This window comes from Companilactobacillus futsaii JCM 17355 (assembly GCF_001435505.1).
GTDB lineage: Bacteria > Bacillota > Bacilli > Lactobacillales > Lactobacillaceae > Companilactobacillus > Companilactobacillus futsaii.
In genome coordinates, this window is sequence record NZ_AZDO01000080.1 from 1 (window position 1) to 110,961 (window position 110,961).

At 35.7% G+C, this 110,961-nt stretch carries 100 protein-coding genes, 1 tRNA gene and 1 pseudogene; 83 read left to right on the forward strand and 19 right to left on the reverse strand.

Annotated features, from left to right (window positions below; genetic code table 11):
* The first annotated feature begins 107 nt into the window (after positions 1 to 107).
* Positions 108 to 2,156: a heavy metal translocating P-type ATPase gene (locus FC88_RS06390; RefSeq protein ID WP_057813928.1), complete on the forward strand. Its 2,049-nt coding sequence runs from the start codon at positions 108 to 110 to the stop codon at positions 2,154 to 2,156.
* Between the two features lie 265 nt (positions 2,157 to 2,421).
* Positions 2,422 to 2,649, forward strand: a complete 228-nt coding sequence (gene relB, locus FC88_RS06395; RefSeq protein WP_057813930.1) for a type II toxin-antitoxin system RelB family antitoxin — start codon at positions 2,422 to 2,424, stop codon at positions 2,647 to 2,649.
* 56 nt (positions 2,650 to 2,705) lie between these two features.
* Here relB and FC88_RS06400 read toward each other — a convergent pair whose 3' ends face one another.
* Complete coding sequence (locus tag FC88_RS06400) at positions 2,706 to 3,698, reverse strand: sensor histidine kinase (protein WP_057813932.1); 993 nt, start codon at positions 3,696 to 3,698, stop codon at positions 2,706 to 2,708.
* Between the two features lie 12 nt (positions 3,699 to 3,710).
* Positions 3,711 to 4,385, reverse strand: a complete 675-nt coding sequence (locus FC88_RS06405) for a response regulator transcription factor (RefSeq protein WP_057813934.1) — start codon at positions 4,383 to 4,385, stop codon at positions 3,711 to 3,713.
* A gap of 78 nt (positions 4,386 to 4,463) precedes the next feature.
* Here FC88_RS06405 and FC88_RS06410 point away from each other — a divergent pair, with 78 nt between their 5' ends.
* Together FC88_RS06410 and FC88_RS06415 are read left to right on the forward strand one after the other, a co-directional pair.
* On the forward strand, positions 4,464 to 5,234 hold the full coding sequence (locus tag FC88_RS06410) for an ABC transporter ATP-binding protein (protein ID WP_057813936.1): 771 nt from the start codon (positions 4,464 to 4,466) through the stop codon (positions 5,232 to 5,234).
* Positions 5,215 to 7,221: a hypothetical protein gene (locus FC88_RS06415; protein ID WP_057813938.1), complete on the forward strand. Its 2,007-nt coding sequence runs from the start codon at positions 5,215 to 5,217 to the stop codon at positions 7,219 to 7,221. The genes FC88_RS06410 and FC88_RS06415 overlap by 20 nt, the downstream gene beginning before the upstream one ends.
* On the opposite strand, the gene FC88_RS06420 is transcribed toward FC88_RS06415, so the two are convergent.
* Positions 7,199 to 7,663, reverse strand: a complete 465-nt coding sequence (locus tag FC88_RS06420) for a hypothetical protein (RefSeq protein WP_149029817.1) — start codon at positions 7,661 to 7,663, stop codon at positions 7,199 to 7,201. The genes FC88_RS06415 and FC88_RS06420 overlap by 23 nt on opposite strands.
* A 45-nt stretch (positions 7,664 to 7,708) precedes the next feature.
* On the opposite strand from FC88_RS06420, the gene FC88_RS06425 reads away from it, so the two are divergent.
* The 6 genes from FC88_RS06425 to FC88_RS06450 all read left to right on the forward strand — a co-directional run bounded on the left by FC88_RS06425 (position 7,709) and on the right by FC88_RS06450 (position 13,642).
* Entirely contained in the window at positions 7,709 to 8,434 is a 726-nt protein-coding gene (locus FC88_RS06425; RefSeq protein WP_057813942.1) for an MBL fold metallo-hydrolase, read from the forward strand.
* A gap of 257 nt (positions 8,435 to 8,691) precedes the next feature.
* Complete coding sequence (spxA, locus tag FC88_RS06430) at positions 8,692 to 9,090, forward strand: transcriptional regulator SpxA (RefSeq protein WP_057813944.1); 399 nt, start codon at positions 8,692 to 8,694, stop codon at positions 9,088 to 9,090.
* 188 nt (positions 9,091 to 9,278) lie between these two features.
* Positions 9,279 to 10,391 (forward strand): BspA family leucine-rich repeat surface protein, encoded by a 1,113-nt coding sequence (locus tag FC88_RS06435; protein ID WP_057813947.1) that lies wholly within the window; start codon positions 9,279 to 9,281, stop codon positions 10,389 to 10,391.
* Complete coding sequence (locus tag FC88_RS06440; protein WP_057813949.1) at positions 10,369 to 11,913, forward strand: BspA family leucine-rich repeat surface protein; 1,545 nt, start codon at positions 10,369 to 10,371, stop codon at positions 11,911 to 11,913. The genes FC88_RS06435 and FC88_RS06440 overlap by 23 nt, the downstream gene beginning before the upstream one ends.
* A 131-nt stretch (positions 11,914 to 12,044) precedes the next feature.
* A complete protein-coding gene (locus FC88_RS06445) occupies positions 12,045 to 12,713 on the forward strand; it encodes an adaptor protein MecA (RefSeq protein WP_057813951.1) in 669 nt (222 codons plus the stop codon).
* A gap of 56 nt (positions 12,714 to 12,769) precedes the next feature.
* A complete protein-coding gene (locus FC88_RS06450) occupies positions 12,770 to 13,642 on the forward strand; it encodes a competence protein CoiA (protein ID WP_057813953.1) in 873 nt (290 codons plus the stop codon).
* 5 nt (positions 13,643 to 13,647) lie between these two features.
* Here the strand turns inward: FC88_RS06450 and FC88_RS06455 are convergent, their stop codons facing one another.
* On the reverse strand, positions 13,648 to 15,576 hold the full coding sequence (locus FC88_RS06455) for a hypothetical protein (RefSeq protein WP_057813955.1): 1,929 nt from the start codon (positions 15,574 to 15,576) through the stop codon (positions 13,648 to 13,650).
* A gap of 206 nt (positions 15,577 to 15,782) precedes the next feature.
* Positions 15,783 to 16,445, reverse strand: a complete 663-nt coding sequence (locus tag FC88_RS06460) for a DsbA family protein (protein ID WP_338078568.1) — start codon at positions 16,443 to 16,445, stop codon at positions 15,783 to 15,785.
* A 131-nt stretch (positions 16,446 to 16,576) separates the two neighbouring features.
* Between FC88_RS06460 and yjbM the strand changes: the two genes are divergently transcribed.
* The 4 genes from yjbM to mgtE are packed head-to-tail and all read left to right on the forward strand — an operon-like array spanning position 16,577 to position 20,315.
* Positions 16,577 to 17,230: a GTP diphosphokinase gene (yjbM, locus tag FC88_RS06465; protein WP_057813959.1), complete on the forward strand. Its 654-nt coding sequence runs from the start codon at positions 16,577 to 16,579 to the stop codon at positions 17,228 to 17,230.
* Positions 17,230 to 18,042, forward strand: coding sequence for an NAD kinase (locus FC88_RS06470; RefSeq protein WP_057813961.1), 813 nt, complete (start codon positions 17,230 to 17,232; stop codon positions 18,040 to 18,042). The genes yjbM and FC88_RS06470 overlap by 1 nt, the downstream gene beginning before the upstream one ends.
* Complete coding sequence (locus FC88_RS06475) at positions 18,029 to 18,949, forward strand: RluA family pseudouridine synthase (RefSeq protein WP_057813964.1); 921 nt, start codon at positions 18,029 to 18,031, stop codon at positions 18,947 to 18,949. The genes FC88_RS06470 and FC88_RS06475 overlap by 14 nt, the downstream gene beginning before the upstream one ends.
* Entirely contained in the window at positions 18,942 to 20,315 is a 1,374-nt protein-coding gene (gene mgtE / locus FC88_RS06480; RefSeq protein ID WP_057813966.1) for a magnesium transporter, read from the forward strand. The genes FC88_RS06475 and mgtE overlap by 8 nt, the downstream gene beginning before the upstream one ends.
* 42 nt (positions 20,316 to 20,357) lie before the next feature.
* Here the strand turns inward: mgtE and FC88_RS06485 are convergent, their stop codons facing one another.
* From FC88_RS06485 to FC88_RS06495, 3 genes are all read right to left on the reverse strand, one after another.
* Positions 20,358 to 20,996, reverse strand: coding sequence for a copper homeostasis protein CutC (locus FC88_RS06485; RefSeq protein ID WP_057814144.1), 639 nt, complete (start codon positions 20,994 to 20,996; stop codon positions 20,358 to 20,360).
* 80 nt (positions 20,997 to 21,076) lie between these two features.
* Positions 21,077 to 21,913 (reverse strand): undecaprenyl-diphosphate phosphatase, encoded by an 837-nt coding sequence (locus FC88_RS06490; RefSeq protein WP_057813968.1) that lies wholly within the window; start codon positions 21,911 to 21,913, stop codon positions 21,077 to 21,079.
* 33 nt (positions 21,914 to 21,946) lie between these two features.
* Positions 21,947 to 22,963, reverse strand: a complete 1,017-nt coding sequence (locus tag FC88_RS06495; protein ID WP_057813970.1) for a lactonase family protein — start codon at positions 22,961 to 22,963, stop codon at positions 21,947 to 21,949.
* A 75-nt stretch (positions 22,964 to 23,038) separates the two neighbouring features.
* On the opposite strand from FC88_RS06495, the gene FC88_RS06500 reads away from it, so the two are divergent.
* From FC88_RS06500 to FC88_RS06565, 14 genes are all read left to right on the forward strand, one after another.
* Positions 23,039 to 24,247 carry an AI-2E family transporter gene (locus FC88_RS06500; protein ID WP_057813972.1) on the forward strand — a complete coding sequence of 403 codons (1,209 nt, stop codon included), beginning with the start codon at positions 23,039 to 23,041 and terminating at the stop codon, positions 24,245 to 24,247.
* 184 nt (positions 24,248 to 24,431) lie between these two features.
* Positions 24,432 to 24,941 (forward strand): tRNA (uridine(34)/cytosine(34)/5-carboxymethylaminomethyluridine(34)-2'-O)-methyltransferase TrmL, encoded by a 510-nt coding sequence (gene trmL / locus FC88_RS06505; RefSeq protein WP_057813974.1) that lies wholly within the window; start codon positions 24,432 to 24,434, stop codon positions 24,939 to 24,941.
* A gap of 10 nt (positions 24,942 to 24,951) precedes the next feature.
* Positions 24,952 to 25,374 carry a DUF1149 family protein gene (locus FC88_RS06510; RefSeq protein ID WP_057813977.1) on the forward strand — a complete coding sequence of 141 codons (423 nt, stop codon included), beginning with the start codon at positions 24,952 to 24,954 and terminating at the stop codon, positions 25,372 to 25,374.
* 83 nt (positions 25,375 to 25,457) lie between these two features.
* A complete protein-coding gene (locus FC88_RS06515; protein ID WP_057813979.1) occupies positions 25,458 to 27,836 on the forward strand; it encodes a DNA translocase FtsK in 2,379 nt (792 codons plus the stop codon).
* Positions 27,833 to 29,116, forward strand: coding sequence for an EF-P 5-aminopentanol modification-associated protein YfmF (gene yfmF, locus FC88_RS06520; RefSeq protein WP_057813981.1), 1,284 nt, complete (start codon positions 27,833 to 27,835; stop codon positions 29,114 to 29,116). The genes FC88_RS06515 and yfmF overlap by 4 nt, the downstream gene beginning before the upstream one ends.
* Positions 29,109 to 30,347 (forward strand): EF-P 5-aminopentanol modification-associated protein YfmH, encoded by a 1,239-nt coding sequence (gene yfmH, locus FC88_RS06525; RefSeq protein WP_057813983.1) that lies wholly within the window; start codon positions 29,109 to 29,111, stop codon positions 30,345 to 30,347. Before yfmF ends, yfmH begins: the two co-directional genes overlap by 8 nt.
* On the forward strand, positions 30,348 to 31,073 hold the full coding sequence (ymfI, locus tag FC88_RS06530) for an elongation factor P 5-aminopentanone reductase (RefSeq protein WP_057813984.1): 726 nt from the start codon (positions 30,348 to 30,350) through the stop codon (positions 31,071 to 31,073). It abuts the gene before it with no gap.
* Between the two features lie 65 nt (positions 31,074 to 31,138).
* Complete coding sequence (locus FC88_RS06535) at positions 31,139 to 31,987, forward strand: helix-turn-helix domain-containing protein (RefSeq protein WP_057813986.1); 849 nt, start codon at positions 31,139 to 31,141, stop codon at positions 31,985 to 31,987.
* Between the two features lie 72 nt (positions 31,988 to 32,059).
* Complete coding sequence (gene pgsA / locus FC88_RS06540) at positions 32,060 to 32,644, forward strand: CDP-diacylglycerol--glycerol-3-phosphate 3-phosphatidyltransferase (RefSeq protein ID WP_057813988.1); 585 nt, start codon at positions 32,060 to 32,062, stop codon at positions 32,642 to 32,644.
* A 44-nt stretch (positions 32,645 to 32,688) separates the two neighbouring features.
* On the forward strand, positions 32,689 to 33,207 hold the full coding sequence (locus FC88_RS06545; RefSeq protein WP_235526917.1) for a CinA family protein: 519 nt from the start codon (positions 32,689 to 32,691) through the stop codon (positions 33,205 to 33,207).
* A gap of 88 nt (positions 33,208 to 33,295) precedes the next feature.
* Positions 33,296 to 34,420, forward strand: coding sequence for a recombinase RecA (recA, locus tag FC88_RS06550; RefSeq protein WP_057813992.1), 1,125 nt, complete (start codon positions 33,296 to 33,298; stop codon positions 34,418 to 34,420).
* A 146-nt stretch (positions 34,421 to 34,566) separates the two neighbouring features.
* Positions 34,567 to 36,132, forward strand: a complete 1,566-nt coding sequence (gene rny / locus FC88_RS06555; RefSeq protein ID WP_057813994.1) for a ribonuclease Y — start codon at positions 34,567 to 34,569, stop codon at positions 36,130 to 36,132.
* A 121-nt stretch (positions 36,133 to 36,253) separates the two neighbouring features.
* Complete coding sequence (locus tag FC88_RS06560) at positions 36,254 to 37,339, forward strand: glycosyltransferase family 4 protein (protein ID WP_057814146.1); 1,086 nt, start codon at positions 36,254 to 36,256, stop codon at positions 37,337 to 37,339.
* 140 nt (positions 37,340 to 37,479) lie between these two features.
* A complete protein-coding gene (locus FC88_RS06565) occupies positions 37,480 to 38,238 on the forward strand; it encodes a helix-turn-helix domain-containing protein (protein ID WP_083484585.1) in 759 nt (252 codons plus the stop codon).
* A 35-nt stretch (positions 38,239 to 38,273) separates the two neighbouring features.
* Here FC88_RS06565 and FC88_RS06570 read toward each other — a convergent pair whose 3' ends face one another.
* Positions 38,274 to 38,912 (reverse strand): YigZ family protein, encoded by a 639-nt coding sequence (locus FC88_RS06570; RefSeq protein ID WP_057813996.1) that lies wholly within the window; start codon positions 38,910 to 38,912, stop codon positions 38,274 to 38,276.
* 180 nt (positions 38,913 to 39,092) lie between these two features.
* Here FC88_RS06570 and FC88_RS06575 point away from each other — a divergent pair, with 180 nt between their 5' ends.
* The 28 genes and pseudogenes from FC88_RS06575 (at position 39,093) to FC88_RS06710 (ending at position 69,954) form a co-directional block, all read left to right on the forward strand.
* Positions 39,093 to 40,253 carry a DEAD/DEAH box helicase family protein gene (locus FC88_RS06575; RefSeq protein WP_162256538.1) on the forward strand — a complete coding sequence of 387 codons (1,161 nt, stop codon included), beginning with the start codon at positions 39,093 to 39,095 and terminating at the stop codon, positions 40,251 to 40,253.
* On the forward strand, positions 40,250 to 40,930 hold the full coding sequence (locus FC88_RS06580) for a ComF family protein (protein ID WP_057813998.1): 681 nt from the start codon (positions 40,250 to 40,252) through the stop codon (positions 40,928 to 40,930). Before FC88_RS06575 ends, FC88_RS06580 begins: the two co-directional genes overlap by 4 nt.
* Positions 40,931 to 41,026: 96 nt before the next feature.
* A complete protein-coding gene (hpf, locus tag FC88_RS06585; protein WP_057814000.1) occupies positions 41,027 to 41,575 on the forward strand; it encodes a ribosome hibernation-promoting factor, HPF/YfiA family in 549 nt (182 codons plus the stop codon).
* A gap of 208 nt (positions 41,576 to 41,783) precedes the next feature.
* Entirely contained in the window at positions 41,784 to 44,144 is a 2,361-nt protein-coding gene (gene secA / locus FC88_RS06590) for a preprotein translocase subunit SecA (protein WP_057814003.1), read from the forward strand.
* A gap of 39 nt (positions 44,145 to 44,183) precedes the next feature.
* Positions 44,184 to 45,294, forward strand: a protein-coding gene (gene prfB / locus FC88_RS06595) for a peptide chain release factor 2 (RefSeq protein ID WP_229239918.1) whose coding sequence is annotated in 2 segments (ribosomal slippage) — positions 44,184 to 44,255 and positions 44,257 to 45,294 — 1,110 coding nt in all. Because the reading frame shifts where the segments join, the coding sequence is not laid out codon by codon here.
* Positions 45,295 to 45,296: 2 nt separating this feature from the next.
* Positions 45,297 to 45,962: a response regulator transcription factor gene (locus FC88_RS06600; RefSeq protein ID WP_057814007.1), complete on the forward strand. Its 666-nt coding sequence runs from the start codon at positions 45,297 to 45,299 to the stop codon at positions 45,960 to 45,962.
* A 6-nt stretch (positions 45,963 to 45,968) separates the two neighbouring features.
* Positions 45,969 to 47,618: a sensor histidine kinase gene (locus FC88_RS06605; protein ID WP_057814009.1), complete on the forward strand. Its 1,650-nt coding sequence runs from the start codon at positions 45,969 to 45,971 to the stop codon at positions 47,616 to 47,618.
* Positions 47,619 to 47,716: 98 nt separating this feature from the next.
* On the forward strand, positions 47,717 to 48,592 hold the full coding sequence (locus FC88_RS06610) for a phosphate ABC transporter substrate-binding protein PstS family protein (protein ID WP_057814012.1): 876 nt from the start codon (positions 47,717 to 47,719) through the stop codon (positions 48,590 to 48,592).
* Position 48,593: 1 nt separating this feature from the next.
* Positions 48,594 to 49,514: a phosphate ABC transporter permease subunit PstC gene (pstC, locus tag FC88_RS06615; protein WP_057814013.1), complete on the forward strand. Its 921-nt coding sequence runs from the start codon at positions 48,594 to 48,596 to the stop codon at positions 49,512 to 49,514.
* Positions 49,514 to 50,401, forward strand: coding sequence for a phosphate ABC transporter permease PstA (gene pstA, locus FC88_RS06620; RefSeq protein WP_083484587.1), 888 nt, complete (start codon positions 49,514 to 49,516; stop codon positions 50,399 to 50,401). Before pstC ends, pstA begins: the two co-directional genes overlap by 1 nt.
* Before the next feature lie 3 nt (positions 50,402 to 50,404).
* The gene (gene pstB / locus FC88_RS06625; protein WP_057814014.1) at positions 50,405 to 51,211 is read left to right on the forward strand and encodes a phosphate ABC transporter ATP-binding protein PstB; all 807 of its coding nucleotides are present in this window, start codon (positions 50,405 to 50,407) and stop codon (positions 51,209 to 51,211) included.
* An 11-nt stretch (positions 51,212 to 51,222) separates the two neighbouring features.
* Positions 51,223 to 51,981: a phosphate ABC transporter ATP-binding protein PstB gene (gene pstB / locus FC88_RS06630; protein WP_010020535.1), complete on the forward strand. Its 759-nt coding sequence runs from the start codon at positions 51,223 to 51,225 to the stop codon at positions 51,979 to 51,981.
* 11 nt (positions 51,982 to 51,992) lie between these two features.
* Positions 51,993 to 52,664 carry a phosphate signaling complex protein PhoU gene (gene phoU / locus FC88_RS06635; protein ID WP_057814016.1) on the forward strand — a complete coding sequence of 224 codons (672 nt, stop codon included), beginning with the start codon at positions 51,993 to 51,995 and terminating at the stop codon, positions 52,662 to 52,664.
* A 42-nt stretch (positions 52,665 to 52,706) separates the two neighbouring features.
* A complete protein-coding gene (locus FC88_RS06640) occupies positions 52,707 to 52,958 on the forward strand; it encodes a PspC domain-containing protein (RefSeq protein ID WP_057814017.1) in 252 nt (83 codons plus the stop codon).
* Positions 52,959 to 52,987: 29 nt separating this feature from the next.
* Positions 52,988 to 53,353, forward strand: coding sequence for a phage holin family protein (locus FC88_RS06645; RefSeq protein ID WP_057814026.1), 366 nt, complete (start codon positions 52,988 to 52,990; stop codon positions 53,351 to 53,353).
* Between the two features lie 66 nt (positions 53,354 to 53,419).
* Positions 53,420 to 54,379, forward strand: a complete 960-nt coding sequence (gene hprK, locus FC88_RS06650) for an HPr(Ser) kinase/phosphatase (protein WP_057814028.1) — start codon at positions 53,420 to 53,422, stop codon at positions 54,377 to 54,379.
* Positions 54,379 to 55,194: a prolipoprotein diacylglyceryl transferase gene (gene lgt, locus FC88_RS06655; RefSeq protein WP_057814030.1), complete on the forward strand. Its 816-nt coding sequence runs from the start codon at positions 54,379 to 54,381 to the stop codon at positions 55,192 to 55,194. The genes hprK and lgt overlap by 1 nt, the downstream gene beginning before the upstream one ends.
* A 65-nt stretch (positions 55,195 to 55,259) precedes the next feature.
* On the forward strand, positions 55,260 to 56,201 hold the full coding sequence (trxB, locus tag FC88_RS06660) for a thioredoxin-disulfide reductase (protein WP_057814032.1): 942 nt from the start codon (positions 55,260 to 55,262) through the stop codon (positions 56,199 to 56,201).
* 191 nt (positions 56,202 to 56,392) lie between these two features.
* On the forward strand, positions 56,393 to 56,647 hold the full coding sequence (locus FC88_RS06665; protein ID WP_057814034.1) for a helix-turn-helix domain-containing protein: 255 nt from the start codon (positions 56,393 to 56,395) through the stop codon (positions 56,645 to 56,647).
* Positions 56,648 to 56,779: 132 nt separating this feature from the next.
* Positions 56,780 to 58,498, forward strand: a complete 1,719-nt coding sequence (locus FC88_RS06670) for a phospho-sugar mutase (protein ID WP_057814036.1) — start codon at positions 56,780 to 56,782, stop codon at positions 58,496 to 58,498.
* 125 nt (positions 58,499 to 58,623) lie between these two features.
* Positions 58,624 to 59,915, forward strand: a pseudogene (locus FC88_RS06675) (alkaline phosphatase family protein).
* Positions 59,916 to 59,929: 14 nt separating this feature from the next.
* Positions 59,930 to 61,171 carry an MFS transporter gene (locus FC88_RS06680; RefSeq protein WP_057814039.1) on the forward strand — a complete coding sequence of 414 codons (1,242 nt, stop codon included), beginning with the start codon at positions 59,930 to 59,932 and terminating at the stop codon, positions 61,169 to 61,171.
* 125 nt (positions 61,172 to 61,296) lie between these two features.
* A complete protein-coding gene (gene uvrB, locus FC88_RS06685) occupies positions 61,297 to 63,303 on the forward strand; it encodes an excinuclease ABC subunit UvrB (RefSeq protein ID WP_057814041.1) in 2,007 nt (668 codons plus the stop codon).
* Between the two features lie 5 nt (positions 63,304 to 63,308).
* A complete protein-coding gene (gene uvrA, locus FC88_RS06690) occupies positions 63,309 to 66,158 on the forward strand; it encodes an excinuclease ABC subunit UvrA (RefSeq protein WP_057814044.1) in 2,850 nt (949 codons plus the stop codon).
* A gap of 135 nt (positions 66,159 to 66,293) precedes the next feature.
* Entirely contained in the window at positions 66,294 to 67,211 is a 918-nt protein-coding gene (rapZ, locus tag FC88_RS06695) for an RNase adapter RapZ (protein WP_057814046.1), read from the forward strand.
* Positions 67,198 to 68,232 carry a gluconeogenesis factor YvcK family protein gene (locus tag FC88_RS06700; RefSeq protein WP_057814048.1) on the forward strand — a complete coding sequence of 345 codons (1,035 nt, stop codon included), beginning with the start codon at positions 67,198 to 67,200 and terminating at the stop codon, positions 68,230 to 68,232. The genes rapZ and FC88_RS06700 overlap by 14 nt, the downstream gene beginning before the upstream one ends.
* Positions 68,232 to 69,167: a DNA-binding protein WhiA gene (whiA, locus tag FC88_RS06705; RefSeq protein ID WP_057814050.1), complete on the forward strand. Its 936-nt coding sequence runs from the start codon at positions 68,232 to 68,234 to the stop codon at positions 69,165 to 69,167. Before FC88_RS06700 ends, whiA begins: the two co-directional genes overlap by 1 nt.
* A 286-nt stretch (positions 69,168 to 69,453) precedes the next feature.
* Positions 69,454 to 69,954, forward strand: coding sequence for a hypothetical protein (locus tag FC88_RS06710; protein ID WP_057814052.1), 501 nt, complete (start codon positions 69,454 to 69,456; stop codon positions 69,952 to 69,954).
* A 230-nt stretch (positions 69,955 to 70,184) separates the two neighbouring features.
* On the opposite strand, the gene FC88_RS06715 is transcribed toward FC88_RS06710, so the two are convergent.
* Entirely contained in the window at positions 70,185 to 70,586 is a 402-nt protein-coding gene (locus tag FC88_RS06715; protein WP_057814055.1) for a helix-turn-helix transcriptional regulator, read from the reverse strand.
* A 134-nt stretch (positions 70,587 to 70,720) separates the two neighbouring features.
* Entirely contained in the window at positions 70,721 to 71,734 is a 1,014-nt protein-coding gene (locus tag FC88_RS06720) for a zinc-binding alcohol dehydrogenase family protein (RefSeq protein ID WP_057814057.1), read from the reverse strand.
* Positions 71,735 to 71,869: 135 nt separating this feature from the next.
* Here FC88_RS06720 and FC88_RS06725 point away from each other — a divergent pair, with 135 nt between their 5' ends.
* On the forward strand, positions 71,870 to 72,202 hold the full coding sequence (locus tag FC88_RS06725) for a winged helix-turn-helix transcriptional regulator (protein WP_057814059.1): 333 nt from the start codon (positions 71,870 to 71,872) through the stop codon (positions 72,200 to 72,202).
* Positions 72,203 to 72,210: 8 nt separating this feature from the next.
* Here the strand turns inward: FC88_RS06725 and FC88_RS06730 are convergent, their stop codons facing one another.
* The 6 genes from FC88_RS06730 to FC88_RS06755 form a co-directional block, all read right to left on the reverse strand.
* Complete coding sequence (locus FC88_RS06730) at positions 72,211 to 73,938, reverse strand: glycosyltransferase family protein (RefSeq protein ID WP_057814061.1); 1,728 nt, start codon at positions 73,936 to 73,938, stop codon at positions 72,211 to 72,213.
* 96 nt (positions 73,939 to 74,034) lie between these two features.
* Positions 74,035 to 75,426: a DHA2 family efflux MFS transporter permease subunit gene (locus tag FC88_RS06735; protein ID WP_057814062.1), complete on the reverse strand. Its 1,392-nt coding sequence runs from the start codon at positions 75,424 to 75,426 to the stop codon at positions 74,035 to 74,037.
* A 24-nt stretch (positions 75,427 to 75,450) separates the two neighbouring features.
* The gene (locus FC88_RS06740; protein ID WP_083484588.1) at positions 75,451 to 76,176 is read right to left on the reverse strand and encodes a DNA-3-methyladenine glycosylase family protein; all 726 of its coding nucleotides are present in this window, start codon (positions 76,174 to 76,176) and stop codon (positions 75,451 to 75,453) included.
* Between the two features lie 90 nt (positions 76,177 to 76,266).
* A complete protein-coding gene (gene clpP / locus FC88_RS06745; RefSeq protein ID WP_057814064.1) occupies positions 76,267 to 76,854 on the reverse strand; it encodes an ATP-dependent Clp endopeptidase proteolytic subunit ClpP in 588 nt (195 codons plus the stop codon).
* Positions 76,855 to 76,955: 101 nt separating this feature from the next.
* Positions 76,956 to 78,080 carry an acyltransferase family protein gene (locus FC88_RS06750; protein ID WP_057814066.1) on the reverse strand — a complete coding sequence of 375 codons (1,125 nt, stop codon included), beginning with the start codon at positions 78,078 to 78,080 and terminating at the stop codon, positions 76,956 to 76,958.
* A gap of 82 nt (positions 78,081 to 78,162) precedes the next feature.
* On the reverse strand, positions 78,163 to 79,038 hold the full coding sequence (locus FC88_RS06755) for a LysR family transcriptional regulator (protein WP_057814068.1): 876 nt from the start codon (positions 79,036 to 79,038) through the stop codon (positions 78,163 to 78,165).
* 140 nt (positions 79,039 to 79,178) lie between these two features.
* Here FC88_RS06755 and FC88_RS06760 point away from each other — a divergent pair, with 140 nt between their 5' ends.
* From FC88_RS06760 to FC88_RS06790, 7 genes are read left to right on the forward strand one after another with little or no spacing between them, the layout of a single operon-like run.
* A complete protein-coding gene (locus FC88_RS06760; RefSeq protein ID WP_267490155.1) occupies positions 79,179 to 80,072 on the forward strand; it encodes an ACP S-malonyltransferase in 894 nt (297 codons plus the stop codon).
* 3 nt (positions 80,073 to 80,075) lie between these two features.
* Positions 80,076 to 81,716 (forward strand): malonate decarboxylase subunit alpha, encoded by a 1,641-nt coding sequence (mdcA, locus tag FC88_RS06765; protein WP_057814072.1) that lies wholly within the window; start codon positions 80,076 to 80,078, stop codon positions 81,714 to 81,716.
* A gap of 3 nt (positions 81,717 to 81,719) precedes the next feature.
* Positions 81,720 to 82,511, forward strand: a complete 792-nt coding sequence (locus FC88_RS06770) for a triphosphoribosyl-dephospho-CoA synthase (RefSeq protein ID WP_057814074.1) — start codon at positions 81,720 to 81,722, stop codon at positions 82,509 to 82,511.
* Between the two features lie 14 nt (positions 82,512 to 82,525).
* The gene (locus FC88_RS06775) at positions 82,526 to 82,822 is read left to right on the forward strand and encodes a malonate decarboxylase subunit delta (protein WP_010020492.1); all 297 of its coding nucleotides are present in this window, start codon (positions 82,526 to 82,528) and stop codon (positions 82,820 to 82,822) included.
* Positions 82,812 to 84,476: a biotin-independent malonate decarboxylase subunit beta gene (gene mdcD, locus FC88_RS06780; RefSeq protein WP_057814076.1), complete on the forward strand. Its 1,665-nt coding sequence runs from the start codon at positions 82,812 to 82,814 to the stop codon at positions 84,474 to 84,476. Before FC88_RS06775 ends, mdcD begins: the two co-directional genes overlap by 11 nt.
* Entirely contained in the window at positions 84,464 to 85,084 is a 621-nt protein-coding gene (locus FC88_RS06785) for a malonate decarboxylase holo-ACP synthase (RefSeq protein WP_057814079.1), read from the forward strand. Before mdcD ends, FC88_RS06785 begins: the two co-directional genes overlap by 13 nt.
* Before the next feature lie 44 nt (positions 85,085 to 85,128).
* Positions 85,129 to 85,914, forward strand: a complete 786-nt coding sequence (locus FC88_RS06790) for an alpha/beta fold hydrolase (protein WP_057814081.1) — start codon at positions 85,129 to 85,131, stop codon at positions 85,912 to 85,914.
* Positions 85,915 to 86,040: 126 nt separating this feature from the next.
* Here the strand turns inward: FC88_RS06790 and FC88_RS06795 are convergent.
* Positions 86,041 to 86,112: transfer RNA gene (locus tag FC88_RS06795), tRNA-Arg, on the reverse strand.
* A 222-nt stretch (positions 86,113 to 86,334) separates the two neighbouring features.
* On the opposite strand from FC88_RS06795, the gene FC88_RS06800 reads away from it, so the two are divergent.
* The 13 genes from FC88_RS06800 to FC88_RS06860 all read left to right on the forward strand — a co-directional run bounded on the left by FC88_RS06800 (position 86,335) and on the right by FC88_RS06860 (position 101,451).
* Entirely contained in the window at positions 86,335 to 87,381 is a 1,047-nt protein-coding gene (locus tag FC88_RS06800) for a sugar-binding transcriptional regulator (RefSeq protein ID WP_057814083.1), read from the forward strand.
* A gap of 34 nt (positions 87,382 to 87,415) precedes the next feature.
* Complete coding sequence (gene gap, locus FC88_RS06805; RefSeq protein ID WP_057814084.1) at positions 87,416 to 88,444, forward strand: type I glyceraldehyde-3-phosphate dehydrogenase; 1,029 nt, start codon at positions 87,416 to 87,418, stop codon at positions 88,442 to 88,444.
* A gap of 108 nt (positions 88,445 to 88,552) precedes the next feature.
* Positions 88,553 to 89,767 (forward strand): phosphoglycerate kinase, encoded by a 1,215-nt coding sequence (locus FC88_RS06810; protein WP_057814085.1) that lies wholly within the window; start codon positions 88,553 to 88,555, stop codon positions 89,765 to 89,767.
* 27 nt (positions 89,768 to 89,794) lie between these two features.
* Complete coding sequence (gene tpiA / locus FC88_RS06815; protein WP_057814086.1) at positions 89,795 to 90,547, forward strand: triose-phosphate isomerase; 753 nt, start codon at positions 89,795 to 89,797, stop codon at positions 90,545 to 90,547.
* An 83-nt stretch (positions 90,548 to 90,630) separates the two neighbouring features.
* Positions 90,631 to 91,932, forward strand: a complete 1,302-nt coding sequence (gene eno, locus FC88_RS06820; RefSeq protein WP_057814088.1) for a phosphopyruvate hydratase — start codon at positions 90,631 to 90,633, stop codon at positions 91,930 to 91,932.
* A gap of 80 nt (positions 91,933 to 92,012) precedes the next feature.
* Positions 92,013 to 93,077 (forward strand): oxidoreductase, encoded by a 1,065-nt coding sequence (locus FC88_RS06825; protein WP_057814090.1) that lies wholly within the window; start codon positions 92,013 to 92,015, stop codon positions 93,075 to 93,077.
* Positions 93,078 to 93,086: 9 nt separating this feature from the next.
* Positions 93,087 to 94,628 carry a ClC family H(+)/Cl(-) exchange transporter gene (locus tag FC88_RS06830; RefSeq protein ID WP_057814096.1) on the forward strand — a complete coding sequence of 514 codons (1,542 nt, stop codon included), beginning with the start codon at positions 93,087 to 93,089 and terminating at the stop codon, positions 94,626 to 94,628.
* A gap of 73 nt (positions 94,629 to 94,701) precedes the next feature.
* Positions 94,702 to 94,938: a preprotein translocase subunit SecG gene (gene secG, locus FC88_RS06835; protein ID WP_010020475.1), complete on the forward strand. Its 237-nt coding sequence runs from the start codon at positions 94,702 to 94,704 to the stop codon at positions 94,936 to 94,938.
* A gap of 55 nt (positions 94,939 to 94,993) precedes the next feature.
* The gene (locus FC88_RS06840) at positions 94,994 to 95,731 is read left to right on the forward strand and encodes an alpha/beta hydrolase (protein ID WP_057814098.1); all 738 of its coding nucleotides are present in this window, start codon (positions 94,994 to 94,996) and stop codon (positions 95,729 to 95,731) included.
* 8 nt (positions 95,732 to 95,739) lie between these two features.
* Complete coding sequence (gene rnr, locus FC88_RS06845) at positions 95,740 to 98,097, forward strand: ribonuclease R (RefSeq protein WP_057814099.1); 2,358 nt, start codon at positions 95,740 to 95,742, stop codon at positions 98,095 to 98,097.
* A 2-nt stretch (positions 98,098 to 98,099) separates the two neighbouring features.
* Positions 98,100 to 98,573 (forward strand): SsrA-binding protein SmpB, encoded by a 474-nt coding sequence (gene smpB / locus FC88_RS06850; RefSeq protein WP_057814153.1) that lies wholly within the window; start codon positions 98,100 to 98,102, stop codon positions 98,571 to 98,573.
* Positions 98,574 to 98,640: 67 nt separating this feature from the next.
* Positions 98,641 to 99,597 carry a S66 family peptidase gene (locus tag FC88_RS06855; RefSeq protein WP_057814107.1) on the forward strand — a complete coding sequence of 319 codons (957 nt, stop codon included), beginning with the start codon at positions 98,641 to 98,643 and terminating at the stop codon, positions 99,595 to 99,597.
* Between the two features lie 39 nt (positions 99,598 to 99,636).
* Positions 99,637 to 101,451 carry a DUF2207 domain-containing protein gene (locus FC88_RS06860; protein ID WP_057814116.1) on the forward strand — a complete coding sequence of 605 codons (1,815 nt, stop codon included), beginning with the start codon at positions 99,637 to 99,639 and terminating at the stop codon, positions 101,449 to 101,451.
* A gap of 52 nt (positions 101,452 to 101,503) precedes the next feature.
* Here the strand turns inward: FC88_RS06860 and FC88_RS06865 are convergent, their stop codons facing one another.
* The gene (locus FC88_RS06865; RefSeq protein ID WP_057814125.1) at positions 101,504 to 103,684 is read right to left on the reverse strand and encodes an LPXTG cell wall anchor domain-containing protein; all 2,181 of its coding nucleotides are present in this window, start codon (positions 103,682 to 103,684) and stop codon (positions 101,504 to 101,506) included.
* A gap of 262 nt (positions 103,685 to 103,946) precedes the next feature.
* On the opposite strand from FC88_RS06865, the gene FC88_RS06870 reads away from it, so the two are divergent.
* From FC88_RS06870 to FC88_RS06895, 6 genes are all read left to right on the forward strand, one after another.
* Positions 103,947 to 104,591 (forward strand): deoxynucleoside kinase, encoded by a 645-nt coding sequence (locus FC88_RS06870; RefSeq protein WP_057814156.1) that lies wholly within the window; start codon positions 103,947 to 103,949, stop codon positions 104,589 to 104,591.
* A 128-nt stretch (positions 104,592 to 104,719) separates the two neighbouring features.
* Entirely contained in the window at positions 104,720 to 105,214 is a 495-nt protein-coding gene (locus tag FC88_RS06875; RefSeq protein ID WP_057814127.1) for a QueT transporter family protein, read from the forward strand.
* Between the two features lie 78 nt (positions 105,215 to 105,292).
* Positions 105,293 to 106,492, forward strand: coding sequence for a glycosyltransferase family 4 protein (locus tag FC88_RS06880; protein WP_057814132.1), 1,200 nt, complete (start codon positions 105,293 to 105,295; stop codon positions 106,490 to 106,492).
* Positions 106,485 to 107,519 (forward strand): glycosyltransferase family 4 protein, encoded by a 1,035-nt coding sequence (locus FC88_RS06885; RefSeq protein WP_057814139.1) that lies wholly within the window; start codon positions 106,485 to 106,487, stop codon positions 107,517 to 107,519. The genes FC88_RS06880 and FC88_RS06885 overlap by 8 nt, the downstream gene beginning before the upstream one ends.
* Complete coding sequence (locus tag FC88_RS06890) at positions 107,519 to 108,562, forward strand: lysylphosphatidylglycerol synthase transmembrane domain-containing protein (RefSeq protein ID WP_057814140.1); 1,044 nt, start codon at positions 107,519 to 107,521, stop codon at positions 108,560 to 108,562. The genes FC88_RS06885 and FC88_RS06890 overlap by 1 nt, the downstream gene beginning before the upstream one ends.
* On the forward strand, positions 108,562 to 110,628 hold the full coding sequence (locus tag FC88_RS06895; protein WP_057814142.1) for an LTA synthase family protein: 2,067 nt from the start codon (positions 108,562 to 108,564) through the stop codon (positions 110,626 to 110,628). Before FC88_RS06890 ends, FC88_RS06895 begins: the two co-directional genes overlap by 1 nt.
* The last annotated feature ends 333 nt before the right edge of the window (positions 110,629 to 110,961 follow it).

A 110,961-nucleotide genomic window follows, 5' to 3' on the forward strand; every position in this document is an offset into this window, starting at 1 on the left:
TTTTTTATTTATTTTTTCTTAAGGTGGCTAACTTGATTATAAAATTCGCCAAAAAAAGAAATCCGCTCCAGAAGTTGTTGAGTGTGATTGTTTGGAGAGTGATTTGAATGAATAACGAAGAAATGCACGATATGAAGGATATGGACATGAACCATTCAACTATGGATATGTCGGGAAGTCATATGATGATGCACGGCGGTCATATGATGGATATGGGGGACTTGAGACAGAAATTTTGGATCTCACTTGTTTTAGCAATACCAGTATTTATCCTTTCACCATTTATGGGTTTGAATCTGCCATTTCAAGTTCAATTTCCTGGTTCTGATTGGATAGTTTTAGTACTAGCGACAATTCTTTTCTTCTATGGCGGTAAACCATTTATTAGTGGTGCTAAGGGAGAATTGATGTCCAAACAGCCAGCAATGATGACTTTGATCACCATAGGTATCAGTGTTGCCTACATTTACAGTATATATGCTTTTGTCGAGAATAATTTATTGCATTCTACAACGCATATCATGGATTTTTTCTGGGAATTAGCTTCATTGATCGTTATCATGCTTTTGGGGCACTGGATTGAAATGAAATCGACCATGAGTGCCGGTAATGCATTGCAAAAGATTGCATCACTAGTGCCAAGCGAGGTACATATGGTTCATAATGATCAAACTATGGATCACGATATTTCAATGGTTAAAGCTGACGATATCATTGAAGTTCGTGCTGGTGAATCAGTACCACTGGATGGACACATTATTAGTGGTTCAAGTTATATCAATGAGTCTTTGATTACTGGTGAATCAAAAGCTATCAAAAAAGAGATCGGTAGTAAAGTAGTTGGAGGATCTATCAACGGTGAAGGTACGATTCGTGTAAAAGTTGATAAATCTGCTGGTGAGGGCTACTTGTCACAGATCAGTAAACTAGTATCTGATGCCCAAAATAATCGCTCTAAGACGCAAATGTTAGCTGATAAAGTATCAAGTTGGTTGTTCTATGCAGCCTTGACAGTCGGAATCATTGCCTTTGTTTATTGGTTGATTTTTGGCGATATGAATACAGCTTTGAACAGATTAGTGGCCGTTTTAGTTATTGCATGCCCGCACGCCTTAGGTTTAGCAATTCCTTTAGTTATGTCACGTAGTACCTCAATTGCTGCCACAAATGGTTTAATTATCCGTGACAATCAAGCAATGGAAAATAGTCGTAAAATCGACTATATAGCAATGGATAAAACTGGAACGCTAACAGAAGGTAAATTTACCGTTAACGGTTTGCAAAGTTTGGATAAGTCAATCGACAATAAGAACTTGTTATCTATTATTGCCGGTATCGAAGGCGGTTCTAGTCATCCAATCGCAAGTAGTATTGTCAGTTATGCTAAAGAACAAACAATTCAACCGGCAGCAATCGATAATATCCAAGCACTAAAGGGTTACGGGATGAGTGCTAGTTTTGACAATCGTCAATATTACTTAGTTAATATGAAATATTTGAATGAAAAAGGAATTTCACTTGATAAGAAATTAGTACAAACTTATTTAGATAAAGGAAATACGATCAGTTACTTAGTAGCTGATAAAAAAGTACTCGGATTCGTAGCTCTAGGTGATCGAATCAAGAAAAATACCATTGAATTTATCAAAGAACTAAAGGCAAGAAATATTACTCCTATCATGCTAACCGGTGATAATAAAGAAGCCGCAGCTATTATGGCAAAACAAATGGGAATTGATGAATTCAAGGCTGAATTATTACCAGAAGACAAGCACCAAGTTATTAAACAACTAGAACTCGCTGGTCACCACGTTATGATGGTCGGTGATGGTATCAATGATGCACCTAGTTTGGCTTCAGCTACAATCGGTGTTGCTATTGGAGCCGGAACTGATGTTGCAATTGATTCAGCGGACGTTGTTTTGTATAATAGCGATCCTAGTGATATTATCAAATTCTTGAAGTTGTCACATAATACTTACAAGAAAACCGTCGAAAACCTCTGGTGGGGTGCTGGTTACAATATCATCGCGATTCCATTAGCTGCTGGTATTTTAGCAGGAATTGGTTTTGTTCTGAGTCCAGCTGTCGGTGCCGTAGTAATGTCACTTTCAACCGTTGTTGTTGCTTTGAATGCTTTGACTTTAAAAATGTAAATGAACGTTTAAATTTTTATAATTAATACAAAAGAACCAACTCATTGATTTGAGTTGGTTCTTTGTTGTGAAATTGGTCTGGAATATAAAACTGTTATACATCAATGCCACAGCAATTTTGTATATTTTTAAAGCATTTTTTTAATATAGTATGTAATCAAATAATAGAATATTTTTTATATAATATTAAGTTGTGAATAGCATAACTATTGAAAAATTTGTTCGAACAATATACACTAAAGTCGACATAGGGGTGGTGACGAAAATGGCAACTATTTCAGTATACATAGACGGACGTGACGAACGAATGATCAAGAATTACGCTAAATCTAAAAATATGAGCGTTTCAGCCTTTCTTCGTTCTGCTGCAGTCGAAAAAATTGAAGACGAAATCGACAGGGAACTCTATGAGAAAGCTGAACGAGAATTCAAGGACAATCCTCAAGATGTTTCCTTAGATGCTCTAGAAAAAGAGATGAGCAGCTATTGTTAAGTCCAAGAAATAATGATAAAGAATAAATGCGTGTAAGTTTAATAGCTTACACGCATTTATTTGTAATATGGCAAATCCAAGAAGGTAATGATAGTTTCGGTACCTTGATTTTCTTGTGATTTGATTTGAATCGTGTGACCGAGTTTATCAATCATTTTTTTGACTAAATAAAGCCCCATACCGGTCGACTTACTACCGTTTTGACGACCATTAGTACCAGTAAACCCTTTATTGAAAACACGACTGATATCTTGGTCTTTGATACCAATACCATTGTCTGTGAGATGTAATTCAATATTATTATTATGAGTAGTTGTGAAAATTTCGATTTTGCCACCGGATTCAGTATATTTTAAACTGTTGGAAAGAATTTGATTAATAATGAAACTCAACCACTTTTCATCAGTTAAGACCTTTTTATCAGTAATATCGAAATGGATAGCAATTCGTTTACTTATAAAGAGACGTTTGTTGGTTCTAATGCAAGATTTGACGATATCATTTAAGTCCTGTTCTTGAATCAAATAATCATTGGAGAAATTATTTAGACGGGCAAAATACAAGGCTTGATCAACCAAATAGTCGATTTGTTCTAATTCTTCAGCAATCAAATCTTGATCTAAATTATTATCTTGTGACAATTTTAAAGCTGCCAAAGGAACTTTAATATCGTGAACCCAAGATTCGGTATATTCTCGTTGATCTTTTTGGTTCCGATATAACTCAGTCAATTCATTTCGATACTGGAGAGAAATATTGTTGATTTTGTCTTGGATGAATTGTTGTTCATTATTTCTAGCGCCAAATAATTCTTTTGAAAGGTCATCTTGATAATTTGAAAGTTGATCATACCAATTTTTTTTATGTAAATAAGAAAGAGATAAATTAACGACCAAAAAAATAACGGCTAAGACCCAAGTATAAACGAGAGTACCCATGTGGAAGTTAACTCTGGGGTCTAGAAACAAGACTAATTCAACGAAGGTCATCCCCACTAAGACAATCAAGATTGAATAAATATGATCGCGCAAATATTTAAAGAATGTCATCTGCTAACCTCACTAAGGAATAATGTATCCTTGTCCGACTTTAGTAACGATATAATTTTTTAAACCGAATTTTTCGATTTTTCCACGTAGACGATTGATATTGACAGTTAAGGTATTATCGTCAACGAATCTTTCATCATCCCACATGAAATTAAGCAATTGTTCACGAGTAACGATTTTTCCTTGATCTTTTAGTAAACGTTGTAATAACTTGTACTCGTTTTTTGAAAGATCAATTTTTTCATCGCCAATTTCAACTGTTCCACTCGATAAATTGAGCTTTAAACCGTTATGTTCAATCGTATCGCTAGAATTTTTTGAGAAATCATAAGTCCGACGTAATAAAGCATTGATTTTGGCAACTAGGATATCGACTGAAAAAGGCTTTTCGACGAAATCATCAGCTCCCATATTCATTGCCATGATCTGGTCCATGTTGGAATTACGTGAAGAAATAATAATAATTGGTAATTTAGAAATTTTTCTTATTTCTTGGTTCCAATAATAACCGTCATAGACAGGTAAGTTAATATCTAATAGCACTAAATCGGGCTGATAATCTTTGAATTGTTCGATAATATTGTCGAAATCTTTAGTAATATAGGAGTCCATTTGCCACTTTGCCAGATTCTCGCTGATCAACTTGGCAATAGAGAAATCATCCTCAATAATCATAATTTTAACCATTTAAAAAAATCCTCCGTGCTAGAATAAAGACACTATATAGTATGATAACAATAAATAATTAATTTTGGAGAGTTTACTGTGCAAATTGCTGTAAAGAATATTTCAAAAGATTTTGGAAAAAAGAAAAATGCTGTTCATGCTATTAAGGATATCACCTTGGAAGTTGAACATGGAGAGTTATTAGGAATAATGGGACCCTCTGGAGCGGGCAAAACGACTTTGTTAAATATGATTTCAACCAATGAGCGTCCTGATCACGGACAAATTATTATTGATGGCCTTGATTTAACGCAGTTGCATGATCGTGATCTAGCAAAGTATCGGCGTAATAAGATGGGATTCATTTATCAGAGTTTCGAATTACTGGATTCTTTGAATGTTAAAGAAAATGTCATTTTGCCGTTGGCTTTGAGTCGAGCCAATAAAAAAGTGATTGAAGAGAGATTTCAATATATGATGAATTTACTAAATATTGAAAAATTGGCTCAACGTGAAGTTGATGAATTGTCCCTTGGTCAACGACAAATGGTGGCAGCAGCTAGAGCTTTGATCAATAAACCAGAAATTCTGTTTGCTGATGAACCAACTGGTAGTTTGGATTCTAAGTCAGCGACTATTTTGTTGAATTACATGCAGTTGATCAATCAAAAAGAGAAAACGACGATTTTAATGGCAACTCACGATGCCTTCACAGCAAGCTATTGTACTCGAGTCGTATTTATTAAAGATGGCGTGGTTTTTTCAGAGATAATCAATCCAGGAAATCGAGATAAATTTTTCGAACAAATAATCAATATGCAACGAACAATTGGCGGAGGAAATTATTTCAATGTATCGCAAAATTATTAAACGTAGTCTCTCGAATATGCGTGATAGCTATTTGATCTATATCTTAGCCTGCAGTTTTGCCATTGGTGTTTTTGGTATATTGCTATCAATGGGAGGCAATCCATCACTCCACGAAGCTATGGGGTGGTGGGACAATTTTATTTATGAACTTTCCAGCATCATGAGTGGATTATTTGCCTTCTTTGCCTTTATTTACATGATTTATGTTGGTGGTTTTTTCATCCAAAGACAAAAAAATGAGTTCTTGACCTTTGAAAAATTAGGGATGCCCAGTTGGGTTATAGTAACGATCAGTTTTTTTCAAACAGCTATCGTTCAGATCATTGCCTGGGGTAGTGGTCTCCTATTGATGGTGATTTTTCAAAAATTCATGGGAATGCTGTTGCTTTACTTAATGAGGATTCGGATCAATTTCACTACTAGTTTTGATGGTTATACATTACTCACATTATTTAAGACTTTTTTCTTTTCTACAGTCATTTTGAGTTTAGTCAATGCATTCAAAACAGTTCGAATTTTGAAAAAGAAGCGGCGTAAAGTCAATGTCAAAACTCGTTGGTGGTTACGTATACCAGCCGGAATTTTTGGAATTATTCTCTTGTTCAGTGCTCAAGTTTTTACCTGGGCTTTATTTACTGACATAAGGATGATCAGCTATTCATCCCGACCGATCAATGAAATTCTTTTTATTTTGTTAGCTGATATTTTTGGAACTTATTTAGTTTATTATGGCTTTTTACCAACTATTTTAAATTTGTTACAGAAAATTCATGCGATTTCTTACTCAGGTCTGAATTTATTTTCATTCAAATACTTAAAAGAACGCCTATTCCAAAATATTTCTATTTTATGGTTCGTGACCGAATTATCGGCTTTGGCTTTAGCCTTGTTGACGTTTTGTTATTTTGGATATCAAGCTGTTCATGAAAGCTATAATAGTTCTTATCCCTTTGAACTAGCAGCCAATAAAGATACGGTCCAGTTTATCAAAAAAGAGCTCAAACAGACCGATGCCAAAGTAAAGGGTAGCTATAAGACTGACGTTAAGATAAATTTAACTTCTTACTATAATAAAAATAGTTCAACTTACACTAAGCAACCGATGACCTTTATGTCTTATTCAGCCTACAAATCTTTACCTAAACGAATGCATAAAGGCAACAGTAAGATCAAAGCTAACGAATTTCTGAAAATAGATACACCAACTGGGCTTATGTATCGTGATCAAGAATCAGAGTCAAACTACAATATTGAGGTAAAAGGTGCGCCGATGATTGCTAAAGCTAAGAGTGGCCATGCCTTTCCATACGGTGGATCAATGCATTTTGGTCCAATGATGATCGTGCCAGACAAGTATTATCAAAAAATGCCAGCCGAAGTCAACGATGCCTTTTATGGTTGGGACTTTAAGAAGGGTGATCGTTTACAAAAATCTCAGATTGAACGTTTGAAACATTATCGAGATGCCTATTACATGAAGGTGAATTTTAAATCATCGTTAAAAGATTCGACAGTTGAAGTTATCAAAAAAGCCCCCAAACAATATGATGCCTCTGTATATACACAGGTCGGATATTTGCGTGAGGGTAATGTCAAAAAACGTTTTAAGCAAGGCGGCGGTTTTTACTTATATATCGTAGCTTTATTCAGCGTAGCCTTATTGATAGCTTTAGGTAGTGTTTTGACTTTGAGAATTTTATTGCGAGATGATTATCAATCCCGACAATTACGGACTTTACAAAAAATTGGTATTGAAGAAAAAGAAATCAAACGAATTATCTTACGAGAAAATACGTGGACATTTTTGATCCCAATTGTTTTTGCCTTGATACAGTCATATACAGCCATAGCGATGTTTGATAGTGGGCGACACATTTCTAAAAATATTATTTTGATTTTTGCCGGCTATATCGTTTTGTATGGATTGTTTGGGATTATCAGTTATCAAGTTTCTTGGCGTAGTATTAAGCAGAAGTTTCGTCTGTGACCACATAAGCTTTAGAAAAGAATCCGAAATCTTCTTCGTTTGAACCTTGAATTTGATTTTGAATTTCTTTTTGTAGTAGTGTTTGCCAAACTTTGATTTGGGAAGTCGTTTCAAAAGTTTTAATAATTAAGTATTCTCTTGGACTTTCCCTTTTTTGCAAGACGGCGGTTGATGTAGAATTAAAAGAGTATGAGTGGATGCTAAACAATTTATCTTCGAATAATTTGGCTTGATCAGGATTTAATTTTAAATAAGTCAAGGAATATAGATTATTCAAATGGTCATAGACTCCACTGATACCACGATATTGTGCAAATGTTGATAAATTTTTTATCAAAAGATGGTCTGCATTGGCATGAAATAAGGGTTTTAATAAAGTATCGGATGGTGACATCTGACTCTTCAAAAAGAGATATGTGCCTAGCTTTAATGTTATGTTCATAGTTATTGAAATCCTTTCAATTATAAAATTTTTTGGAGGTTTTCTATGTTAGTTACAGTTTTAGGTTTTTATGGTGGTTATCCTTATAAGGGAATCGGAACATCCGGTTACTTACTAAGGGATAGCGATAAGAGCTACTTGATCGATTGCGGTAGTGGCGTTTTGAACTCACTAGCAAGTTATATGAAACCAACTGATCTAGATGGTGTTATCTTATCACATTATCACCACGATCATACCGCAGATGTTGGTGTATTGCAGTACGAATGGCTTGCAGCTAAAAAAGAGAATCTACTACCTATTTATGGTCATACTCAAGATTTTGTCAACTTTGCGCAACTTTCATTCGATAATGCTACTAAAGGAATTGCCTATAACGATTATGAACCAACTCAAATCGATAATTTGAAATTTGAGTTTATGAAAACCGTTCATCCAGTTCCAGCATATGCAATGCGTATTACTGATAAGAATGGCAAAGTGATCGTTTATACAGCTGATACAACTTACTTTGATGGCTTGGTTGATTTTGCTAAAGATGCTGATTTATTGATTGCGGATACTAACTTTCCAGAAGACGTTACAGGTCGTAAAGCCCATCTTAATACAAAGGAAGCCGGAACGTTAGCTAAAGAAAGTAATGTTAAACGTTTAATGATCAGTCACTTACCACAAACGGTTGATGCTGACACTATGTTAAGTCAATCACAAAAATATGCAGAAAATGTTCCAGTTATTCATGCATTCCAGGGATTGGAAATTGAAGTATAAGGCTTTGCAATAGGTTTTAGACTTTCAATGAAAATGACATTAATTAAAACTAATGGAATAAATAAACTAATATCTATATAATTTGTGAAAGGATTATATAGATGGCTATTTGTCGGGTACATGTTTTCACAAACAAATAATTTAAGAACAAATATTCGTAATTTTTTCGTGAAAACCATAGATTTTATTATACGTTTAAGTTACAATATTAATGTGTTTAAAGAGTTTGATACTACACAGGAAAGGAGAGATTATATATGGTTACCATTTATACATCTCCAAGTTGCACCTCATGTCGTAAAGCCAAGGCTTGGCTCGAACAACATGATATTCCTTACAAAGAAAGAAACATTTACTCAGAACCTTTAAATAAGCAAGAAATCAAACAAGTACTTCAAATGACTGAAAACGGGACAGAAGAAATTATTTCTACTCGTTCAAAGGCATTCCAAAACCTTAAGGTAAATTTGGATGATTTAACAATTGATCAATTGTTGGATCTAGTTCAAACAAACCCAGGTCTCTTGAAGCGCTCTATCATCATGGATGACAAACGTCTTCAAGTTGGTTTCAATGAAGATGAAATCAGAAGATTCTTGCCTAGAAGTGTCAGAACTATGGAACTTCAAAAGGCTCAACTTATGGCTGGCTTATAAAAAAATTACCAGATCACTTTCCATTTTTGGAGGGTGGTCTTTTTTTACTCTCTCTTTGCGGCTGTGCCGCTTAGAGAGAGTTATGGGAACGGTTACAAAAAATAGCACATTTGGTAAAAATTTCTTATATGATTTAATTTATAAATCCCTGTTTAATCATATATAATTATTTAATTAGGAGAATAATTATGACGACGAATGCTGATAGGAATTGGACGGGGAAAAAGAAATTTAATTTCGTATTTTTATTTTTAGTAAATATCATTATTTTTTTAAAAATTTGTTTCACTGATGCGAATATTGTTAGAGCAGAAACAAATGATAGTGGTATCCAGGTGCTGTTAAATGATAATTCTAGGTTATTAAAAAATGGGCAATCCGTAAGCACGGGCTTTTTAGCAGCGACTCAAGCTACTAATGGTACTTTTGGAACATGTGATTGGGATATTGACGATAATGGTCAGTTGACGATACACGCTGGGACTTTAGCAACTGGACAAGGTAATTGGATAAATTCAGTTGATCTGATTAAAAGTGTTTATGTTGAACCAGGTGTAGTTGGTGAAACTGATTCAAATAATTTGTTTGCTAATTTAGTGAATGCTCAAACGATTGATGTTAGTAATTTGGATGTAAGCAATGTAAAAAATTTTAACTCTATGTTTTCTTTTCAGGTAAAAAAATCTTCTATGCCAGATACATCGAATCTTACTGAAATAATTGGGTTAAATAATTGGCATACGAATAAAGCAATTGATATGAGTAATATGTTTAGTAATGCATATAAATTAACTGCGATTGATGTTTCTAGTTTTGATACATCTAATGTAGTAAGTTTAGTAAAGATGTTTTCAATGCCGCAAAAGACTGACGTAGCTAATTCGCTTCAAACAATTAAAGGTTTGGAAAATTTTGATACTTCTCAAGTTACATCAATGGCAAGTATGTTCTTAAATGATGCTAAAGTAACTAGTTTAAATGTCTCAAATTTTGATACCTCTCAAATTACATCAATGAATGAGATGTTTAAAAGTGCTGAAGCAGTTACTCAACTAGACGTTTCAAACTTCGATACGTCTAAGGTAACAGACATGTCAAGCATGTTCAGTGGTACTAGTAAATTGACTCAATTAGATGTTTCTAATTTTAATACTGAATCTTTAATAAAAATGGACAACATGTTTTTTAATTGTAATGCAGATATATCAGGATTAAAAAATATGGATATTAGTAAAGTTACTTCATTGAATGGTGTTTTCAATGCCTCTGGGTTAATTAATGGAGACGAATTGGTTAATTAATGGAGACGAATTGGTTAATTGGGATACTTCTAATGTAACGACAACTGCTAATATGTTCAATAATTGCCGTTCTCTAGTACGTTTAGATATATCCAAATGGAAAAAGGACAATATTACTGATATTGGATCTATGTTCAAGAATTGTCGGGTTATTACTCAAATTGACGGCTTGTCTGATTGGGATACGAGTAATGTTACTAATATGAATTCGACATTTTATTATACACAAATGGACTCTATTCCGGGTATCAGTAATTGGAATACATCAAATGTAACTAATATGGCTAGTTTATTTTGGGGGTGTTCTAAATTGAAGACGTTAGATTTATCTAATTGGGATACTTCTAAGGTTACAAACATGAGTTATATGTTTGCTTATGATTTTGCTTTGGATGAAGACGGATTAAAAGGATTGCAGAATTTTAATACTAGCAATGTTACTAATATGTCTTATATGTTTTCCAATAAAGTTGGTTTTAAAACTTTAGATTTGAGCAGTTTTGATACTTCAAAGGTAACTAACATGAATTCGATGTTTTCCGTAAATGATAATCCTATTAAAATTATTGGTAACTTTAATACCTCTCAAGTAAAAAATATGGGGTCAATGTTTAGTGAAACGGGTAATTTTGATTTAAGTGAATTGAATATCGCCGATTGGGATACATCTAAAGTGACAGCTGTGAATATGTTGTTTATGAATAGTGATATGCAGAATCTTGATTTTGTTAAAAATTGGGATATGAGCTCTGTAACTAACTTTGGTAATACGTTTAACAATAGTAAAGTCGTAAAGCTAGATTTGTCTAATTGGAATACTAGAAAAGCTAGCAGTATGGATTTCTTTCTTAATGGAACTAGTCAACTTTGGAGTATAACTTTGGGTCCCAACACTGTTATTAAAGGGAACAATACTTTTACTGAACACGAGCAAGGATCAGTAATTATTGATGCTGACCATCCTGGTTACACAGCAATAAGTCCTAAATGGCAAGAGGTTAGCGCTGATAATGGAGGTACAGAACATAAGCCATTAGGAGATTTGTATGACTCCAAAGAAATATTAAATGATTATTCAGTTCAGGGACAACCAATAAAAACTTTTGTTTGGCAACAACAAGAATATCGTCGAATGTCGCTAAGTGTTCCCGATATTGATTTCGGAACTATTGGTGGTTTTGAAGGGGTTTATCAGCGTAAAAATAATGATCCAGTTACGATAACAAAGTATTCTTATCCAACCACTGATGTTAATTACAAGTTATTAGTTTCGATGGCTCATCCTTTACAGACTGAAGATGGCAATAATACTTTGCCGGGAACATTGATTTTTCGTGATGATAAAGGAAATGATACTTCACTAGAAAACAGTGTACCAATTTATACGGGAACTATAGGAAATGAGACTAAAAATTTAATTTGGGATAAAAAGCGTGGCATAATGTTGAGACTAGATGACAAGAATGTAGTCAATGGAAATTATTCCACAACGTTGAACTGGGAATTGACCGATAGTCTCTAAAAAAATACATTTTCTTTGACCTTATCTACGACATTTAGTATATTATTCGAATGACTTTAAATATCGATATACGATAGTTGAAATAGTTTTTCAGACTGTTAAAATGTAGATACAGAATTGAGGTGACTATGATGGAAATGGATCGACTTAATGAGAACACAATCAGAGTCATTCTTAGTACAGAGGATTTGCAAGAACGAGGCGTAACAGTTTTAGACTTGTTGGGTAACAAGAAACAAATTGAAACGTTCTTTTATAGTATTTTGGATGAAGTTGATAAGAATCATGTCTTCACGAATAATGAGCCCGTTACTTTCCAAATAATGCCAAACAAAGAAGGTTTGGAATTGTTGATTAGTAAGAGCGATGATTCTGAAGGTTCAGGTTCATTGCCATTAAGTGGGCTACAAAATTCAGTCGGCGCAAGTACAAACAATAATTTGGATAAGGTTGGAACAGAAGAATATGACAGTGATACAGCACCATATTTGAATGATCCGGATACACCTACTAAGACAGTTATTGTTGAATTCAAAGACTTTGAAGATTATGTCCAATTGGCTAATTTGTTACACTTAGAGAGCGGAATTTCTAATTTGTTTGAGTACAACGACAAGTACTACTTACAATTGATTCTCTTTACTGATGAAATGCACGAAATGACTTATAGCGATGTTTTGGCATTACTTAGTGAATATAGTTTCAAGACTAAAGTTACGGCGGCTGTTTTATCTGAATATGGTCAAGAGATCATGTCCAAGACTGCGCTTGAATTGACAAGATATTATTTTGGTAATTAAGTAGATCAACCTTAGGGTTGATTTTTTTTTGCGTAATTTTGTTCGAGGTGATTAAAATGTATGCTGCTTTGAACAAATCAGGAATTTTAATTTATGCGCAAAATGCTGAAGAAAAGGAACATTACGTATGTTGTCGTTGTGCAAAACCAGTTAAATTAATTACTACTAAAACTCGTAAATATTTTCGTCATTTGAATAAAGTTAATAATGATATTAATGAACGAGATATTCATTTGGTTGGTAAAGAAATAATATTGGATTTGTTGAGAAATTTTTCCGATGTTAAAGAAGAATATTTTTTGCCAGCAATTCAACAGCGTCCAGATATTTTTTTAACTGATCAAAAAATTGCTATTGAATATCAATGTGCACTCTTAAAAATTGATTCACTAGAAGAGCGTGTTTTGGGTTATCAACAATTTGGAATTAAAAGTATTTGGATATTAGGTGGTAATTATTTAGATGACCAAATTCATAAAAAACACCTTAAATTTATTAGTTATAGCGCCAAATTGGGTTATTACATCATCATGTTAGATTCTAAGAGAAAAGCTTTTACAATTTTTCATCATATTAAGTTTATTGGTCCATTTAATCGAATCTTTTTTCAACGACAAATTTTTCAAGAAGCAGAATTGGCGGATATTTTAAATTTTGCACCACAAAATTATCGTTTGAACCCAGTGTTAATGAATCAACATTTTATCCACCGTCTACGACAAAAAAATGATAGAAATTCTCAACAAGTGAAAATGGATTTTTTCCAAAATCATCAAATAACGGTTGAGGATTATTTAAATAATCGTTATTTTGTTCCCATTGCACCAATTTACTTTTATCCAGCTTGGCAAATGGCCTGTGGACAAGGGAAGAAATTGTTGCGACAGCCATTATTGGAATTTAAAACAAAGAAAAAGCCTCCTGATTAGGAAGCTTAAATGGAATTTTGTACGGTCCAATTCAATTTAGTTGAATATTGTCCGGGTTCAATCTGATTACTATTTACTTTTAATAAAAGACCATCTTTTTTATTCCAAATAACCGAAGTTAAAGGTATGTCACCATCGGCTTCTTCGACCAAAACTTTATTTTTAATGGATTGGATGGAATTATTTATTTTATAAAATAAATTAGCACCGAGGATATCTCCTTTTTTATCTTCTAGTGGATAAGCTTGTTTTACAAAGAGATATTTATTGCCAGTTTTTCTTTGACTTCCGTCAACGGAAACTACTGCATAAGGAGCATTTGTAGCTGCTGTGCGGTATTTGGTGGTACCTTTTTGAAATTGAGTGATAGGATCGAATTGGATACTGTGTGGATTGAGTGTGATTTGATTGGGTGTTAAATTAATTTGAAGTTTGTTGCCTTCACTTTGAAAATCATTGCCGTCATCAGTGGATCCAGAAAAATAAGGCGTAGAGTCTATAGTTTGTTCGGTGTTGATTGTGGGTGTCGTCAAATCGATTTTGACATTTTGGGTATCACTAACTTTTAGATCTTTTAAATCAATTATAAGTTCTTTTTGATTATTAAAGTTATTATTTACTATTTGATAATCGTCAGTAGTTAATGGTTGTTTATTTACCGTTATGCCATCAATATTGAAATTTCGATTGTCATCTAATGGAAAAAGCGGAATTGAGAGCGATGAATTAGGAAAATTTTTGTAACCAGAATTGTAAACTTTAGAATTAATTACTAGTTTATCGTTTGAACTGACTTTGTTTATGACTGAGTCAGTATTTTCTGCTGGATGAAAGGTTGTGTCCTCGATGGAACTTTTGATGTTGATGTTGGGATCAGTAGGTGGCAAAACGTTTAAAACAGCACTATTAGTTCTGACGGTATTTCTTTTGACAGTGATCTGAGCATAGAATTCATCACCATTTTCGGCTTTGGTAGTTGGTGAGGTCACGTAAGTTGTTGGATCAGCTTGAGTTTCTAGTTGTTTTACTTGGCCATTCGTAGAACGCTTATACCAAGTTATTTTTGCTTTCGTATCATCTCGCTTGTCATCCTCATCGGTCTGCAAATGAAAAGTGGCCGGTTGATTAGCATGAACTGTTTGATTTTCTAAACCACCACCAATTTTGATATTTTGAGGTTTACTAGTTACGATGCTTCCATCGCTATTTTTGATTGAACCAGTAATTTTAACTATTCCTGATTTATTGTCAGAATTAGCTACAATATGTCCATTCTCATCAATAGTGGCAAGACTAGGATTGTCTGAACTCCAACTAATATCACCGGTAGCGTCGTCTGGATCTGGGCTTGCTGTAGCGTAAGCATCTTTAGGAACTATTGCGTTATTGGAAGAATCTTTAACGTTATATAGATAATTTTTATCGATAGTGATATTTAAAAAAACGGCATCAATTGATTTTTTTAAAACGTGAACTGTAATGACATCGGAATAAAATTTATCTTTAGTAAAAATTCCAGCGTAATAAGTATAAAGTTGAATGTAATAAGTTCCTGTTTGTTGAGGGGTATAAACTAAAGAATTCTTTGTTTCATTGGGTATTTGGCTGAATTTACCACCGTCATTGGAGATAAACCAATTGTGATACACTGTTTCAAATGGATTTAAGCCAAAACTCAAAGTAGAACGAACGGTATGAGTAGTTATTTCAATCGGAGCTCCTACCGTGGTGTAATAGCTAGTTTTAGGTTGCCTGTCAAAACCACCGGTAGCCCAGAAGCCAAAGCCACCAGTTGGGTCAGGTGTAGGAGTGTGGTATTGAACGCTGGCAATTGCGTCATCCGCTAAAATGGATTCTGGATGTGTAATAAAAAAGAGGCATAATGCTAAAATTAATGGCAAAATGAATTTCAATAACAATGAGATTGTTTTCATAAAATGTCCTCCTCAAATTATGGTCTAAACCAATTCCAAGTATAGCGGACAATTTATTTTTTAGAAAGTGAAATAGTCAATTTGTCAAATTCTTTGTTTATTAATTTGCTTAAAAATATATATAAATCAATAATTTGGTATAAATTTAGAAATAAAAAAGCCCTGCACTTTATTAGTGTAGGGTTAATCCTTGTCATATTGTTTGCCTATCGTCTGAATTTATCCAGACTAATGACAGTATCATTGCGAGCAAAATCTTGAGTATGAGGAAGTTCTCGTTCCAACATAGCATTGATATTCTTACTGATGCTTTCTTGAGAAGTTGAGTCTCCAAAGTCATCGATCATAACACCAGGTTTTTCTTCATCTTCACAATCAAAAACGATTGCAGTCGGAGCCTTTTTGACATTCATTTCCATCGATAACTGTTGATCACGTTTCAAACCTTGAGCGACACAAGTACTGTCTTTATCGGCCATGATTGATTTATAGTCAAGCCCGCTATTGTTAATTGCGCGTTTGATAGTGTTATCATCAAAGGGATTGTTCAAAATATTTACTTGTTCTTGAAGATTCATTAAAAAGTTACGAGCTTTTTTGTTACCTTGACAAGAAGCGGCTTTGTAAAGTTTCGCTGCTTCAACAATTTGTTGTGACGCTGTGTTACGTTCCTCAATGTCAGTAATCTTGCAGCCTTGTAATTTCATATAATCATTAATTGTTGCCATATTATAGTTCGTTACGAAATGATATTGTGTGTCTATGTCATGCTTTCTTGTGAAATCAATAATTGCTTGTTCCACCTTCAAACAATACGAACATAAGGGATTAATATATAAGAATACTTCCCACATTGTGATTCCCTCCATCTCTCTATTGCATAGTCATTCTACCAACAATTTTTCAAAAGGTAAAATTATAAACTCAAGCACTAATATTCATAATTGAGTGAATCTTTCTTAAATGTACGATATATTAAAGTAAGTAAAGCGAGGTTATTATGTCAGAAATTAAATGGAATGAATTTTTGATACCTTATTCACAGGCAGTCGACGAATTAAAAATCAAATTTAGAAATCTTCGTAAAGAGTTTTTAGAAAAAAATGAACATTCGCCAATTGAGTTCGTGACAGGTCGAGTCAAGACGGTTGATAGCATTAAAGAAAAAATGCGTCGCCGTTTTATCAAGGAAGATCTTTTGGAACAAGACATGCAGGATATTGCTGGAATTAGGATTCAGTGTCAATTTGTGGAGGATATTTATGATGTGGCTAAATTACTTCATATTCGTGAAGATATGCGCGTGATTGAGGAACGTGATTATATTGCTAATAGTAAGCCTAGCGGTTATCGTTCATATCATGTCGTGATTGAATATCCGATTCAAACCGCTTCTGGTCAAAAGAATATTTTGGCGGAAATTCAGATCAGAACTTTGGCGATGAATTTTTGGTCTACGATTGAACATTCTTTGAATTACAAATATCAAGGTGATTTTCCAGAAGAAATCAATGAGCGACTCAAACGAGCTGCAGAAGCCTCATTTATGTTGGATGAAGAAATGTCCAAAATTAGAGAAGAAATTCAAGATGCACAACAGTATTTTACTGATCGAAAACGTGATTTAAATAACCCTACGGAGCACAAAAAATAATGAAATTATGGATTAATAATAATAGTAAAGAGCAGTCAGTTGCAGCAGCTAACAAACTACGCAGCAAATTATTAGATGCTGGTTTAACTTTGGATCGACGAGATCCACAATTAGTCATTAGCGTTGGTGGTGATGGTACGTTATTGAGTACATTTCACGCTTATGCTGCACATTTGGATAAAGTGAAATTTTTAGCTTTGCATACAGGTCATTTGGGTTTTTATTCAGATTGGACTGATACAGAAATTGACGAATTAGCTGATTTGATCATCAAATGTCAAGATAATATTCCATCAACTAGCTATCCACTTTTGGACGTCATGGTCGAAAATAAAGAAGGCTCATTGTTCCACGGTATTGCTATCAATGAAATAGTAGTCAGACGTTTATCTTCTTTAACGATGAAAACACGAGTTGATTTGGATAGAGAATTCTTTGAGAACTTTCGTGGAGATGGTTTGTGTTTTGCAACGCCTACAGGTTCAACCGCTTATTCTAAATCCATTGGTGGGGCTTTGATTCACCCTAAAATCAGTGTTTTTCAAATGATTGAAATTGCTTCGATCAATAATCGAGTTTATCGGACGATTTCTTCACCAATTATCATTCCTCATAATCAAAGAGTTGATCTTTATCCACAAACTGCTGACGATTATGTGATCAGTTGTGATGGAATCACTACGAAATTAAAAAACGTTCGTCGAATTACGATTAAGCTAAATTATCAACGAGCCCAATTTGCTCAATATCGACATCGACACTTTTGGACTAGAGTAGAGACAGCTTTCTTAGGACAAGATGAACCCAAATAATCGCTTTTTAAAATTTACGATTGGTGACGATGACAAAAAAATAGTCCGCAAATTTTTAGTTCAACACAAATTTTCCTCTAGTCAATTACATAACCTAAAAAATAAAGGTGGACAAATTTTTGTGAATCATAAAAAGCGTCATTTCAATTATCCGTTAAAAAAGGGTGATCAAATTTTGATAGTTCTTAATTCAGAAGAACCCTCAGATTTGATTGAGCCAATGTCTGGTAAAGTAGATGTCGTATTTGAAGATAATTATTTATTGGTTATCAACAAACCACCAGGGATCGCCAGTTTACCTGCCAAAGCCAAAGATAGTAAGACGATGGCAAATGTGGTCAAGTCGTATTTGATCGATAAAAAAGAAAACAGTTCAATTCATTTAGTCACCCGATTAGATAGAAATACCTCGGGATTGATGGTATTTGCTAAAACTTCTTATGCACATTCGTTATTGGATCGAATCTTACATACCGAGGACTTTCAGAAATTTTATTTGGCAATGGTTTACGGTCAGGTATCACCAGAAAAAGGTTTGATTGATTTGCCGATTGGAATTGATCCCAAGGCCTTTTATATGCGAAATATCGATCATAATCTTGGTAAGCCGTCAAAAACTTTGTATGAAACGGTTGAGAAGTTTGACGATGCTAGTTTGTTAAAACTGAAGTTGTTGACGGGTCGAACACATCAAATCCGTGTTCATTTGACAGCGATTGGACACCCAATAATTGGAGACGATATGTATAGCAAAAAAGATGATTCTCGAATGGGTCGGCAAGCTTTACATTGTTATCGCTTAAATATAGTTCATCCCGTTACTAAAAAGTTATTAAAATTAACCGCGCCATTGCCAAAAGATATGGTAATGTTAAAGGGTGTGTTAAGGGGTGAGAAGAATGGATGAAAACGAAAAAAGACTCCAAGATAAGTTTTCACAATTGAAGGGTTATCTTGATGAAGGTGATAAAAAACGATTTCGAAAAACTTATTTAGATATGCATTTTTATGACCAGAGCACTTTTTACCTCACGTTGAATAAACCTGAACGAATGACGCTTTATTCAATTTTGGAACCGGACGAAATGGGGGATATGTTCGATACTATTGAAGATGACGATCCTAAAATTCCTGAGCTATTGAAGGAAATGGATCTTAACTATGCTTCTAAAATGTTGAACGATATGTATGATGATAATGCTGCCGATGTTTTAGAACATTTGGATAAGGTCGATGTTGATCGGTTTCTAGGTCAGATGCCACGTAACGACGCTAATAATTTGCGTGGTTTGTTGCACTATGACACTGAAACTGCCGGTGGTATCATGACGACCGACTACGTTGAGTTTCATGAGGAAGAAACAGCAGCAGAGGCGATCAGAGCCTTGAAGAAGTTCGCTAAAACTGCTGAAACGATTTATTATATTTATATTTTGGATCATCACGATGATTTAGTTGGCGTTATGTCGTTGCGTGATTTAATTTTGCTTGAAGATAATGATACTTTAAGTGAAAAAATGAATAGTGATATTATTACGGTCAATGTTGACGCTGAACAGGCTGAAGTTGCTCAAGTCTTTAGAGATTATGAGTTTTTAGCCGTTCCCGTTGTTGACCATTCGAATAAATTAGTTGGTATCGTTACAGTTGATGATGTTATCGAGGTTATTGATGACGAAGCCCAACAAGACTACTCTGGTTTGGCCGGTGTTAGTATGGACGAAACTAATAACGATGGTCCATTCAAAGCTGCTTCAAAACGTTTGCCTTGGTTGATCACATTGTTACTTTTGAGTATGATTACAGCTACGTTGATCAATCATTATGAAAATTTGTTAGCTGAAGCTAGTATCTTGGCGGTATTCATTTCAACAATCACTGGTACGGCCGGTAATGCAGGTACCCAAAGTTTGGCTGTGGCAGTTAGGCGTCTAGCAGTTGAGGAAATAAACCGTCATGAGTTTTTAAAATTGTTGGTCAAAGAATTAATCACTGGTTTTGTAACTGGATTAGTAACAGGTGTTGCAGTTCTTTTATTAGTAGGAATTTGGAAACACAACTTTGTCTTAGGGATGGTTATCGGTATGGCGATGTGTGCTGCTATTACGGTAGCTAACTTGGCTGGTAGTTTTATTCCTATGTTAATGTCTAGCTTTGGATTTGATCCAGCAGTTGCTAGTGGCCCATTTATTTCAACTTTAAGTGATTTAACTAGTGTCTTAATTTATTTCAGTATTGCGGGAGTATTTATGCAATACTTTATCAAAGTGTGAAAAAAGCTGTATTGACTATGAATTTAGTCAGTACAGCTTTTTTTAAATTCCATCGATAATCTTTGTGCCATGTAATTCTTTAACACCTAATTTTTTAGCAATCGTATCGCAATTTTCAAAATTAATGCCACCACCAGGTAGAATAGTGATTCTTCCGTCAGCGTAGTCGATGTATTTTTTGATATTGTCTAAGGTCTGATCGATTGGGGTAGATAATGGTCCACCATGAGTTAAAATTCGATCAACATCGTGATCTACTAGCCAATCGATAGCATCTTTTTTGTTGTCTTCAGCTAAAGCATCAAAAGCCATGTGGAAGACGATTTGCATGCCACTAGAAGCAGCAATTAATTGTTCCATAGCATCTTCATCTAAGTCTCCATCTTTTGTCAAAGCTCCAAATGCTACTCCATCAATACCCAATTTTTGAGCTTGGAATAAGTCAGCTTCCATCATCTTGATTTCAAGATCATTGTAAACAAAATCTCCACCACGAGGCCGAATCATTTCAACAACGGGGACGGACTTTTCTTGAAGATATTTAGTAGCTTCTTGTAAAACACCAAAGCTAGGAGTAGTCCCTCCAACATTCAAATTATCGTTTAATTCGATTCGATTAGCACCTTTTAAAACAGCAGCAGGAACCTTAGTGAAATTTTCTACAGCAACTTCTTTATAAATAATTTTCAACCCCTCTTTTTATCAGTATCTTTATTCTAACAATTTTATACAAAAAAAGAACGTCCGAAGACGTCCTAATTTTATGCAAAGGATTTGATTCCAAAGTATGCGATGACAATAATTGCCAAGACGATACGATACCAACCAAAAGCTTTGAAATCGTTACGTTTGATGTAATCAAGCAAAAACTTGATAGAAGCATAGGCAACGATAAATGAAACTAATGTACCAACAAGTAGGATAATAGTTTGGTCACCAGTAAAAGTGTGGCCATTCCAGAAATACTTACCAATCTTCAAAAGACTAGCACCAAACATAGTTGGAATAGCTAAGAAAAATGAGAATTCAGTTGCGACAAATCGGGAAGTACCAACTGTCATACCTCCTAAGATAGTTGCTCCAGAACGTGAAGTACCAGGGACTAATGATAGAACTTGGAAAAGACCTATTGTAAAGGCAGTTTTGTATGAAAGTTGATCTAAGTCTTCGACTTGAGGACGTTTATTCTTCAACCAATTTTCGACGACAATGAATAAAATACCGTAAATTAACAATGTGGCAGAGATAACTTGCCAACTAGTTAAATGGGCATCCATCCAGTCGTTTAAAGGAAGTCCAATAACTACTGAAGGTATGATAGCAACCAAAACTTTAAACCAGATACTCCAAGTTTGATTTTTCTCACGATGATTTTTTTTAGGTGAGAAAGGATTCAGCTTGTGGAAGTAAATGAGGATTACCGCTAAGATTGCCCCGAATTGAATAACAACCATGAACATATTGATAAAAGCTGTTGATTCATTTAACTTGATGAACTCATCAGCTAAGTACAAATGTCCAGTTGAACTGATAGGCAGAAATTCGGTAAAACCTTCAATAATACCCAAAATGATGGTTTTAATAATTTCAATGAACATAATTAATAATATTCTCCTGAATTAAATTTGGAACTAGATAAAGTGTACACAAACACACTCAGGAATGGAAATTTTATTTTCTAATGGGGTTAGATTTCCTTTGTTAGGATTGCGTTTAAAAATTGTTAAATCATCACTATCTTGGTTAGCAGCTAGCAAATATTTTTCTGAAGGATCTAGCTCAAAATCACGAGGTCCCTTACCATTAGTTGAAATTGTGTTGAGTTTCTTGAGACGGTCACCATTTTTGTCAACACTGAAAGTAGCAATTGTGTCAGCACCACGAGTCGAAACGTACAAGAATTTGCCATCTTTAGAAATACGGATAGCAGCGGTTGTATTCTTTTGTTCATCCTTAGCAGCTTCAACTTCATCAACTAATGTCAAACCAGCAGTTTCTGCACCATATTCCATAACCAAAACTTTTGAAGCTAATTCACAAGCAACGTAAACGATTGGTTTTGTTGGATGGAAGACTAAATGTCTAGGAGCATATCCAGCAGGTGCAATGTAGTTGTTCATCAATTTTGGTTCTTTAGGATTGTCAATATTGTAAATATAAATACGATCAGCACCGTAATCACAAATAATTAATTTACCATCTGGAGTTAGGGCACTAAAGTGAGGCTTAGATTGATCTTGTTCAGCACGAGGGCCATGACCTTCAAATTTAACTTCTGAATAGTGTTCAATTTTACCGTCATCAGTTAGGTGATCGATTTTTACCTTGCTCAAGTGGAAATAAGCACTAAAAATCAGATTACGACTTGGGTCAAATTTAACGTAAGATGGGGAAGTTTCTTCTGAGAAATCCTCGTCTAAAAGTTTAGGTTCATTGTTGATATCATAAACGACGATACCGCCACGGTCGTCTTTTTTAGCTAAAGCAATTAGTTTCATATCGTTAGTAACATCAATGTATGTTGGTCCATTTAATTCAACCAATACCTTAGGCGTAGTCAATTCGCCGGTTTCTGAATCGAAGTCGGCAGAATAGACACCTTTACCTGTCTTTTTTGTGTAACCGCTTAATAGAAGCTTTTCAATCATTACAATTCCTCCAAATAATGTATAGTATTATAATATACAGTATAATCTTTGTATAAAATTTTTGGGGAGCAATCTATGCGAGAAACACCGGAAAAAAATAAAAGTTGGTTTTATAAATGGTTCTTAAACAACCAATTGACGGTGATTTTGATTAATATTTTTTTAGTATTTTTGATTATTTTTTTATTTTCAAAAGTCAGTTTTGTTTTTCGACCAATTGGACAGATTTTAGGAATTATAATGCCACCAGTTATTTTGGCCTTGGTATTGTATTATCTAATCAATCCGCTGATCAATGTTTTGGAAGAAAAGTTTCATATTAATCGAATTATTTCAATTGCCTTTGTTTTTATTATTATTTTGGCATTATTGATTTGGGGCGTCATGTCTTTGATTCCTTTCGTACAAAGCCAAGTTGATTCATTAGTTAAGAATTGGCCGCAATATTGGGATTCTTTGAATAAGAGCTTGCAAAATATGTTTTCTGATCCAAAATTACATATTGTTAAAGAGCGACTAGCTACGACTAATGCCAGCATCACGAAAAGTTTTGAAAAATCTATGAGCCAAATTTTGCCACAGACAATGAATAATTTAAGTTCAGCAGTAAGTGTCTTGACGAATGTTGTTATGATTTTGTTAACGGCACCTTTTATATTGTTCTTTATGTTAAAAGACGACAAGAAATTCAAGATATCAGTTGTTAAATTCGTTCCTAATCGTTTGAAGAAATCGGTTAGCGATATGCTTTCAGAAATCAGTCAATCGTTGAGTTCTTACATTACTGGACAGTTGACAGTAGCTTTTTGGGTAGCGATTATGTTCTTTGTTGGCTATTTGATTATTGGACAACGATACGCTTTGATTTTAGGAATCGTTGCGGGAATTTTAAATTTGATTCCTTATGTTGGTTCGGCTTTGGCCTTGATTCCTTCACTAGTAATTGCGGCCTTTATTGCTCCGTCGATGGTTATCAAGGTGTTGATCGTTTTTGCGGTTGAACAGACGATTGAAACACGTGTTATTTCACCGATCATCGTTGGTAATAAGATGCAAATGCACCCTGTAACGACAATCTTAGTCTTGCTAGTTTCGGCTGGATTGTATGGCTTAGTAGGAATGATTGCCGGTATTCCAATTTTTGCTATTTTAAAAATTATTTGCACGCGCATTTTTAATTGGTTTAAACGCAACTCTTCTTGGTACGATGATGAAGATGTTGAACCGAGTGATAATATAACAGTCACAAAAGCTACAGAAATTTCGAAGAAAAATCACGAATAATTCAAAAACTATTGTCTAGACCGGATAAAACGTATATAATGTTTTATGAGTTTTGGGGTTATTTGTTTTTCTCAGGAGTGATTTTGACAAAAGCAAGTAAACAAGAGGCTATACTAGCGCATGTCCTTGCTGTGGTTTTCACCGAGGTCATGCGCTTTTTGTTTATGTAAAAGGAGATTAAATAATGACGAACCATATTGCACTTTATGAACCATTGATGCCAGCTAATACTGGTAATATTGCTAGAACTTGCGCGGGAACTAATACTAAATTGCATTTGATCAGACCATTAGGTTTCAATACTGATGATGCTCATATGAAACGTGCTGGTTTGGATTACTGGGAAAAAGTCGATATCACTTATCATGATGATTTGGATGCTTTCTTGGAGTCAATTCCTGATGATAAGTATTTGTATTTGATTACAAAATTCTCTGATAAGGTATATAGTGATCAGGATTTCTCAGATACTTCGGTTGACCATTATTTCTTATTTGGTAAAGAGACTACTGGTTTGCCAGAAGATTTCATGCGTCGCAATCCTGAAAAGTGTTTACGAATTCCTATGAGCGACAATATTCGAGCTTTAAACTTATCTAACAGTGCTGCCTTAGTTATTTATGAAGCTGTACGCCAACAACATTTTGCTGGTTTGGAATTAAGTCATCATTATGAACACGATAAATTAGATTAGGAGAAAAACTATGAAAATTAATAAAGGTGCAGTTAGCGTTCAATCATTTCATTATGATGTTGAATCACCCAGTGCTGATGAAAAAAGCACTTTGAACATTAGTATTGAGCATCCTGAATTTAAAGATGAAAATGGACAACCAATGAACGAAGATGAAGGTAAGATTTTTCAGGTTGTTATCCCATTTGAAATTCACATGAAAGAAGCTCCGTTCAAGGTTTCAGGCTTAGTTGGTCAAGTAGTTCAACCGGTAGGTTTTCATGGAGAAGCTGAAGATTTAGATGGCAAACAAGTCCAACAAATTTCTCGTTCTGCGGTCGAGTACATTGAGACCTTAACTTATCAAGTTACGAGTGTAACGTTGAATCATGGTATTTCTTTAAACTTTACTAAAGATGCAGAAATCAAGCCCAATAATGAAGAAGATAAATAAACAGTCCTTCAAGGGCTGTTTTTTTTAGTGTTCAAAAAAGGTATAATTTTAGATGATTACTTTTAAATTCATGTGAGGTACTTATGGTTAAAAAAAAGGCAAGTTCAAGGCCTAGAAAGAGTAAAAAAACCGTTGATAATTCACGATTGATTAGATCTTTAGTCAGTCTAGTGTGGATAATCTTGGCGATTCTAGGCTTATTCAAGTTTGGTCTCGTTGGCAAAACTTTCGATAATATTTACCGAATTTTTGTTGGGGATAGTTATCCAGTATTGTTGATTATCAGTATCGTTGTAGCGGCGTTTATCATTGCTACAGGGCGATTCCCTTTGTTTTCACCGAAAAGAAATTTTGGCTTTTTGTTTGTTTATTTAGGAACATTAATAATTTTGCACGGCATTTTCTTCTCCAATATGTCGTTATATCACAATTATAATCTCGTCACATGGAATACTTTATCTGCCGATATAACGCAGGTTGATGTTAGTGGAACAGTTGGCGGAGGTATGATAGGTTCTTATTTATACAGTTTCTTTATGCCAATGTTTTCAAGTCTGGGAACTTATTTTGTCACTGCATTGATTATTTTTATTGGAATTTTGATGTTATTAAACGTTACGATGAAACAAGTTTCGGTTGTAACGACTGATATTTTAGTATCTTTAAAGCATCTATTTATTAAAATTAAGGACATTTTAGTTGGTCATTATAGTAATTATGTTGATCAAAAGAAAACTCAAAAAGTTTCGCTTAGTTCAGATAAACCTAAGAAAACTGTTCCGATAGTAAGGGATGACGACAAAACTGAAGATGGTTTCAATAGTTTTGCTGAAGGGAAAAAAGAAGACAAGAAACCAGATGAGTTTGAGATTGAAGGGGCACCAAAGTCTCCAGAGCAATCTACTTCTGAGGCCACGGTGGTTTCCAAGCCTTACGGTGTCGATGGTACTAAGGATAAAGATTTACCAGATCCAGTAAGTTATAAGAAAACTGATCAAGTTGATAATGATGGCTATGTATTGCCTTCAGTAGATTTGTTGAAGCAAGTTCCTCAGACCGATCAAACTTCAGAAGTTCATTTGATCGAGGAAAATAAAGATAAATTACGTCAGACTTTTAAGAGTTTTGGCGTTGATGTTGAAGTTAAGAAGGCTAGTTTGGGACCAACTATTACGAAGTACGAAGTTCAACCAGCTGTTGGTGTTAAAGTAAGTAAAATTGTCAATTTAGCTGATGATTTGGCTTTAGCTTTGGCAGCAAAAGATATCCGTATTGAAGCACCGATTCCAGGGAAACCATTTGTTGGAATTGAAGTGCCTAATAAGACTATCTCAACAGTTTCCTTTAAAGATATTACTGAAAATCAAAAGGATAAGACTCATCCATTGGTAGTTCCTTTAGGAAAGGACGTTTCTGGCAATATTATAGAAGCTAATATTACTAAAATGCCCCATTTACTGATTGCTGGTTCTACTGGTAGTGGTAAGTCAGTAGCTATCAATACGATCATCACTGGTATTTTAATGAAGTCTAAACCAAATGAAGTTAAACTGATTTTGATTGATCCAAAGATGGTTGAATTAAATGTTTATAATGGAATTCCTCACTTGTTGATACCAGTAGTTACAGATGCTAGACGAGCTGCTGGAGCGCTACAAAAAGCAGTTAAAGAAATGGAACGCCGTTATAAATTATTTGCTGAGACTAGTCACCGTAACATTGGTGAGTATAACGCCGACGTTGATAAGTTCAATGAAACTGCAGCTGACGAGGATAAGATGGAGCGCTTGCCATTTATTGTCGTTATCGTTGATGAATTGTCTGACTTGATGATGGTAGCTGGACATGAAGTAGAAGCAGCTATCGTTCGTTTAGCTCAAATGGCCCGTGCGGCTGGATTACACATTATTATTGCAACCCAACGTCCATCAGTTGATGTCATTACAGGTTTGATCAAAGCCAATATTCCATCGAGAATGGCTTTTGCCGTTTCCAGTGGGGTCGATTCAAGAACAATTCTAGACTCAGTTGGAGCTGAGAAGCTCTTAGGACGAGGAGACATGCTTTTCCAACCAATTGGGAAGAGTAAGCCAATTCGACTTCAGGGAGCTTATATTTCCGAATCAGAGGTTGAAAATGTTGTGAAGTTTGTCAGTGAACAACAAGAAGCTCATTACGATGAAGAAATGATTCCTACTGATATTGAAGAAGGCGGCAGTGATAGTGATAAACCAGAAGATGAATATTGGGATGATGCTGTCGATATGATTGTTAAAGGACAATCAGCTAGTGTTTCTATGCTTCAAAGAAGATTCGCTATCGGTTATAATCGAGCTGCAAGAATGGTTGACGAAATGGAGAATAAGGGTATCGTTGGACCATCAGAAGGAAGTAAGCCACGAAAAGTATTAATTACTCCAGAACAATTAGAAACAATAAGAAAAAATCAGGTGAAAAATTGAGAAAAACATTAGCAAAGAATATTTTCTTAAATATAAATTCGATCAAAAAATTTCGAACTATTAAAATTCAAGTCGATTTTCTTCGTCCTTTGAAAAAAGAGGAGACCACAAGTCGTCGATTATTAGCCAACGTCATGTCTAACTCAACGGCCAATTATCCCAGTTTTCGATCGATAAATGACCGCGAAATGGAATTGTACGGTTCTGAAATCAATGTCTTTACGCGGAATCTTTTAAATTTCAATGATTTAGCTTTCAGTGTTGAATTCGCTGATCCTAATTTTTTGATTGATGGTCAAACGCAGATCAAAGATAATTTGGAATTGTTGAATGAAATAATTTTTAAGCCAAATTTAGCTGGAAAAGAATTTGATCACATATCTTTTGAGACTGAAAAGCGTAATTTAATATCTAATTTAATTTCAATTCAAGATAATCAAGATTTAGTTAGCACTTTAGGTTTAACGAAATTAATCTATCAAAATAATCCTGACCGTCAGGTACCAATTTTTGGTAGTGTCGATCAATTAAATAATTTAACGAATGAAAAATTATTGGAAATGTATCAAGATGTAATTCAAAACGACACTATTGTCATTAATGTCGTTGGAAATGTTGATGAAGAAAAATTTGCAGAAGATATTTTAACTAGTGGTTTTTATACTCAAATGAATAGTGAACGTCCTGATTTAAAAATTGAATTTGATAAGTTTAATCAATTGATTGCTAATCCGGCTGAAAAAATCGAACATAAACATCTTAATCAGAGTCGTATTGCGTTAGCTTTCGCAACTGAAGGTGTTTCTAAGAAGTTTAATCGTTTAGCGCCTCAAATCATGAATTTAATTTTGGGTGGAGACGACCAATCACAATTGTTTCAACAAGTTCGTGAGAAAAATAGTTTAGCTTACTCAGTCTCTAGTACATACCAACCATTGAGTCATTTGGTTACGATTCAAGCCGGATTAGATTCTGATTCAGTTCAAAAAGCTTTAGAATTAATTAGCCAACAAATTGATTTTATTAAAAATGGTAAATTTAGTGATAATCAAGTCCAACACGCTCAAAAAGTTATGTTGACAAGACGAAAGATAGCAACGGATTCGATTCAATACTACATTATGCGTAGTATTTGGGAAACCGTTTATCCAAAGACTTTGATGAGTGATGAACAATTTCAAGCAGAATTAGATAATTTAGATCGTGAACATATTGCCAGTGTAGCTAATAATCTGCATGCTATAGCACAATATCAGTTGATTGGAGATTCAAATGACTGAAAAGTTAGAAAAACAAACTAAAAAATTAAATAATGGACTGCAAATTAATGTCGTACCAATGCCAGGATTTAATCAAGTTTATGGTGTAGCGATGGCAAATTTTGGGTCAGTAGATACGCAAACAAACAAAGGGACATTACCTGCTGGAATTGCCCATTTTATAGAACATAAATTGTTTGCCAAACCTAACTATGATGTGTCAGAGAAATTTGCTCAATATGGTGCTAATTCTAATGCCTATACTAGTTATACGAAAACAGCCTATTTATTCCAGACTTTAGATAATCCTTATGATAATCTGAAAATTTTATTGGATTTAATTCAGAATCCTTACTTTACAGATAAGAATGTTGCATCTGAACGAGGAATAATTGACCAAGAAATTCAAATGTATCTCGATATGCCGGAGTGGGTTTTGGAACAGCGAATTTTAAGTAAATTGTATCCTAATGACCCAATCGCAGAGGATATTGCTGGTTCAAGTGATTCATTGAAACAAATCAACCGTCAGAATTTATTGTCAACTTATCAACAAAATTATCGACCTGATAATATGAATTTAGTTTTAGTTGGGGATGTGGATTTTGAAAAGGTTGAAAATATTGTTGAAAAGTCTAATTTTCATCAAGTTGATACGCCACTACAAAAGATCAATCGTCAGTTCGATCCAATTGGTCGAGGCGGCTTTGAAAAGATGGATATCAGCCAAGCTCGCAGTGCCTATGGAATTAGAATCGATACAGAAATGTCTGGCTATAATTTAGTGAAGGAACAATTTCAATTAAATATGATTATGGAGACTTTAATTGGAGAATCTTCTAAGAATTATCAAGAAATGAGTAATTTAGGTCTAATTGATGATAGTTTTTCTTATAATGTAGTTGCAGAAAATAACTATTGTTTTATCATAATTAGTGGATCAAATAATAATCCCCAAAAATTTCAAGAATATCTACGTAATCATTTAACCTATGACTCATTAAAAGAAGTTTTAACCGATGCAAAATTTAACAGAATTAAACGTGATGCGATTGGTTCTTACTTATTTGCTCAAAATGCACCTGAAGCAATTGCTAATCAGATGGCTGAACTTTATTTTTATGATGTTGATTACTTAGAATTGATCAATATGATTGACTCAATAAAAAAAGAAGATGTCTTAATGATTGCAGAGAAATTTCTAAAAGATAATAACAGCACTTATTACAATCTTTTGCCAAATAGGAAGTAAATTATGTATGCATTAGTTATGGGAAGTTCCGGTGATATTGGTGCAAGTAGTGCTAAAAAGCTAGCTGATAAAGGCTGGTCATTGTATTTGCACTACAATCAAAATCGTGAACGAATCGAAAAATTACGAATCGAACTTGTAGAAAAATATCCGAAACAAGATTTTATTCCTATCAAATTCAATATGGAACAAGATTCAGTTGAACAATTAACCAGTCAGGTTTTTGGGCTAGATGCGATAGTTTTCGCTCAAGGCAACACTTACTATAAATTGTTAGTTGATATCTCTGAGAAAGAAATTGACTCTTTATGGAATATTCATGTAAAACTACCTATTTTAATTTTACAGGCACTACAAGATAAGTTAGCCAAGACGCATCATGGTCGAATTGTTTTTATTGGCTCAATTTATGGAAAAATTGGTTCAGCGATGGAAGTAGTGTATAGCACTGTCAAAGGAGCAATGTCTTCGTTTGCAGATGCATATGCTAAAGAAGTAGCTTCCTTAGGAATCTCTGTAAATGTTGTTGCTCCAGGAGCTGTTAATACTAAGATGAATACCCAAGAATTTTCAAGTGAAGATCTTGAAAGCGTCAAAGAGGAAATTCCAGCTGATAGGTTAGCAAACCCTGATGAGATAGCTGATTTGGTTAGTTATTTGGTTAATATAAAATCAAATTATTTAACAGGCCAGACAATTTATTTTGCAGGTGGTTGGTTGCTGTAAGCTCGCTAGTAGTTAGATAATAATATATGTTATACTTAGAAAAATTAGTTAATCGGTGGTAAATAATGGACGAAATTGGCCAAAAGTTAAGAAATGCGCGTATCAAAAAAGGATACACAATTGATGATTTACAACAAATCACAAAAATTCAAAAAAGATATTTAATTGCTATTGAAGAAGGTCAATTTGATCATCTTCCTGGTGATTTCTATGTCAGAGCTTTTATCAAGCAATATTCTGATGCCGTTGGTATTTCAAGTGATGACTTGTTGGAAGAATATAAGTCAGACATTCCTAATTCCCAACCTACTCAAGAGTCTGCTCCTGAGGAAACTAAGACTAGAAGTATCAAGGAAGAATCAAATTCTTTCTTCTCCAATTTGGGTAACTATATTCCTCAAATTGTCGTTGGTATCATAATTGTTGTAATTATTGGTGTTATTGCATTTGGTATGATTCACAAGAATCAAAGTTCATCAAGTGTGACGATTCCAAAGGACAATACTGAACAAACGACAAAGAAAGCCAAGAAGACAACTAAAAAGAAGACTGCTGAGAAAGCAGACAAGAAAACAGAAACTAAGTCTAAAGAAACAACAGTCAAAGAGTCTGACACTGAAGGAACATATACGATTACTAATGTTCCAAGTGATGGCTTAAAAGTTGTTGTTGAAGGTAGTAATGGTCAAGCTTGGATTCAATTCAAGGAAGGCGACAACACTACTTGGCAACAAGCTCTTAGTGCTGACGAAAAGAAGGAAACTACTGTTCCTAGTGATACAACAACTTTCACTATTCAAACTGGTAATGTTAATAACACTAAAATTACCATCGGTGGTAAAGATGTTGATCTATCTAAATCACAAAGTGGTAGCACTATCGTCAAAACTTTGACATTTAATATTGAAAAATAAAATAATGGTGTCTAATCTTTATGGGTAGACACCATTATTTTGTCAAAATTATTATTCTTGGAGGATTTTTCAATGGTTTGGAATGTACCAAATAAATTAACCATGTTACGAATTATTTTAATTCCGGTATTTATTATTTTATTAGCTTTTAATTGGAGTGGTTTGGGAGATATTTATGTTGCAAATGATTTGATCCCTGTCAATCATGTTTTGGCAACTTTTGTTTTCATCATTGCTTCGTTGACAGACTTGTTGGATGGTAAAATTGCTCGTAAGTATCATTTAGTATCTAACTTCGGTAAATTTGCCGATACGTTAGCTGACAAGATGTTAGTTATGACAGCTTTTATCTTCTTAGTAAGTTTTAAGATGGCTCCGGCTTGGGTCGTTGCAATTATCGTTTGTCGGGAGTTAGCAGTTACTGGTTTAAGAACTATCGTTTTGGAAGCTGGTGGTAAAGTAATGGCTGCTCAAATGCCAGGTAAGATCAAAACCACAACACAAATGTTGGCCATCATTTTCTTGTTGATGCACAATATTTTCTTCTCTGCTATCAATATTCCAATTGGCGAGATTTTCTTATATATTTGTTTGATTTTCACTATTTATTCAGGTGCTGATTACTTTATTCAAAGTAAAGATATTTTCAAATCTTAATACGTAATTTGAAAGAGAGAGCAATGAAAAAAGAGATAGAGTTTTTGAAAAAAATTGAACGTCAAGATTTTGAAAAGGGGATCCCAGAAGAATTCAAGAATTTTCCTAAACAAACAGTTGATTTGTTGAAGAAAATGAATTTGAAGATCACTGCAGCAGAAAGTTTGACTGCAGGGATGTTTCAAGCAGCTGTTGCGACAATTCCAGGTGCATCGAACGTTTTTGATGGTGGTTTTGTTACCTATGCGGATTCGATCAAAGTCCAATTGCTGGGAATGGATCCACAGTTGATTGAGGATAATACAGTCGTCAGTGGACCGGTAGCTTTGGCAATGGCCAAATTGTCTGCTGAAAAAATCAAAGCTGATATCGGCGTTGGATTTACAGGCGTAGCTGGTCCTGATCCATTGGAAGGGAACCCTGTAGGTACAGTCTTTATCAGTGCTTATAACCGGAAAAATAACGAAAAAATCGTCAAAGAATTTCATTTTTCAGGATCTCGTCAGGCTATTCGAGAAAAGTCGGTTCTTTGTGGATTTGCTCTCGTTCAAGAAATATTATAACGGACAAACATTTGTTCGCTTTTTTCTTGCTTTTTTGATGAATTACTAATAATATAACTATTGATGAATGCATTAGGAGGAAAGCAATTTGGCTAAAGATGAACGACAAAAGGCTTTAGATGTAGCCTTAAAGAAAATTGAAAAGGATTTTGGTAAGGGTGCCATTATGAGAATGGGTGATGACTTGAATACTCAGATCTCAACTGTTTCTAGTGGTTCACTTGCACTTGATAATGCATTAGGTGTCGGTGGTTTTCCACGAGGAAGAATCGTAGAAATATATGGACCTGAAAGTTCTGGTAAAACAACCGTTGCTTTACATGCCGTTGCTGAAGTTCAAAAGCAAGGTGGTACTGCAGCATATATCGATGCTGAAAATGCCATGGATCCCGCTTATGCAACTGCTTTGGGTGTTAATATCGATGACTTATTGTTATCACAACCTGATACAGGTGAACAAGGATTAGAGATTGCTGATGCTTTGGTATCTAGTGGTGCAGTCGATATCGTCGTTGTCGATTCTGTTGCTGCTTTAGTTCCACGTGCAGAAATTGAAGGTGAAATGGGAGATTCCCACGTTGGTCTTCAAGCACGTTTAATGTCACAAGCCTTGCGTAAACTATCTGGTTCAATCAACAAGACTAAGACGATTGCTTTGTTTATTAATCAAATTCGTGAAAAAGTCGGAATCATGTTTGGTAATCCAGAAACTACTCCTGGTGGCCGTGCCTTGAAATTTTATTCAACAATCAGACTAGAAGTGCGCCGTGCTGAACAGATCAAAGATGGTTCTGATGTAATTGGTAATCGTACTAAAATAAAAGTTGTTAAGAACAAGGTTGCCCCACCATTTAAGATTGCCTTGGTAGATATTATGTATGGTCATGGTATCTCTCAAACTGGTGAATTAGTCGATATGGCGGTCGACAAAGATATTATTGATAAGAGTGGTTCATGGTACTCTTATGGTGAAGAACGAATTGGTCAGGGTCGTGAAAATGCTAAGACCTACCTAGCTGATAATCCTGACAAAATGGAAGAAATTAAGCAAAAGGTTCGTAAAGCTTATGGCATGGATGGCAAATCAGAAGATGAAGAAAAGTCTGATGATACTAAAGATGTCAAAAGTACAAAAAAAGATGAAAAATCAACTAAAAAAGATGACGAAGCGCTAGATTTAAATCTTGAAGCTGATAAAAAAGAAAATAAATAAGAGAAAAGAGGCCGATTGTGTCTCTTTTTTTCTTTTTAGTTGGTTGACAGGCGATATTTATTCTATAATATTAAGTTGTATGTAATAATCTGCAACATTTAAATTTTTACAAACACATTTTTAAAAGCAAATATGGAGGTGATGGCATGTATCCTGCTATCATAACCTTCTCTTTCGCTCTAGTAACATTAATTGTGGGTGTCCTTTTCGGATATGCTCTCTGTAAAGATGCCTATGAGAAAAAACTTTCACAAGCTAAACAAACGGCTGAAGATATCGTTTCAGACGCCAAAAAGGCTGCCAAGTCTTTGAAAAAAGAAACATTGCTTGAAGCCAAGGACGAAATTCATCAGTATCGTGAGAAACAAGAAGATGAATTGAAGGAACGTCGTAAAGATATTCAGAAACAAGAAAATCGTGTTCTCGAAAGACAAGACATTTTGGATAAAAAAGACCAAACGCTTGAAAAACGTGAGGACAATATCGAGAAAAACGAGAATAATCTTACAGCACGTCAACAAAAACTTGATGAAAAATCTAAACAATTGACTGATACTCTTGAAAAACAGCAAGCGGAGCTGGTAAGAGTAAGTAACTTAACTCGTGAACAAGCGAGAAAAATCATTCTTGATAAGTTAAATAAAGAATTGGTTCATGAACGTGCCAAAATGATTAAAGAAAGTGACGAACAGGCTAAACAGACATCTGAAAAAGATGCTAAAGCTTTGATCGTTGCAGCTATACAAAGAAGTGCAGCTGACACTGTTTCAGAATCGACCGTTACAACCGTTACATTGCCTAACGAAGACATGAAGGGGAGAATCATCGGTCGTGAGGGTAGAAATATCCGGACTATTGAAGCGTTAACGGGGGTTGACTTGATAATCGACGATACTCCAGAAGCAGTTGCTTTAAGTGCTTATGATCCAGTCAGACGAGAAATTGCGCGTATGGCTTTGGAAAAATTGATCGAAGATGGAAGAATTCATCCAGCCCGTATTGAAGAAATGGTAGATAAGGCTAGAAAAGAAATGGATGATCATATTCGTGAAGTTGGTGAACAAACTGTTTATAGTTTGGGAATCAGTTCAGTTAATCCTGATTTGATCAAGATTATTGGACGTATGGAATATCGTACGAGTTACGGTCAAAATGTTTTGAATCACTCAATTGAAGTCGCTAAATTATCCGCTGTAATGGCTTCAGAGTTGGGTGAAGATGTTATGTTAGCAAAACGAGCAGGTTTATTACACGATATCGGTAAAGCTATCGATCGTGAAGTTGACGGGTCCCACGTAGAAATTGGCGTGGATATCGCAACTAAGTATAAAGAACCAGAAGTGGTCATTAATACGATTGCTTCACATCATGGGGATGTTGAACCAACATCATTAATTGCAACAATTGTTGCGGCGGCTGATGCAATTTCTGCATCGCGTCCTGGTGCTAGATCAGAATCGATGGAGAATTACATTCACCGTCTTGAGAAATTGGAAGAAATTTCTGATAAACATGAAGGTGTTGATCATAGTTATGCTATTCAAGCTGGTCATGAGATTCGTGTCATGGTCAAACCTGAACAAATTTCTGACGATCAAGCTGCAATTTTGGCTCGAGATATTAAAGGTGAGATTGAAGACAACCTTGAATATCCTGGACATATCAAAGTTACAGTTGTTCGTGAAGTCAGAAAAGTTGAATTAGCAAAATAATAATTATTATTGAGGGGTGTATCAAAAGGGTACACTCTTTTTTTATTTTCTTTTAGATTAAGGGTCTGGTATTGTATAATTGTTTTATCAATGGAAAGTGAGTTTTTCTAAAATGTCGGTTATGTTTAGTGTAATAGTAAAATTATTTTTAACGATGATCCTGTCGGCCGCAATAACTCCTTTCGTAGTGAAATTAGCCTATATTTTAGGAGCTGTGGATAAACCAAATGCTCGGCGAGTAAATATTAAGCCAATGCCCACAATGGGTGGACTGGCTATTTTTATTGCGTTTAATTTCTCAACGTTTGTCTTATTGCGTGAACAATTTCCTACTCATGAGTTGTTCAGTGTTTTCTTGGCTGAATGTATTATTATTTTGACGGGGATTATTGATGATATTAGAGAGTTATCTCCCAAAGCTAAGTTGGCTGGTATTTTAGCAGCATCTTTAGTGATTTATTTCTTAGCGGGAATAAGAATGAATGAGGTCACTTTGCCAATCTTTGGTTCATTCCAATTGGGCTGGTGGAGTTTACCAATTACCATCATTTGGATCATAGCCATTACTAATGCCGTCAATTTGATTGATGGACTTGACGGGTTAGCAACGGGTGTTTCAATCATAGCTTTGTTTACCATGGGGGTTATGGCATATTTCTTCTTGAATATGACAAATGTCTACGTCGCAATTTGGATTTTTGCGATGGTAGCGGCTTTGATTGGTTTCTTGCCACATAATTTCCATCCAGCAAGTATTTTCTTAGGCGATACAGGTTCGCTCTTTATTGGTTTTATGATGGCCGTGTTCTCTTTGAAGGGGCTAAAAAACGTAACTTTCATAAGTTTGTTGATGCCAGTGGTTATTATGGGTGTACCAATTACAGATACTGTTTATGCAATTTTAAGAAGATTATTGAATAAAAAGCCGATTATGCAAGCAGATAAACATCATTTACATCATCGTTTGATGCAGTTAGGTTTGTCTCATCGTCAGACTGTTTTAGTAATTTACGGACTATCATTAGTTTTTGCTTTTATTTCATTGTTGTATCCATTGTCAACTTTGTGGGGTAGCGTTTTATTAACAGTTGGCGTATTGATTGGTTTGGAATTATTTATTGAATCGATTGGTTTACTTGGTGATGATCGTCAGCCTTTATTACGGGCAATCCAAAGATTCGTTAAAAGAATGGAAAAGAAAGATTAGCAAGCGTCGTTATAGCGCCTGCTTTTTTTGTCTCTGGAGATATTCTACAAATCTTAGACGCCCTAAAGATTGCGTTCTACTCTTTGTAGGTAGTAAATATACTTAGCTCCCTTTAAATTTTAATCGAGGAGGATTTCAACATGGAATTAAGTGAACAATTGAAGAGGTATCGCAAGCAAAATAATTTAACTCAACGGGAATTAGCTTTGAAATTAAATGTTTCTGATAAGACAATTTCTAGTTGGGAAACTGGACGAACATATCCTGATATTTCCCTGTTGATCAATTTAAGTTCTATTTTGAATGTTTCCTTAGATGAATTTTTAAAAGGAGATTTTAAAACGGTGCAAAAAATTGATAAAGATTTGAAATTAAAGCGGGTTTATAAAAAATGGTTAATAGCAATTTTAGTATTAGTTTTTGCTGTTGGAGGAGCTTTTTATTTTTTATCAACTTACCAATATAAAAATGTTATGATTGATCGATTTAATCCACTGCTAGAGACAAAAATTGGTTATGCTGCTTTGCCAACTGAAAAGACCGCTGTTGCTTCAGACTATGAGACTGTTAAAAATTCTCATGGTAAAACTAAAAAGATTTTGGGTTCGCCTTATAAAAATATGGTTGTAACTGATAATGCTTGGGGAGACTCTTCATTTTTGACTTTTTATGGTGGCTTAGCTCCTAAAAATAAATCTTATGCAATGGTAAAACATCGTGGTAGCTATGTTTCTAGAATTAATTTTGTCGATTGGGGATCAATTCCTAAATCTATTCGTAATAATATGTATCGAGATTATGAAAAATATCGAGAGATGTATCAAATCTTTAAGGAAAGCCAAAAAGCGCATCAAGGAAGCAATGCTCCAGTTTTTACTGTGCAGACAGGTAGATACTAAAAAAATCCGGTTCGTTTTTTTGCGAATCGGATTTTTTAATTGGCTTCAATTGGAACTTGTTTGTAAGTTTTTTGAGTTTCCTTTAATTGAATTTGGTTTTGGAATAAGTCTTTGATATTTTGTACAGCTTGATCAACCACATTTAAATCTAAATAAATTTCACATTTAATATCGGTAGTGAACTGTTTATTTTCAAGGTTTATCTTTTCATTTTTAGCATAGTTGTCGAATTTATCAAACAGATGATATGGAATCGTTAGTTCGAATCCCTGTTGAATACGATTTTCAACTAAGCCAATTTCTTTGACTGCTTCAGCAGTGGTTGAAGAATAAGCCCTGATGAGGCCACCAGCTCCTAATTTGATACCACCGAAATATCTAGTAACGACGACTGCCACATTTTGCAATTCTTGTTGTTGCAAGACGTTTAAAATTGGTGATCCGGCAGTTCCACTGGGTTCACCATCATCTGACATACGTTCGATCAGAACATTTTCTTTGACGATAAAGGCCGTGCAATTATGAGTTGCTCCAGATTCTTGTTGACGAATTTTTTTGATGAAATCGTTAGCTTCATCTTCAGAAAAGACTTGAGCGACATGTGCAATGAAACGAGATTTTTTAATGTCTTTTTCGTGACTGCCAGTTTGGGCGATTGTTTTATAATTTTCCAAAAATAATGACTCCTTTGCGTATTTTTTTATATGGATAAAATAAATGAATATTTGGGTGGTCGCATACTCAATGCGGCTAATTTAGAGAATGAAGATTTATATAGGCTCCAAACATTGGGAGGCGTAATTTGTGATGCAACTTTTAAAAAAGACAATAAATTATTTTGTCGGCGTTGTTTAATGGAAATCGAAAAGTTACCGATTGATTTTCAATATTGTCGCCACTGTATTAACTTAGGAAAAATTCAAGTAAACGATAAGTTAATAATTACTCCAACAGACGTCTCTTATCCAGTTCAGAGCCAATACCTACGATGGAATGGGCAATTAACTTCGAATCAACAAAAAGGTGTCAGAGAGCTTATAAATGCTTTCCAAAAGAAGCAAAATCATTTAGTTTGGGCTGTAACGGGCGCTGGTAAAACAGAAATGATTTTTCCCTTAATTGAACAAACTTTAAAAGAAGGCCGACGAGTGGCAATGTGTTCACCTCGGGTCGATGTCTGTATTGAATTATTCCCACGAATTCAAAAAGTTTTTCCTAGAACTTCAATTGGACTTTTTCATGGCAAGAGTGAAGAAAAATATCATTTGACTCAGATTGCCATTATGACAGTTCATCAATTGATTCGTTTTGAGCATGCCTTTGATGTTTTGATAATTGATGAAGTAGATTCATATCCCTTGGCTGGAAACGAAATGCTTCATAGAGCTATTAATAAGGCTAAAAAAACTAGTGGGATGATCGTCTATTTATCAGCCACGCCACCTAAAAAATTAATTCAAGATGTTCAAAAAGAAAAAATCACCTTGAGTAAATTGTATCAAAGATTTCACGGACACCCATTACCTGAACCAAGATGTCATTTATTATTTAAAAAAATTGATTTTTGGGGCATTAATCCTCAACTGCGTTATAAATTAAATAAAATGATTAATAATAAACAACGTTTTATGTTATTTTTTCCACAAATTCCAATTATGAAATCATTCGCCAAACAATTAGAAAAATTATATCCAACATTAACTTTTGTCGATGTAAGTTCCAAGGATAAACAACGATTAGAAAAAGTTCAACTATTTCGCGAGCAAAAAGTTCAAGCCATTTTAACAACGACGATTTTGGAGCGTGGAGTAACCTTTAAAAAAATCACAGTAATTGTCTTGGAAGCACAGGCCAAGGAATTTACGAAGACAACATTAATTCAAATAGCTGGTCGAGCTGGTCGTGGTAAGGATTCCTATGATGATGAAGTACATTTTTATTACCAATATTATACGGATCAAATACGCTTAGCTTGTGCAGAAATAAAATACTTAAATCGGCAGGCCAAAAAATGAAATGTCCTAATTGTGGTTCAGAAATAAATAATAATTTAAAAATATCAGAAATATTTTCGTTTAAAGCTCAAATACCAAATTATATTTGTGATTTATGCCGCAGTCAGTTGCAACCATTAGCAGGGCGGGATAATTGTCCACGTTGTCATAAGCCAAATATTGGGACAATTTGTTCTGATTGTCTGATGTGGGAGAATAAATATCAAATAATCAATTGTCATCAGGCGTTGTTCGAGTATAATCAGTTCATACACAGCTACTTCAAGCTGTATAAAAGATACGGAGATGTCTTGTTAGCACGATTATTTTATCAAGATATAAAGAAATGGTCCTTAAAGCATTCATTTGATGTAGTTACTTACATTCCTGCTAGCCCGAGTCATCTTCAAGCACGAGGTTTTGATCCAGTTTATGAATTATATAAAGATATTTTTGAATTGAAAGAACTTTTGGCAAAGAGAGATGCTGACAAACCACAAGCTCAAAAAAATCGCTTGGAACGCCTGCAGACTCCACAAACTTTTTATCCGCTACCAGAGTTAAAACAAATTCAAAAAAATCAAAGCATTTTGATTTTAGATGATATTTATACGACTGGACGTACTTTGATGCATAGTCATGAAATATTTAAGCGAGCTGGTTTTTCTAATATTTCAACATTTTCATTATCTAGGTAGTGTAAACGTTGTCATAAAGGCGTAAGAATATTATAATTACATTAAAGAGATGTAAGGACACTCTTTAATTTCCTATCGTCGGAAGGAGAGATTATTATGTTAACTATTAATGTACGTGGTGAAAATATTGAAGTAACTTCATCAATTCGCGAATACGTCGAAAAAAGACTTTCCAAAATGGAAAAATACTTTAGTGATGGAAGCAATCCAATTGCTCATGTAAACTTGAAAACATACCCTTCAAAAGGTACAAAGGTTGAAGTAACAATTCCACTACCATATATCACATTGAGAGCTGAGGAAGTAAATGATGATTTGTATGCCGGAATTGATTTAGTTGTTGATAAGCTTGAAAGACAAGTAAAGAAATTCAAGACACGTGTAAATCGTAAGAGTCGCGAGGGCGGCAGTGTAAAGGATCTTCCTTTGAATGACATTACACCAAAAGATACAGAAGAAGATAAATCACAAATTGTTAGAACAAAGCGGTTATCATTGAAACCAATGGATGCCGAAGAGGCTGTTCTACAAATGGAAATGTTGGGCCATGAATTCTTTATCTTTGAGGATTCAGAAACAAATGGGGCAAGCATTGTTTATAAACGTAACGATGGTAAATATGGTCTAATTGAAACTAACGAATAAAAATAATTTTTAAGCTGAGGTTAATTGATGCCTCGGCTTTTTTTGCGCTTATGGCTGAATTGTAAAGCTTTCTTAACACAAAAAGTTGTGCAAATGGTGTATCATAGTAATCCTGAAAAGTCTGTTTAATTGATATTAAGTTTAAAAGTTTAAAAATTAATGCTACTATTAAGAGTATGTTTATAACACTTAGGAGAGATATATTAAAATGGCAAATCCACTAAGAAGATGGGTCGAAAGTGATAAAAGAGAAGTCAAACGTATGGGCAAGATTGCCGATAAGGTTGAAAGCTATGCTGATGAGTACAGTAAGCTGTCAGATGACGATCTAAAAGCTAAGACTCCACAATTTAAAGAAAGATTAGCTAAAGGTGAAACTCTAGATGATATTTTGCCTGAAGCTTTTGCTACAGCTCGTGAAGGTGCAAAAAGAGTACTTGGACTCTATCCATTTAGAGTTCAATTAATTGGTGGTATTACTTTGCACGAAGGTAATATTGCTGAAATGAAAACTGGTGAAGGTAAGACTTTGACAGCTACATTGCCAGTATATTTGAATGCTCTTGAAGGCAAAGGTGTACACGTTGTTACAGTTAACGAATATTTGTCAGGCCGTGATGCTAAACAAATGGGTGAATTGTACAATTGGCTAGGTCTATCAGTTGGACTAAACATTAATAGTATGAGTTCTGAAGAGAAACGTGATGCTTACAATTGTGATATTACTTATTCAACTAATAGTGAACTTGGCTTTGACTATTTGCGTGATAACATGGTTGTTTACAAAGAACAAATGGTTCAACGTCCACTTCACTATGCTATTGTCGATGAAGTTGATTCAATTTTAATTGATGAAGCTAGAACTCCTCTGATTATTTCTGGTGCGGCTGAAAAATCAACGGCTATGTACGTTCGTGCTGATCGTTTTGCCAAAACTCTTGAAAAAGATGATTACAAGATTGATTGGCCAACTAAGTCAATCAGTTTGACTGAAACAGGAATTAGAAAAGCTGAAGATTACTTTGGCCTAGATAATCTTTATGATATTGATAATACAGTTTTGAATCACCATTTGGATCAAGCTTTGCGTGCTAATTACATCATGAGTTTGAATATCGACTACGTGGTTCAAGAGGGCGAGGTTAAAATCGTTGACCAATTTACTGGTCGTGTTATGGATGGTCGTCGTTACTCTGATGGACTACACCAAGCTATTGAAGCTAAAGAAGGCGTAGAGATTCAAGACGAAACTAAGACTATGGCTAACATCACTTATCAAAACTTCTTCCGTATGTATGATAAGTTAGCTGGTATGACTGGTACTGCTAAGACTGAAGCAGAAGAATTTAGAGAGATCTATAACATGGAAGTTATTTCAATCCCTACTAATAAACCAGTTATCCGTGTTGATAAAGATGACGTTTTGTATCCAACTTTGAAGAGTAAATTTGCGGCGGTTGTCCGTGAAATCAAGAAACGCCATGCTAAAGGTCAGCCATTACTAGTTGGTACCGTTGCGGTTGAATCTTCGGAATACTTATCTAAATTATTAGATAAGGAAGGTATTCCACATGCTGTCTTGAATGCTAAGAACCACGCTAAAGAAGCTGAAATCATCATGAACGCTGGTCAACGTGGTGCTGTTACGATTGCTACTAACATGGCTGGTCGTGGTACTGATATTAAGCTTGGACCTGGTGTTGTTGAACTAGGTGGTCTATGTGTTATTGGTACTGAACGTCACGAATCACGTCGTATCGATAATCAATTGCGTGGACGTTCAGGTCGTCAAGGTGATCCTGGTGTAACACAATTTTACATGTCACTAGAAGATGACTTAATGAAGCGTTTTGGTTCAGATCGAATCAAACGTGTTCTAAAAACTTTGAAGATTGAAGATGACGATGCTGTTATCCAAAGTAAGATGATGACTCGCCAAGTTGAATCTGCTCAAAAGCGTGTTGAAGGTAATAACTACGATACACGTAAGAACACTCTTCAATATGATGATGTTATGCGTGAACAACGTGAAGTTATTTATAAAGAAAGAATGGAAGTTATCACTGAAGACAAAGATCTTGATAAAGTGTTGCTTCCTATGATTGAAAGAACTATCAAAGCGCAAGTTGACGTTCATACACAAGGCAAGGAAGAAGATTGGGAACTTGAAGCTATTGCTGACTTTGCCAAAGCTGCCTTGGTCAATGACGATCAAATGAGTGTTGTTGACTTACAACTTAAGAAACCCGAAGAAATTGTTAAGTATTTGATGGATTTTGTTCACAAGAATTACGAACAGAAGAAACAACAACTTGGTGATCCTTCTCAAATGCTAGAATTTGAAAAAGTTGTTATACTTAGAGTCGTTGATGAACATTGGACTGATCATATCGATGCTATGGATCAATTACGTCAATCAATTGGTTTACGTGGATACGGACAATTGAATCCTTTGGTTGAGTACCAAGAAGAAGGATATCGTATGTTTGAAGAAATGGTTTCAGATATTGAATATGATGTTACAAGACTATTCATGAAGGCCGAAATTAGACAAAATATGGAAAGATAAAAGCGGGCCAAATGGCCTGCTTTTTTTATAGGTGACGTTATGGAATTTGGTGAAATTAAAAATAAAATTTCCGAGATGGAAGACAAAATAAAGCAGTTTAGGGGGTCTCTTTGACTTAGAAAATCTTGAAGAGAGCATTGCTGAAAATGAACATCAGATGACCGAAAATGGTTTTTGGGATGATCATGAAAAAGCTCAAAAGTTAATTGATGAAACTAATACTTTGAAAGACAAATTTGATAATTTTAAAGAATTAAGTGAAGGATTGGAAAATTTGCAAGTTTTAGCTGAACTTTATCAAGATGATCCTGAAGATGATTTGATGCAACAATTAGTAGACGATTCGTCTAAATTGGCTGAAAAACTACGTTCATATGAGTTAATGATGTTATTAGCTGAACCATATGATTCCCACAATGCAATTTTGGAAATTCATCCTGGAGCTGGTGGAACTGAATCGCAAGACTGGGGTTCTATGTTGTTGAGAATGTATCAAAGATGGGCCGAACAGCATAATTTTTCAGTCGAGATCGAAGATTATCAACCAGGTGATGAAGCTGGAATCAAGAGTGTTTCGATGATGATCCGTGGTAAAAATGCTTATGGATTGTTGCGTTCCGAACGAGGAGTTCATCGACTAGTTAGAATTTCTCCGTTCGATTCTGCTGGCCGCCGTCACACGTCATTTGCTTCAGTTGACGTGATGCCAGAATTGGACGATAGTATTCACGTTGATATTAATGACGACGATTTGCGAGTAGATGTCTTTAGATCTTCTGGAGCTGGTGGTCAACACATCAACAAGACTTCTTCAGCGGTAAGAATTACTCATTTGCCAACAGGTATCGTTGTCAGTTCGCAAGCACAACGTTCACAATTGCAAAACCGTGAAACAGCTATGAACATGTTGAAGGCTAAGTTGTTCCAAAGAGAAGAGGAAGAACGTGCCAAGAAGCATGCCGAGATCCAAGGTGAACAACTAGATATTGGTTGGGGTTCACAGATTCGTTCGTATGTATTTCATCCATATACTATGGTCAAAGATCATCGCTCAAATTACTCCACTAGCAATGGTCAAGGCGTTATGGATGGTGATTTAGATCCATTTATTTATGCTTATCTCCAATGGAAATTACAAGGAGCCAAATAAAGATGAAGAAAAAAATCTTAGTTGTCGATGATGAACCTTCGATTTTAGAGTTGATTGAATATAACTTGGAAAGTAATGATTATCAAGTATCCACTGCTAAAGACGGTCAGGAAGCTTTTGACAAAGTAACTGGTCAGACTTTTGATTTAATGTTACTAGATCAAATGCTACCCAAGATGAGTGGAATTGAAGTTTTGAAAAAAATGCGTAAATCCGGTAATCTAACACCAGTTATTTTTTTAACAGCTGTAGATTCAGAAGATAACAAGATTGAAGGATTGATCAGTGGTGCAGATGATTATGTCACCAAGCCCTTTAGTGTTAAGGAATTATTAGCTAGAATCGAAGTCGTATTGCGTCGTACTTCAAGTGAACAAAAGAGCAAGACCTTTGAACTTAACACCGATGTCAAGGGACTCATTCTAGATGGTAAGGAAATATCACTAACTAAAAAAGAATATGAACTATTGGAATTTTTAATTAGAAATAAGGGTATTGTCGTTTCTCGTGAGCAAATTTTCGATAATGTCTGGGGGATAAATTCTAATTCGCAAATGCGGATGGTCGATATTCAAATTAGCCACCTTCGTGATAAAATTGAACAGGATACAAAGAACCCACAAATAATAAAAACCGTACATGGATTCGGTTATATTTTAGAGGTATGACATCTTATGAAGAAAAGAATTGGACCAATAGTTGCCATTTTGATTTCTGTCGCAATATTTTTGATTTTAGTTACTTTCTCCGATAGCATTTTGGCAGATTCTCAAAATAATATGTTTACAGAAGAAACCATCTCTTACAAAGAATTAAAGAAAAATCATGAACCAGCAGATGCAGCTAGAATTGCTGGCTTGGATTATGTTGATGCTAGTCAAGAAAATACTGCTATGCAAAAAAAAGCTTATGATATGTACCATAGTGGTCGGACTACTCCGGGCAAGAATTATGTCACTGATAAGAGTTTTACTACTAGAACAATGTATTTCATGTCGAGTTCTAGTCGTCACATTGTAGCTAAGACGTATAATCGTTTTTGGAGTCAAAGCCCAATGACTTTTGTTATCGTAACTTTGATGTACTTTTTGATAACTGATTCGGTAATTTTATTCTATTATCGTAAGCGTCAGCAATTGAGCGCTGATATTAAAAATGTAACTGAGAATTTGCGTCGAGTTCGTAAGGATAAAGAAATGTCTTCTCTGATTTTGTCACCTACAGATGAGTTATACGGTTTGGTAGAACAAACAAACAAAATCAGTATGGACATCAATGAATTACGTGACGACGTTAGATTACGTGAAAGACGTTTTCGTGGATTAGTTGGTCATTTGCCTATTGGGGTCATGCTGTTGAATTCTCAAGGGGATGTCCTATTACACAATCAAGCAATGTCTAGTTTATTAGATGAAAATATATCTAATGATATCCATCCGTTCATTGAAGATGTCAAAACTTATAGCTTAAGTCGAATGATTGAGCATACATTGAAGAAGAATAAAAACCATCATCGTGAGATTCAATTAGTCGGTAATTCGCAAAAATTCGTTGATGCTAACGTTATTCGTTTAATTCATTCACGTGAAGATTATGAACAACAAGTGTTAGTTATTTTGTATGACTTAACGCAAAGTCGTCAAATTGAACGTATGCAAGTGGATTTCGTAAATAATGTTAGTCATGAATTAAAGACACCAGTAACTTCAATAGAGGGCTTTTCAGAGACTTTACTTCATGGTGCCAAAGATGATCCTAAAAAATTAAATCATTTTCTAGAAATTATTCACAGTGAAAGTGTCCGTTTATCTGATTTGATCCAAGACATTTTGTCATTATCTAAAGTTAAACGTGATACGCAAAAAGCTGACACGATTAATTTACATGATGATATTGATCGGATTTTGGACCGTCAATCGATTGCAATCAAGAAACATAATATAACGGTTAAGCAACAATACTTTGGTAATCCTGAAGTAACGATCAATAAAGAAAAAATTAATTTAGTCTTTCGTAATTTGATCAAAAATGCTATTTCTTACAACAAAGAAAATGGCGAGATCGATTTGGAAGTACATCATGATGAAATTGAAAATCGTATTAAATTTGTTATTAAAGATACCGGAATTGGAATTTCTGAAGCAGATCAAGGTCGAATTTTTGAAAGATTTTATCGCGTTGACCGTTCTAGAAGTTTGGAAACTGGTGGAACAGGTTTAGGTTTGGCTATCGTTAAAGAGACCCTTGATACGTTAGATGGAGATATTAGAATCGAGTCTAATAAGGGATTAGGGACAACATTTACAGTTGACATACCACTTTAATAAAATTGCTGCAACAAAATATTTTATTTTGTTACAGCTTTTTTTTATACAAAAAATATACAATTGTGTATTATTCTAGTCGGATAGAGGTGAGAACATTGAAAAAGAGACTTGTTGCATTTTTTGCAATTATGATTCCAATTATTTTTATTTTGAGTGGTTGCAAAGGCACATCAAGCCAAGAGACTATTACAGCAGTTGGTTCGTCAGCTGCTCAACCGTTAGTAGAACTGGCAGGGGAAGAATTTTCGAAGAGCAACCCTAACAGATACGTTAACGTCCAAGGTGGGGGGACCGGTACAGGACTGAGCCAAATTCAACAAGGTGCCGTAAATATCGGTAATTCTGATTTGTACGCTGAACAGAAAAAGGGTATTGACGCTAGTAAACTTGTTGATCATCGAATAGCTGCGGTTGGAATGATTCCAATCGTTAATAAAGACGTCAAAGTTAAATCATTAACTATTAAGCAATTACGTGAGATTTTCTCTGGTGAGATCACTAACTGGAAACAAGTTGGTGGTCAAGATTTAAAGATTACGATAATTAATCGTGCTGACGGTAGTGGTACTAGAGCTGCTTTTGAAAGTGACGTTATGAATGGGGCACCATTCGTCCGTTCACAAGAACAAGATTCTAGTGGAATGGTTCGTCAAATTGTCAACAATACAGCTGGTTCAATTAGTTATTTGGCTATGCCTTATTTAAATGACGCAGTTAAGACCGTAAATATCAATGGTATTGCGCCAACAATTAAAAATATTGAAAACAATAAATGGAAGATTTGGTCATATGAGCATTTGTATACAAATGGACAACCAAGTTCTATGACTAAAGAGTTTCTTGATTTCATTATGACAGATAAGATTCAAAATAAAGTTGTTAAAAAAATGAACTATGTTCCAATCAAAGAAATGAAGTATCAAAAGGATTATAAGGGCAATGTTACGCCCGTTTCAAAGGGGGTAAAGTAATTTGAAAGATCCAATCAAAGAAAGTTTAACGAAAAAATCAGTTTCCGCTAAACGTGAAACTCGCGGTAAGATTATATCTTTCAGTTTTACAGCCGTTATCGTCTTATTAGTGGTTACGATCATTGGTTTTATCGCATCACGTGGGGTTTTGATTTTTATTAAAGATGGAGTAAACCCAATTGATTTTCTAACTCATTCTGTCTGGGCACCAGACAAACTCGATAGTGCTGGACATCCAATTGTAGGAGCTGCACCGATGATTGTCGGTTCGTTTGCAGTTACCTTGATTGCGGCTCTAATCGGTACGCCGTTTGCAATTGCGGCTGCTTTATTTATGACTGAAATTTCGCCTAAATGGGGGCGCAAAATTTTACAACCTGTGATTGAATTATTAGTGGGTATCCCTTCAGTTGTTTATGGATTTATCGGTTTAACAATTGTGGTACCTTTCGTAAGAAAAATTGCTGGTGGTAGTGGATTTGGTATTTTAGCCGGATCATTTGTTCTATTCGTTATGATTTTGCCAACTATTACTTCAATGTCAGTTGATGCACTAAGAGCTGTACCAAGATATTATCGTGAAGCTTCTTTGGCACTAGGTGCTACTAGATGGCAAACGATTCACAAAGTTATCTTACGAGCTGCAACTCCTGGACTATTGACGGCAGTTGTCTTTGGGATGGCAAGGGCTTTTGGTGAAGCTTTGGCTGTTCAAATGGTTATCGGTAATGCCATGTTATTACCACAAAATTTAGTATCTCCATCATCGACTTTGACTAGTGTTTTGACGATGAATATGGGTAACACCATTATGGGATCAACGCCAAACAATGCGCTTTGGTCGTTAGCTTTACTGTTGTTGTTGATGTCTCTATTCTTCAACTTCATCATCAGATCGATTGCTAAGCGAGGTGAATTCTAGTGTTTAATGAGAAAAAGAAAGACAAAATTGCTACAGGTGTTATTTATGCAATGTCAGGCATTATTGTCTTGATCTTACTTGGCTTATTGATCTATATCTTGGGTAGCGGTTTGAGATATGTGAATTGGCATTTTTTGACTTCTGGTTCAAAAGCTTTTCAAGCTGGAAGTGGTGTTGGAATTCAACTATTCAATTCATTTTTTCTCTTGATTTTATCAATGTTGATTTCGATTCCAATTTCAATTTGTGCTGGAATTTATTTGTCTGAATACGCTGGGAAGAATAAATTCGTCGAATTGATCCGTGTTTCAATTGAAGTTTTGAGTTCTTTACCATCAATCGTTGTTGGTTTGTTTGGATTTTTGATTTTTGTAATTAGTTTTAAATTTGGATTCTCAATTCTTTCTGGTGCACTAACTTTGACAGTCTTTAATTTGCCAATCCTAACGAGAAATGTGGAAGACTCATTGAAGTCTGTTCCTCAGTCTCAACGAGAAGCAGGCCTTGCATTGGGACTATCAAAGTGGGAAACAGTGATTCATGTCATTATTCCCGATGGATTACCAGGAATTATTACTGGGATGATCATCGGTGCCGGAAGAGTCTTTGGTGAAGCCGCAGCCTTGATTTATACAGCCGGTCAGTCTGCTCCACCACTAGATTTCACTAATTTCAACGTCTTTAGTATCACAAGTCCATTGAATTTAATGAGACCAGCTGAAACGTTGGCGGTACATATTTGGAAAGTTAACTCGGAAGGTTTGATTCCTGATGCAGTGCAAGTTTCTGCAGGAGCTTCAGCCGTATTGATTATCGCCGTATTGATTTTTAATCTTCTCTCAAGATATATTGGCAATTTAGTTTATAAAAAGATGACGGGTGAGTAGAATATGACTGAACAAAATGAACAACAATACATCCTTCATTTAGACGAGGATAAACATGAAATCGCCATGAAGACTAAGGATCTACAAGTTTTTTATGGTGAAAAAGAAGCTATGCACAAAGCATCGCTTCAATTTGAAAGATACAAGATTACTTCTTTGATAGGCGCTTCGGGTTCTGGTAAATCAACTTATTTAAGATCTTTAAATCGGATGAACGATGAAGTACCAAGTGCTAGCGTTAAAGGTCAGATCATGTATCGTGGTTTAGATATCAATAAAGATAATGTTGATATTTATGAGGTTAGAAAACATATTGGAATGGTTTTTCAACGTCCTAATCCATTTTCTAAATCAATTTATGACAACATTACTTTTGCACTAAAGCGTCATGGCTTACATGACAAAGATAAATTAGATGAAATTGTTGAGACAACTTTGAAACAGGCTTCATTGTGGGACCAAGTCAAAGATGATCTCAATAAAAGTGCATTAGCACTCTCTGGGGGTCAACAACAAAGACTTTGTATTGCTAGAGCCATTGCGATGAAACCGGATATTTTATTGATGGATGAACCTGCAAGTGCGCTAGATCCAATATCAACGTCAAATGTTGAAGAAACAATGTTGAGCTTGAAGGATAAATTTACGATCATTATCGTTACGCACAACATGCAACAAGCAGCTAGAATCAGTGATTACACAGCATTTTTCCACATGGGACATGCTGTTGAATTTAATGAAACTAGAAAAATCTTTACTCGTCCGAAAATTAAGACGACTGAAGACTATGTTTCTGGACACTTTGGATAGGAGCACTCATATTGACAGAAAAAATTTTAACATCATCTGACGTACATTTATTTTATGGTAAAAAAGAAGCTTTAAAAGGCATTAATTTAGACTTTAATAAAAATGAAATCACAGCTTTGATAGGACCTTCTGGATGTGGTAAGTCAACTTATCTTAGATGTCTTAACCGTATGAATGACTTGATTCCTGATGTAACAATCACGGGAACTATTAGTTTGAACGGAAAGAATATTTATGCTCCAAATATTGATACAGTTGAACTACGTAAGCAAGTTGGAATGGTTTTTCAACAACCAAATCCGTTTCCATTCTCAATCTATGATAATGTAGTATATGGACTAAGACTTGCGGGCGTAAAAGATAAAGCTGTTTTGGATGAAGCTGTTGAAACTAGTTTGCAAAGTGCCGCTGTTTGGGATGACGTCAAAGATAAATTACATCAAAGTGCTTTGTCATTATCTGGTGGTCAGCAACAGAGAGTATGTATTGCTAGAGTTTTAGCAGTGAAACCTGATATTATCTTATTAGATGAACCAACTTCAGCTTTGGATCCAATATCATCATCCAAAGTTGAAGATACCATGCTTCGTTTACGTGAGGATTACACAATTATTACCGTTACACATAATATGCAACAGGCATCAAGAATATCAGATCAGACCGCTTTCTTCCTAAATGGGGAATTGATTGAGGCGGATAAAACTAGAAATATTTTCTTAAATCCGAAAGAAAAACAGACGGAGGATTATATTTCTGGAAAATTCGGTTAGGAGAAAAGAAAATGCGTACTACTTTTGAAGAACAATTAAATAATCTACATTTACGGTTCTCAGAGATGGGTATGATGGCCAGTGAAGCCATTATGAAATCCGTTAAAGCATATATAGATCATGACAAGGCTTTGGCAAAAGATGTAATTCAACATGACCATGTGATCAACAAACGTGAAATGGATCTGGAAAAAGAATCTTTTGAAATGATTGCTCTGCAACAACCTGTGACATCCGATTTGAGAATGATTGTGACAGTATTAAAGGCAAGTTCTGATTTAGAGCGAATGGGTGACCATGCTGTAAGTATTGCGCAAGAAACGATTCGAGTAAAAGGTGAAACTAGAATTCCAGAAATTGAAAAACTTATTGCCGAAATGGGTAATATGGCAACATCAATCGTTGAAGACTCGCTAGAAGCTTATCTTAAAAGAGACAGTAAGATGGCTGAAGAAGTAGCTCATCGCGATATTGAAATCGACGCTAAGAGTACTATGATCAATGAATTGTGTATCAAGGATATGCAAAAAACGGTTGAGAACGTTTTAAGTGGCTCTTCTTACATGTTAGTGGCTAGTTATTTGGAACGTGTTGGAGACTATGCAACTAATATTTGTGAGTGGGTAGTTTACTTGAACACCGGACATGTGGTAGAACTGAATCGGAAGCACATTGCTGAATAGGCATGTGTTTAATATTTTTGGAACGAGTTGAGGTGATATTTTATGAAAAATAGAATCACGAGATCTAGTACAAATCGGATGCTTGCAGGTGTTTGTGGAGGATTAGGTGAGTACTTTGGAATCGACTCAACTTGGATTCGCCTGCTGTTTATTTTCCTAACACCGTTGACTTATTTTTTGACGATTTTAGTTTATGTAGTTTGCGTTTTTTCATTTCCAGAGACACGCAATATTCAAGAAACTGATTTTAGAAGGAAATATCGTCGACCTAAGGCATCCAAAAAATATTATTGATTTAAATATTAATTAAATGAGGGTATGCAATGAAGTTATTAATCAGACTGGTAATTCAAACGTTGTTGTTTTTAGCAATTGCGCGTGTCTTGCCAGGGATGTTTCAAATCGATAGTTTAGGTACGGCTATTTTAGCAAGTTTGGTTTTGGTAATTTTGAATGGAACTATCAAACCACTGTTGCACATCATTTCATTGCCGATTACTTTTATCACTTTCGGATTGTTTTCTTTTGTGATTAACGCTATTACTTTGGAACTGACTTCTGTTTTAGTAGGATCAGCAAGTTTTCATTTTAATGGTTTTGGTTCGGCATTAGTCGTGGCAGTTATTTTAGCAATTTGTTATTCTATTATTAACAATTACACGAAAGATAATTTTCAAAGACGCGTTTAGAACGCGTTTTTTTTGTATCATTTAATGATAAACTTAAGGTAAAACATGAATTAGTGAGGCTGGGTTATGACAAATTTTGTTACTGTATCACAATTGGTAAAAGATAATGAATTAAAAGTTTATAGTGGCGAAGAGCTTCTTGAGGGTAAAAAAGTTATTACTAGTGATATCTCTCGTCCAGGAATTGAATTAACTGGTTACTTTGACTATTACCCTAGTGAAAGAATTCAATTATTTGGACAAACTGAATCGGCTTATTCGCGTTCAATGACAAGCAACAACCGGTATAAGGTCATGTTGGAGTTGTGTCGTGAAGATACGCCGGCATTGCTTATTTCTAGAAATATCCAACCTAGTAAAGAAATTTTGCAAGCGGCTAAGGAACACAACGTGCCAGTAATTGGTTCGACTTTACCTACAACTAGACTTTCTAGTATGATTACTGAGTACCTCGATGAAAAATTAGCACCTAGAGAATCAATCCATGGGGTTTTAGTTGATGTTTATGGTATTGGAATCCTTTTGACAGGACATTCTGGAATTGGTAAGAGTGAAACTGCTTTGGAACTAGTTAAAAGGGGACATCGTTTGATTGCTGATGATCGTGTCGATGTTTATCAACGTGATGAGAAGACGATTGTTGGTGAAGCGCCTAAGATCTTGAACCACTTGCTAGAAATTCGTGGTATCGGAATTATCGATGTGATGAATCTCTTTGGTGCTGGTGCCGTTCGTTCCAAGAGTGAAATTCAATTGATCATCAATTTGGAAAATTGGTCAGCAGATAAGAATTATGATCGAATCGGAACTTTGGAAGACAAGCGGACTTTCTTCGATGTTGATGTTCCACAAATTACCGTTCCCGTTAAAGTCGGTCGTAATATTTCTATTATCATCGAAGTTGCAGCAATGAACTATCGTGCTAAGAAGATGGGCTACGATGCTACTAAGAAATTCGAGGATAATTTGGGCTTATTGATTAAAGAAAATGAAGCCAAAACAAAAAATGATGGAGAAGGTAAGTAATGAGTTTTAACCTATTAGCATTAAATCCGATTGCGTTTAATCTGGGGGGATTACAAGTACATTGGTATGGCATCATCATTGCTTTGGGCGCCTTGGTTGGTGTTATTATGGCAATGCGTGAGGCTAAAAGACGTCATCTAGACCCAGATAATATTTTGGATTTAGTCTTGTATGGGGTACCGATTGCCTTAGTTGGTGCTCGATTGTATTATGTGATTTTTGAATTACCATTTTATTTAGCTAATCCAAGTGAGATCATTAAAATTTGGCACGGTGGAATTGCTATTTACGGTGGCTTAATCGCGGCCTTTATTGTGCTGTTAGTTTTGTGTAAAAAGAGAAGTATTTCTCCTTGGTTGATGCTAGATATTGCTGCACCATCGGTTTTACTTGGTCAAATCGTTGGTCGCTGGGGTAACTTTATGAATCAAGAAGCCTTTGGTGCCAAAACTAGTTTAGACTTTTTACAATCGTTGCATCTGCCACATTTCATCATTGAACAGATGTATATCAATGGGGCTTATCGCCAACCAACGTTTTTGTATGAATCGGTTGGAAACTTGATTGGTTTAATTTTGATTTTAGTTTTAAGAAATAGAAAACATCTTTTTAAACGTGGAGAAGTTTTTTTAGCTTATTTGATTTGGTATCCAGCGGTTCGATTTTTTGTCGAGGGGATGCGAACGGATAGTTTGTATATCTTACCTGGAGTTAGAGTTTCACAAGTCCTATCATTAGTTTTATTCGTTGTTGCAATCGGTTTGTTTATTTATCGACGCAAACGACAAAAACAGCCTTGGTACAATGAATTGTGAGCAACTTAATTGCCAAGTTGAAAAATAATGGTAATATTTGTTGAGTAATAGGAGGTAATTCGACGATGAAAACATATGATGTAGTAGTTATTGGTGCGGGACCTGGTGGTTTAACAGCTGCTCTATACGCTTCACGTGCTAATTTGTCAGTAATGATTCTTGATCGTGGTATTTATGGTGGCCAAATGAACAACACCGCCGCAATCGAAAATTATCCTGGCTTTGATTCAATTTTAGGACCAGACTTGAGTGAAAAGATGTATCAATCATCAACTCAATTTGGAGCTGACTTTGGTTATGGCGCTGTTGAATCAGTTGAAGGCAAAGGAAATGTCAAAATTATCCATACAGATGATGGTGATTATGAAACAAAGGCTTTGATTATTGCCACTGGTTCACAATACAAGAAGATTGGCGTACCTGGTGAGGAAGAATTATCAGGCCGTGGAGTATCTTACTGTGCTGTCTGTGATGGTGCATTCTTCAAAGGTCAAGACGTTGCTGTTATCGGTGGTGGCGATTCTGCCGTTGAAGAGGGTATTTATTTAACACAATTAGCTAAGTCCGTAACAATTATTCACCGTCGTGATCAATTACGTGCCCAAAAGATTTTGCAAGATCGTGCATTTAAGAATGACAAGATCAAATTCGTTTGGAATGCTGACGTCAAAGAAATCACAAGTGAAGACGATAAGGTTTCTGGTGTACGTTACATTGACAAGAAGACTGGTGAAGAACACGTTGTACCAGCTAAGGGTGCCTTTATCTATGTTGGTATCAAACCAATGACTGAACCATTCAAGGGCTTGGGTGTGCTTGATAAAGATGGTTGGATCGATACTAATGAACATATGGAGACAAAGGTTCCTGGAATCTTTGCTGTTGGTGACGTTAGAAAGAAAGACTTGCGTCAAGTTGCTATTGCTGTTGGTGAAGGTGGAATTGCTGGACAACAAGCTTACAACTATATTCAAGAGCTTTCTGATAGTGAAGTTTCAGCTAAGTAATCATTTTATAAAAATTAATTAATTGAGGGTTATGCAAAGGAGAATTTATCTCTTTTACATAACCTTTTTTTAGTATTTGAGATTATAGTAATTATTTAATAATTGAAAAATAATTTTTTTAAAAGTGGTTCCGTTTTGTACATGTTTAAACATATAGTATAATATGTATAAAAAGATAGGAAGTGATTCTTATGCGTGAAGTAGTAAATAATAATATGGATCGTTTGATGAACGAATCCGGCTTTAATATTGCAAAAAATTTAAAGATCCTCAGAAGAGAAAAAAACGTTACTCAAAAAGAAGTCGCTCAACATTTAAATATTGATGTTACAACGTTATCTCACTATGAAACTGGTATTAGAATGCCAGATATCGATACTTTGATTGCTTTAGCTAGATACTATAATACGGATATCAACAGAATCATCAGTAGTGAAGCCTACTAATTTGTAAATTTGAAGCACAATTTTAAGTCTCTTTTAAATTTTTATTGTTAAAGTTGTGTAAATCAAATTTTAATAGTACTTTAGGATTGCTATAATGACTATAGGTACTTACAAATTAGGAGGACGAAGTTAATGTCTTGGCAAGATAATATGCAACAATGGCTCGACTACAAAGATTTAGATCCAGATATGAAACAACAGCTCAATGAGATGAAAAATGACTCAGAAGTAGCTGAAGAGGCTTTCTATGAACCTATGGAATTCGGTACGGCCGGTATGCGTGGTTTGATTGGACCTGGTATTAACCGCATGAATATTTATACAGTTCGTCAAGCTACTGAAGGACTAGCATCATTTATGGACACTTTGGACGAAGAAGTGAAGGCTCAAGGTGTAGCAATTAGTTACGATTCACGTTACTATTCACAAGATTTTGCTTACGAATCAGCTAAAGTTTTGGGTGTTCACGGAATTCACAGTTACGTCTTTGATAGTTTGAGACCAACCCCAGAATTATCTTTTGCTGTAAGAAGCTTGCACACTTATGCAGGAATCATGATTACAGCAAGCCACAATCCTAAGCAATACAACGGTTTCAAAATTTACGGTCCAGATGGGGGACAAATGCCTCCAGCTGAGTCTGACAATATTACTAGTTTTGCTCGTAAAGCTAGCAATCTCTTTAGCATCAAAGTTATGTCAGTACCACAATTGCGTGCTGACAAGTTGTTGACTTTGATTGGTGAAGATGTCGACTTGAATTATATGAAAAATCTCGAAACAGTTATCGTAAATCCTAAATTGATTGAAGATATTGGTGACAAGATGAAATTTGTTTATTCACCACTTCATGGAACAGGTAAGATGATTGCTCCAAGAATCTTCCAAAAATTAGGTTTCAAGAATTTCAATATGGTAACTGAACAGGCCATCCTTGATCCAGAGTTTGCGACGACACCTTTCCCTAATCCGGAATTTGCGCAAACTTTTGATTTGGCTATCGAACGAGGTAAAAAGATCGGTGCTAATATTTTGATTGCCACTGATCCTGATGCCGACCGTTTAGGAGCCGCAGTAAGACAACCGGATGGTTCTTATAAATTAATGACTGGTAATCAAATCGCCTCAGTTCTTTTGAACTATCTTTTGATGGCTAAAAAAGACTTGAATGATTTACCAGCTAACGGAGCAGTTGTGAAGTCAATTGTATCTTCAGAATTGGCTACAGCAATTGCTAATAAATATGATATTAAGATGTTCGACGTTTTGACAGGTTTTAAATACATTGCTGAAACAATTGAACAATTTGAAAATACAAACAGCCATGAGTTCCTCTTTGGCTTTGAAGAAAGCTACGGTTATCTAGTAAAACCTTTCGTTCGTGATAAAGATGCTATGCAATCAACTCTTTTGTTGGCTGAAGCAGCTGCTTATTATGAGTCAAAAGGCAAGACAATCTATGATGCTCTAGAAGACCTTTACAAAGAATTTGGTTATTATCTTGAAAAGACAATTTCTAAGACTTTTGAAGGTATTTCTGGAAAGGATAAGATGGCTCAAATCATGAAGACACTTCGTGAGGAAGGTATCGAGTCAATCAATGGCGTTAAAGTAGTTGAATCAATCGATTACTTAAACGACACTGACATTACAGCTAACGGTACTAAAGAAACTGGTCTACCAAAGGCCAACGTTTTGAAGTATGTTCTAGCTGACGATACTTGGGTTGCTGCTAGACCATCAGGAACTGAACCTAAAATGAAGTTCTACATTGGTGTAAAGAGTGACACTGAAGATGGTGCTGCTAAGAAACTAGCTGAATTTGCTAAAGAAATTGAAGGCTGGGAATAAATAAATTAGACCTTGTTAGGGAAATGTAATCCTAATGAGGTCTTTTTTTCGTTTTATCCACGTTACAGTCGTTTGTCAATTGCGATATAATACTTTAATGTACTTTGTGAAAAGGGGAAATCAAATTGTCTACAAATCAACATTTAGTAATTATTTCGTTAGATTCATTGGGTTTTAACGATATTAATGAACATCAATCAGAACTTCCAACATTAAATAAATTAGTTAATGGAGGAACTTGGGTCAAAGAAGTTAGTGGGATTTATCCAACTTTGACTTATCCTTCACATACGACCATCATTACTGGTCAATATCCGAATGTTCATGGAATTGTTAATAATACCAAGATTCAAACGACACGTCGTTCCCCAGATTGGTATTGGTATCAAAAAGATGTTCAAGTACCAACACTTTATGATTTAGCTCACAAAAATAAAATGAAAACGGCAGCTTTTTTGTGGCCGGTAACTGCTGGTAGTAAAATCACTTACAACTTAGCAGAAATTTTTCCTAATCGGATTTGGACTAATCAAGTTTTGGTATCTTTGAGAGCTAGTTCACCATTATTTATTTTGGAAATGGATAAAAAGTACGGTAAATTACGGAATGGCATTAAACAACCACAACTGGATGAATTTATTACAGCTTGTGCAGTCGATACGATCAAGAATAAGAAACCTAATTTAACTTTATTGCATCTCGTAGACATGGACAGTATGCGTCATCGCTATGGCGTTCGTTCTGATGAAGCATGGAAGCTTTACATCGACTAGATAATCACGTTAAACAAGTTGTTGATGCCACTGAAGCAGCAGGGACTTTTGAGGATACTAATTTTGTGATCTTGGGCGACCATTATCAAATAAATGTTGATAAGATGATTCATTTGAATACCTTATTTGCTAAACGTGGCTGGTTATCAGGAAATCCTGATCAAACGATTAAAAAAGATTGGTCTGTTTTGGCAAAGACTTGTGATGGTTCAACCTATATTTATACAAGAAACTTCAGTCAAATCAAACGTTTACGTGAAGTGATCTCTGGAGTAGAAGGTATTGAGAGGATTTATTCTAGTGAAGAAGCCATTGCTCGAGGAGCTGACCCTAAGTGTACTTTGATGGTTGAAGCCAAAGCTGGTTATTATTTTACTGACGAAAGTAGCCGTTCTAATGTTGTGGAAAAAGTCAGACCGGAAATGATGGGACACCCTGACCGTTATCGAGGGGTTCACGGTTATGATCCATTAAAACCTGGTTATAAAACGACAATTATTTTTAATGGACCAATGATCAAAGAAAATCAAACGATTGATGGGGCCAAATTAGTCGATGAAGCACCTACTTTTGCTAAATTATTGGGATTGAAATTCCCTGAACCATTGGCTGGAAGTGCTATCGAGGGGATTTTTAAAGATTAGAATTGAGGGAATTTATGAGATTCAATAAAAAACAGTGGAGCTGGATTTTTTATGATTGGGCTAATTCCGGCTATGGAATTATTGTTACTACAGCAGTTTTGCCGGTTTATTTTAAATCAGTAGCTCAAAATTCAGGGGTATCACAAGCTAATGCGACAGCTTTTTGGGGTTATGCCAATAGTTTTGGGACTTTGATAGTTTCCATTTTGGCACCAGTTTTAGGAGCTTTGGCCGATTATCCACATCACAAAAAGAAATTATTGACTAGCTTTTCATTTTTAGGAATTTTAATGACATTTGGATTAGCATTACTACCACCTAATCAATGGCAAATATTATTGGCTGTGTATATCCTGTCGATAATTGGTTATTCGGCGGGAAACTTATTCTACGATAGTTTTTTGACCGATGTGGCTGATAACTCACGAATGGATTCATTATCGTCAAATGGGTACGCTTATGGATATTTGGGTGGAGTTTTGGCATTTCTATTATTTCTCGTACTGCAATTGACAAGTGGTTTTGGGATGTTGTCTAGTTACGGTGTTGCTCGCTGGAGTTTCTTCTTAGCAGCAGTTTGGTGGTTGATATTTTTCATTCCATTATTGAAAAACGTTCAACAAGTTTACTCATTACCAGAAAATCCTCATCCAATTACTTCGAGTTTTAAGCGTGTCTGGGAAACCATTACTCATTTGCGTAAATATAAAGCTGCTGCCTGGTTCTTAGTAGCGTACTTCTTCTATATTGATGGAGTTGATACGATTTTTACGATGGCAACCTCAATCGGAATGGATATGGGTATTACGACGACGACTTTGATGTTAGTTTTGTTAGTTGTTCAATTAGTCGCTTTTCCATTCTCCATTTTGTATGGTTGGATAGCCAATCATTTTTCTGCTCGAAAAGGAATTTTATTAGCAATTATTTTGTATTTTGGAATTTGTTTATATGCTTTGAAGTTAGAAACAGCAAAGGATTTCTGGATTTTAGCTGTTCTAGTAGGAACTAGTCAAGGTGGTATCCAGGCTTTGAGTAGATCTTATTTTGGTAAATTGATTCCGAAGGATTCTGGTAGTGAATTCTTTGGCTTCTATAACATTTTAGGTAAATTTTCAGCTGTTCTAGGACCAGTTTTAGTTGGTATTGTGACGCAATTTACTGGCAAATCAACGATTGGAGCCGCTTCATTGAGTGCCTTGTTCCTAGTTGGTTTGGTGATTTTTTTGATGTTGCCACGATTAACAAAGGAATAGGTAAATCTATGGCGAAAATATGTTCGCTATGGTACTATAGAGCCAGCGAAATATGCCTGACATTAATTACATCTAATTCATGTGCGAGTTAGATGTATTTTTTAGCTTAAAGGGGGACTGACGGCGTGATAGATAGAGTTACTGATAATAAATTTGATTTGGTTTCTAAATACTCTCCAGCCGGAGATCAAGGCCAAGCAATTGATACTATCACTAAAGATTTTAAAAAAGGTGATAAGGAAGTAATTTTGGAAGGTGCCACTGGTACTGGTAAGACTTTCACGATGGCTAATGTTATTAAAAATCTTAATAAACCAACATTAATTATTTCTCACAATAAGACTTTAGCAGGTCAGCTTTATGGTGAAATGAAAGAGTTTTTCCCAAATAATGCGGTAGAATATTTTGTCAGTTATTATGATTATTACCAACCTGAGGCTTATGTACCATCTAGTGATACATACATTGAAAAGGATTCTAGTATCAACGATGAAATTGATAAATTGCGTCACTCGGCAACTAGTTCATTACTAGAACGCAATGATGTAATTGTGGTCGCTTCAGTATCTTGTATTTTTGGATTAGGTGATCCACGAGAATACGCTGACAGCATTATTTCTTTACGTGTTGGTCAAGAAATTGCTCGTGATGAGTTATTAGAAGAACTAGTCGAAAATCAATTTGAAAGAAATGACATTGACTTCCAACGTGGTAGATTTCGAGTACGTGGAGATGTTGTGGATATCTTCCCAGCTTCACGTGATGATAATGCTATTCGTGTGGAGTTTTTTGGCGATGAAATTGACCGAATCATTGAAATGGATGCTTTGACTGGTGAAGTTAAAGGTCAGATGGATCATATCGGGATTTTTCCAGCTACTCACTTTATGATCAGTGATTCTAAGATGGAAGAAGCTCTCAAAAGAATCAAAGATGAAATGGATCAACAAGTAGCTAAATTTACTAAAGAAGGTAAATTACTTGAAGCCCAACGTATTAAGCAAAGAACTGAATATGACATCGAAATGATGCGCGAAATGGGGTATACTTCCGGAATTGAGAATTATTCTCGTCATATGGAAGGTCGTGCTGAAGGGGAACCTCCATTTACATTGCTAGATTTCTTCCCCAAAGATTTTAATATTATGATTGATGAATCTCACGTTACCATGCCCCAGATTCGTGGAATGTACAATGGGGACCGTGCAAGAAAGCAACAATTAGTCGATTATGGTTTCCGTTTACCTAGTGCTTTGGATAACCGTCCACTTAAACTAGAAGAGTTTGAAAAACACGTTAACCGGATCCTTTATGTTTCAGCTACACCTGGTCCTTATGAATTAGAAAGAACTGATCATAAAGCTGAGCAGATCATTCGTCCAACTGGGTTGCTTGATCCTAAAATTGAAGTTCGTCCTATCATGGGACAAATTGACGACTTGGTAGCGGAAATAAATGACCGTGTAGCTAAACATGAGAGAGTCTTTGTCACTACTTTGACGAAAAAAATGGCCGAAGATTTGACTGATTATTTCAAGGACTTAGGTATCAAAGTCAGATATTTGCATAGTGATGTTAAGACTTTGGAAAGATCAAAGATCATTCGTGATTTGCGTTTAGGTAAGTTTGATGTCTTGATTGGTATCAATTTATTGCGTGAAGGTATCGATGTTCCTGAAGTTTCTCTGATTGCTATTCTTGATGCTGACAAGGAAGGTTTCTTGAGAGCTGAGCGTTCACTAGTTCAAATCATTGGACGTGCTTCCAGAAATGAACATGGTAAAGTTATTATGTATGCTGATTCTATTACAGATTCCATGCGTGGAGCAATTGATGCCACAGCTCGTCGTCGTAGATTACAGAAGAAATTTAATGAAGAGCATGGTATTACTCCAAAAACAATTGTTAAGCCAATCAGGGATGCTATTTCGATGTTCCAGAAGGTTGATAATACTTCATCAGAGACAGAAAAGATCGACGATGATATCGACTTTAAGGATATGAGTAAGAAGGATCAAAAAGAACTTCTTGCCAATCTAAAAGAACAAATGGAATCAGCTGCCAAGAAGCTCGACTTTGAAGCCGCAGCTAATTTACGTGACACGATTTTAGAGTTAAAGGCGGAAATGTAATTAATATGTTAAATGATAAAATTGTAATTCATGGTGCACGTGCGCACAATTTGAAAGATGTTGACGTGACGATTCCTCGTGATAAATTAGTCGTTGTGACTGGTTTATCTGGTTCAGGGAAGAGTTCTTTAGCTTTTGATACTTTGTATGCTGAAGGCCAAAGGCGTTACGTTGAAAGTCTTTCATCGTATGCTCGACAATTTTTAGGTCAAATGGATAAACCGGATGTTGATTCAATTGATGGATTGAGTCCAGCTATTTCGATTGACCAAAAAACTACTTCCAAAAACCCTCGTTCAACCGTTGGTACCGTTACAGAAATTAACGATTATCTTCGTTTGTTGTGGGCTCGTGTAGGTACACCAATTTGTCCTAATGATGGGACCAAAATTACTAGTCAATCAGCCCAACAAATGGTTGATGCTATTTTAAAATTAGGTGATAGAACTAAACTACAAATTTTGTCACCAGTTGTGCGTTCAAAACGTGGACAACACAAAAAAGCCTTGAATCAAATTAAGAAACAAGGTTATGTCAGAGTTCGAGTTGATGGTGAGACTCGTGATATTGCTGAAGATATCGAACTAGATAAGAATAAAAAACACAGTATTGACGTTGTCGTTGACCGTATCGTAATCAATGACCACATTAAATCTCGTTTGTTTGATTCAGTTGAAGCAGCTTTGAGACTATCCGATGGTTACATGAACGTTGACGTGATTGGTTCTGACATGATGGTCTTTTCTGAGAAGAATGCTTGTCCATTGTGTGGCTTCACAGTTGGCGAACTAGAACCTCGTTTATTCTCTTTCAATGCTCCATTCGGTGCGTGTGATAACTGTGATGGACTAGGGGTTAAACTTGAAGTCGATTTGGATTTAGTTATTCCAGATCAAAGTAAGACTTTAAATGAGGGAGCTATTATTCCTTGGAATCCAATCAGTTCACAATATTATCCAGAAATGTTAGCCCAAGCATGTAAAGAATTCAAGATTGATATGGATACACCTTTTGAAGACTTGCCACAAAAGGATCAAAATACTATTTTGTATGGTTCTGATGGTAAGAACTTCCACTTCCATTATGAAAATGATTTTGGTGGTGTTCGTGACGTTGACGTGCCATTTGAGGGTGTTATTCCTAATATCAATCGTCGTTATCATGAAACTAACAGTGACTTTACTCGTGAAGTTATGCGTAAGTATATGACTGAATTAACTTGTCCAGTTTGTCATGGTAAGAGATTGAATCGTCAAGCATTGGCGGTCAAAATTGGAGGGAAAGACATTGCTGAAGCTTCCGATATGTCGATCAAAGATGAACTTCCATTTTTCAAGTCAGTGAAATTTGGTGAACAAAATACTGTTATTGCCAAGCCAATTTTAAAGGAAGTAAAGGATCGTCTTAGTTTCTTAATTAATGTTGGCTTGGAGTACTTAACACTTTCTCGTTCAGCAGGAACGTTATCTGGTGGTGAAGCACAAAGAATTCGTTTAGCAACACAAATTGGTTCTAATTTGTCTGGTGTTATGTACATTTTAGATGAACCTTCAATTGGTTTGCATCAACGTGATAATGACCGTTTGATCAGCTCATTGAAGAAAATGCGTGATCTTGGTAATACTTTGATAGTCGTGGAACACGATGAAGATACCATGCGGGCAGCTGACTATTTGATTGACGTTGGCCCAGGTGCTGGTGAAAATGGTGGTCAAATCGTGGCTGCCGGTACACCAGAAGAAGTTGAAAAAAATCCTAAGTCTTTGACAGGTCAATATTTGGCTGGTAAAAAATTCATCCCTGTTCCATTGAAACGACGTAAGGGTAATGGTGAATTCGTTGAAGTCTTCGGTGCTGCTGAGAATAATTTGAAAAACTTAAATGTTAAATTTCCATTGGGGAAATTTACTGTTGTGACTGGAGTTTCCGGTTCTGGTAAATCTACTTTGGTCAATATGATTTTGAAACGTGCGTTGGCACAAAAGATGAATCACAATTCTGAAAAACCTGGTAAATACAAGAAAATTACTGGCTATGAGAATTTAGATAAGATAATCGCTATCGATCAAAGTCCAATCGGCCGTACACCAAGAAGTAACCCAGCTACTTATACAGGTGTATTTGATGATATCCGTGGCTTATTTGCTCAAACCAATGAAGCTAAGTTACGCGGATACAAGAAGGGCAGATTCTCTTTCAATATTAAAGGTGGTCGCTGCGAAAATTGTCGTGGTGACGGGATTATTAAAATTGAAATGAATTTCTTGCCCGACGTCTATGTACCTTGTGAAGTTTGTCATGGAACTCGTTACAATTCAGAAACCCTAGAAGTTACTTATAAGGGTAAAAATATTGCTCAAATCTTGGATATGAAAGTATCTGAAGCTTTGGACTTCTTCAGTAATATCCCTAAGATCAAACGTAAGCTCCAAACAATTGAAGATGTTGGTTTAGGCTATGTTTCACTAGGTCAATCAGCTACTCAATTGTCTGGTGGTGAAGCTCAACGAATGAAGTTAGCTTCAGAGCTTTATAAAAAATCAAGTGGTAAGAACTTTTATATCCTTGATGAACCAACGACTGGTTTGCATACGGATGACATCAAACGTTTATTGGGAGTATTGCAACGTTTAGTAGATGAAGGCAATACCGTTTTGATTATTGAACATAACCTAGACGTTGTGAAATCAGCAGATTGGCTAATTGATCTTGGCCCTGATGGTGGTGAAGGCGGCGGTAAAATTGTTGCCCAAGGTACACCAGAAGATATTACCAAAGTCAAAGCTAGTTATACTGGCCAATACTTGAAACCTATTTTAGAGCGTGATACTAAACGTACTAAAGAAGCACAATAAAATATTATGAGTAAATGATTTCTATGGAATGAAGCTTTGTCTAAGTTCTGTAGGAGTCTTTTTTATTAAGTCGATACTAAAAACTGACACGCCCGGCTTGTTGTGTTATGCTTATATTCGAATGTGAGGTGCATTATGGCAGAAGATATGCTTAGTTTGGTTATCGTAACCGGAATGAGTGGTGCGGGAAAAACCGTTGCGATGCAATCCTTTGAAGATTTAGGATATTTTTGCATTGATAATATGCCACCTAACTTACTTCCAAAATTTTGGGAGCTAGTTCATGAATCCGGTAAGATAAAAAAAGTAGCGTTAGTTGTAGATATTAGATCACGTTCATTTTATGATGAAATTTTCTCAATGCTTTCAAAAATGGACGAGGATGAACAAGAGAAACATCAAAAGGTCGATATGAAGATTCTCTTCTTAAATGCATCTAATGAAGAATTGGTTTCTCGTTATAAAGAAACTCGTCGTAGTCATCCTTTGGCTATGGAAGGCCGTTTATTAGATGGAATTGAAAAGGAAAGAGAATTACTTTCAGAAATCAAGAGTCGGGCTTCAGTTGAGATCGATACGACTGATCTTACTCCTAGACAATTACGAGAAGAAATTTTTGATAATTTTCAAGAAAGTTCTGTCGTGCCAACATTTCACGTCGAAGTGATGTCATTTGGCTTTAAATATGGTTTACCAATTGATGCTGACATTGTGATGGATGTTAGATTTTTAAGAAATCCATTCTATATTAAAGAATTAAAGACTCAAACCGGGATGGATAAACCAGTTTACGATTATGTTATGGATGATGCAGAAACAAAGAATTTCTATGACAAATTCTATGGTTTACTAAAAGATATTGTTCCGGGCTATGAAAAAGAAGGTAAGACCAGTTTGACGATTGCAATTGGCTGTACTGGTGGTCAACATCGTTCAGTCGCTATTGCTCAACGTCTAGGTACTGATCTAAAGAAATTAGATTACTACGTAGATATTACTCATCGTGACATGGAAAAATCTCAAAAGAAGGTAATTGAACATGGCAACAAATAGGATAGTTCGGGTTGTTAAAGGACGTCGTCCAAGAGTTGTAGTTATAGGTGGGGGTACTGGTTTACCAGTTGTTTTGAACAGTTTAAGAAGGATGGATGCTAATATTACTGCGATTGTTACCGTAGCCGATGATGGGGGATCATCTGGTATCATTCGTGATTATATCAACGTTGTCCCTCCTGGGGATATTAGAAACGTTTTAGCATCTTTGTCTGATTTGCCTAAAGTGGATTTAGACGTTTTCCAATATCGTTTCAAGACCAATGATGATTTCTTCTCTGGTCATGCGATTGGAAATTTGATAATTGCCGCTTTAACAGAAATGTCGCCTAATATTTTTGACGCCGTACAAGAACTATCTAAAATGATGCAAGTTGATGGTCATGTTTATCCAGCCAGCAACACGAAGTTAACATTGAATGCAGAGTTTACTGATGGAACGACTTTGTCAGGAGAGCATGAGATAACACATTCAGGTAAGCACGTAAAACGAGTTTGGGTTACTGATTCAGATAATCCTGATCAAGAACCTAAATCAGTGCTTCCAGTTATTGCTTCTATTATGCAAGCTGATGTAGTTGTTTTAGGTCCTGGTAGTTTATTTACTAGTATTTTGCCTAATTTAATGATTAAAAAAATTGGTGAAGCTGTTAAACAAACTTCAGCCGAAATTGTCTATATTTGTAACATCATGACTCAAATCGGTGAAACAGAAGGCTTTACTGATGCGGATCACGTAAAAGTATTGAATCGTCATTTAGGTGGGAATTTTATCGATACAGTTTTAGTTAATACGCGTAAAATTCCTGACGGTTATATGGATCATAAAAAGTATGACGAATACGTCAACCAAGTGGAAACTGACTTTGATGGCTTGAGAAAAATGGGCTGCAAAGTAATTCAAGATGATTTCTTGTCGTTGCATGATAAGGGAGCTTTCCACGATGGAGAAAAAGTTGCTAAAGAAATTATTAATCTTTCTTTGCAATCAGGAAATAGAAAAAATGAGGTGAGACGTTAGTGGTTTCATACGCTAGTGAAGTTAAACAAGAGCTCACAAAATTAGTCGTTCATCCTGAACATGCTCGAGTAGAGTTATCAGCGTTGTTGAGAATGAATGGTTCTTTGAGTTTACAAAACCATCATTTCGTCTTAACCGCACAAACTGAAAACGCCGCAATTGCCAGAAGAATTTTTTCGTTGGTCAAGCAAAAGTATGGCATTGAATCGGAATTGTTAGTGCGTAAAAAGATGAAGTTAAAGAAAAACAATCAGTATTTAGTACGAATCAATCAAGATACTAATAAGATTTTGACCGATTTGGATATCTTGGATGAATCTGGTTTGTCGATTAATACTAATGTACCGTTAGAAGTTATCAATGAAGATCAACGAATGCGTTCATATTTACGTGGGGCATTCTTAGCAACTGGAAGTGTCAATAATCCGGAAACTTCTAGATACCATTTAGAGATTTATTCATTGTATGAAATGCATAATGAAGGTATTGCTCAAATGATGAATTATTTTCATTTGAATGCTAGAACTACGAAGCGTCGTAACGGCTATATCGTTTATTTGAAGGAAGCAGAAAAAATTGCTGATTTCTTACAATTGATTGGTGCTACGAATTCAATGTTGAAATTTGAAGATATTCGAATTGTGCGTGACATGAGAAATTCGGTTAACCGTTTAGTTAATTGCGAAAATGCTAATATCAATAAGACCGTGGCAGCAGCTGAACGTCAAGTTGAAAATATCAAGCATTTGCAAGCAACAGTTGGTTTGGATAACTTGCCTGATAAATTACGTGAAATTGCGGTCTTGAGACTAGAGAATCCAGAAGTTTCACTAAAAGAGTTGGGCGATATGGTACCAAGTGGTCCGATTTCAAAATCTGGAATCAATCACCGTTTACGTAAGTTGAATCAATTAGCAGAAGCTGATTGTGTTTAAATTATTTATAATAGATAGGTATGAAATTCATTTTGAAATGTATTTCATATCTATTTTTTTATTTCTGTCAGAAAATATATTGGGATATTATAGATATTATACGTTATATCATCGTTATGAAAATTTAATTAATATTCAATAAACAAAAAAATAAAAGCTCTTTTTTGATGAGTACATAAATATATGTACTTTTAGACCTATGTAAGGAATTACTTTCTTTTTAAAATGCCACACGCATTATATTGTTTGTATTGTAGTAAATACAAAAGTAAAAGGGGAAGTTAACATGAAAATGTATAAAACAATATCAATTGGTTTTGTTGTATTAACGGCGCTATCAGTAAGCGCGCCATCTATAACGACAGAGGTAAGAGCCGCAAAAGTTGATGATACAGTTGTTCAGGGTGAAACTGATGAATTTAAGGGTTTGACAGATCAAGAGCTAAAAGATTTGGGATTCAACAATCAAGAAATAAATAATTATAATAATAATATAAATGATAATTTAATAATTGATCATGGTATGGTAATTAATGGTCAGGGTGATGGAATAAGTCGCGGTAAATTTACTTGGGCGGTAAAAGTAATAAGAAAGGGGTACAGTAAACTTCCAAGTAGTGTGAAGAAATATATTGCTGCACATACGGGATTAGATACTTTGTTAGACTTTGTGGAAAATGCTACTGGAACATTGCAGGATGCTATTTATAAGGCATGTAGAAACGTGGGTATGAATGCAACAATAGCTAATATTGTTACGGCAGCAATAATGACGTTAGTTTTTTAAAAATGTATAGAAAATTTAGAGTAATAAAACCTCGCTCAAACTTGTGAACGAGGTTTTATTACTTTTTATTTTTAAAGAAAGTTTTGATTATTATATAAAAACCGTATGTAGTAAATCCTAACCAAACAATAATAAAAAAGATGAGGTATATAGTTTGTCCACTTTGACTAAGTAAGTAATAAAGGATTGCTAAAATTAAGCCAATACAAATATAAAATATTATATCTATATTATTTCTCATATTTCTTTGCTTTCTTTACTGTTTTTACTTTGATAAACCAGTAAATAATTGGTATAGCTAAACCTAAAGGAGCTAATTTAAAACCAATGAATATTAATGTTAATGAGAATAATAACTCTTCCCCTTTTCCAAAGTTATTAAAAAAGTTTGCATTTTTAATGATCTGTTGTTTTTCAAATTCATCTTTTAAATCGTCGTTTTCCTTGAGAAGATTATCTATGGAAATATCAAATATTGTACTTAACTCAAAGAGATTATCCATTGAAGGAAAAAATCGATCAGTTTCCCAATTAGAGATTGCTTGTCTACTTACATGAAGTTGATTTGCAAGTTGTGTTTGAGATAGGTGATGCTTTTTTCGGTTTTTATAAATGGTAGTACCTAGACTCATATATTTCCCTCCGATAAAAAATTATTATATAAGTAATTATAATTTAAAGGTGTGAACAACGAAAGACAGATAAGCTTTACAACCGTTATAACGATAGGAAATATTGATGTTAAATCATAAAATAACAATTACTTTTAATTGCTGACGACGACTTTGCCAATCATATGATTAGTTTCTATTAATTGATGAGCTTTTTTCAAATTATCAACATTGATAGGGGATAATTCTTTAGTCAGAGTACTGTGAATAATATTTTCGTCAAGCATTGTAGCAATTTGTTCGAGGATATCATGCTGGGTAATCATATCAGGAGTTTGATAGTAGGATTTGGAATACATCCATTCCCAAGCAAAAGTAGCTCGTTTTTTAGTTAATTTCTTGAGATCGATTGGTCGGCGATTTTCGGTAATTGAAACGATTTTTCCGTGTGGTTTAATTAGTTGAGAAATTTCTTGCCAGTGTCCGTCTAAGTCGTTGAGTCCTAAGATGTAGTCGACATATTTGAAACCTAAGTTGTGAATTTCAGAGACAAGGTTTTTGCGATGATTGGCGATTAAATCAGCATTATTTTGTTGGACCCAAGAAATTGTTTCCACTCGAGAAGCTGTGGCAATTACTTTTAATCCAGCCCAGTGTGCTAATTGAGTGGCAATAGATCCGACACCGCCAGAACCATTAATAATTAAAATAGTTTTTTGTTGGTTGTTTTTATCGGTTGGGTCGATTCCTAGTTGTTCAAAGATTGCTTCCCAAGCGGTTAAAGAAGTTAACGGCATCGCGGCGATTTCAGCGTCTGATAAATTTTTAGGTGCATGACCAAGGATTCTTTCATCGACTAGTTGGTATTCACTGTCACTACCTGGTCGAATAAAGGAACCTGCATAAAAAACCCTTTCACCCTTTTGAAAGAGTGTAACATCTTCTCCAATTTCCGTGACTGTTCCGACCGCATCCCAACCAATAACTTTAGGATGAGTAAGTTTTTTGTGACCACTTTTTCTGACACCGACATCGACTGGATTGACTGAGATAGCTGATATTTTGACCAATAGATCGTGACCGTGAGCTTGTGGCATTGGTTCAGAAAATTCGATAAGACTGTTGGTATCTTGAATAGGTAGATGTTCTAAAAATCCGATAGCTTTCATAATAAATTCCTCCTCGACAATTAGTATCGGCTCATTGAAGAATCAAAACAATCGTGAAATTTTTGTTACTAGTAACGTGTTGTTATGAATTTTAAAAAAGGGTAGTCTAGAGATAAATTGATGAGGAGAAAATCGATGCAAAGACACATTTTCAATTGTAATGAAGGTTGTCCGGTGGAAAGTACCTTGCAAATTATTTGTAAATGGAAGAGTGTCATTATTTACCATCTACTTGATAAAAAAGTTTGTCATTTTGGACAATTGCAGCATGAATTGAAAGATTGTTCAAGAAGGATGTTAGCTCTACAGTTAAATGATTTGGAAAAAGATGGAATTATTAAGAAAAATATCCATCAATTCAACTCTCTAAAAACAGATTATCAATTGACTGAATTTGGTAAAACGTTAGAACCAGTAATTACTTCTATGGCTAATTGGGGTAAGATTTATAATCAAAAAAGAAGCTAGACGACTTTTTACAGTTGTCTAGCTTTCTTTATCTTGGGAATGATTAACAAACCGATTAAAACAATTAGTAAGACTGTCGACATCCAAAGTAGAGGTCGATACATTTTAGGTTGAACTTGTGTGATTTGGTAAGTAGCGTGTTGAAGATTCTTATTGGAATGAATAGTTATGAAACCTTCAGGACTACGACTTGCTTTAACCCTTTGTCCATTCAACTTAATTTGATAGATCAATGAATTATAGCCGTAGACTGGTAAAATTATTTCTCCTTTAGGAACGTTGTCAGCAGTTAAAATAATCGAATTAACATCAGTACTGTTATGTTTTAGAGGAATGTCACGAATCTTAGTTACTCCCAGATGACCATTTATTAAGTAAGTGATTTGTGGATCTAGACTTAAGCCATTAGTGCCTTTTTCTAGTGGGACCGAATTAGGAGCGTAGTCAGGAATCAAGGTCCGTGAAAGTGTATCGCTAGTAATACCACTAGAAGTTACTTTGGCATAGCCGTTCAAACCAGTTGGAGTAGTTGAATTTTGAGTAATAATTGGTAGTTTGGCTGTTTTATGATATTGGGCTTGAAAACCTGTATAGCCAGCCATTAAATAAGATATAATTGTTATTCCAAAAAAGATTTTACGAGCTGTCTTTGAATTGAAATTAATTAGTACCAAAATTATCGGTATGATTCCTAAAAAGGGGGCAAAGCGCCAGGCGGCGTTTTGGAAGTTATTGATAATCGGTAATTTTCCTAATAGGTTCCAGGGAACGATATTGCTAGAAAATAAGATCAAAACAATTTCAACACTGATCCATGGAAGTAGTTGTTTTAACTTTTGTCGGTTGAATTTGAAGACAACAATTAACAATAAAATAATTGAAAGCCAAGAAATTGTTGATTTAGAATTCCAGCGTGAAGTCCAAAAAATTTGCCAAAGACTGAGACTGTCAACGTGGCCCAATCCAAATGGTGACAATAATCCAGTCTGCGTGATCTTCATCAGTCGATATAGGATTGGCGCACAGAGAATAACGGTAAGTCCGGCTGCAATGATCAAATTGAGCCAAGCTAAATAATTTTTCTTGATAATAGTGTTAATAATCAAAAATATTCCTGCCACGATTGTAATGACAACAGCGCTGAGTAAATGCGAGCCGATGACCCAAAACATTAACAGAGCAGTTTTAATAATCAAAGGTGGATCAATTTTTTCACTTTGAATTATTTCTTTGAAAGTAAAGAAGATTGGAAAAGCAAAAATCATCACTAAAGCAGTACCAGTTTGCATTTCATTGACTAAGTCTTTTAAAACTGAACCGGAAAGTGTAAAAATTGTTGCTGCCAAAATGGCATTACGACTATCGAACCGTTTGTTTACGGACAAGAAAGTCACGATAAATCCGAGCCCAGCAATCAGGGCTTTGATGGCAATGATTTGATGAATAGGGGTTAAGAAATTAGTCAAAAAGACAAACGGCCATAAAGTGATATCAGGATACATTCCATTGATGGCCTGCCCAGTATTAAAGAAACTGTTGAAGTTAACCCAACTAGGTAATTGATGTTGTTGAAAGGCTAGTCTAATTTCATAGATTCGTTCTGAATGAAAAAAAGTATCGTAAAGCGAAACCATATAGTTAAAGTGAAATTGCCAAATAGTCCAAGCCAGTAAAATAATAAAAAAGAATAAGGCAATAAAAATAGTTTGCTTGTGTGAGTTATTTTTTGAGTCCAAAATATTTCTCCTATAAATAAATAATCCAGACCTTAATTATACTTCAATTGTTGAAAACAAAAAAATAGCTCACGACCAAAGTCATGAACTAAATTATTATTTATTAGTCTTTTTGTTCTTGATCAAAAGAGCAAAGATAAATCCAAGAATTGCCATTGCGAAGAAGAAAGCAAAGACTCTTTGATAACCAATCAAACCATTGTTAGCAGGTAAGTGGTGATTTTCATTAGTAATAACCAGGATCAAAGTGGCTAAACTAACGCCAAGAGATCCTAACAATTGACGAACTGTCGTAATAATAGCCGTTCCATGTGGAATCAAATCTTCAGGCAAAGAATTTCCACCAAGTGTAGTTGCAGGCATCATAACGAAGGCATTGCCACCCTCAATTAGAATCGCAATCAAAATCATTGGGAACATACTCAACTTGAAGTGAAGTACAAACAATAAGAACCAACCAACGACAATCATTGACATACCACTGATCAAAGTAGCTTTGAAACCAATTTTATCAGCAAGTTTACCAGTCAATGGGTTCAAAATACTTAAGACAATAGCTGGTGGAACTAGTGCTAAACCTGATTTCAAAACTGAAACGTGTAAGACATTTTGATAATAGAGTGGGTAAATAATCGTCACGACAATCAATGAAATATATGAAAAACCGGTCAAAAGAACAGCTAAATCGAAGTTAAAGTTTTTCATAACTTTCAAATCAAGTAGTGGTTCTTTTTTAGTTAATTGACGGTGAATGAAGAGACCGGTCAAAATGATACTAATTACTAAGAGGATTATTAAATTAGTGCTAAAACTCTTCGTAGCTCCAGCTTGATTGACGACATAAAGTAAACCAATCAAACCAAGTAAATAAATTGTTGAAACTAAATCTAAACTAGCCTTATGACGAGGCATAACATCTTTAATGCAGAAAAGACCACTGATAAAAATAACAATCATGATCAGCAAGAAGATGACGAATAAACCTTGCCATTTTAAAAAGTTCAAAACAATACCAGAAATAATTGGACCACTGGCTAAAGCGGATCCCATAACTAGACCTGCATAACCCATAGTCGAACCACGTTTGTTTTCAGGTGTGATGGTCAATAAAACCGATTGAAATGATGGGAACAAAACCCCAACACCAATAGCTTCTAAAGCTCTACCAAGCATAGCCATTGGAAAATTTTGTGCCGTAATAATGATCAATGTTCCTAGCGCAAAAACTCCGACCACGCTTAAAAAGATTTTCTTAAATGAAAAATTATTTAATAGCCAAGGACTGATAGGCATCATGATACACATGATCAACATAAAACCAGTCGTTAACCATTGAATCGTTGGTGCCGTTACACCGAAGAACTTCATCAATGTTGGATAAGCCGTTGAAAGTGATGACTGACTGATCGACATCGTGAACGTTCCCGATAGCAAAGTTATGATGAATAACTTCCGAGCTAGGCTATTTTGAATTTCACCCTTGTTCATAAAAATACCCCTTCTTTGTAAAATCTAATACCAAATAAAGGATAGTCTAAATGAAAAACACTGTCCAACACAATGCCCGTGATACAGCGCTTTCAAGGCTATTTTTTTGTATAAATGAAAAGTTTTTTTAGTTAAGCCTAGATTTTTTGCTTGATACATATACCTACTAGCGATAGAAGCGTAGGGATGCCATTTTTGACACTTTTTCTCGACGGCTGATTTTTTGAAATTATGAGTTTTGTAAATCCAACTGTAACTTTGTAAGAAGGCCATATCTTCAAAAGGTAAAATATCTGGTCGATCTAATGAAAAAATCAAAAACATCTTTGCTGACCAAATACCAATACCTTTGACTGTGGTTAAGCTGTCGATAACTTGTGTATCTGATATTTGCAAATAGCTCGAAAAATTTACTTTTCCCGTTAAAATTGCTTCCGTCAAATTTTTAATGTAGTGAACTTTGGAATGTGAGATACCGATACTTAATAGTTGCTCATCCGACAAGTGATAAATTGTTATTGGACGAATTTGATCGGCACAATTATATTTTAACCGTTGAGTTAAAATATGAGCAACTTTTTTTGAAAGCATTTGTTCGATAATTTGACCGACTAAAAAAGAGTAGGCATTAGTTTGTAATTGGTAATTAATTGGACCCACCATCTGAATGACTTTAGCGAGTCGTTTATCTTTTTGAATCAAATATTGAACTGCAGGAGTATTTTGATCTAGATGTTTTATGATAGTCATGCTTACCTCCAAATCAGTTTCATTATAAGAATAAAAGACAAAAAAATCTCCCTCTATCCAAAATGGATAAAGGAAGATTTTTATAAAAGATTATTTATCGGCTTTGTTTGTCATGATCTCATCGATCAAACCATAGTCTTTAGCTTCTTGGGCTGTCATGTAGTTGTCACGATCAGTATCCTTTTGAAGTTTTTCAAATGATTGACCTGAGTTGTCAGCCAAAATGTGATTTAATCTCTTTCTTGTCTTCAAGATTTCTTGGGCAGCAATTTCAATTTCTGTTTGTTGACCTTGAGCACCACCTAATGGTTGGTGAATGAGGACAGTTGAATTTGGTAGGGCAAAACGTTTGCCTTTTGTACCTGATGACAACAAGACACTACCCATTGAGGCAGCTAATCCAGTTGCAATTGTTTGAACATCAGATTTAACGAAATTCATAGTATCCATGATAGCTAATCCGTCGGTAACTGAACCACCGGGTGAGTTGATGTACATGGAAATATCCTTGTCTGAATCTTGAGCATCAAGGAAAAGTAGTTCAGCAATGACAGTGTTTGCCATTTGACTGTTAACTTCACCAGATAACATGATGATTCTGTCTTTTAATAATCTTGAGTAAATATCATAGGCACGTTCGCCACGTGAACTTTGTTCAATAACTGTAGGAACTAACATAAAATGCCTCCTGTTTTTAATTAGCACTCTTAATAGCACAGTGCTAATTTAGCATACAATATGTATCGGGTCAACAAACTAAGCTTGATAAATAAAAATATTTATTCGGCGGACTCTTGAACGCGTTTTCTCATTGAAGAATCTTTGATTTTTGACCAAATAATGTGAAATGTATATGCAGAAGCAAATGATAATACCCAAGTCAACAAATAGCAAACGATAATGGCTAAGATAGGATTGACGTTCACTAAATTCTTACCACCTAAACGCCAGATAATTTGGAGCCAAAAGACGTTTGATAGGTAAGCTCGATAAGCATAAGTAGCTAAGAAGTGAAATACTGGTAGAGCTTTAGAATTAGTATTGATATGTTTGATAGCTAGAGTAGCTACTAAACCGATAACTAGTAAAGCATATAGAGTCATCGAAGGTTTGTAGTAAGGTGCATTAGCTAAGCTGACTGGATAACCGAAATCAAAGAGTTCTTTGTTAGTCCAATAAAAGACGGCAATGAAAAGAATTACTAGAATAGGAAAGGCTTTTTTCAAGAACTTTTCCAATTTATCTCTGAACATCCAAGATAGAACGCCGAAAATACCATAGATAACAAAACTAATAAAAATTCGATCGAATAAATACCAACTTTGTTCGTGTGGGCCATGGAAGACTTCTAAATCATAAAAACCAATCCAAGCAGCAAAGAAGACAACTGTGATAACTAAAGTCCAAATTCCGCGTTTCACATTATTTCTAACGAAGTGGGCTAACATCCAGAAGAATGGCATTAAAATAATGAATTGTAACATCATCGTGTTATACCACAAATGCGGTGCAGCATTACCATTGATAAAGTGCCAAATAAAAGAACCAACATCGTGATATTGGTTAACTTGTTGGACGTTTGGCATGATCAATAAGTAGGCCAGAGTCCACCAAATCGTGGGTACAAAAAGAGCAGACCATTGTTTCTTCATATAGCCACCATAATTGGCCAAGGTATTTTGGTTAGTCGTTCTAGTCGTGGTATATAAAATACCAAAAATAAAGGCTGGAGCAGTGAATTTAACTAAGTCATAAATAATACCGATTGGCGTTTGATAGTTATAAGTTGGACTAGTTGAAAGAACTAGACTCAATACGGTCTGCATCATAACGGCAGTACAAGCGAAGACCTTCATGTAATCACCGATGTCGGCCGGGCTTGTAGTGTCTTTTTTTATTTTCATATGAAAAACTCCTCTTGTAAATTTGTGAGATCAACAAAAGGAAACTTAAGTTCAATATAAGCGCATTCAAATTAAATTGCAACTATATTTTTAGTTCAAATTTTTGAAAATCTAAAAAAATCATGATCAGTTCATTACTGATTTCTCGTTTGATACCATTGAGATTTCCATAGGGCGAACTTAGGTAGATAGTTCGTTGCAAAGGATCTGGAGCTAAACGAGCTAGTTGAACTCGTGGTTCAATCGTTTGCCAGGTGACAGAAGGGATGAAACTTAAACCGACACCTGCTTCGATCAAACCACGGACTGTAGCCGGATCATCAGCTTCATACATATAGTCCAGAATGATATCACGTTTATTAAAGTAATTATCAATTGTTAAACGTAAAGGATTATTTTTAGTTAAGCCAATTATTTCCTCTCCTTTTAAATCCTTGGGAGTGATGAATTGTTTGCTGTAGCCATAATTAATATTCCAGCCAACAAAAATTTCTTCTTTTAAAACGGGTACATTAGTTAGACCTTGCAGTGGGTTGGTAGTGACAATGAAATCAAACTGTTTAAAATCTGTTTCCCTAACGTTGTGTTGAGCAATATTCAATCTAACGTTAGGGAATTTTTGTTTAAAAGTTGAAACGATAGCGGGAATAAATGGTGAAGCTACTTCCATTAATAGAGAAATGGGATGTTCAACTTTATCGGGACCACCTTTAACGGCGTTGATACCACGATCAAGTTCTTCCAAACTATCGTTAACGTAACTATAAAATAGCTTTCCAGAACGATTAAGTTTAAGAGTCCGGCCAGTCCGATCGAATAATTTAGTTTCTAGTTCATCTTCTAATTGCTTGATCATCTTACTGACAGCTGGTTGAGAAACGTACAAGATCTTGGAAGCCTTGGTAATGCTTTCTTGGTTAGCAACGACGACGAAATATTTAAGTTGATTGATATTCAAAATAACACCTCTTATATAACCAAATGGTTAAGTATTATGCTTTTTCTATATTATACATGTTATTGATCATTTCATATACTGAACTTGTGAGATCAATAAAAAGGATTTGATGGAGGTGGATAATTATTTCTGTATTATGGATTTTTCCTGGCCAGGGCGGTCAGAGAAGTGGAATGTTGAAAGATGTTCCAGAGTCAATGATTGAGAAAGTTAAAAATTTGACCGGTGTCGAATTGACTGATGATGATCAAGCTTATCAAGATTCGATTCAGATTCAATTAGGAATTTTGATTTTGCAATTGTTCAATATCAGACAATTAAGAAGGATTGGTCAAACTCCTGATGTAGTAGCAGGACACTCTTTGGGGATTTTTGCGGCAGCGGTTGCAAGTGGCGTTATTAGTGAAGATGATGCTATCAAGATCGTTTATATTCGTTCGCAAAAGATGCAAGAGTCATATCCTACTGGCTATGGAATGGGAGCAATTGTTGGTTTGACTAGAAAAGAAGTTACTAATTTGGTTGACCAGATTAATAATGAACAACAACCTGTTTTTACTTCTAATCAGAATTCGGAGTTACAGACAGTAATTTCTGGTTCACTCAAAGGAATTAAAAAAGTTTTGGAACTAGCAAAACATCATAATGCTCAAAAAACGGTTCTTTTGAAAGTTCCTGTACCATCACATTCACCTTTGATGCAATCGGTTGCTGATGTCTTAGAAAAGAAGTTGGCAACAGTTTCTTTGAATGATCCCCAATGCACCTATTTGGCAAATTACAATGGTCATGCGATTAGAAAAATTGATGGTGTCAAATATGACATGATCAATAATTTAGTCCATCCCGTTTACTGGGACACCATGATGGATGTTGCTAAGGAATTAGGTGTTGATACAGCTTTAGAAATAAAACCGGGACATACCTTTACAAAATTAGTTAAAAGTAAGTTCCCAGATTTTCGAACTATCACCATGGATAATATGGATCTTGATGATATTCAATTTTTGTTAGAAAAATGGAAAAGAGGATAATTGATGGCTAAAAGAAGTTGGACTCAAAATCGTGATGCCAAAGCTGCAAAACTAGACAGTATCGTATCAATGCTCGATGGCAAATTTGTTAAAACTCAAAATGCTAAAGAATTATTAGAAAGTGTTATTAAACCAGGCGACAAGGTCGTTTTGGAAGGGGATAACCAAAAGCAAGCTAGTTTCTTATCAAAAGTTTTAGCTTCAGTTGACCCACAAAAAGTTCACGACTTGCACATGATTATGTCCAGTGTGTCACGTCCAGAACATTTGGATATTTTTGAAACAGGTATCGCTAAGAAACTAGATTTCTCATTTGCGGGACCTCAAAGTACAAGAATTTCCCAAATGATTGCTGATGGAACAATGGAAGTCGGCGATATTCATACATATCTTGAATTGTACGCTCGTCTATATGTTGACTTGATTCCAAATGTCGTTTTAGTAGCTGCTGATAAAGTAGATCACGACGGTAATCTTTACACAGGTGCAAATACCGAAGAAACACCAGCTATCGTTGAAGCTGCTGCTTTCAAGGATGGTATCGTAATCGTTCAAGCTAACGAGGTTGTTGATAAAGTTCCTCGTGTTGATATTCCTGGTGATTGGGTCGATATCGTTGTTCCGGCTGACGAACCTTATCAATTGGAACCATTATTTACACGTGACCCTCAAAATGTTACCGAATTACAAATCTTAATGGGTATGATGGCTATTCGTGGTATTTATGAAAAGCACAATGTCCAAACAGTTAACCATGGTGTTGGTTTCAATACTGCTGCTATCGAACTATTACTACCTACTTATGGTGAACAACTCGGACTAAAAGGTAAAATCGTACCTAACTGGGAAGTTAACCCTACACCTACTTTGATTCCTGCTATTGAAAGTGGCTGGGTCAAAACTATCCACAGTTTCGGTGGAGAAGTCGGAATGGAAAATTACATTGCTCAACGTCCTGACATTTTCTTCGTTGGTAAAGACGGAACAATGCGTTCAAACCGTGCCTTTGGTCAAATGGCTGGTCAATACGCTTTGGATATGTTCGTTGGTTCAACACTTCAAATTGATAAATATGGTAACTCATCAACTGTTACTAACGGTCGTTTATCTGGATTTGGTGGAGCTCCTAATATGGGTAGTAATCCACACGGACGTCGTCACTCAACACCAGCTTGGCAAAGTTTGCGTCCAGATGATGATCCATTAGGCAAAGGTCAAAAATTAGTCGTTCAAATGGTCGAAACTTTCGGTTCAAATAAGAAACCTGTCTTTGTTGATCATTTGGATGCGGAAGAAGTTCAAAAAGAAGCTAAATTAGCTAATGTTCCAATTATGATTTATAGCGAAGACACAACTCACATCGTAACTGAAGAAGGTATCGCTTATCTTTATAAGACTGACAGTATGGCCGAAAGACAAGCTGCTATTGAAGCTATTGCCGGTGTTACACCGGTTGGCTTGAGAAGTAACCCTAAACAATTAGCTGATCTTCGTCGTCGTGGTATCGTAGCTCTTCCAGAAGACCTAGGCGTTCAACGTGGTCAAGCTAAGAGATCACTTCTTGCAGCTCAAAATATGGACGACTTAGTTAAATGGTCTGATGGACTTTACAATCCACCTGCAAAATTCAGAAGTTGGTCATAATTAATGATTGAAACTAAATTTTTACAACTAGCACAACAAGCAGTCGCAGTATTAAAGTGGGAAGTTAGTTTTTCACCCAAACCAGGTCTAGTTGATGCTTATTCGAATGGCTCGCATATCGATATGGATATTGAACTGTTTTATAAATCGGCTGATAGTTTATTAGATAGTTTCGTAGAGATTGCTGAGAAATCTTATCAACAGCCAATTGATTTAATATTGCGTGAAGAAATTGGTCGAATTGGTCGAATTGCCGAAAAAGATATGTTTCAGGCAACTAATGGCGTCAATACGCATAAAGGTGCTATTTGGAGTATGGGGTTATTGATTAGCGCTATCAGTAGTCAACAAACTAAGGATTTAGCAACAATTTTGTTAACGGCTAAAGATTTGTCAAGTTTACCTGATAAAAATGTCATCCCTAAAAAGACTCATGGTGAAGTGACGAAGCAAAAATATGCTTTGACTGGTGCTAAAGGTGAAGCTCAAAAAGGTTTTCCTAATTTAGCTAAAGCCTTAGTTTTTAAACCACAGTTGGATGATTTCGATACTTGGATGAGACGCTTGCTCGTTTTGTACAGTAATGTCGATGATACCAATATCGTTTACCGTAGTAATTTAAATGTCTTACGTGACTTTCAAAATCTTTCAGCTCAAATAGCAGTTGATCCTAGAAATATCTTAAATAATCCACAGTTTGAAAAACTAAATGAATTTACACGAGAACACAATATTTCACCCGGTGGTTGTGCTGATTTGTTTGCTGCAAGTTATTTTTTAAAACATTTGAAGTAGAAATGGAGATAAATATGGAAAAATTACATTTTAACTTCGATACCAAAGATGCTATTTCCAAACCCGTACACGTTGGGGTAGTTGCATCAGGTGACCTTGAAGTTATATTCAGACCCACAGATAAAGAAACAGAAGTTAATATCGTAACTGGTAGTGACGGTTTCAAAGAAGTTTGGGGAAATGTATTAAAACGTTTCTTCGATAGATATCCAATCCAAGCCAATATTGAGATCAACGACTTTGGTTCTACACCAGGAGTAGTTAATCTTCGTTTAACTCAAGCATTGGAGGAACTAAAAGATGAAAAATAGTTTTGTTGAATTACATGCGCGTGAACGTGCGCTTTCATTATTAGATGCAAATACTGCTAGAGAAATCGTTGGACCACTCGATGATATGATCTCACCACACCTTGAACCTCAAGATATTGTTCCTGAAAGTGATGATGGAATTGTTTTGATGCGTGGAAAGATTGAAGGAAAGCAAGTTTTAATCGTTTCAATCGAAGGTAAATTCCAAGGTGGCGGTATCGGTGAAGTTAGTGGTGCCAAAATCGTTGCAGCGTTAGAAAAGGTACTCGAAGAAAATAAAAATGGCAACACTATTTACCCAATTATCGTCTTGGATACTGGTGGTGTTCGTCTTCAAGAAGCTAACTATGGGTTGCTATCAATTTCAGAAATTCAAAATGTTGTTATTGCTTTGAAGAAATTTGTTCCCGTTATCGGTTTAGTACCTGGTCGTGTTGGCTCATTCGGTGGTATGTCAATTACTGCATCAATTCTTTCTTATTTGATTGCTACTAACAAGGCCAGAATCGCTTTGAATGGACCAGAAGTTATTGAACAAGAAGCTGGTGTTCGTGAATTCGATTCTAGTGATAAAGATTTGATCTGGGATACTCTAGGAACTAAGCAACGTCAAGCAACTGATTTAGTTGATGAAGTAGTAGATGATAGTGTTGATAGTATTAAAGAAAGCATCGTCAACGAAATCAAGGCTAAAAAAGATGCTCACAGAACTGAAAATGTCGACTTCTATTTGAGTTTGTTAGATAAATTAGATTTGAACAAGAAGTTAGATATCGATTCATACAACAAATTATTCCAGTCAGTTGTTGCTACTGAGCATAGAATTCCTGAAGCTGTTGTTGGTGAAAAGGAAGGTACTAAGAGTCGTGGTCGTTTATGGTTTGAAAAATTGACTGGTATTAAAAATGCAACTAGTCCTGTTTCAACTGTCTTGCACGCTCAAAAAGATGGTAAAGAATTTATTGCTATCGTTCCAGATGCTGACAACAAATTCCCACGTGTTCGTGAAGGTGAAGTTGGTCTTCAAGAAGGATTTGCCGTTGCAAGTATCGTTAACCAAATCGTTGCTGAAGATAAAGACAAAGATGTTAAGCGTCCAATCGTTTTAGTCGTTGATGTACCTAGTCAAGCTTACGGCTATCAAGAAGAATTAATTGGTATTCACGTGGCTCTTGGTTCAAGTGCTGCCGCATACGCCAAAGCTAGACAAGCTGGTCATCCAGTAATTGACTTTATTCCTGGAGATGCTGTATCTGGTGGATTTTTGGCTCATGGTTTGCAATCCAACAGAATGATTGCCTTAGATGATGATTCAATTACTATTCAAGCTATGTCAAAAGCTAGTGCTGCTCGTATTACTCAAAGAACAATTGCCGAATTGGAAGAAGCTACTAAGCATGTTCCTGCTATGGCTTATGATATTGATAATTACGAAAAACTCGGTGCTTTGTACAAACTGGTTAAAGGTATCGGTTCATGGGAAGCAACTGACGAAAATATTGATAAGATCAAAGAATTGATCAATCAAGCTATCGACAGTTTAGATGGTGACACAAGCTTGCACTTCCGTTATCAAACAGAAATTGCTAAGTCTAGTGGCCGTAAATCAACTCTACAAGTTAGAAAACTAGTGGATGAAGAATGGTCAAAGTAGAACCACATGATTTATTAAAAATTTCTGCAATCAATTATCTGATTACTGATGGATTGCCGCAGTGGGCTGATGATATCTTTCCTGATTCACTGACGGTGGTAGTTCGTCGTAGTGAAATAATTGATGGTAAAATTCCTGTCGGTATTAGAGGAATAAAAAGAGAACAGCGTTTTGCAGCTTTTGTTTTAAATTCGGCTGTTAAAGAGGTCATTACACCTTATCGATTAGTTTCTGAAAAGGTTTGGCAAAATGTTTCTGATGATCGTAAAATGTTGCCTGCAATAAAAGCATTACCAGCAGTGGCAAAAATTCTACAAGAATATAAGTGGGGAATCAGTGGTAGTGTTGGCTTTGAATTAGCAACAAAGACTAATTCGGCCAAAATGACCAGTGATTTGGATCTAGTTTGGAAACCGAATAGTCCGATTAGTCGTGAGGATGCTAAGAATTTGCTAGCAAAATTGAATCAATTTGGTGTTCATACTGATCTACAAGTTATCCAAGGCAATAATGGTTTTTCATTAGAGGAATATAGTCAGTCAAAATCTACTATAATGATGAAGACTTTATCTGATCCAATTTTGGTGAAAGATCCTTGGAAAAAATAAAAAAGATAGGCCGTTTTGGTCTATCTTTTTTTGAGGAGAGAACAATGGAATTTTTAACTGATGATGGAATAAAATTGAATTTTCAAAGTTTTGGTGTCGGTCAACCAGTTATTTTAGTAGAAGGTTTTGGTGGATATCAAGAAATTTGGCAGGCTCAAGTTAATTACTTAGTAGGGATGAATTGCCGAGTAATTACTTATGATCATCGAAATCATGGTAAATCACAACGTACCCCAAAAAACTTGACGATTGAGCAATTAACTGATGATTTAGCCAATTTGATTGAATACTTACAACTTCAAGAACCAATTTTAATTGGTCATTCGATGGGAGCAAGTGTCTGTTATGCTTATTTGAAAAAATATTCTAACGTTAAATCAATTTTAGCTATCGATCAATCTCCGAAAATGTTGAATGATTCAAATTGGAAATACGGTTTTGAAAACTTTACTGCCGATAATTTTAAGGAAAAGATTTCATTGTCAAGCAAAATACATGAAACTTTACATGGATTAAATAATCAAGTGGCTTTGTCATTAAACAAAGTTCGGAGTCTCTATCCATTTACTAGAAAGCAAAATTTAGCTCTGTTAGAAGATCATTTCCAAAAAGACTGGCGTAATTCATTATTGAATAGCAATAAACGGGTAACTGTTGTGACTGCCAGGCAGAGTCCATACTTTGACTGGCGATTTGGAGATTACTTAGCGCAAAATAAGAAAATAACTAGTATAGCTTTGGATAACTGCGGCCACGATATTATGGCTGAGATTCCGGAAGTCTTTAATCAAACGTTAAGACATTTTATTTTTAGTAGTCGTAGAATTTAAAAAAGAGAGCTATATTTCGTTATAAAACACGAAGTATTACTCTCTTTTTATATAATAATATTCTTGTTGAATCTTATAGATGTTGATAATTCAACATTCTTTATCAAAAGTTTGTGAAACAAAAAATGCGCCACGTGGGAGTCGAACCCACATTCCAGGAACCGGAATCCTGTGTGCGATCCATTACACTAGCGGCGCATTACTGTTTAATTCTATCGCACCTCTATATAAAAAGTAAACGTCAAAAAAAATATTATTAATTGTACTTTTTGTAATCATTTCACTTGATATTTTCACAAGAGAGTTTATACTAATAACTGTGCTTAAGAGATGGAATGATTCATCCGGGCTTTTATTTTTTGAGTACATGGGTCGTAAACAGACATACAGGGACACTAATTGCCCCATGGAGTATATCAAATGACTAATAATGAAGATTTAGAATTGCTGGATTTAGTTGCCCCAGACTTCATTAAAACTCTGGAAAAGCGATTTAAAATACTTCAGAGCATCTCATTAATGGAGCCAGTCGGGCGCAGAGTATTAGCTGATGATCTTAATATTACTGAACGTGGATTAAGAACTGAGACTGATTTATTAAGAAAGCAAGGCTTGATTGTTTCTTCAAAATCTGGAATGTCTTTAACACATACGGGTAGCGATGTAGTAGTTCGCTTGACGAATGTTTTGGCGGATTACCAAGGTACAGCTATTTTGGAGAAACGCTTGAGTGAAAAGCTGGGAATTAGTCGTTGTATTGTTTTACCCGGTAATGCAGATAAGCAATATCGAGTAGTCGATTCGTTTGGTAGAAGACTTAATCAACTCTTAGGATCAGTATTGCCAAATGGTCAGTCAATGATTTCTGTGACTGGTGGTAGTACGTTGGCACAAGTTGCTCGTAATCTTTCACCTGATTTATCTAAGAACCGTCAGTTGGTTTTCTTGCCAGCTCGTGGTGGAGTAGGTGAGTCAGTTACGATTCAAGCAAATAGTGTCTGTGCAGAGATGGCTTTGAAGACGCAAGGTCAGTACCGGGCAATGTATCTTCCAGAAGACATTAGCGAAAAAAGTTTTGAATCTTTGCAAAAAGAGACTTCAATTAAGTCGGTTCTTGAACTAATATATAGAAGTGATGTTGTTATTCACAGCATCGGAACTGCAAGTGTTATGGCAGATCGTCGAAATCTTTCAGATAAGGAACAAAAAATCATCGATAAAGGTGATGCAGTTTCAGAAGCATTTGGAGATTTCTTCGATCAAAGTGGTAAACTTGTATATAAGGTACCTAGGATTGGACTTCATGTCCGGGACCTTGATAAAATAAAGTATGTGATTGCGATTGCTGGAGGTCAAAGTAAGGCTAAAGCAATTCAATCATATATGAAAAACGCACCTCATCATACTATACTGATTACTGATGAGGGTGCCTCAAAGTTGATTTTAAGGGATAACCCTTTAAAATAATATTTTTTTGATTTCCTGAAGGAGGAATTTTTGTATGACTACAAAAGTTGGTATTAATGGATTTGGCCGTATCGGTCGTTTGGCATTCCGCCGTATCGCTGCACTTCAAGCAGCTGGCAAGACAGATTTGGAAGTTGTTGCTATTAACGATTTAACTTCACCTGCTATGCTTGCTCACCTATTGAAGTATGATACTGCTCATGGTAACTTCGAAATCGACAAGATTGAAGCTGCTGACAATGCTATCGTTGTTGACGGTAAGAAGATCCCTGTATATGCTGAAATGAACGCTGCAGACCTTAAATGGGTTGCAAACGACGGTGTTGACATCGTTCTTGAATGTACTGGTTTCTACACATCAGCAGACAAGGCCCAAGCTCACTTGGATGCCGGTGCAAAACGTGTATTGATCTCAGCTCCATCAGGTGACATGCCTACAGTTGTTTATGGTGTTAACGATGACATCCTAACAAACGACGTTAAGATTGCTTCAGCTGGTTCATGTACAACAAACTGTCTTGCACCTCTAGCAAATGCCGTAAACAAAGAATTCGGTATTAAAGCTGGTACAATGACAACAATCCATGCTTACACAGCTACACAAAAACTTCAAGATGGTCCAGAACGTAAAGGTAATGTTCGTGCTGCACGTGCTGCTGCTGCAAACATCATCCCTCACTCAACTGGTGCTGCTAAGGCCCTAGGTCTAGTTGTTCCTGATTTGAAGGGTAAGCTTGATGGACATGCACAACGTGTTCCAGTTATCACAGGTTCAGTTACTGAATTAGTTGCAACTCTTGACAAAGAAGTTACAGTTGACCAAGTTAACGATGCAATCAAGAAGTACACAGACAACAACCCTTCATTCGGTTACAATGATGACGAAATCGTTTCATCAGATGTTATCGGTACATCATTTGGTTCAATCTTTGACCCAACACAAACACAAATCGTTGGTTCAGGTGATAGCCAAGTTGTAAAGACTGTTGCTTGGTACGATAACGAATCAGGATTCACTGCACAAATGGTTCGTACACTTGAAAAATTTGCTACATTAGACTAATTCATTAATCTAAAATAGTAATCAAAAAACCTAATTTAGTGTTTTAAATTGGCGGAGGGAGGATAACTCCTTCCGCCTTTTTTTAAGGAAAATATCGGAGGATTTATAATGGCAAAACTTATTGTTTCTGACGTTGACGTAAAAGACAAAAAAGTCTTGATGCGTGTTGATTTCAACGTTCCTATCAAAGATGGTGTTGTCGGCGATACTAACCGTATCGTTGGTGCTATCCCAACAATCAAATATGTTTCAGAACATGGTGGAAAGGTTATCTTGCTATCTCACTTGGGTCGTATTAAGAGTGACGAAGACAAGAAAGCTTTATCATTGAAGCCAGTTGCTGCTAAACTTGAAGAATTAAGTGGTTTGAAAGTTAAGTTCGTACCTGTTAACGAAGGTAAAGAACTTGAAGATGCTATCAACGAACTAAATGATGGCGACATTCTACTTATGGAAAACACACGTTTCCAAGATATCGACAACGATTTCGGTAAACGTGAAAGCAAGAACGATCCTAAACTTGGCGAATACTGGGCATCACTTGGTGACGTATTTATCAACGATGCTTTCGGTACAGCCCACAGAAAACATGCTTCAAACGTTGGTATCTCAACAGCTATGAAGGCTGCTGGTAAACTCGTTGCTGCTGGTTTCTTAATGGAAAAGGAAATCAAGTTCTTAGGTAACGCTGTTGACAATCCTGTACACCCATTCGTAACAATCCTTGGTGGTGCTAAGGTTTCAGATAAGATCGGTGTTATTGAAAACTTAATTCCAAAATCAGACCACATCTTAATCGGTGGTGGTATGGCTTATACATTCTTAGCTGCTCAAGGCCACAAGATTGGTAAGTCACTATTCGAAGAAGACAAAGTTGAACTAGCTAAAGACCTCCTTCAAAAAGCTGGTGACAAGATTGTTCTTCCTGTAGACCACATCGTTGCTAAAGAATTCTCAAATGACGCTGAAGCTACAACAACTGATGGCGTTGACATTCCTGATGACGAAATGGCTCTTGATATCGGACCTAAGACAGTTAAGTTATTCCAAGACACTCTAAAGGGTGCAAAGACTGTTGTATGGAACGGACCAATGGGTGCATTCGAAATGAGCAAGTTTGCTGAAGGTACACTAGAAGTTGGACGTGCTATGGGTAACTTGTCAGATGCTATTACTATCGTTGGTGGTGGTGACTCAACTGCTGCTGCTAAGAGTCTTGGTATTGCTGACAAGCTAACACACATCTCAACTGGTGGTGGAGCTTCACTAGAATACCTAGAAGGTAAAGTATTACCTGGTATCGATTCAATTTCAGATAAATAATTATTTTTCATGAGGAGAATTAATTTTATGCGTACACCTATTATTGCGGGTAACTGGAAGATGAACAAAAATCCTAAAGAAACCCAAGAATTTTTAGACGGTATCAAAGGCAAGTTGCCAGAATCTGGCGTAGAAATAATCATCGGTGCTCCAGCTATTGACCTTACAACACTTGTTGCAGGTGCAGAAGGTACACCATTGAAGACTGCTGCTGAAAACTCATACTTTGAAGATGCTGGTGCATTTACTGGTGAAACTTCACCTAAGGCGCTTGATGAAATGGGCGTTGATTATGTAATCATCGGTCACTCAGAAAGAAGACAATACTTCAAGGAAACTGACGAAGATATCAACAAGAAAGCTAAGGCTATCTTGAAGAACAACATGCTACCTATCATCTGCTGTGGTGAAACACTAGAACAACGTGAAGCCGGCAAGGCAGAAGACTGGGTAACAGGTCAAATCGAAAATGCTGTTAAAGGCATTTCTGCTGATGACTTAGCTAAATCAGTTATCGCTTACGAACCAATCTGGGCTATCGGTACTGGTAAGACTGCTACTGCTGATCAAGCACAAGAAATGGTTCACGTAATCCGTGAAAAGATTGCTAGCTTGTACGATAACGATACAGCTGATAAAGTACGTATTCTTTACGGTGGTTCAGTTAAACCTGCTAACGTTAAAGAATTGATGGCTAAAGAAGATATTGATGGTGGACTTGTTGGTGGTGCATCAATGGATCCAGAATCATATATTGCTTTGGCAAACTTCAATAAATAATTTACTTTCATTAAGTTATTTATTTTAGTTGCAAAAAAGGTTAAAATTAATCTGTACTAAAACCATAAAGGAGATTTTAAAATATGTCTGTAATTACTGATATTTTAGGCCGTGAAGTTCTTGATTCACGTGGTAACCCAACTGTTGAAGTTGAACTATATACTGAACTAGGTGGCTTTGGCCGCGCACTTGTTCCTTCAGGTGCTTCAACTGGTGAACACGAAGCTGTTGAATTGCGTGATGGCGACAAATCACGTTTTGGTGGTAAAGGTGTTCTTAAAGCCGTTGCTAACGTAAATGACAAGATTGCTAAGAAGGTTATCGGCATGGACGTTACTGACCAACGTGCTATTGACCAAGCTATGATCGATCTTGACGGTACACCAAACAAGGGTACTTTGGGTGCTAACGCTATTCTTGGTGTTTCACTTGCTGCTGCTCGTGCTGCTGCTGACGAATTAGGTCTTCCATTGTACGAATATCTTGGTGGTCCTAATGGTCATGTATTGCCAACACCTATGATGAACGTTATCAATGGTGGTAAGCATGCTGACAACAACGTTGACTTCCAAGAATTCATGATCTTGCCTGTTGGTGCAAAATCAATGCGTGAAGCTGTACGTATGGGTGCAGAAACATTCCATTCACTAAAAGCTGTTCTTGAAAGCCGTGGCTTGAATACAGCTGTTGGTGATGAAGGTGGTTTCGCTCCTGACCTTGAAAACAACGAAGCTCCTTTCAAGATTTTGGTTGAAGCTATTGAAAAAGCAGGTTACAAGCCTGGTGAAGATGTTGCTATTGGTTTTGACTGTGCTTCATCAGAATTCTATGACTCAGAAACAAAGAAATACAATCTTAAAGGTGAAGGCGAAAACGGTGCTAGCCTAACAGCTGACGAATTAATCGACCTTCTTGATGGAATTGTTGAAAAGTACCCAGTTGTTACAATCGAAGATCCTATCGACGAAAACGAATGGGAAGACTGGCAAAAAATTACTGCTAAACTTGGTAAGAAAGTACAACTTGTTGGTGATGACTTGTTCGTTACAAACACAGACTACTTGAAGAAGGGTATTGAAATGGGAGTTTCAAACTCAATCCTTATCAAGCTTAACCAAATCGGTACACTTACAGAAACATTCGAAGCTATCGAAATGGCTAAAGAAGCAGGCTTCACAGCTGTTGTTTCACACCGTTCAGGTGAAACAGAAGATACAACAATTGCTGACCTTGTTGTTGCTACAAACGCAGGTCAAATCAAGACTGGTTCAATGAGCCGTACAGACCGTATTGCTAAGTACAACCAATTGATGAGAATTGAAGATCAACTTGGCGACCAAGCTGAATTCAAGGGTATCAAGAGTTTCTATAACTTGAACAAATAGTTATTTATTGATTGATTAAAACAGCCCTCGGGCTGTTTTTTTTGTACAATAATAGTATCAACTATTGAAGGAGAATTTCTATGACATTAAAAATTGCTTTTATCGGTTTCGGTAAATCGGCTAATCGTTATCATCTACCATATTTGAATATTAGAGATAATTTTGAAGTAAAGACGGTCTATACTCGTAAGGCTCCTAATGAAAAGTTGGCTAAACCTTATCGTGAAAAGGGCGTTACTTTCACTAATGATTTGAGTGATATTTTAAATGATCCAGAAATTGATTTAGTAACGATTTGTACGCCAGCTGCTACACACTACCAATTGGCAAAGCAAGTTATCAAGGTTAAAAAATCGGTGATCGTTGAAAAACCATTCGTTGATACTCTGGATCATGCTAAAGAATTGATTCAATTGGGAAAAGATAATGGTGTTTTAGTTATGCCTTATCAAAATCGTCGTTTCGATGGTGACTATTTAGCTGCTAAACAGGTGATTGATCAAGGATTTTTAGGCGATATCGTTGAAGTGGAATCACACATTGATTACTATCGTCCACATACAGTCAATAATATTGGTACTAAAGAACAAGGTGAATTTTATGGATTGGGAATCCATTTAATGGATCGAATGGTAGCCTTGTTTGGTCGTCCCAATCAAGTTGTCTATGATATTAGAAATACTGAAGTTGAGGATGCCGTCGACAACTATTTTGATGTAGACTTACATTATGGCTCAAAAATGAAGGCCAAGGTCAAAGTAAGTACTGATGTTGCCAAGGAGTATCCAAGATTTATCGTTCATGGAATGAATGGTTCCTTCATCAAATATGGTGCTGATCAACAAGAAAATGACTTGAAAGCTGGTATCATGCCAGGAACACCAGGTTTTGGTGAAGATAGTCCAATGTATTACGGAATTGCTAAATATCAAAATGCCAATGGGGATTGGATCGAAAAACAAATCAAGACGCCACTTGGTGATTATGGATTGTATTACGATTCCGTTTACGATACTTTGGTCAATCATCAACCAAGATTAGTTTTAGTTAGTGATGAAGAAATTCTAACTGACATGGAGATTCTTGAAGCTGGTTTCTATCAACCTTCACCTTCAATTTACAATGTGCCAAAATTAGATATTTAGGGGAGAATCATGAAAGTAGCTGTTACAGATAATGAGAAATTAAGACTAAATTTGGAAGGTGTGTTGGTTGGAATTATCTCCGGAATTCTCGTAAGTATGTTCCGTTGGTCGATTGCACATTCTCTAAAGTTTTATCAAGGTCTTTATGTTACGGCACGAAATAATTCTCTATTAGTTTTGTCGTTATTAGGCTTGATGATTATTATCGGACTGTTTGTCGGATATTTAGTCAAAAAAGAACCCAATATATCGGGTTCAGGTATTCCACAAGTTGAAGCTCAATTAGGCGGCGAGATGCATCTAAATTGGTGGTCAATTTTGTGGAGAAAATTTGTCGGAGGAATACTTTGTATTGGACCAGGTTTATTCTTAGGTCGTGAAGGTCCTTCAATTCAATTAGGTTCGGCCGTTGGTCAAGGTATTGGTGATTTAACACATGATAATAAAGGCGTTAATCAAAGGGTCCTTATTGCCAGTGGTGCTGCAGCCGGATTATCAGCCGCTTTTAGTGCACCAATTGCTGGAGCAATGTTTGTTTTGGAAGAAGTTTATCACAACTTTTCACCAATGGTGTGGATTACTTCTTTAGCTAGTGCAGTGAGTGCTAATTTAGTGGCGTTATATGTTTTTGGTTTACAGCCAGTTTTACGAGTACCTTATCAATTTAGTTTGCCGGTTAAATATTATTGGCATTTGATTATTTTAGGTATCATTTTAGGTTTGATGGGGCGTTTGTACCAAATCGGTACATTATCGATGCCAGCTATCTTTGCTAAAACACGTTTACCTCGTTATATTCATGGAATTATTCCACTGATTTTGATCGTACCCTTGGGAATGATGTACACGCAATTTATCGGTGGTGGTAATTCTGTTATCGTCAATTTAGAAAAATTTAAAGGCGGTTTACTATTCTTAATGGGCTTACTGTTATTGAGATTTGTCTTTTCATTGATTTCTTACGGGTCAGGATTACCTGGTGGAATCTTTTTACCAATCTTAAATTTGGGAGCTATTATTGGTGCAATTTATGCTGTCTTTATGAATCAACTGGGTTTGCTGCCAATTTACTTTGAAAGCAATTTGATTATTTTTGCGATGGCCGGTTACTTTGCTTGTATTGGTAAAGCACCATTTACGGCGATTATTTTAGTCACAGAAATGGTCGGCTCATTGAAACATTTGATGCCACTGGCTGTTTTGTCATTAGTAGCTTATATTGTGGTTGATTTGTTGAATGGTGCGCCTATTTACGAATCCTTAAAGGAACGTCTAAACCTCAATTCAGAATATTTGAATCGTGTCAGCAAGTTTAATGATCGATTAGAGGTACCAATTTATGAAGGTAGTTCGATCGACGGAAAATACATTCGTGATATTCCTTTTCCAAAAGATATTTTAGTGATTGCGGTTTACCGTGGTGAAAGACAATTGATTCCTCGTGGTGATACAATGATCAAAGCAGGGGATCGAATCGTCTTCATGGTCAATGCCGGTCAACGAGCAAAAATATCACAAAAATTGCAAGATTTGATTCAAGGTATGCACTAGAAATTTGACCACTTTTATGTTATTGTTTTAGGAGTGATTTCAGCTTTCAACACCATGAACGGAGGTTTTACAGGTGTATAACATTATCGAAACATTGTTGATAATAGTATCCATTTTGATAATCATTGCCGTATTAATGCAACCTACTAAGCAACAAGATGCTTTGAATGCGTTGTCCGGTGGTGGTGGTGACCTATTCAGCAACCAGAAGAAACGTGGTTTTGAAGCCTTCATGGTTAAGGTTACCTACGTTTTACTAGTATTGTTCTTTGTTTGCTCATTGATACTAGTATACTTATCATCTCACTAAGCAATTTATCCTCCTGAAAGTTACTCAGGAGGTTTTTTGTTATAAGGAGCTACGTATGAAAATTTTACGACCACAACCATTTTATTTTGACGGTGGAACTAGGGCGGTATTGTTGTTGCATTCTTTTTCAGGAACGTCCAATGACATGCGACTATTAGGAAGATTTTTACAGAGAAATAATTTTTCGGCCTATGCTCCGATGCTTGTTGGTCACGGTACTGATGAACCTTTAGATATTTTGGAAAAAGGTAGTCCAGATCAGTGGTGGCAACAAACACAGACTTCAATCGATTTTTTAAAGCAGAAGCAAAAGCAAAAGATTTATGTTTTTGGACTGTCGTTAGGTGCAATTTTTGCGACCCAAGCACTTGAAGAAAATCCGGATGTGATTGCAGGGGGAGTTTTCGGCTCGCCTTTATACAATCAAGAGTTCAAGAACATTAAATCGGCCTTTATGACATATGCTAAAAAGGTGTACTCTTTACAACAGGGCTTAACTGATGTGGAATTAGATGCCAAGATAAGAGTAGTTAGGTCAAAAATCGATAGCAAGATAATGTCGATTCAAAAAGCTTCCGTTGGTGTGACTGAAAAGTTAGCTGAAATAAAACGACCATATTTCATTGGTCAAGGTACGAGTGATAAATTAGTAAATCCAGAAGCTGCTAAATTAGTAGCTCAAGACGTTAAAACATCACAGCTACATTTTTACGATGCAGGGCATGTTTTAACTATCAACCGCGCTCATAATCAATTACAGAGTGACGTGTTAAATTTTTTAGAAAATAATTGAGGATAGAAATGCCAGATAAAGAAAATAAATTAATTGCGGACATCTTAGAGGTTTTTAGAAGCAACCCCGATCGTCGCTACAAGTCAGAACAGATCGAAGACATTTTAAGAATGCATGGGGCTTCAGCTTTCAAACGTGTTGTTAAATCTCTAGCTGTCCTAGAAGGTGAAAGTAAGATTACTTTGACCAACAAAGATGAGTTCAAGATGGCTACGCCAGAAACTGTAGTTGAAGGAACTTTTAAGGGAAATGACAAGGGATTTGGTTTCGTTAGATATGATGAAGTCGACCCTGATGCTTTTATTTCCAGAGACAACACACTCCACGCGGTCAACGGCGATACAGTTGAAGTAAAGATCACTAAACCATCTAATCCATGGATCGACAAGGGACCAGAAGGTGAAATCACTAAGATTGTTGAGAGATCTTTGACTAAAGCAGTCGGTGAATTCCACCCTTATAGTGATTCTCAAGTTAAAAAAACTGGTCACTATGGCTATGTCCAAAGTCATGAAAAGAAAATTGCATCATATATGATTTTCATTTCTGACAAAGGTTTACATCCACAAATGGGTGACATGGTTCAAGTGTCTATCGATGAATATCCAAATGACAAGCACCCTCAAAGTATGGAAGGTACTGCTCTTGAAATCATCGGTAACAAAAATGACCCTGGTGTCGATATCATGTCCATCGTGGTCGACAATGACATCAATCCAGAATTTCCCAACGAAGTTTTAAAAGAAGCTGAAAGTATTCCTGATCACGTTTTAGACTCAGATCGTGTTGGTCGTAAAGACTTGACTAAGAATATGGTTATCACAATCGATGGGGATGACTCAAAAGACTTTGATGATGCAGTTGGTTTAGACATGTTGCCAAATGGTAACTTCCATCTAGAAGTTGATATCGCCGATGTTACGCATTATGTCAAAGAAGGTTCTCCACTAGATGAAGAAGCCTATGCTCGTGGTACAAGTACCTACTTAGTTGATCGAGTAATTCCAATGTTGCCATTTAGATTGTCAAACGGAATCTGTTCATTGAACCCTGGTGAAGATCGTTTGGCTTTGACTTGTGAAATGGAAATCGACCATTCAGGTAATGTTGTTAAACATGAAATTTACCCTAGTGTTATCCAATCAAAATATCGTATGACTTATAACAACGTTAATGAAATTTTGAAGGGTGACGAAGAATTAAATGAAGAATACGCTCCATTAGTACCAATGTTGAAACAAATGGCGCAGCTTCACGAAATTCTCTTCAACAAACGTCACCAACGTGGTGCTATCGACTTTGAAGAAACAGAAGCACAAATCATCGTTGATGAAAATGGCAAGCCAATCGATATCAAGTTAAGAGAACGTGGAACTTCTGAAAAGATGATCGAATCATTCATGTTAGCTGCTAACGAAACAGTCGCTGAACATTACAATGTTAAACACGTACCATTCTTATATCGTGTCCACGAAAAACCTGATGAAGAAAAAATCAAGAACTTCTTTGAATTTGCTGCGGCAATGGGTGTTCAAGTTAAAGGTAATTTGAAAGAGATTACACCAAAGATGTTCCAAAATGTTTTAGCTGATGTTGTCGGAACTCCTGAAGAACAAGTTGTCACAATCATGTTGTTGAGAAGTTTACAACAAGCTAGATATTCTGATGAACCACTAGGTCACTTTGGTTTGGCTGCTAAGTATTACACACACTTTACTTCACCAATCAGACGTTACCCTGATTTGACAGTTCACCGTATGATTCACAGTTATGCTGAACATGGCTTTACTGATGATGAACAAGCTAAGTGGGGCAACAAGCTTCAAGAAATTGCTGAACACACTTCAAGTCGTGAAAGAATTTCTATCAATGCTGAACGTGCCGTTGATGATTTGAAGAAGACTGAATATATGGCTGACCAAGTCGGCAATACTTTTGATGCTGTTGTCAGTTCAGTAACTAGTTTTGGAATGTTCATTCAATTGGATAATACTGTTGAAGGTTTGATTCACATTTCTAACATGAAAGACGACTTCTACGAATTTGACGAAAAGAGTATGTCAATGCACGGTCGTGGAACGGGTAAGATTTTTAAAGTTGGTCAACCAATCAAAGTTAAACTGATCAGAGCAGATGTTGAACACAGACAAATTGACTTTGAACGTGTATTAACTCCAGAGGAACAAGAACAAGCTGATAAACGTGAAGCTGAATTTAAGAAAAAACGTTCAATGCAACATGGCAAAGGTCGTGGCGGTCACGGTCGTCACAATGATCACAAAGGTCATGGCAATGGAAGAAACAGAAACAGTAATAATAATGGAAACAAAAACCATAAGAGACGTGGTAAATACGAAAGACGGTGATTCTGTTGAAGAAACATCATACTAAAGCTGCTAACGAAGTAGCTAATAATCGTAAGGCGCGCCATGATTACAATATTTTAGAAACTTATGAAGCAGGAATCGCTTTGACAGGAACAGAAATCAAATCCGTTCGTGCCAGCAAGATGAACATTAAGGATGGCTTCGTCCAAGCTCGAAATGGCGAACTCTGGTTAGAAAATGTCAACATTAGCATTTATAATCAAGGTAATATCTTTAATCACGATCCTTTACGTAATCGTAAATTATTGCTCCATAAAAAAGAGATTCGTAAGATCAGTTCAAGCATTCAAGAAAAGGGAATCACTGTAGTTCCTTTGAAAGTTTACTTAAAGCATGGTTTTGCTAAAGTATTGATTGGTATCGCCGAAGGTAAGAAACAGTACGATAAACGTGAAACAATTAAGAAACGTGATCAAGAAAGAGAAATTAGGCGTGTTATGAAAAATGCGTACTAGTTTCTCTTTTTTTATATTTTTTAAATGATGGGTAGTAGAATAATTAATAATCAAGGGGGGAATTATTATGAAAATAGGCTTTTTTTCATCATCAACACCAATTACTTATCTTTCACCAAAGAGATTTCAACGGGCCAAAGATTTTTTAACTAGTAAGGGAATAAAATTACAAGCAGGTTCATTGACGCAAAAAAATGACTTTTATCGTTCTGGTAGTATTCAAGCTCGAGCTGATGAGATCAATCAGTTGATTCATGATGATACGATCGATGTCTTGATGGCAACGATTGGCGGATTAGTCACTAATTCTATCTTGGATAAAATTGATTATGATTATTTGCAAAAACATCCCAAGACTATTGTCGGTTATTCAGATACGACGGCCTTGTTATTGGCAATTTCTACTCAGGCACCAGCTTGCAAAATACTCTACGGTCCGGCTTTAGTAGCTTCGTTTGGAGATTCTAAAAAAATTACTGATTATACCTGGCATAGTTTTGAACAAGTTTTAAACAACCAGGAAGTAGAATTAACGGCACCACGTTTTTGGACTGATGAGGCAATCAATTGGGAAGATTACCAACGTCCAAAAAAAATGGTACAAAATCAATGGCATTACATAAAACAACCGATACTAGAAGGAAGAATCGTTGGTGGAAACCTTGATACTATGTCTGGAATCTTGGGTTCCAAGTATTTTCCTAAATATACTAAAAATGACTTATTATTTATTGAAGACGCTGAAAAAGATGCTTCAATTGTTGAAAAAAACTTTTCGATGTTAAAAAACTTTGGTACTTTTGATCAAGTAAAGGGAGTAATTTTAGGAAAACACGCCTTATTTGATGATTTGCACACAAGACGCAAACCGATAGATATTCTTTTAGAGGTATTGGAGAATCGTAAATTACCGATAATTTATGATTTTGATTCTTGTCATACAGTCCCTATGATGACTACTCCGATAGGTGCTTGGGCTAGATTTGATGCTTCTAAGATGCAAGTAACTTATCGGCAATCTTAATATGATAAAATTAAGGTATTAAAGTTACTGGGGGATACGATGAAGAAAATTTGGGGTATTTGGAGTCTAATTTTTGGCCTATTATTGATGTTTATAATGACTTCAACGGTCAAAGCTGATGGCGATTATCGAATAGAAAAGTACAACGTTACAGCAGACATCCAAAAAAATGGTGATATCGATTTAACGCAAAAAATTACCTATCAATTTGATGGTGACTTTAAGGGAGTGTACTATAACCAAGATATTGCTGGAATCGATGGAATCACACCGCCAGAAGTTTATATCAATGATGGTTATACGAATACACAACTGACTCAAAGTAATTCAGAACAAAGGAATACTTTCAAAGTCGATAAAACGAAAAATAAAGTTAATATTAAAGTTTATCATCCGGCATCAACTCAAAGATTAATTTATACGTATAAGTATCATCTATTAGGAGCTATTACTAATTATGTTGATACGGCGCGGCTAAACTGGAAAATAATCGGTGATGGTTGGCAAAAAGATTTACACAACGTTGTTTTAAGAATTAATTTACCACAAAATAACGTTCCTAAATTGCAGGCTTGGACTCACGGGCCTTTAGACGGATATACGAAAGTTGATCGTAAGGATGGCTCTGTCAAAATGACCATTGAGACGGTTCCTGAAGGGGAAGCTGTAGAGTCTGAAATACTCTTTCCAACAACAGTAACGGCCGATAATCCTAAAGTGGTCAATAAAAAAATTAAACAAAAAGTTCTCGACCATGAAAAGCAATTGGTTTTGGATGCTAATGCTAGTCGAGAACGCAAAAAATGGATTTATATTGTTTTGATGGCTCTAGGATACTTAGTAGTCGCAGGGATCTTTATTGGACGCTTAGTCAGTATCAAAAAACATCCTGGCAATAAACATTTTCATCCCACGCCTTTACATCATTTCTTCGATGAGCCTAAGTTTTTGCCTAGTATGACGAAGGTGATCCTTGACCGTAGTGATAAAGCTGATAGTTTATCGTTGACGGCTGATTTGTTGTATGAAGTAGGTAAGAGACGCATGGCTATCAGAAAAGTTAAAAAGACTTATGAAATAACTGCTTTAGTCCCACCGACAAATCCGTTTTTCAAATTTTTAATTGAAAATATTGGAGATGGTAAAAAAGTTACCTTAAAACAAATCAAGACTGCGGCGAAAGGATATCATACGGCTAAAAATGATATCGCACAGCAATTTGAAAGCTGGTCTAAAGATGCTGCTAAAGGGCGTGAGAAGTATCTCGACTTGGAAAATATTCGAATCGTTGATAACTTCCGTTTAACAGCAGTAGTGGTTCCAAGTATTTTATTTCTGATGTTTATCATTGCGGCAATTTTTGGCAAAGAGCTATTAGTTTTAGGAATAGTTTATGTATTGATAGCGATTCTTTCTTGGATCATGTTGTGGATAGCAAAAAGAAAAATTACTCCTTATACCGATTTGGGAGAACAAGAAGTTAACGAGATAAAGGCTTTCAAGCGGATGCTTTCTGATATCGACGATATTAAGATGGCAGAAGTTGGAGATTTGATTCTCTGGGAGCAATTCTTGCCTTATGCGGTCGTTTTCGGAGTTTCAGATAAAGTTATTAAGGCCTTGAAGGTAAACTTCACTACCGAGCAAATTAACGATTCTATGATAGTTCCATATTATATCGGAGCAACTAGTCTCTTAGGTTCAAAGAATGGTTTTGAATCTGCCTTTGTTGGAGCAATCAGTGCTGGTGGTGGTATTGCTGGAAGCTCATCAAGTATCAGCGGTGGATCGGGTGGTTTTTCTGGCGGTTCATCAGGTGGTTTTGGTGGAGGTTCCGGTGGTGGAGCCTTTTAGAACCAAAAAAAATAGACCGAGATTAATTTCTCAGTCTATTTTTTTTGCTTTATTAGACATTGCGACGTTTGAAGTAAACAATTCCGGATAGGAGTACCAAGCCCAAGAAAGTAGCTGTCAAACTATTTTTTTCACCAGTTTGAGGAAGCTTACTTGAATTGTTAGAGCCATTATTGGCATTGCCAGGATTGATTGGGTTAGTGATTAATCCACCTTCATTACCATTGTTGTTATTGTTGGAACCAGGGTTTTCTGGGTCAACAATTACACCACCGTTGTTGTCGCCGTCACCATTACCGTCAGTATCAGGAGTTTCGGTATTGCCTTCATTTCCATTGCCATCGGTTCCTGGTGTTTCGTTACCTTCATTACCATCAGTTAATTTAGGATCGGAAGTTTCAAGGGTACCTAATTCAATGTCACTATCAGTAATAGTAAATTCGATTTTTTCATTGTTGATGCCGTAGCCATCGGGAGCTTTAGTTTCAACGAAATAATAACTACCAGGGTTTAAGTTATCAACTTTGATGACACCTTCGTCATTAGTTTGGAAGACGCCTAATTTAGTACCATCAGCATCATAAAGTGTATATTCAGCACCTGCAACGCCAACTTTTTCTATATCCAATAAGTCAGCGTCATATTTGATCATTGAAGCACTGAAACTACCATCGCCACCAGTTTCTTTTTCGTTATCGATTGAAATAATAGCTGGGGCCTGTGTTTCATCACTAATAGTAAAGGTAATATCTTTGTTATTTAAGATGTATCCATCAGGAGCTTTAGTTTCTCTTAAAATATAATTTCCATAAGGGATGTTGTACATGTGACCATAACCGAGTTGATCAGTTGTGATATGGCCGATTACTTCATTAGTGTTAGCATCGATTACGTCAAATTCAGCACCTGCTAAACGATAACCAGTTGCGGCATCGAGTTTTTGAATAATGATTGAACCTTCTTTTGAGTCAACGGGTTCATCTTTAGTCTCAACTTGAACAGCAGTTGTTGTCTGACCAGTGATTGTAAATGGAATTTCATTTGGATTTTGTTGATAACCATCTGGAGTGGATGTTTCAACAAAGTAATAATCACCAGCAGGTAATTTATCAACTGTAATTTGACCATTTGTATCAGTTACTAAATCTGATTGAATTAAAGTATCTTCATTAGCATCTTTTCTGTAAAGACTGTAAGTAGCACCAGAAATTAAAGTATTATTTTCATCGGCACTAGTTTTGGTCAAGACAACTGAACCTAAGATATTATTACCGTTACCACTACCAGAATTAGAGTTACCAGTTACACTACCGTCAGCAGCTGCCATATTTGTACCGGTACTTGAGCCATTACCCCAAGTGAAGTCAGCGTGATTTTTGAACTTATGACCATTTGTTGCATTATCAGGATCGTTGATTTTTGTTTGGAAAGTAACAGCATAAAATTGATTATCTTTGGGAAGACCATTGATGATAAAACCATTACCATCTTCAGCATATGTATATTCTGAACTATTTAATTGATATCCCTTTTTGTAGTAACCAGGTGATGTCCAACTAGCCTCATAAACATTAACTGAACCTTTGATAAAAGCTTGGTCGTCATTAATGTTGTTTTCAATGATTTTTAGATTAGGCATTTCAGCACTATTGCGATTAGCAAGAATCGTCCAAGTAATAATGGCATCACCGTTTTCGTCAGTACCGATGACTCCTTTTTTAGAAAAATCAGCATCTGATGAAATAATTGTCATATTATCATTAAAGTCTCCGATGACAACATTATTATTACCAATATTTGCACCCTTTCCAGGGCCAATTCCTGTCAGGATGCTAATTGAACCTTTGAAATCTTTTTGATTTTCAATTTGTTCATTAAAAGTAACTGTTAAAGTATTAGAATTTGCATCTAATACACCAGTACCAATTAAGGTACCCGCATCATTATAAAACGGAATAATTTCACCATTTCGGGTAACTTTTAATGTATCTGGAAATTGTATTTCCCAAGTGTCACTGTTATGCAGTTCTATATCTTTAGCGTCCCAATCAAGAGTCAGATTTATATCGCTAGCTGTACCATAATCTTTTTGCTTTATCGAAATTCCGCTCAATAAATCATTGGTTTTATATTCAGCCGCCTGAGCTTCGCTAGGATGACTAGCAAAAACCAAGATAACTAGACCCAAGGCAGCCACAAATGCTGCTAAAAAAGTACGTAATTTTTTCCCCATTTCTTTTCCCCTTTCTATAGATTACATAATTAATTATAAAAGAAATGATATGTTTAAAACAGGGTAGTGAAGAAAATTATTAATAAATTAATTTAAGCTTATAAAGCCTGACGAATGGGAGATTTTCCACTCTCATCAGTACCATATATTGTGAAATTTTAGAAATCTATACAATATCTAGAATATAAGTGATATTATAGTGAATGTTGTTTTTTAAGAAACTAATAGATAAATTTAATTCACTTATTGGAGGATAATAATGATGATCGTATTGAGCGGCGCAATTGGAGCCGGTAAGAGTTCATTGGCTACGGTGTTATCAGAACATTTAGGAACAGAGGCTTTCTATGAACAAGTTGATAATAACCCAGTTTTGCCACTATTTTATAAAGACCCTAAGAAGTATGCTTTCTTATTGCAAATCTACTTCTTAAACAAACGTTTTGAATCAATCAAGAAAGCTATGGTACAAGATAACAACGTTTTGGACCGTTCAATCTATGAAGATTCACTTTTCTTCCATATGAATGCTGATATGGGACGTGCTACACCACAAGAAGTAAAAGTTTATGATGAATTGTTAGCTAATATGATGCAAGAACTACCATACGCTGCTGCTAAAAAGGCTCCAGATTTGCTAGTGCACTTGGATATTTCATATGACACAATGATCCACCGTATCGAAAAGCGTGGCCGTTCATATGAACAACCAGAACAAGATCCAACTTTGCCAGAATACTACCATAACTTACTTTCACGTTATGATGGTTGGTATGATGAGTATGATTACAGTCCTAAGATGAAGATTGACGGCGACAAGTATGACTTCGTTGAAAATCCTGAAGATCGTAAGAAGGTTCTTGAATTGATCGATGAACAATTGCGTGTTCGTGGTACTTTAGACTAGTTAATTAAAAGCCTAGGATAATTCTTGGGCTTTTTTGTTGCTTGCTAGTATGCGTAAAATAAGATACCCTATTAAAGGCAGTTTGCACTGGTAACCTGCTATGAAATTAAAACAGTGGAGGTTTTACTTTGAGTAATTTAAAAACAAGAGATATTACACAATTAGCATTGATTGCAGCTTTGTACGTAGCTGTGACGATTGCTCCAGGAATTTCAGCATTTTCTTATGGTCAAATTCAATTCCGTGTTTCCGAAATTTTGATGTTATTGCCATTTTTTAATCATAAGTATAGTTGGTCGTTGATCGTGGGATGTTTTGTTTCTAATATTTTCAGTGCTTCATTAGGAGTAGCTGATTTGATCTTAGGGACTTTGGCAACTGCTATTGCTTGTCTAATTATTACTAGAATTCCTGCTGATAACAAATTTTTATGGGCGGTTCCAGTTGTTTGTGCCGTGGTCAATGGAATTATTGTTGGAGCAGAACTTCATTTTATTTTGAAGTTGCCATTTTGGCTTAATTTTGTCACAGTCGGCTTGGGTGAGTTGGTCGTTGTGGCAATCGGTACAGTAGTATTCTATTTCTTGATGCAGAATCAAAGTTTCAGTAAATTAATAAGGTAAGACGTAGGTGGGGGAAGTGATTCCTCCATTTTTTTGTTATAATCTACTTTATAAAGTATTGTGAGGAGATGTGTTTATATGAATATCGGAATTTTTACCGATACATACTTCCCTCAAGTCAGTGGGGTAGCTACATCGATCCAAACCTTGAAGAGTGATTTGGAGCGTAAAGGTCATTCAGTTTATATTTTTACAACGACTGATCCTAATGTTCCTAAGAACACGATTGAGCCAAACATTTTCCGTTTAGCCAGTGTTCCGTTTATTTCTTTTACTGATAGAAGAATCGCTATTCGTGGGATGTTTCATGCTGTCGATTTAGCTAAAGAATTAAAATTAGATATCATTCACACGCAAACTGAATTCTCGTTAGGTATGATGGGTAAATTTGTTGCAAAGCAACTCAAAATTCCATTTGTTCACACATATCACACAATGTATGAAGACTACTTACATTATGTATTGAACGGACATTTGTTGAAGCCATATCATGTTAAGCAGATGACACGTTTATTTTTAAAGAATGCTTCAGGAGTAGTTGCTCCTAGTAAGCAAGTTAAAGAAACGATGGATCGTTATGGTATTAAAGCACCAGTCTCAATTATTCCAACTGGTGTCGATTTGTCAGAGTATACTAAGCCAGTCAATGCTTCAGCCGTTCGTGAAGAGTTAGGGATTTCTGAAGATACACCAGTAATTTTAATGCTGAGTCGAATTGCTTTGGAAAAGAAGATTGACCATATGTTAAAATCGATGCCAGAGTTATTGAAGTATAATCCTAAGATTATGTTAGTTATCGTGGGCGATGGTCCTGATATGGATGAATTAGTTCAAATGAGTCAGGATTTAGGAATCAGTGATAATGTTATTTTTACGGGTGAAGTTGAGCACGACAAAATTTCGCCTTATTATCATATGGCTAATCTATTTGTTTCCTCAAGTGATACCGAATCACAAGGTTTGACGTATATTGAAGCAATTGCTTCCGGGACAAAGATTGTCGTAAGAAGTGCACCTTATACAGATGCTCTTTTGACTGATCCTTCCGTTGGGGTTACTTTTAGTGAAGATGACCAGTTAGTACCAAAAATCAAAACTTATTTGGAACATCCTAATTCTTTTGATGATCGTGATGCCCGTAAAAAAGTTCTATACGGCATCTCATCGGATGGATTTGGTAATTCAATTCTAGACTTTTACCATCGTTCCGAGGACTACTTCGTAAGAGAGAAGCTTTCAGATTCATCAATCGATCCAGAGGAGTATTCTAATGATTAAAATTAATATGTTTTCATCAGCTGATAAAGTTGCCGGACAAGGAGTTGGCAGTGCTTATAAAGAATTGATCAACTTGTTAAAGGAACACTTTAGTGATGAATTTGAGGTCAAAATCAATGATTATTCAAAGAGTGATTTGAGTCATTATCATACGATTGACCCTCAATTTTATGCATCAACTTTTTCAAAAAAGCGTGGACGTAAAATTGGCTACGTACATTTCTTGCCCGAAACTTTAGAAGGCAGCATCAAATTACCTAAGCCCGCACGCAGTATTTTTTATAAATATGTCATCAGTTTTTACAAGCGAATGGACCAAATCGTGGTAGTTAATCCAACTTTTATTGATAAATTGGTTGCTCATGGTTTGGATCGTGACAAGATCAAGTACATTCCTAATTTTGTTTCAACTGATAATTTCTATGAAAAAACAGCTGAAGAAAAAGCTGAATTTAGAAAGAAAATTGGTATCCCAGAAGATAAATTTGTCGTCTTTGGGGATGGTCAAGTCCAAGAGCGCAAAGGAATTGATGATTTTTATAAATTAGCGCAAACTAATCCAGACATTGAATTTATTTGGGCTGGTGGTTTTTCTTTTGGCAAGATCACTGATGGGTATGATCGCTATAAGGACATGATTGACAACGCTCCTGCCAATATGAAATTTACAGGAATAGTTGATAGAAATGACTTAGTAAATTATTATAATATTTGTGATTTATTTTTATTGCCTTCGTATGATGAACTGTTTCCAATGTCAGTTTTAGAAGCATTCAGTTGTGGTGCACCAGTCTTATTAAGAGATTTGGAATTGTACCGGGCTATTATTGATGGTTACTATCAAAAAGCTGATGATTTTTCTGATATGAATGCTTTTATTAACAAGGCTAACCAGGATCGTTCTATCTTGGATGGTTTTAAGAAAAAATCTAAAGAAGCTGCCAAACAGTACTCAGAAGATAATTTGAGTAAAATCTGGTATGATTTCTATACGAGTCAATATAAAATTGCTAAACAGGGTAAATAATGAATAGAAAACACATAGCAGCATTATTTGTAATGCTAGGATTGGGAATAGGTATTTTTTGGTGGGAAGCCAAAGATATCGATTTCAATTCTTTAGTTTCGACCTTTAAAGGGTTAAATTATTTCTGGCTAGCGGTGGCATTCTTATCAATTTTGTTATCGTATGGCGTTGAAGCAATGGTGTTACATACCTTACTTAAGAAAAAAGAAGATCGGAAGTTTAGTTGGTGGGAAATGTATCGCATACCTCTGATTCAAGCTTTGTTCAATGCAATCACACCATTTTCTTCTGGTGGTCAGCCAGCTCAATTAGTTGGTTTGATGCAATCAAAAATTGATGGTGGACGTGCTAGTTCAGTGTTATTGATGAAATTTGTCATCTATCAAGCGATGGTGTTAGTTAATTTCATTATTGCAATGTTAGTTAGTTTCAAAAGTGTGGCACAGCATTTTTCAGGTCTTGCTACGTTAATAGTATTTGGAATGGTGATCCACGTTACAACGATTTCTTTTTTGTTGATGATCATGTATTATTATGATTTCACCAAGAAGATGGTGCAAATCGTGTTGAAACCGGTTTTATTTTTTCTTAAAGAGAAAAAGCGTGATAGAATTTTACAGTCAGCTATGAGTAGTATCGATAGTTTCTACAAAGAGAGTTTAGTTTTGAAGCGTGAGAAGAAAAAAGTTATAAAGGCTTCCTTACTGACAATCTTGCAGTTATTCTTGTATTACTTCGTAGTTTACTTTGTTTTACTAGCATTGAATTGCGACCATGTAAATGTCGTTGACGTTTTAGTCATGCATATCATGATCGTAATGATTGTCTCAATCTTCCCAATCCCTGGTGGATCAGGTGGGGCAGAATTCAGTTTCAAGACTTTGTTTGCTGGATTTATACCTTCTCCTTCAGGTCTTGTTTTGGGTATGTTTTTATGGAGATTTATTACGTATTATTTGGGGATGTTCTTAGGGATTATTGCTGTTTCGAAAAAACCGAAAATTGAACAACAAGTTGCTAATAAATCTATGGAGCGAAAATAATGAAGCGTATTACTAAAAGTATTTCTAATTTTTTAAATACTAGGCTGGGTTTTGTGATCCTGGCTGTATTTTTATATACTCTTAAAACCATTTATGCTTATGAAACTAAGTTTAATCTGGGTGTTAAGGGATCGATTCAAACATTCTTGATGATCATCAATCCAATACCAGTAATGCTGTTATTGTTTGGTATCTCACTGTACATGAAGGGTAGAAAATCATATATTTTTCTACTGATTGTTGATTTCTTGGATACAGTCTGGCTATTCTCGAATATTTTGTATTACCGAGAATTCTCTGACTTTTTAACTATGGTACTTATCAAAGGTTCAGGTTCAGTTTCAAATAACCTTGGTAAAAGTATTTTAGGTATTTTGAAGCCAACAGACTTTTTAGTCTTCACTGATATTATTATTCTGATATTATTGTTAGCCTTTCACGTTATTAAGGTTGATATTAGAAAACTAAATTGGAGAATTCCAGTGTTGGTTAGTTCTTTAGCTGTCTTGCTATTTGGAGCTAACTTAACTTTAGCTGAAAGTGATCGTCCACAACTTTTGACAAGAACTTTTGATAATAACTACATCGTTAAATATTTAGGACTAAATGTTTTCAATGTTTACGATATGGTCAAGACTACTAAGACGAATGCGGTTAAATCTCAAGCTAAGAGTTCAGATATTGACTCGATTGAAAAATATATGAAGAATAATTACGTTCAACCTAATGTCGAATATACTGGTGTCGCTAAAGGTAAAAATGTCTTTATTATTCATTTGGAGAGTTTGCAACAATTCATGATCGACTTTAAGTGGGATGGTGAGGAAGTAACTCCTAACTTGAATAAGATTTATCATGAAGATGATACACTTAGCTTTGATAATTTCTTTAACCAAGTTGGACAAGGTAAAACTGCCGATGCTGAAATGATGTTGGAAAACTCACTTTTTGGATTGCCAGAAGGTTCAGCTATGGTTACTGATGGTACAACGAATACTTTCCAAGCAGCTCCTGCTATTCTAGATCAAGAGGCTGGCTATACTAGTGCTTCGTTCCACGGGGATGTTCCTAGTTTCTGGAACCGTGATAATGCTTATAAATCATGGGGATACGACTACTTCTTTAGTTCAAATTACTATAAGGAAAAGAAGAGCTACAATATCGGTTATGGTATGAAGGACAAGATTTTCTTGAAAGATTCTGCTCAATATATTGAACAGTTGCCACAACCTTTCTATGCTAAATTGATTACTGTTACGAACCACTATCCTTATACATTGGATAAGAAGAACCAAACTATTTCTAAGACTGATACTGGTGATAGTACCGTTGATGGCTATGTACAAACAGCGCGTTACTTGGATCAGGCAATTGGTGAATTCATGAACTGGTTACAAGAAACTGGCTTGGATAAGAATAGCATGGTTGTTTTATATGGGGATCACTACGGTATTTCTAATAACCATAATAAGGCCATGGCCAAATTGACTGGGATCAAAGGCTTCAACGACTTTAATGATGCCCAATATCAACGTGTACCGTTCATGATCCATATGGATGGTTTGAAGGGCGGCATTAACCATACTTATGGTGGTGAAATTGATGTCTTGCCAACATTGTTGAACTTACTAGGAATCAGTAATAAGAATATGATTCAATTTGGTAGTGATTTATTATCAAGTGAGCACTCGCAAGTAGTAGCGTTTAGAAATGGTGATTTTGTCACGCCTGAGGTAACTAAGGTCGGTAGTACTTACTACAATACTAAGACGGGTAAAGTAGATAAGAAGATATCTGCTGCTGAAAAGGCTAAGTTATCGAATAAAGTAACGACCGAGTTGTCGTTGTCAGATCGTGTTATCAATGGAGATCTTTTGAGATTCCATAAATTGCCAGGATTTAAGAAAGTTAATACTAAAGACTATTCATATAAGAAGAGTAAAGCTTTGAAACAACTCAAGAAGGCACGTACTAAGAAGGGAACTAGTTTATTAGCACAAAACGACAATAAGTCGATGGTAGACTTGTATCAAACAGATGCGCCTGAATTGAGCTCAAACAAATAGTTTAAAGCATTGGAGATATTGTCTCTGATGCTTTTTTTGTTTGCTTTAATGACGAAGTAAAAGGATATAAACGAAGTAATGAACTAAGATATGATTTATTTCACAAAAAAATTCAACTTTTTTGTGAAAAAGGGTTGCGCACCTCTATTCTAATTGGTAATATATATCTTGTTGTTGCGACAGAGCAACGGCGTCAACGGATTCAAGCCTTACAGCTTTCCAAGACGTCATAAATTATTTAAAAAAAGTGCTTGACTTGTTCTTACATCTTCGATAAGATAATTAAGTTGTCTGTTAGACATCACCTAACAAATCATTATTTGCTTGATGATT

Bases quoted from the DNA above. Each gene is read 5' to 3' on its own strand.
- FC88_RS06390 (WP_057813928.1), top strand. From the start codon at position 108: ATGAATAACGAAGAAATGCACGATATGAAGGATATGGACATGAACCAT.
- relB (WP_057813930.1), top strand. From the start codon at position 2,422: ATGGCAACTATTTCAGTATACATAGACGGACGTGACGAACGAATGATC.
- FC88_RS06400 (WP_057813932.1), bottom strand. From the start codon at position 3,698: ATGACATTCTTTAAATATTTGCGCGATCATATTTATTCAATCTTGATT.
- FC88_RS06405 (WP_057813934.1), bottom strand. From the start codon at position 4,385: ATGGTTAAAATTATGATTATTGAGGATGATTTCTCTATTGCCAAGTTG.
- FC88_RS06415 (WP_057813938.1), top strand. From the start codon at position 5,215: ATGTATCGCAAAATTATTAAACGTAGTCTCTCGAATATGCGTGATAGC.
- FC88_RS06420 (WP_149029817.1), bottom strand. From the start codon at position 7,663: ATGAACATAACATTAAAGCTAGGCACATATCTCTTTTTGAAGAGTCAG.
- FC88_RS06425 (WP_057813942.1), top strand. From the start codon at position 7,709: ATGTTAGTTACAGTTTTAGGTTTTTATGGTGGTTATCCTTATAAGGGA.
- spxA (WP_057813944.1), top strand. From the start codon at position 8,692: ATGGTTACCATTTATACATCTCCAAGTTGCACCTCATGTCGTAAAGCC.
- FC88_RS06435 (WP_057813947.1), top strand. From the start codon at position 9,279: ATGACGACGAATGCTGATAGGAATTGGACGGGGAAAAAGAAATTTAAT.
- FC88_RS06440 (WP_057813949.1), top strand. From the start codon at position 10,369: ATGGAGACGAATTGGTTAATTAATGGAGACGAATTGGTTAATTGGGAT.
- FC88_RS06445 (WP_057813951.1), top strand. From the start codon at position 12,045: ATGGAAATGGATCGACTTAATGAGAACACAATCAGAGTCATTCTTAGT.
- FC88_RS06450 (WP_057813953.1), top strand. From the start codon at position 12,770: ATGTATGCTGCTTTGAACAAATCAGGAATTTTAATTTATGCGCAAAAT.
- FC88_RS06455 (WP_057813955.1), bottom strand. From the start codon at position 15,576: ATGAAAACAATCTCATTGTTATTGAAATTCATTTTGCCATTAATTTTA.
- FC88_RS06460 (WP_338078568.1), bottom strand. From the start codon at position 16,445: ATGGAGGGAATCACAATGTGGGAAGTATTCTTATATATTAATCCCTTA.
- yjbM (WP_057813959.1), top strand. From the start codon at position 16,577: ATGTCAGAAATTAAATGGAATGAATTTTTGATACCTTATTCACAGGCA.
- FC88_RS06470 (WP_057813961.1), top strand. From the start codon at position 17,230: ATGAAATTATGGATTAATAATAATAGTAAAGAGCAGTCAGTTGCAGCA.
- FC88_RS06475 (WP_057813964.1), top strand. From the start codon at position 18,029: ATGAACCCAAATAATCGCTTTTTAAAATTTACGATTGGTGACGATGAC.
- mgtE (WP_057813966.1), top strand. From the start codon at position 18,942: ATGGATGAAAACGAAAAAAGACTCCAAGATAAGTTTTCACAATTGAAG.
- FC88_RS06490 (WP_057813968.1), bottom strand. From the start codon at position 21,913: ATGTTCATTGAAATTATTAAAACCATCATTTTGGGTATTATTGAAGGT.
- FC88_RS06495 (WP_057813970.1), bottom strand. From the start codon at position 22,963: ATGATTGAAAAGCTTCTATTAAGCGGTTACACAAAAAAGACAGGTAAA.
- FC88_RS06500 (WP_057813972.1), top strand. From the start codon at position 23,039: ATGCGAGAAACACCGGAAAAAAATAAAAGTTGGTTTTATAAATGGTTC.
- trmL (WP_057813974.1), top strand. From the start codon at position 24,432: ATGACGAACCATATTGCACTTTATGAACCATTGATGCCAGCTAATACT.
- FC88_RS06510 (WP_057813977.1), top strand. From the start codon at position 24,952: ATGAAAATTAATAAAGGTGCAGTTAGCGTTCAATCATTTCATTATGAT.
- FC88_RS06515 (WP_057813979.1), top strand. From the start codon at position 25,458: ATGGTTAAAAAAAAGGCAAGTTCAAGGCCTAGAAAGAGTAAAAAAACC.
- yfmH (WP_057813983.1), top strand. From the start codon at position 29,109: ATGACTGAAAAGTTAGAAAAACAAACTAAAAAATTAAATAATGGACTG.
- FC88_RS06535 (WP_057813986.1), top strand. From the start codon at position 31,139: ATGGACGAAATTGGCCAAAAGTTAAGAAATGCGCGTATCAAAAAAGGA.
- pgsA (WP_057813988.1), top strand. From the start codon at position 32,060: ATGGTTTGGAATGTACCAAATAAATTAACCATGTTACGAATTATTTTA.
- rny (WP_057813994.1), top strand. From the start codon at position 34,567: ATGTATCCTGCTATCATAACCTTCTCTTTCGCTCTAGTAACATTAATT.
- FC88_RS06560 (WP_057814146.1), top strand. From the start codon at position 36,254: ATGTTTAGTGTAATAGTAAAATTATTTTTAACGATGATCCTGTCGGCC.
- FC88_RS06565 (WP_083484585.1), top strand. From the start codon at position 37,480: ATGGAATTAAGTGAACAATTGAAGAGGTATCGCAAGCAAAATAATTTA.
- FC88_RS06575 (WP_162256538.1), top strand. From the start codon at position 39,093: ATGGAAATCGAAAAGTTACCGATTGATTTTCAATATTGTCGCCACTGT.
- FC88_RS06580 (WP_057813998.1), top strand. From the start codon at position 40,250: ATGAAATGTCCTAATTGTGGTTCAGAAATAAATAATAATTTAAAAATA.
- hpf (WP_057814000.1), top strand. From the start codon at position 41,027: ATGTTAACTATTAATGTACGTGGTGAAAATATTGAAGTAACTTCATCA.
- secA (WP_057814003.1), top strand. From the start codon at position 41,784: ATGGCAAATCCACTAAGAAGATGGGTCGAAAGTGATAAAAGAGAAGTC.
- FC88_RS06600 (WP_057814007.1), top strand. From the start codon at position 45,297: ATGAAGAAAAAAATCTTAGTTGTCGATGATGAACCTTCGATTTTAGAG.
- FC88_RS06605 (WP_057814009.1), top strand. From the start codon at position 45,969: ATGAAGAAAAGAATTGGACCAATAGTTGCCATTTTGATTTCTGTCGCA.
- pstB (WP_057814014.1), top strand. From the start codon at position 50,405: ATGACTGAACAAAATGAACAACAATACATCCTTCATTTAGACGAGGAT.
- phoU (WP_057814016.1), top strand. From the start codon at position 51,993: ATGCGTACTACTTTTGAAGAACAATTAAATAATCTACATTTACGGTTC.
- FC88_RS06640 (WP_057814017.1), top strand. From the start codon at position 52,707: ATGAAAAATAGAATCACGAGATCTAGTACAAATCGGATGCTTGCAGGT.
- FC88_RS06645 (WP_057814026.1), top strand. From the start codon at position 52,988: ATGAAGTTATTAATCAGACTGGTAATTCAAACGTTGTTGTTTTTAGCA.
- hprK (WP_057814028.1), top strand. From the start codon at position 53,420: ATGACAAATTTTGTTACTGTATCACAATTGGTAAAAGATAATGAATTA.
- lgt (WP_057814030.1), top strand. From the start codon at position 54,379: ATGAGTTTTAACCTATTAGCATTAAATCCGATTGCGTTTAATCTGGGG.
- trxB (WP_057814032.1), top strand. From the start codon at position 55,260: ATGAAAACATATGATGTAGTAGTTATTGGTGCGGGACCTGGTGGTTTA.
- FC88_RS06665 (WP_057814034.1), top strand. From the start codon at position 56,393: ATGCGTGAAGTAGTAAATAATAATATGGATCGTTTGATGAACGAATCC.
- FC88_RS06670 (WP_057814036.1), top strand. From the start codon at position 56,780: ATGTCTTGGCAAGATAATATGCAACAATGGCTCGACTACAAAGATTTA.
- FC88_RS06680 (WP_057814039.1), top strand. From the start codon at position 59,930: ATGAGATTCAATAAAAAACAGTGGAGCTGGATTTTTTATGATTGGGCT.
- uvrA (WP_057814044.1), top strand. From the start codon at position 63,309: ATGTTAAATGATAAAATTGTAATTCATGGTGCACGTGCGCACAATTTG.
- rapZ (WP_057814046.1), top strand. From the start codon at position 66,294: ATGGCAGAAGATATGCTTAGTTTGGTTATCGTAACCGGAATGAGTGGT.
- FC88_RS06700 (WP_057814048.1), top strand. From the start codon at position 67,198: ATGGCAACAAATAGGATAGTTCGGGTTGTTAAAGGACGTCGTCCAAGA.
- FC88_RS06710 (WP_057814052.1), top strand. From the start codon at position 69,454: ATGAAAATGTATAAAACAATATCAATTGGTTTTGTTGTATTAACGGCG.
- FC88_RS06715 (WP_057814055.1), bottom strand. From the start codon at position 70,586: ATGAGTCTAGGTACTACCATTTATAAAAACCGAAAAAAGCATCACCTA.
- FC88_RS06720 (WP_057814057.1), bottom strand. From the start codon at position 71,734: ATGAAAGCTATCGGATTTTTAGAACATCTACCTATTCAAGATACCAAC.
- FC88_RS06725 (WP_057814059.1), top strand. From the start codon at position 71,870: ATGCAAAGACACATTTTCAATTGTAATGAAGGTTGTCCGGTGGAAAGT.
- FC88_RS06735 (WP_057814062.1), bottom strand. From the start codon at position 75,426: ATGAACAAGGGTGAAATTCAAAATAGCCTAGCTCGGAAGTTATTCATC.
- FC88_RS06740 (WP_083484588.1), bottom strand. From the start codon at position 76,176: ATGACTATCATAAAACATCTAGATCAAAATACTCCTGCAGTTCAATAT.
- clpP (WP_057814064.1), bottom strand. From the start codon at position 76,854: ATGTTAGTTCCTACAGTTATTGAACAAAGTTCACGTGGCGAACGTGCC.
- FC88_RS06750 (WP_057814066.1), bottom strand. From the start codon at position 78,080: ATGAAAATAAAAAAAGACACTACAAGCCCGGCCGACATCGGTGATTAC.
- mdcA (WP_057814072.1), top strand. From the start codon at position 80,076: ATGGCTAAAAGAAGTTGGACTCAAAATCGTGATGCCAAAGCTGCAAAA.
- FC88_RS06770 (WP_057814074.1), top strand. From the start codon at position 81,720: ATGATTGAAACTAAATTTTTACAACTAGCACAACAAGCAGTCGCAGTA.
- FC88_RS06775 (WP_010020492.1), top strand. From the start codon at position 82,526: ATGGAAAAATTACATTTTAACTTCGATACCAAAGATGCTATTTCCAAA.
- mdcD (WP_057814076.1), top strand. From the start codon at position 82,812: ATGAAAAATAGTTTTGTTGAATTACATGCGCGTGAACGTGCGCTTTCA.
- FC88_RS06785 (WP_057814079.1), top strand. From the start codon at position 84,464: ATGGTCAAAGTAGAACCACATGATTTATTAAAAATTTCTGCAATCAAT.
- FC88_RS06790 (WP_057814081.1), top strand. From the start codon at position 85,129: ATGGAATTTTTAACTGATGATGGAATAAAATTGAATTTTCAAAGTTTT.
- FC88_RS06800 (WP_057814083.1), top strand. From the start codon at position 86,335: ATGACTAATAATGAAGATTTAGAATTGCTGGATTTAGTTGCCCCAGAC.
- gap (WP_057814084.1), top strand. From the start codon at position 87,416: ATGACTACAAAAGTTGGTATTAATGGATTTGGCCGTATCGGTCGTTTG.
- FC88_RS06810 (WP_057814085.1), top strand. From the start codon at position 88,553: ATGGCAAAACTTATTGTTTCTGACGTTGACGTAAAAGACAAAAAAGTC.
- tpiA (WP_057814086.1), top strand. From the start codon at position 89,795: ATGCGTACACCTATTATTGCGGGTAACTGGAAGATGAACAAAAATCCT.
- eno (WP_057814088.1), top strand. From the start codon at position 90,631: ATGTCTGTAATTACTGATATTTTAGGCCGTGAAGTTCTTGATTCACGT.
- FC88_RS06825 (WP_057814090.1), top strand. From the start codon at position 92,013: ATGACATTAAAAATTGCTTTTATCGGTTTCGGTAAATCGGCTAATCGT.
- FC88_RS06830 (WP_057814096.1), top strand. From the start codon at position 93,087: ATGAAAGTAGCTGTTACAGATAATGAGAAATTAAGACTAAATTTGGAA.
- FC88_RS06840 (WP_057814098.1), top strand. From the start codon at position 94,994: ATGAAAATTTTACGACCACAACCATTTTATTTTGACGGTGGAACTAGG.
- rnr (WP_057814099.1), top strand. From the start codon at position 95,740: ATGCCAGATAAAGAAAATAAATTAATTGCGGACATCTTAGAGGTTTTT.
- FC88_RS06855 (WP_057814107.1), top strand. From the start codon at position 98,641: ATGAAAATAGGCTTTTTTTCATCATCAACACCAATTACTTATCTTTCA.
- FC88_RS06860 (WP_057814116.1), top strand. From the start codon at position 99,637: ATGAAGAAAATTTGGGGTATTTGGAGTCTAATTTTTGGCCTATTATTG.
- FC88_RS06865 (WP_057814125.1), bottom strand. From the start codon at position 103,684: ATGGGGAAAAAATTACGTACTTTTTTAGCAGCATTTGTGGCTGCCTTG.
- FC88_RS06870 (WP_057814156.1), top strand. From the start codon at position 103,947: ATGATCGTATTGAGCGGCGCAATTGGAGCCGGTAAGAGTTCATTGGCT.
- FC88_RS06880 (WP_057814132.1), top strand. From the start codon at position 105,293: ATGAATATCGGAATTTTTACCGATACATACTTCCCTCAAGTCAGTGGG.
- FC88_RS06885 (WP_057814139.1), top strand. From the start codon at position 106,485: ATGATTAAAATTAATATGTTTTCATCAGCTGATAAAGTTGCCGGACAA.
- FC88_RS06890 (WP_057814140.1), top strand. From the start codon at position 107,519: ATGAATAGAAAACACATAGCAGCATTATTTGTAATGCTAGGATTGGGA.
- FC88_RS06895 (WP_057814142.1), top strand. From the start codon at position 108,562: ATGAAGCGTATTACTAAAAGTATTTCTAATTTTTTAAATACTAGGCTG.